We start from the raw sequence: 113,124 nt of genomic DNA on the forward strand, positions 1-113,124 counted from the left end.
ACGGCAGCCGCGGCCCCCCCCCCCCCCCCCACCTATAATGTAGTCTCCGTGGCTGCGGCCCGCGGGGGGGGGGGGGGGGGCCGCCCCCCGCGCGCGCCCCCCCCCCCCCCGGCGGCCCCGCTTCGCGACGCGCCCCACAACGCCTCTACGCGCGCTTTATAGAGCCCGGATAGCGCCGGTGGTTTCGCTGTGGGGCGCAAGCGCGACGGGAGGCAAGGACAGTGACCATTGAGGACCTGCACACGCGATCACGGTGGCTGAGGACATTCCGCGAGGTGAAGCGGCCCAGATACCGCCTGGTGTGCGCCCCGCACGCCGGCGGCACCGCCCAGGCGTACCGCACCTGGCCGACGGGCCTGCCCGCCGACATCGAGGTGCACGGCGTGCAGTACCCGGGCCGGCAGGACCGGCTCGGCGAGGCCCCGCCGGCCGCCATGGACGACCTGGTCGGCCCGGTCGCCGACGCTCTCGAACCCTTCCTCGGCGAACCCCTCGCCCTGTTCGGCCACAGCATGGGCGCGATCGTCGCCTACGAGGTCACCCTCGAACTCGAACGCCGGCACGGACAGGTCGTCGACCTGCTCGCCGTCTCCGGATCGCGCGCACCGCACGAGCGCGAGAACCACGACCGGCACATCCTGGACGACACCGGTCTCATCGAGGAACTGAGCCGCCTCAACGACGACTTCGCCGAGCTGCTCGAATCGCCGGAGCTGCTGGAACTGGTACTGCCCGCCATCCGCGCCGACTTCGGCGTGGTGGCCGGATACCTGCGCACCCCTCCGCTGCCGGTCCGCGCGCCCGTGCTGGTGCTCGGCGGCAGCGACGACCCGGATGTCTCGCCCGAGCAGCTGACCCATTGGCGGGCCTGCGCGGGCAACGCCTTCGGCACCCGTGTCCTGCCCGGCGGCCATTTCTACCTCGCCGACCAGCAGCCGGTGCTCGACCAGCTCACCGCCTGGCTCCCGGGCCGCCGTTCCTGACCCGCATGCCCGGTGTCGAGCACGCCGCGGCCATCCCACGAACACAGGAGTACGCGCAGCATGGCTGACCTGTCCGGTGCCCCGAACGTTGTCGATGTCCTCACCGAGCACGCTCGCACGCGCGGCGACTTCCGCGCCGTCGCGATCGTGCCCGACCCCTCCGACCCCGCCAGTACCCGGTGGACGACCTACGAACAGCTGGACCGTGCCGCCCGTGGCTGCGCTGTGGACCTGCTGCGCAGCTGCCGGCCCGGCGACCGCGCCCTGCTCCTGCTGCCGAACTCCGCCGAGTTCGTCGTCGCCCTTCTCGGCTGTTTCTACGCAGGCCTGGTGCCGGTGCCCTCGTCGATGCCGGGCCGGTACAAGCAGGACCGGCGCCGGGTGAGCGCGATCGCCGGTGACGCCGAAATCGCGGCGGTGCTGACCGGGTCCGACGACCTGGACGATGTGCTCGCCTGGACCGAGGCGGAGAGCCTCGACGTACCGCTGCTGGTCCCGGACATCGACCCGGCGCCGCTCACCGAGCCGTTCGTCCCGCATGCGGCGGACCCTCACGACCTGGCACTGCTCCAGTACACCTCGGGCTCCACCAGCGACCCCAGGGGAGCCCAGGTCACCCACCGCAACCTGCTGCTCAACGCGCTCGCCATCGACACCCACCTGCCGGTCCGCGAAGGCCAGCGTTACGGCGGCTGGATCCCCAACTACCACGACATGGGCCTGATGGGGCACATCCTGACCCCCCTCCTGGCCGGCCGCGGCATCGCCCTCATGACCCCGGCCGCCTTCCTGCGCCGCCCCCGCGCCTGGCTGGAACTCGTCGACCAGTACGACATCGGTCTGTCGGCCGCCCCCAACTTCGCCTACGAGCTGTGCCTGACCCGCGTCCCGGAGGACTCGATCGCCGACCTGGACCTGTCCCGCTGGACCCGGACCATCAGCGGCTCGGAGCCCGTCAAGGCGAGCGTCCTGGAGGCGTTCGCGGAGCGGTTCGCCCCCGCCGGACTGCGGCCGGAACAGCTCACTCCTTGCTACGGCATGGCGGAGACCACCCTGATGATCTCGACGACGTCCGGGCGTGCACCGCGGGTGCTCACCGTCGACAGCGACGCGCTCGGAACCGGCCGGGTGGCGCCCGCGGCCGACGGTGCGGGCCGGGCGCTCGTCAGCTGCGGTGCACCGCGCCACCTGGAGGCCCGCATCGTCGACCCGGCAACCGGCGATGCCCTGCCGGAGGGATCGGTCGGCGAGATCTGGCTGCGCGGAGAGCTCGTGGTGGCCGGCTACTGGCGCAACCCCGGAGCCACCGCCGCCACGTTCGGCAACCGGGTGGCCAACGACCCGGCCGACGTGGGGGGCTGGCTGCGCACCGGCGACCTCGGTGCCCTGGTCGACGGCGAGGTCTATGTCACCGGCCGGATCAAGGAGATGATGATCGTGCGCGGCCGGAACATCTACCCGCACGACATCGAGCATGAACTCCGGCGTCAGCACGAGGAGTTGCGTGAAACCGTCGGCTCCGTCGTCTCCGTCGCGGTCGGCGCCGAGGAGCGGATCGTGGTCATCCACGAGGTCCGGCGCCGTGCCCAGGACGAGGAACTGGCCCGGCTCGCGGCGGGCATGCGCCTGACCGTGGCCCGCGAGTTCGGCCTGCGAGCCGATGCCGTGCTCCTGATGCGCCGCGGCGCGGTCCGGCGTACCACCAGCGGCAAGGTCCAGCGCGGTGCCATGCAGGCCCTGTACGCCGACGGCGAGCTGGAACCGCTGTGGGCCGACGGCTATCCGGCCGCGCAGGCAGTCGCCGTCGCGGCGGGGAAGCGCGGATGACCGGGCCCGGCACGGTGCCGCAGGCCGTGTGCCAGGACACCGCGGCCGAGGCGCGTCCCACCGTCGCGGGCCTCGACCGGGCGCTGGCCGACTGGTCGCGGCCCGGAGGCCCCTTCGACCCCGCCCTCCTCGCCGCCCACGAGGAGGCGGAGAGCTTCCCGGCCGAGGCCTGCGCGGCGCTCGACGCCTGGGGGCTCCCGGAGTTCTACGTCCCCGTGCGCCACGGCGGACGCCAGGAGCACCTCGACGAGTTCGTCGCGCTGCTGCGCCGGATCGCCGCCCACGACCTGACCGTGGCCGTGGCCCACGGAAAGACCTTCCTCGGCGGCGTCTGCGTCTGGGCCGCCGACGAGAACGGCCCGGCCCGCCTGCTGGCCCGCCAGGTCCTCGCGGGCGAACCGGTGGCGTGGGGACTGACCGAACCGGGCGGCGGCAGCGACCTGCTCGCCGGTGCGCTCGACGCGACCCGGCACGGCTCCGGCTGGCGCCTCAGCGGCCGGAAGTGGCCGGTGAACAACGCCACCCGGGGCAACCTCATGTGCGTCCTCGCGCGCACCGAACCGAGCGGCGGGGCCCGCGGATTCACCGTCTTCCTGTTCGACAAGCGCGCCACGCCGGACGGCACCGTCCGCGCGCTGCCCAAGATGCCCACACACGGCATCCGCGGGGCCGACATCAGCGGCCTGGAGTTCGACGACGCCCGGCTGCCCGCGCACGCCATGGTCGGACCGGTCGGCAGTGGCATCGAACTCGTCCTTCAGTCACTTCAGTTGACCCGAATCGTGTGCGTGTCGCTGTCTCTGGGGGCCGGTGACCACGGGCTGCGGCTGCTGCGCCGCTTCCTGGGCGAACGGCGCCTGTACGGCCGGGGCCTGGCCGACCTGCCGCATGCCCGCGACATCGCGGGCCGGGCGGTGGCCCGGCAGTTCCTCGCCGAGGCCGTGGCCCACACCGCCGCCCGTGCGGCCCACCAGGTCCCGGAGCAGCTCAGCGTCGTGTCCGCCGTGGCCAAGGCGTTCGTGCCGAGCCTGATACAGGGACAACTCCGCCTGATCGGAGATCTGCTGGGGGCACGCGGCTTCCTCGCCGACGTCGAGGGGTACGGCGCCTTCGCCAAGCTGGAGCGCGACCACCAGGTCGTCCCCCTGTTCGACGGCAGTACCTGGGTCAACCGGGCCGGACTCGCCGCCGTACTGCCCCTGCTGCGCCCGGGGCGGCGGCCGGCTCCCGACGACGCCGATTCCCCGGCACGCTGGCTGCGCGAGGACCACGCCCTGGACCCGCTCGACACGCACCGCCTGCGACTGATGGCCCCGCGCGACGCCGTGCTCGGCGCCCTGCCCGCCCTGGTGGCCGAACTGGCAGCGGAGGAGGGCGGGTCGACGACGGTGGGCCTGGCTCGCGCGCTGCTCGCCGCGTGCGAGGCCCTGGGCGACGACATCGGCGCGCTGCGGCCCGCCGCGGGACCGCCGGGGACCGCCGCCATGCGGCTTGCCGAGCGCTACGAGTGGTGCTTCGCGGCCGCCGCCGCGCTCGCCCTGCACCGCGCGCGGCCCCGGTTGCGCGACGGGGTGTGGGGCGCCGACGGGCGGTGGCTGCGCGGCTGTCTGGTCCTGGCCCTCGAAGCCCTGGACGCCGCCCCGGCAGACGCCGCGCAGGTGTTCGGCGAGCTCGGCACGCTCCTGACCACCGCGCCCGACACCCCGGTCTCGCTCTTCGACAGCGACGGGGAGATCCGCGGACGGGGCGCCCCGGCGCTCCTTCCCGGTGCTCGCGCGACGGAAGCCCGACCCGCCGGAGAGGTGGAGGCCGCATGATCGGCATCGAGTCCCGCACCGACCATCTGGAGAAGCTCCTGGGCGACCCCTGGGACGCCCGCAACCCGGCCGGCTTCGCGGCGGCCGTGGCCGCGGACGAGCGGGAGGACACGGCCGCGGCGGCCGAGGCCGCCCTGGACGACTTCGGCCTGCACGCCGAGTTCGTCCCCACCGCGCTCGGCGGCCGCCTCGCACGCGTCGACCACATGGTCGAGCTGATGCGCTCGGTGTACCGGCGTGACCCGGCGCTGGGCCTGGGCCGCGCCGGCCAGCTGCTCGCCGCTGTCAACGTATGGACCGCCGGTTCGCCCGAGCAGTGTCGTGCCGCGGCCGACCTGCTCCTCGACAACCGCAGGATCGCCGCCGCCTTCCACGAGCTCGCCCATGGCAACGACATCGCCGCCAACGCCTTCGCGGCCCAGCACGTCGACGGCGGACTCCGGCTGAGTGGACGCAAGGAGTCCATCGCCAACCTGGACCGGGCCGATGCTCTGGTCGTGCTGGCCCGCACCGGCGAGACGGACGGCCCGCGCTCGCGGTCCCAGCTGTTCCTGACCGCCGACCGGCTCGACCCGGCGCGGGTCCGCCGCCTGCCCCGGTTCCGCTCCGTCGGCATGCGCGGCGTCCGGCTCGGCGGCATGGTGGTGGACGGCCTGCACGTGCCGGACAGTGTGCTGCTTGGTGCCGAGGGCACGGGCGTCGACACGGCCGCCCGCGCCTTCCAGGTGACCCGGATGGCGATGCCGGCGATGACCACCGCCCTGCTCGACACGGCCCTGCGCGTCACGCTGCACCACACGCGGCGGCGCACGCTCTACGGCCGGCCGGCGGCAGCCATCCCCGTCGTGCGGACAGCCCTGGCCGAGACATTCGCCGATCTGCTGGTCTGCGAGGCGTTCTCCCGGGCGGCGACCCGGGCCCTGCAGCTTCGCCCCGAGTCCGGCAGCGTGCACGCGCCCGCGGTGAAGTATCTGGTCGCCGGGGTTCTCACGGACGCGGTGGAACGACTGTCCACGGTGATGGGCTCGGAGTTCTACCGGCGCGACGGCGAGCACGCCGTGTTCCAGAAGCTCGCCAGGGACGTCAAGCCGGTCGCCTTCGGCCACATCGCGAGGGCCGCCTGCCTGTCCGCCCTGCTGCCCCAGCTGCCGGGACTTCTCGGCCGCTCCCGGCGCGATTCGGCCCCGGCCCCGGACGCCCTGTTCAGCGCGGAGAGCGAACTGCCGGCGGTCGACCTGACCGCCCTGCGGTCGGTCTCGGGCGGCCGGGACTGTCTCGCGGCCTCCCTCGGCACGGTGCTCGACGCGGATCTGCCCGCTGCCGTACGGCAGCGGGCGGAGGACCATGTACGCGGCTTCGCCACGCTCACCGAGGCCGGCGCATCCCTGCGGCCGCGGCAACTGGCCATCGACGCCGAGGTGCCCGTGCGCCGGCTCGCCGCGCGCTACACCACGGCTCTCGCTGCCGCCGCCTGCCTCGGCGTCCACCGGACCGCGGCGGACGGCGACTTCCTCGCCCGGCCCGAGTGGCTGGTCGCCGCGCTCACCCGGCTGTCCTCTCTGGACCGGCCGTCGGGCACACCGCTGCCGACGGCGGTCGAGGACGCGCTCATCGCGGAGTTGACGGACCGGGACGACCGAGGGCTGTCGTTCGGGCTCAACGCCCGGGCGTACACGTGAGGCGGCCGCCCGGTCGCCGTACCCACCCGCCGTCCCGCCGTCCCCGGTCGTCGCCGTGGACGACCGGGCGCTCCGGCCAGGATGCCCGACACCCGCACACCGTTCCGGCAGCGCAGCCGGGAAACCACCAGCACCACACACCCGAGGAGATCCCGATGACCACGTTCGCCTTCGATCCCACCGTTCCCTCCCAGCTCCAGGAGTGGCTCACCGACCGCGTCGCCGAGTACCTGCCGGACGTCACCGAGTCCGTGGACCCGCACCGTGAACTCGGCGAGTACGGGCTCGACTCCATCGCCGTGGTGGCCTTCGCCGCCGACGTGGAGGAGCGGCTCGGGACGGTCGTGGATCCCACCGCGATATGGGACCACCCGACGATCGCCGAGCTCGCCGGATTCCTGGCGGCCCAGCAGCCGCAGGCCGTCTGACGGACCGGCCGGCCCCCGGGGCATCCGATCCCGCCCCAGGGGCTCCGGTCACACGCGAGGGGGCCGCGGTGGTTCTCCCACCGCGGCCCCCTCGCGTCCTGTGCCCTTCAGGCCGCGTCGACCGCCATCGCGCGCACCAGGCTGAGCGGACGCATGTCGGTCCAGTGCTCCTCCACATACGCGAGGCACGCCGCACGGGTGTCCTCGCCGTGTGCCTTCTGCCAGCCCTCCGGGATCTCGGCGAACGCCGGCCACAGCGAATGCTGGCCCTCGTCGTTCACGAGCACGAAGTACGACGCCTCGTCGTTCTCGAACGGATTGGCCACGATGCCACCTCACAAAGTCCGTACGGAATTGGGATCGGCATGATCCTGGGGTACGGGTCTACAACTTTCCTACGACGCCCCTCGCGCTCTGTCTGGCCACAAACTGCCACCGGGAAAGGAAAAATGCCGGAGGCATCCAGATATCCGGATTCCATCGATCCGGATATCTGGCGGATGAGGTTCCGATTCCGGCTTGCGGCTGTGCTGAACAGGGGCGGAGGGCTCGACGCGCGAAGGTGAGCGCTGTCAGTTCACTGCCAACGCAGCAGGTTGACAGATCGATCGCTGGAGAAGGGCGCGGCGCCGAAGCGAGAATCATGTCGTACGGAGGCGACGCGCCGAATCGGGTGCGAACGCCGAAGACGAACGGAATTCACGGCATTCAGCCCACCCGAATCAGAGGAGTTCACCCATGAGGTCCGCAGCTTTCCAGAGACTCTCCGTCGTCGCCGTCTCCGTGGTCGCGCTTCTGCTCGGACCGGTCGCCGTCGGCACCGCCGCCGCCGAGGAGCCCGGCTGGCAGTCCGAGACTCCGAAGGCCGGCGAGGTCGTCCCCGAGCCCTCCGGTGAGCCGGGCCGGCAGGGTCCCGCGGCGGATCCCGGCTGGCAGCGCATCGTGGAACTCACCCAGTGAGGTTCTGAAAACCTCGGTGATCCTTCCCCGCTCCGCTGGGTCCATTCTGCGGCCCAGAAGGTCCGTTCCGGTATAAATCGCCCCTCAGGTGGGCGTGTTACTCTGCCGCTGTCGCGACAGGCTTGGATCAGGACTTTCGTTCGACGGGGGGGGCGGGGTGTTTGAGCCGATCGGTTTGAGTGCGGAGGCGGCCGAGGTCTACAGGGCATCTTTGTTAGGTTCGGGAGGTTCGGTCGAGGAATTGGCCGAATTGGTCGACCGGCCCGCGGAGATGGTCGGGGAAGCCCTGGACGAGTGCGTTCGCCTCGGGCTGATCCTGCCCTCCTGGGTGAATCCGGGCCGGGTGCGCGCGGTCAGTCCTGACGTCGCGCTTCAGGCTCTGCTCACCCGACAGGAGTCCGATCTGCTGGCCCGGCAGCGGCAGATATCCGAGACGCGGGTGGAAGTGGCCCGGCTCACCGAGGAGTTCACGGCCCAGCGCAGCCGCAGCGAGCGCAACGAGGTCGAGCAGTTGCAGGGCCTCGACCGGATCCGCGACCGCATACAGGAGCTGAGCGCCGACTGCACCCGCAGTCTCGTGGCCTTCGCCCCGGGCGGGCATCAGACCGCGGACAACCGTGAGGCGAGCCGTCCGTTGACGGAGGCGTTGCGAGACCAGGGCGTCGCCATGCGCACCATCTACCTGGACAGCATCTACAACGACCCCGCGACGGTGGCCCACGCGCGTTGGCTGGTGGATCTTGGCAACGATGTCCGGACAGTGGCCTCGCTGCCCGCCCGCATGATCATCTTCGATGACGAGGCGGCGATCGTGCCCATGGATCCGGACAACAGCGCCGAGGGTGCGCTGCTTTTCCGGGGCCGAGGGACACTGGCCGTCCTGTCCGAGCACTTCCGCATGGTGTGGGAGCGGGCAGCGCCCGTCACCACCGCCCGAAGACAGCGCACGAGCACCGACACCCGCGGCCTGACAGGCCAGGAGAGGGCCGTCCTGCGGCTGCTCAGTGAGGGGCTCACCGATGAGGGCGTGGCACGTAAGCTCGGCGTGTCGGTGCGTACCGGCCGCCGGATCACCGCCGAACTGATGGCCAGGCTCGGCGCCAGGAGTCGCTTCCAGGCGGGCCTGCGCGCGGCCCACCTCGGATGGCTCGGCGAGCACCCGGACGAGGACGAGGCCTCCGGGCGTGACCTGGCCGACCTGCTCGACCTGCCACCGTCCGATGGCGCGGACTCCTCCTCGGGCAGCCGGCTGGCCGGCTGCTGATCCCCGGCGGCCGATGCCACCCCGGCGCTGAGAGCGCACCGGGGGCCTGCCCACCCGTGCGGAGCGGTCAGGCGGCCGTGGGGCCGGGCACGGCGTGCGGGCCGGGCCGCGGGGCGAGGAATCCGCCCCGGTAGTACAGAAGCGGACCGGCGTCCTGGACGTTCTCCGGTGTGCTGAGGTGCATCACGCGGCCGATCACGATCCGGTGGTCCCCGGCGGGGATCACGGTCTCGATCCGGCAGTCCACCCAGGCGAGTCCACCGGTGATCCGCGGGGACCCGGTACCTTCGGCCGGGCTCCAGGCCACACCGGCGAACTTCTCCGCCCCCGAACGTCCGAACCCGTGGCACAGCTCGCCCTGATCGGCCCCCAGGACCGTCGCGCAGAAGGCTCCCGCCCTTTCGATCCGGGGGCCGGTGGTGGACGTGTCGGCCACGGCGTAGGACACCAGCGGCGGATCGAGGGAGAGCGAGGCGAAGGACTGGCAGGCGAAGCCGACGGGCTCGCCGTCGTGCACGGCCGAGACGATCGCCACCCCCGTACAGAAGCGGCCGAGCACATCACGGAATCGGCTCCGGTCGAACCGGAGGGCTGTCGCTGTCGAGTTCACGCGAACCTCACAGAGCAGGGGGCGGCAGGAACAGTGCACGGGGCGTAGGCCGGTGACCACAGTCCCCGCGCCCCCTACACCGGGTCTACACGCGAAGGTCCGGCCCCCACCCCGGGGCTGCGGGATGCTTGCTCTCCAGCGCTGCCAACTGCTGCCGTGACGGACGGTGTTCCGCGCTCATAGGGATGCCGTAGACGGGCGTCCTTTGATGAGCGTTGTGTCCTAGGCCGTCGGTGCACCGTCCCGTTACCCACCGGCCTCCCTGCCGAGATGTTCGGAGAAAGGCCGTGTGGTGAGGTTGGAGAGCTGGACGCCGCTGGAGATCGAGCCGGAGGGCATCGGTGGCCCCGAGGAACTCGTGCAGCGTCTGGAGGAGTGGGGGCCGCAGGACCTCGCCGGGCTGGTCGCCGAGGAGAAGGCTGTGGTCTTCAGGGGGTTCGACGTCACGGCGGAGGCCCTCCCCGCCGTGATCGCCCTGCTGCTCCCGGTCGGCTCGGGCCATGGAGCGGGGTGGGAGGGGCGGGCCGTCGACGCCGTCTGCCGCACCGAGTCGGGCCGGCCGGGGGCCACCATCTGGCCGTTCCAGAAGATGAGCGCCGCCCATGCCTGGCCGACGCGGCTGGCCATGTACTGCGACACCGCACCGCTCAGCGGCGGCGAGAGCATGGTGGTGGACGCGGCGCGCTGGCTCGCCGCCCTCGACCCCGAGCTGAACGAACGCCTGATTCCCGGAGTGCGCTACGTCCGCTATCTCCACGATGGTTCCGGGTTCGGTGAGAGGTGGCAGAGCACCTTCCGCACCGACCGCCGGGAGCAGGTCGAGCTGCTCCTCGACGGGACCGGGGACGAGTGGGCCTGGCAGGCGGACGGCGGGATCCGGGTGTCGCGCGTCCTGCCCGCCACCGTCCGGCACCCGGTCACCGGTACCGAGGTGTGGTTCAACCAGATCCACCGCTGGCATCCGGCCGGGTCGGGCCCCCAGCAGACGCTGTCGCGCATCCTGCCGGAGGAAAAATTACCCTGGAACGTGACGTTCGCGGACGGATCCGCCATCCCCGGCCACACGGTGAGCGAGATCTGCGGTGTCGGTTTCGCCGCGGCCGTGGACATCCCCTGGAACCGCGGTGACCTGATGTTGCTGGACAACGTCTCCCTCGCCCACGGCCGCCGCCCCTTCACCGGCAAGCGCCGCATCTGCGTCGCCATGTCGAGCTGATGCCCTTCTGGCCGCACCTTCCCGGCCGTGCCCGCCGGGAGCCTGTTCATGCCCGGTCCTGTCGGTCGATCCGGCCGGGCCCGGCACGGCGGTGGTGCCCGTGCCGGACGGCGGCCCGGTGCCGGGTGCATCGCCCCGCACGCCGGGCCCGGCGCTCAGGCCGCGGCCTGTTCGACCTCACACGCGTAGCGGCCCGTCTCCGCGAACAGCCGCACCAGGCTGTTGAGCCGGTACACGGGAGCATCGGGCTCCTCGGCGAATCCGAGCAGCCCCTGGTCCACCAGGGACTCCAGCGCCGACTCCAGGGACGCCGTCGCGAGACCGAGCGTCCGGGCCGCCGACCGTACGGAGAACACCTCTTCGCCGAGGAGCGGCAGCAGCAGGAGCAGTCCGCGCTCCTCGCGGTCCAGCCGGCTCAGCGACGCCTCCAGACTCCGCGGCACGGACAGGCCGCGCACCTCCAGCTCCCGCAGACGGCTGCCCGGGTCCGCGAGGCGGTCCGCGAGACGCCGCAGCGATGAGCTCGGCCGGGCCGCGAGCCGGGTCGCCGCGATCCTGATCGCCAGTGGCAGGCCCGCACAGTACCGGGCGATGTCCCGCGCGGCCTGCGGCTCGGCGGCCATGCGCGCCGGATCCACGGAGGCGGTCAGCATCTGGAGGCTTTCCTGCGGGCCGAGCGGCCCCAGGACCCGCGTGTGCACTCCGCCGACCGGCCCCAGCATCGTCTGGCTGGTGATGAGTACGCCGGGCTCGGGCGCCCCGGGCAGCAGCGGGGAGAGCTGGAGTTCGCTGACCGCGTTGTCCAGCAGGATGAGGACCCGCTGCCCGACGGTACGGGTCCGGTACAGCCTGACCAGCTCGTCGAGGTCCGACCCGGCGGCGCCCACCGGCTCCCCGAGGGAGCGCAGCATCCCGACCAGGGCGTCCCGCGGATCGACCGGCCGGCCGTCCGGGTGGGTCAGGTTCACGTACAACTGGCCGTCGGGGAAGGCGTCCAGGGACTCGTTGGCCGCCCGTACGGCGAACGCGGTCTTGCCGATGCCCGGCATGCCCGTCACCAGGAACCTGCGAGCGTGCCAGGAACGTCCCCCGGAGGGCGGAAGAAGCCGGCGCAGTTCGGCCAGTTCGGTCCGGCGACCGGTGAAGTCCGGGACGTCCTCCGGAAGCGTGCTGGGCGGCGCCGTACGCGTCGTCGCGCCGCGGACCGGCGGGGTGACCGCCGGACCACCGGACAGCACGCCCTGGTACACCGCGGTCAGCTCGGCGCCGGGATCGACGCCCATTTCGTCCGCGAGGAACCGGCGGCCCGCGTGGTACACGGTGAGCGCGTCGGCCTGCCGTCCGCCCTGGTAGAGCGCCTTCATGAGCTGTGCCCGCATCCGCTCCCGCATCGGGAACTCCGCCACCAGGGACGTCAGTTCCGGGACCAGCCCGGGGTGCCGGCCCCGCTCCAGATCTGCCGCGATGCGGTTCTCCAGGGTCACCGCACGGGCTTCCTCCAGGCGGGGCAGCTCGCTGTCGGCCAGGAACTCCGTGACGTTCGACAGGGCGGGTCCCCGCCACAGCTCCAGCGCGTCCCGCAGAAGCGCGCCCGCCCGCTCCACGTCGCCCGCCTCCTGCGCCTCCATGCCGAGCCGGCTGAGCCGTTCGAACTCCAGGAAGTCGATCCGGGCGTGGCCGGCATCGAGTACGTAGCCCGGCAGCTGGCGCTCGATCCGCACGCTGTCGCCCAGGCGCATGCGCAACCGGGAGATGTAGGTGTAGATCTGCGCGTTCACGGTGATGGGCGGATTCCAGCCCCACAGCAGCCGGCTCAGCTGCGCGTCGGGGACGACCCGCCCCCTGGCCAGCAGCAGAGCCGCGAGCACCGTCTTGACCTTGGTTCCCGACAGGACAACGGATTCGTCGCCTCTTCGGACTTCCACCGGACCGAGTATTCGGAACTCCATGACACCCCCTGGTTGGACGCTTTTCCCGCCACCCATTCTGTGAGCGCCGTGGCCGCCGAGGGGTGTCCCGGCCCTGTCAGGAGGCTGCACTGACAGCTCCTTGCGAGCTGGCCGCCGGGGCGGAAACGTGGAAGTGCCCCCCGGCGACGACGGAGGGCACTTCGCACCCGGTCCGGCCGGGCGCAGGGCGTCTATGTGACCAGCGGCTCCCACCAGGCACGGTTGTCCCGGTACCACCGCACGGTCTCGGCCAGGCCCTCGTGGAAGTCCTTGCGGGGCGCGTATCCCAGTTCTTCACGGGCCTTGGTGCAGTCCACCGAATACCGGCGGTCATGGCCCTTGCGATCGGCGACGCGCTCGACGCTGCTCTGCCAGTCGGCGCCGCAGGCGTCGAGAAGCAGGGCGGTGAGCTCCTTGTTGGAGAGCTCGGTACCACCGCCGATGTTGTAGACCTCGCCGGCCCGGCCGCCGGTGCGCACGAGTTCGATGCCCCGGACGTGGTCGTCGATGTGCAGCCAGTCGCGTACGTTGCCTCCGTCGCCGTACAACGGGACCTTCCTGCCGTCCAGCAGGTTCGTCACGAACAGCGGGATGAGCTTCTCGGGGTAGTGATGGTGCCCGTAGTTGTTGGAGCAGCGGGTGACCCGGACGTCCAGGCCGTGGGTGCGGTGGTAGGACAGGGCGATCAGATCGCTGGAGGCCTTGGCCGCGGAATAGGGCGAGTTGGGGGACAGCGGCTGGGTCTCCTGCCAGGAGCCGGACTCGATCGACCCGTACACCTCATCCGTGGAGACGTGCACGAATCTGCGGCCGCCCGCCTGGTGGGCCGCCTCGACCAGGGTGTGCGTACCGAGCACGTTGGTCCGAACGAACGCGGCTCCGCCCTCGATGGACCGGTCCACGTGTGATTCGGCCGCGAAGTGCACCACCTCGTCGTGCCCGGCCATGAGTTCGGCGACGAGACCGGCGTCGCAGATGTCACCCTCGACGAAGGCGAAGCCGGGGTGGGCGCGAACCTCGTCGAGGTTCGCCGGGTTTCCCGCGTAGGTGAGCAGATCGAGCACGGTGACGGAGACATCGCCCGGGCCGTCGGGGCCGAGCAGGGTGCGGACGTAGTGGGAGCCGATGAATCCGGCGCCGCCGGTGACGAGAATCCTGCCGCTCATGACGAGATCTGCACCTTGCTGTGATCACCGAGCACCAGCCGGTGCGCGGCGGGGATGGGGGGAGCCGGTGTCACCTCGACGTCGCGACCGATGAGGGAGGCCTCGACACGACGGACACCCCGCACCGAGGAACCGCGCATGACGATGGAGTACTCGATCTCGCTCTGCTCTATGCGGCAGTTGGCGGACACCGAGGTGTAGGGGCCGATGTAGGCATCACGTATCACCGTGTCCTCACCGATCACCGCGGGGCCCACGATCCGGCTGCCGCTGACCTCGGCGCCCTCCTCGATCACCACCCGCCCGATGAGTTCCGACCGGTCGTCGACCCGGCCGTGCACGGCCGGTTCGAGTGTGTCGAGGACCGAGCGGTTCACCTCCAGGACGGCCTCCGCGTTCCCGGTGTCCTTCCAGTAGCCGGAGATCGCGGTGGACCGCACGTTCCTGTCCTGCTCGATCAGCCACTGGATCGCGTCGGTGATTTCCAGCTCCCCGCGCCAGGAGGGCTCGATGGAGCGGACCGCTTCGTGGATCGCCGGGGTGAAGAGATAGATCCCGACCAGAGCCATGTCGCTCTTGGGGTGGACGGGCTTCTCCTCCAGTCCGACGACCTGGCCGCTCTCGTCGAGCTCCGCGACCCCGAAGGCGGAGGGGTCGTCGACCCGGGTGAGCAGGATCTGGGCGGTGGGCCGTTCCGCGCGGAACGCGTCGACGAGTTCCCTGATCCCGCCGACGACGAAGTTGTCACCGAGGTACATCACGAAGTCGTCGCCGCCGAGGTACTCCTCGGCGATGCTCACCGCGTGGGCGAGCCCGAGGGGGGCCTCCTGCGGGATGTAGGTGACCTTCAGGCCGAACCGGGCGCCGTCTCCGACGGCTTCGCGGATCTCCTCGGCGGTGTCGCCGACGATGATCCCGACCTCGACGATGTCGGCCTCGGCGATCGCCTCCAGACCGTAGAAGAGCACCGGCTTGTTGGCCACCGGCAGCAGCTGCTTGGCCGAGGTGTGGGTGATCGGGCGCAGGCGGGTGCCCGCGCCGCCGGCCAGGACCAAAGCTTTCATTGAGCTCTCCCTGTCTTGCTGTCGAGCCGCTCGGGGGGCGGTGCATCGGTACGGGGTCCGGGATCGCGCGATGTCAGGCGGAGACGGTCCCGATGAGTTGGCGCACGATCGTGTGCCGGCCGGCGTCGTGACGGTGCAGGAACTCCCGCAGCCGCTCGGCGTGCCGGTCGCTGCTGCACTGGAGGGGGTGGATGACGGTGAAGCCCCCGTCCTCCGGCACGTACGAGAGTTCGCGCAGCATGGGGACGGCGGGGTCGGTGACGAACTCCGCCAGTCCGGTCAGGGCCTCGTCGGCGCTCATGCCGTGCGGAGTCACCAGCTCACCGGCGTCGGCGATCTCCCGGTAGAAGCGAAGCATCTCGTCGGCGAAGGAGGCGCGCAGCTCGTCCTGGACCGCGGGAGCCGCGATGGCCTCGGTGAGGCTGGCGCAGGCCGCCTCGTCGGGCAGGGTTCCCAGGTCGACACGGTGGCTGACGGTCATGGTCCGCCGGCGGGAGGTGTCGCGCAGCAGCATGCGGACCGTGCGGTCCAGCACCGTGGTGAAGCGCTCCCCGGCATCGGCGAGCCGCAGCCACAGGTCCCAGTCCTCCATCCCGGTGTGGTCGGTGGTCCAGCCCCCGACGCTCTCCGGGAGCCCGCGTACGTGACCGACACGGGACGGCTCGTACAGCGGCCACAGGAGCTGGAGCTTCGGGTGCCACAGGCCGTTCAGCGGGTGCGAGCGGTACTCCTCCTCACCCTGCTCGTTCATGCCGATGCTCGCCGTCGCCACGAGGCGCGCCCCGGCGTCGAACTCGCGCTGCAACACGGCCAGATGGTCGGGCAGCCACGCGTCGTCGTAGTCGAGGTAGGCGATGGCCGGGGCCGTGGAGGCGGCCAGGCCGATGTTGCGGGGGCCCCCGGGGTGGCCGTGCCGCTCCGTGCGGATCAGCTGGACGCGCTCGTCCTCGTAGGACAGCACCACGTCGTCGGTGTCGTCGGTGCAGCCGTCGGACACCACGATCAGGCGCCAGTCCTCGAAGGTCTGGGCGAGCACGCTGTCGATCGTCGTGCGGATGGCCTCGGACCGGTTCCAGGCCGGACAGATCACATCTATCGCTGCCGTGCTCAAGGGCTTCCTCGCAGACTCCTCAAGACGGCCGTCATGCCGTCCCCCGTACCTTCGGAGCCCTGCCTACGCGGCGCCTATACGCACTGCGCAGCCACTCCCACCGCGCGTCGAAGCCATGCTCCGCACCCTCCCGCACGGCTCCCCCCATCAGCTCCCCGCAGCGACTGCCGGTCGGCAGGCGGCTCCGAACGCGTGGCTACGCTCCACGTGTAGCACGGCTCAACCGGGTGCACTTGTTCGATGGCGTCTGACCTGGGTCTTTGCGCTTTTCGAGATCAAATCTGGGGTGGCGGGGCCCGCACACGGGCGGTTCCACGGCGCTGGTTGGTGGAGAATCGGCAGGTCGGAGAATCGCTGTGGAAGAACCGGCCGTGAACGTGATGCGCTTCGACGCGGAGCCGGAGAGTTCGTTCTCGGCGTGTGGGAGGAGAGCGTGCAGCTCCTGCGGGGGTAGAGGCACCTTCCCCGAGCTCCGTCCCGGCCGAAGAGGGTGGCGAACACGTGATGACAGGCGGGCAGGTTGTCCTCCGTGAGGAGGTTGACCATGAGGGCCGTACGGCCTGGATGTGTTGTTCCGGGACGGTGGTGACACGCGTGCTGGGTTCTCGACACGAGTGAGGGCCTCCTGGCTCGGTTTCGCCCCCACAGAAGACCTGCCCGACGGGACCGCCTCGACCTGCGCCACCTTTCTCGCGCGGGCCACCGTCCGGTTCGCGTTCCTGGGCATCACCGTCGAACGCGTCCTGACCGACAACGCCTGGGCCTGCAGCAAGAACACCTGGCGCCGAACCTGCCGCGATCCGGGCATCAGCCCGCGCTGGTCTGTCTCCTGAGGGAAGGTGGTTCGGTGTTCTCGACGGTTGCTGTCCGCCGGGGCGGGAAGGGGCGCTGGCTCAGTCCGTTGTGGCGATCGTGTCCATGACGTCTTCGGCGTGGTAGTACGCGCGTCCCGAAGCGCGGTACCGACGCCAGGAGTGCTTGCTGGCCAGCCAGTAGACGGTTCCCTTCGGGAGTTGCCAGATGGAGGCGATGTCGGACACGCTCAGGCCTGTCACCGCGTCGCCGTGAGGGTTCGCCGCAATTGCGCCCACTGCCGTGGTTGCCATGTGTGCTCCTCGTTCTTGTCACAGCTGATGTCGGAAAGCACCCGTGTCCGGGCGAGCAGGCTGCCGTCGCAACCTTGGTGTGTGCAGCTCCCCACCACCCGCCCATGGGGGCGCGGGGGGCCGGTGAGGGCGGTCAGCCGGGAGTACAGCTCGGCGATCTCATCCGTGAAGTCCTTGGAAGCCGGATGCTTCGCGAGCCACTCGGCGTGTGCGGTGAGAAACACGGTCATGGCGGCGACTGTGCGCTCGGGGGGGCGTACCGCGCGTTCTCCCGCTGTCAGAGCGGACCATGAGGCCAGTACCGACCGGGTGGAGGCCCGTACCTCCACGGCGCGTTCGTTCAGCGGGATCCCGGGCCTGGAGCTTCCCGACACCCGCTCACCCGCATGGGGCGAGGCTGCCACCAGTGCCTGGGCGCTCTCCTCGTACAGAGCGGGAAGTCTGCGCAGCAGCAGCGTCGCCTGCGGGGGAGAGGCGGAGGGCGGCGGCCGGTCGACATCGCCGGCTCCGGAGAGGGGAGGTGCCGTATCCGCGGGGCGGAGCACGGCGGAGGGGCTGGACATGTTGATCCCTTCGGCGCGGGTGCGGGAGGCGTTGCCCGGGAGCGTGGCCGGTGTGGCACAGCCGTGCCCACCGGCTGCGTCACACCGTCGTCCATGCCGTTATGGATGCGCTATCGGTGGCCTTCCGGCGGTGATGGCGGCCGGGCTCCGGAGCGATAGCGATCCAAAGGCGGGCCGCTGTTGAGTGTGCTCACACCACGACGGGCGGTGATCCGGCCAGGCCGTATCACCAGCAGAGAGAGCGGGAGCTCACATGCGTACGATCATTCTTCGCCGAATCCGGTCCGCCTGCGCTGCCGTGCTCATCGTCTCCGCGGCCGCGTTCGCCGCGGCTGCCGTGCCTGCGGCGCCTCAGGCCGCGTACATGGTCAGCGCGGACGGCCGGGATGCGGGTGCCCCGAAGCCGAGTGATACGCACTGGGGCTGACCGGAGCGTTGGCAGCCTCGGGGCGTCCCCCGAAGAGGGAGGGTTGGGCTGTGGCTGGTTCAGTGGCGGCCGTCTCACGGGCGGCCTCCGCCACCGCGTCGAGCGCCTCCCCGGTGCGCCGCTGCCAGTGCAGCGCCCCGATCTCCTCGAACAGGCCGAGTGCTGAACGGAGATGGCGCTGCGCCTCCGCGAAGCGGTCCTGCTCCCGTGCGCAGTCGGCCAGCGCGTGGAGCGCCTGTGCCTCCATGAAGCCGTCATGGGCCAGCCGTGCCACCGACAGTGCCTTGGTGAAGTCGGTGCGGGCGGCCCCGATCCGGCCGTCGGCCCGCGATACCCGTCCGAGCCCGAAGAGGGCGTGGGCCTCACCGACCTGGTCGCGGTTGGCCTGAACGATCCGCAGGGTCTCCCGGAACGCCAGGCCTGCCTCGCCGGTGTCGCCGTGCTCCAGATGGAGTTCACCGAGTCGGTAGAGCACCTGGGCCTCCACTCGCCTGCACCCGGTCTCCTTGCACAGACTCCGTGCCCTGTCGAGCAGGTGTTGCGCCTCGTCGTTCCGGCCGTTCTCCATCGCTGTCCGGGCGAGGTTGGACAGGACGTGTGCCTCGCCGATCTTGTCGCCGACCTCGCGCAGTCCGTCCGCCGCGATGCGATATCGGGCGGCGGCGCGATCCCGGTCGCCGCGCACCCGGTCGACGAAGGCGACATTGCGCAGGACGAGCAGTTGCCCGTGCCGTTCGCCGACCGCCTCGAACAGCTCTCGGGCGCGATCGAAGCGGTCCTCCGCTTCGAGCAGGCGCTTCTGCAGCATGTGCAGGGTGCCGATGGTGTAGTGCATGGCTCCCTGGCCTCGGCGGTTGCCCGTCTGCTCCGTGGCGTCGAGTGCCAGGGTCGCGGTCTCCAGCCAGTCGTCGTAGTAGCTACCGGCTTCGAAGAGGGTGACGGAGGTCAGGGCCAAGTCCCAGCAGAGGTCGTCCAGTTCCTCGGCACGGGCGAGCCGTACGGGAAGCCTTCGCCGAGTTCGACGGCGCGATAGAGAGCTGGCACCTGAGGTCCGCCCTCGACCTCCCGCTGGGGCCCCGGGGAGAGAGCGGCACCGCCGCGGTGCAGCGCATCCGCGAAGTGACCGCCGAGATCGAGGCCCGCCATGAGCGAACTGTCGTCGTCGTCAGCCACAGCACCGTCCTGCAGATCGCGCTGCCGAATCTCTGCGCGAACCTTCCCGCGTCGTACGGGCACCGCCGGTGGATCGCCAACGCCGGATACGTCGAGACACGGACGACCGAGGCCGGACTCTCCTGTGTCACCTGGTCGGGCGCGGCCCTGGAGGCCGTGTGAACCTCCCGCACGCATCAACCACTTCCGGACTTCGCAACGAATTCCCTGAGGAGACCAATTCCATGAACGAGCACACCACTGACGTCCCTCCGGTGGAGGTTCACTGCCACGGCTTCGGTGACGTGGACTTCTCCGACTTCCGCAAGGTCGACCTGGCCCGTCTGGACGACTGGTGCGCGAGCGAGGCCGTCCAGGCCCTGCCCACGATGTACCTGCGGCGCGACAAGCTCAGTGAGTTCGAGGAGTTCGTCCGCAGGTACGACGCCATGCGCAAGGACGGGCTTCTCCCTCACATACCGGGCATCGCTCTGGAGGGCCCCCTGCTGGCCAGCCACGGCGGCACCCCCGCTCAGACGGTGTGGGCCCCGACCCGGGGCGAGTGGTCCCGGCTCGCGGCGCTCGGAGAGCTCGGCCTGAAGTACACGGTGATGTCCCCCGACGCCTTCCGGCAGGGGTCCACGCTCCACGATGCTCCAGAGGCCCGTGAGGCGGGCTTCGACTGGATTCTGCCCGAACTGCTCGCCCACGGAGTGCGCCCCGCACTCGGCCACTTCACGCGGCAGGACCCGAGGGCCGGCGCGGAGCTGGCTGCGGAGATGGTGGAGATCGCTTGGCAGTCCGAGTTCGGCGGCAGCGGCGCCCGAGTGGTCACCGACCATCTCTTCAACGACATGCCGCTCACCATCCGGCACGCCTTCCGCAGCACCGCGGCCCGCCGCGAGCGTGACCGCGTCATCGCCTCGTACGACCTGCCGGGGTGGAGCCTCGACGCGCTGGACACGATCGTCGGGCCCGTCCCCGCCACCATCATGCGCGAGGCGGCTCGGGGCCGCGTCGCCGCCTGCATCAACTTCGACGGCGAGCACGTCGACCTCGCTATCGCCACCCGCGCCGTACAGCTCATGGGCATTCCCCACTCGATGATGATGACCGACCGCTGTGACTCGGCCCGGCTGGGCGGCCAGGACCTGCACCGCACGGAGGACAACGGCCTCTGGTACCAGAACGCGGGCATCGTCGCGGCCGGTTCGCAGCCACTGGCCCGCCAGATGGCCAATGCTCTCGGGCAGGGCCTCACGGAGCCAGAAGTCCGGATGCTCGCCGGTGGCACCGCACACCGGGCCTTCGGGCTCACCACGACGGCTCCGCAACTCGTCCCCGCGGGCCGGCGGTGACCACATGCCGGTAGGCAGCGCGCTTCCGTACGGCGGCACCGTGCCCGACCCTCTGATCTGCCTGTGCGCCCGGGTCCCCGAGAGCGAGCTGATCCAGGCCGCCCTGCGCTGGCCGGGAGACCCGGTGGCGGTCGGCGAGGCGACCGGCGCCGGGTCCGGGTGCGGCGACTGTATGGAAGAAGTCGAAGAGATCGCCGCGCTGTCCATGGCCGGCGACATCGCGAGCCCGGGAGAGGGGGCGGGATGCCAGATGTGAGCGGCGGCCGGAACGGGGTGGGGCGGGGGAGCGCGCTGCGCAGCGTCGCCTCCTCCGACTCCCTGAAGGAGCCGGAGGAGTCGTCCCCACGTTCGGTACGCGACCTGCTCGGGCTGGTCGTGGACAGTCCCGTCGGCGTGGACGAAAGCCCACAGGAGACTGTGCGCCGCACCCTGGAGGAGAGCGCCGCGGAGGCCGGGCGGGCCGCGGACCGTCTGTACGAGGTGCGGGAAAGACTGGCGAAGCTGTCCCGCCGCGCCCTGGTATCCGTGGCCGACCGGACACACGGTCCCGGTCCGGCCGAAGGGGTCCAGGGCCGGCAGGAGGTCGAGGAACTGCTGGACGGCCTGCTGGCCGGAAGCGAACAGGAGCTCCTCGCCCTGCGTCTGGGCCCGGGGCCGGACGAGGCCGGGGTGAACCTGGCCCCCGGCCGGCTGCGTCAGAGTCTGCGGCGGGGCGTGCGGATCACGATGGTGGGCGACCCCGTGCCGCCGGGCCACCCGGCCCGGCTCCGCGGCCTGTCCCGGCTGCGGGACGAGGGCGCGCGCGTGCGTGTGGGGGAGACCACGTCACTCCGGCTCGCTGTGTTCGACCGGACCACCGCGGTCCTGGTGACCGCCGAGCGGCCGGAGGCGCTGGTTCTGCGGGACGCCGCCTTCAGCCACGGCCTGACCGGTCTCTTCGAGATCTGCTGGGAGAGTGCCCTGCCCGTGCCCGGTCCGGCGTCGGACGATCGTGCCGGGCCCTTCGAGGCCCGGCACCGGGCCGTACTGCGGCTGCTGGCGTGCGGTGTCAAGGACGAGGCGATGGCACGCCGTCTCGGGATCTCTCGGCGGACGCTGACCCGTGTGATCGCGGAGATCATGCGGGAGCTCGGCGTGGAGAATCGCTTCGAGGCAGGGGCCAGGGCTGCCAGGCTGGGCCTGTTGGGCCCGACGCCGACTCCCCGAGGGTGGTCACGTGCCCGTGGGTGACGTCGGGGGTACCCAGGTCGTGGTGGCCGGAGCGGGACCGGCCGGCCTTGCGACCGCCCTGCTGCTGGCCCGCGGCGGTGTCCCCTGCCAGGTGCTGGAAGCGGCGGGGAGCCCGGGTGAGGCCGCCGGCCCGCACAGCGGCGGTCCCCGCGCAGGGCAGCCGTACGTCTACTCGGGCTTCTTCCGGCGGCGGCTCATGGAACGCCTCCCCGACGTCTACGCCGATCTGCTGGACCAGGGCGCCCAGACCTTCGACACGGACGGAGCTCCGGAGGAGCCCTCCCCGTACGGCGACCTTGCCGGGCGCGAAGGGAAGGCGGTTCAGGGGGACCGGCTCTCGCTGACCTGCTCGGGCACCGTGGTGACGGCAGCGCTGGCCCGCGCTCTCGCGGCGGAACCACTGGCCCGGGTGCGCCACGGGGACCGGGTGCGCGGCCTGCGTACGGAGGGCGATCGGATCACCGGTGTCCGGCTGACCGGTGAGACGGTCGAGGCGAGCACGGTGGTGGACGCCCTGGGCAGGAGCTCCCCGCTCGCCCCGGACTTCACTGTGACGGTCGATGAGGTCGACTGCGGGGTGACGCACTCCACGCGTCTCTACCGGACGGATCCCGCGGACGGACCGTCCGCCATCGCCGGCCGGATGATCAAGTTCCAGGGGGAGGCGTTCAGCGCCCGCGTTCTGCCCCAGGGGCCTGACACCTTCGCCGTCACCTTCCGCTATCTGGCGGGGGACCAGGTTCTTGAGCGGCTGACGACACCGGAGGGCTTCTCCCGGGCGCTCCGCTTCCTGCCCGGAATCGGAGACCGGCTGGCGACCGCCGTTCCAGCCGGTGCCATCATCAGTGGGATCGACCCGCCGCTGCTCCTGAGATGCCTGGACGACCAGGCCCCGGTCGGGTATCTGCCGGTGGGGGACGCCCTGTGCGCGGTCGATGTCGAGTCGGGGTCCGGGGCGGCACTGGCTCTGGAAGGCGCGACCTGTGTCGCGCGGGCGTTGACCGCACCGGTGGACGGCGCCCCCGACGCATCGTTCGGCGCCTTCGCCAACGGGCTGTTGCGTCATACGTATGAGCGTTCGGCCCGGCGGAGCATCGTGCGGACCCGCCTCTGGGAAGCCGCGGTCACGGCGATGGAGCCGGTCGCCCGGTCCGGCCCGAACGCCCGCTTACCCACTCGCGCGGCGATGGCGAGCGCCCTCCTTCTGTGAGAGAGCGTCAGCAGCCCCCGCGCCACGTTCTTCCCGGCCCCGGCCGGGAAACCGGCGGCCACCGGTTGGTCCGCCGGGACCGGAACAACTACCAAGGAGACAGATGCTTCGCATCGCTGTGCTCACCTCAGGGCGGGGCACTTTGCTCCGTTACACGATCAGCGCTTGCTACGACGGGGTGGTGGACGGGGAAGTGGTGGCGGTGGCCACCAACCGCGATTGCCCGGCCCTGGACGTGGCACGTAAGGCAGGGATCGACACCACGGCCTCGTACCCACAGAGCAGCTATGGCTCACTGGCCGAGCGGGACGCCGTGATGGCGGCCGACGTGCTCGAAGCGGGCGCGGACTTCGTCCTGGTGGGCGGCTATACGGACGTCCTCGACGCGGCGTTCCTGAAGCACTTCCCGGACCGGGTCATCAGCGTCTACCCCACCATCCTCCCGGCTTTCGGAGAACTGGACGAGTCGATCGGCCCGGCACTCGACTACGGGGTCAAGAGCCTGGGCGTGACCATTCACCTCCGTGACCCGCACTCGCTCTCCGACGGCCCGATCATCGCGCAGATCCCCATACCGGTGGAGGTCGACGACACCATCGAGTCCGTCACTCCGTACATCGCGGCGGTCGAGCGGGAGCATCTGCCACTCGTCATGCAGGCGTTCGCTGAGGGGAGGGTGCTCCGGGAAGGCCGCAAGGTGCGCGTGGTCGCTCCCAAGCGCAGGGCTTCCTGAGCTCTGAGCCACTCTTCTTCGGATCGCCGACGAGACGTTCGGGGAATCCGGCCACGGCCCTCCTCGGACGTCTCGCCGCATCGGTGTGCCGGCCGAAGGCGGCTCAGCGAAGGCCCAGGACAGACACCGTCTGTCCTGGGCCTTTGTTCATTTCGCCGACCGTGAACGCAATGTACGCAGACCCGCCGAGTGGCGGGGGTCGTCTCGTTCGGGCAGTGGATGTGATGCCCCCTGTCGCTGCTTAGGCTCGCTTCTGTGGAGCAACTCGACCACGCAACTCGACCATGCGCCACGGCCTTTGCTTGAGCATGAAATACGGGGCAATCCCGTTCATTCCCAGGAGGACCCTCATGCGGCAGCGCCAGCATTCCCTCCCGGCCGGCCTGTATCTGCTGGCGTGGAACACGGATAAGCAGAAGCTCACCAGTACCGACACCATCGGTCATGTGGTGCGGGCCGGGGCGCTGGCCGAGCTCGCCCTGCGAGGGCTGCTCACCGACGCCGACGGCAGGCCCGCCGTGGCCGAGGGCGCGCCGACGGGAGAGCCGGCGCTCGACGATCTGCTCGAGCTCATCGCCCGCTCCCGGCCCCTGGCCTGGAAGGGCTGGATCAACCAGGGTGTGAAGCCCACCCTCACCGCGGTGAGGGAACAGCTCGCGGAGGCGGGCTGCCTGAGTCTCGACACCCACCGCATCGGCGGCCTGATCTCCGTGACGACCGTGAACCCGCCGCCCTCCGGAGCCGGCGACCTTCTGCGGAACCGGGCCGTACGGGCGCTGCGCGGCGAGGGGCCCGCCGACGCGGTGCCCGACCACGATGCCGCGCTGATCACGCTGGCCGCGGCGGGCGGCCTGCGTACCGTCATCAGCGAGGCGGACAGCAGGGCGTACCAGCAGCGGCTCGCAGCGCTGGCCGGGCGCGGCGGCCCGGTCGGCGAGGCCCTGCGCAGGATTCTCCCGGAACTCCGCGAGACGGTGGCAGTCGCCCATGCGGGGTGAGCGCCCGCCTCCGCACCGGTGACCCTGGCCAGCGGACCGGGGGGATGCCGGCGCCCGCCCCCTGAGAGCCGCGGTCGGAAAAGCTTGATGAGCGGACCGCACGTGGACCCGGTTCGGGGCGGTCCGGTGCCGGTCGCCGCCGGCCGGACTACTTTTCCAGACCGTTGGCCCACACCCAGGCGGCGATGCCGACCCTGTTGCGTACACCCAACTTGCGCTGGATGTTGGCGACATGCGTCTTGGCCGTACCCGCCGAGATGAACAGCTCGGCCCCGATCTCCGCGTTGGTCATCCCCTTGGCGACCAGCCGCGCGATCTCCGTCTCCCGGCCCGTCAGCGCGTCCAGCGACTGCGCGGCCCTGGGCCGGCCGGCGTCCCGGTGGTGTCGCAGCAGGCTGACGGTGAGCGAGGGGCTGATCAGGGTGTCGCCCGCCATCGCGGCGCGCACCGCCTCCACCAGCAGCGTCGGCCCCGAGCGCTTCAGCAGGAAGCCGCAGGCACCGTTGCGCAGGGCGGTGTGGACGTACTCGTCGAGCCCGAAGGTCGTCACCACCACCACGCGCATCGGGTGCTCGGCGTCGGGCCCGGCGAGCCGGCGGGTGACTTCCAGGCCGTCCAGGCGCGGCATGCGGATGTCGGCGAGCACGACGTCCGGGCGGAGTTGCGCGGCGAGTTCGACGGCCCGCAGACCGTCGGAGGCCTCACCGATCACTTCCATGTCGGGCTGGGAATCCAGGATGAGCCGGAATCCGATGCGTACGGATTCCTGGTCGTCGGCGAGGAGTACGCGAATGGTCACGGTGGGCACCGTAGTTCGCGTCCGCCCCGCGCGGCCACCGGAGAGAGACCCGTGCGCGATGCGCGCGGAGTCTGCGAGCGCCGCGCCCGCGGCCGAGGATCTGCATGATCCGCATGATGCGCCGGTGTGCCGAGCTCCTATCCTGAGCGGACGCGAACGGCTCCGGCCGACGCGAACGACCGCAGGGGACAAGGCCATCGGGGGATCGGGTCAGCATGGGCGAGGGCGCGGGCAAGGACAGCGGGCGGTACACGGCGATGGAGGGGATACGGCCGCTCGCGGCCGGTGATCCGGTTCGGATCGGGCCCTATCCGCTGCTCGGCCGGCTCGGTGCGGGCGGGATGGGCCGGGTGTATCTGGCCCGCTCGGCGGGCGGGCGGACCGTGGCTGTGAAGGTGGTGCACGAGGAGCACATCGCGAACGGGGAGTTCCGGGCCCGCTTCCGCCGGGAGATCGAGGCGGCCCGCCGGGTCGGCGGCCGTTACACCGCCCCCGTGCTCGACGCCGACCCCGACGCCGGGCAGCCGTGGGTGGCCACCGGCTATGTGCCGGGCCCCTCCCTGGAACAGGCGGTCCGGGAACACGGACCGCTGCCCGCCGACTCGGTGTACGCCCTGGCCGAGGGGCTGTTGAGGGCGCTGCGCGGTATCCATGCCGCCGGGATCGTCCACCGCGACCTGAAGCCGTCCAACGTCCTGCTCACCGTCGACGGGCCCCGCGTCATCGACTTCGGCATCGCCCGCGCGCTCCAGGTCTCCGTCGAGTCCCTGCTGACCAGTACGGGCATGGTCATCGGCTCGCCCGGCTTCATGGCGCCCGAGCAGATCCTCGGTGAGGAGACCGGGCCCGGCGCGGACGTCTTCTCGCTCGGCTGTGTGCTGATGTACGCGGCCACCGGGCAGTTGCCGTTCGGCGCCGGGGTGAGCAACCAGCACGCCGTGATGTTCCGGATCGTCCAGTCCCCGCCGGACCTCACCGCGGTGTCCGACGCCCCCTTGCGTGAGCTGATCGAACGCTGCCTGACCAAGAGCGCCTCCGAACGCCCCGGCGTGGACGCGCTGTTGGAGAGCCTGACGCCCGCGCAGTCCTCCGACGCCCTTCGCGGCGCCTGGCTGCCGCCCGTGCTCCTGGCCCGGCTGGCACAGCAGTCGGCGCTGCTGCTCGACGCCGAGGTGCCGGAGGGCGGGGAGGCCGCGGAGGTCGCGGAGGTTGCGGAGGTCGCGGAAGTTGCGGAAGTTGCAGTTGGGCCGGGCGACACCGACGTACCGGAGGCCGCTGACGACGTACCGGAGGCAGAGAAGTCTGCCGCCCCTTCCGCTGCTCGTGATCTCGGCACGGTCGACCTGCGGCCGGCACCGGTGAAGGGCGACGAGCCGGACCCGGCGCCGGAGCCGACGCCCGCTCTCACATCCGCGCCGGCCGGAGACCGGCCCCGCCACCGCCGTCGGCGTACCTGGGTCATCGCGGCCGTCGTCGTCGCCGTTCTCGCCGCCGGTGGCACCACGGCCTTCCTCAAGCGCGGCCCCGGTGGCTCCGCCGCGCCGCCCGCCGCAGGTGGCACCCCTTCCAGCCCCGCGGCCTCGCCCTCCGAAGAGGGCGACGAGAAGGACGACGAGGGCGGGGCGAAGGACGGCGAGAAGGAGAAGGGGAAGAAGGAGAAGGAGAAGGGGTCGGAGAAGGACCAGGACGGCGACAGAGGGGCTGACGGCGGTCAGGGCGCCGGCGGCGGTGACGCCGACGGCTCCGCTTCCGGCGGTGGATCGTCCGGGGACGAGGGGGCCGGTGGATCCGGCGGGGGCGGCGCGCAGGGCGGAGCCGGTTCCTCCGGGTCCGGTTCGTCGGGGTCCGGTTCGTCCGGGTCCGGCGGCTCCGGGGGTGCCGCGAAGCCGCCCGCCCCGGACCCGGACCCCCCGGCCCCGGACGGCCGGGTGCCGCAGCACTTCGTGGGGACCTGGTCCATCGCGTCCCAGTACGACGTCCTCCAGCCCCACACCGTGGTCGTCCGCCGGGTGTCGCCGGGGCAGAGCGCGGTCACCCTCATCGCCGACGTACAGGGTTCGGGGCACTGCGAGTACACGGCGAAGCTGACGTCCGTGGCGGACGGCGGGAAGCGGATCAACGTCGGTACCGCTGTGGTGGACAAGGCCCGGTCCGGCGGTATGTGCCGTGACACCGACGCCTCGTTCTTCACGGTCGCCGGGTCCGGCATCCTGCACGACGTCGGCCCCGCCCACGGCAGCGGCTACCGCTACAACCGCGCCTGAGCGGAGGGGTTCACCGGACCGTCAGCCCGGGGCCTCGCCCGGGTACGCGTTCTCGAACGCCGCGTGGAACAGGGCCGTGACGTCCTGCCCGGTGAGGCCTTCGGCGCGGGCCCGGTCCAGCCAGTCGTCGAGGGTGGCGCGCAGGGGCGAGCCGGGGCCGGACTGGGGCTGGGCGAGGGAGCGGGTGATGAACGTGCCCGCTCCCTGGCGTACTTCGGCGAGGCCCATGCGTTCCAGTTCGCGGTAGGCCTTGAGGGTGGTGTTCGGGTTGACCTTGGTGGTCGCGGCGACCTGGGCCGCGGTGGGCAGCCGGTCGCCCTCCTCCAGCGCTCCCATGCGCAGCGCCTGCTCGACCTGCCGGACGATCTGGAGATAGGTCGCCACTCCACTGCGCCGGTCGATGCGGAACACGACCACGGACTTCACCTTCCGCTCGATTGCCGACACTTTACGTAGGGGGAGAGGGCGGACCTAGAGCGGCCGGCGCGAGACCCGCCACAGGGTGAACGCCGTGAGCAGGGCCGTTCCGGCGAGCAGGATGCCCGCCGCGATCCACTGCATCGACGCCATCTGGCTGTAGTCGAGGTACTCGATGACGTCGTTGACGATGCCGTGTTCCTTGATGCACGCGTTCTGCGCCTTGTCGGTCGCCTCGGCGCAGGTGCCCCACCCGTACAGGGTTCCGTCGGCGCTGCCGACCCAGCGGTCCACCTCGTACGCGTCGTCGAAGCGGGCGGGGAGTTCGGAGTCCATCGGGTACGTGAACATCTGCGTGGTGCCGAGGCGTACGCGTACTTCGTCCCAGATGAACATGGTGGTGATGATGGTGAAGAGGAACGCCCCCACCATCGCCGGGAGCACCCGGCGGACCAGGACGCCGATGGTGACGCCCGCCGCGGTGAGGAAGAGCAGGAACGCGGGCAGGACGGGCCCGGTGTTGTCGAAGATGGCGCCGTCGATCCAGTCGCTGAGGAAGACGGAGCGGTACGGCTCCCACCACCAGGTGAACAGGACCGAGAGCACCACGCCGGAGACCAGCGCGAGGGTGTAGGCCAGGGCCAGCTTGGCGATCAGCCACTGGCGGCGGGTGACGGACTGGGTGGTGACGAGCTGCGCGGTGCCGTTCTCCTGGTCGCCCGCGATGAGCGGGGCGCCGATGAAGACGGCGAGGATCAGGGGGAGGCCGCCGAGGATGGTGGTGACGTATTCGTAGCCGCGGTTGTTCTCCATCGGCTGCCCGGCGTCCTTCTCCGGCCAGCCCTTCGCGTCGAGCAGCTGGATCAGCTGGTGGCGCTCGTACACGATCCAGAACGCGCACAGCAGGGTGAGGCCGAGGATGCAGACCAGCGCGGTGCGGTGCTGGCGCACGACCAGCCAGGGCAGGCCGTGCAACAGGCGTCGGCGGGAACCGGTTTCGGGTGCGGATCCGGCGGGCTTCTCGGTGACGGTGGTGCTCATGCGGCCTGGGTCCCTTCGGCCTCGACGCGGGCGCCCTGCGTGTAGAGCGAGGGCGCGTCCGGGGAGCGGAGATGGGCGAGGAGGACTTCCTCCAGGGAGGGTTCGACGGTTTCCCAGTTGGCCGGGAGCGGGCTCTTCGGCCGGATCATCGCCTGGAACTGCCGTCCCTGGAGGCGGGTTTCGACGACCGTGTGGCGGTCGAGCTCGGGCGGCAGCGCGCCGTCCCGGGTGACCCCGGTGACCAGCGTGTGGGCCGGGACCAGGGCGTCGGCGTCACCGGCCATCCGGATCCGGCCCTCGGCGACGACCAGCAGGTAGTCGCACATGTCCTCCAGCTCGGTCAGCATGTGCGAGGACATCACCACCGTGGTGCCGCGTTCGACGGCCTCCGCCATCAGCAGGGTGCTCATCTCGTCGCGGGCCAGCGGGTCGAGGTCCGACATCGGCTCGTCCAGGAGCAGCAGGTCGGGCCGCTTGCCGAAGGCGAGCGCGAAGGCCACGCGGGTGCGCTGGCCGCCGGAGAGCGTGCCCACCCGGGCGTCCAGCGGGACGTTGCCCGAGCGGACGATCCGCTCCGCCGCCACCGCGTCCCAGCCAGGGTTCAGCTCGGCGCCCATGCGCAGGGTCTCGGCCACGGTGAACCGCTTGAACAGCGGCTTCTCCTGCCCGAGGAACGCGAAGGTGGGCATCACCGCGGGGTCGTCGACGGGGACGCCGAAGACCCGCAGTTCGCCGGTGGTCGGCTGCACCTGCCGGGTCGCCAGTCCGAGCAGGGTGCTCTTGCCGGCCCCGTTCGGGCCGACCAGACCGCAGATGCGGCCGGCCGGAATCCGGAAGGAACAGTCGCGCAGCGCCCAGCCGCGCCGGTAGCGCTTGCCCAGGCCGCGGGCTTCCAGGGCCCAGCTGCCGGACGTCGCGTTCGGGGTGCTCATTTCTGCCACGCGCCTCGCCTCGATTCCATTAGTCAATTAATGGAATCATGGAGTCGTGAGGGAATGACTGTCAAGCGAGGCAGGCCGCGGGGCGGAGCCCCGGCCCGGCCCGGACCCGGCGGCAGAGGGCCCGCACCCGATAGGCTCGCCCCATGGGCAGTCACCCGGAACGTCTTCCGACCCCGACCACCCCGGCCGGCCGCGAGGGGCTCGACGCCGTTCTCGCCCGGCCCGACCGCGCGGTCGTCGCCCTCGACTTCGACGGCACGCTCGCCGACATCGTCCCGGACCCCGAGCAGGCCCGCGCCCACCCCGGCACGGTGGCCGCGCTCGCCGCGCTCGCGCCGAAGGTCGCCGCCATCGCGGTGATCACCGGCCGGCCGGCGGGCGTCGCCGTGCGCTACGGAGGCTTCGCGGGGGTCCCGGGCCTGGAGCACCTCGTCGTGCTCGGGCACTACGGCGCCGAGCGCTGGGACGCCGTGACCGGTACCGTCCACGCCCCCGCCCCGCACCCGGGCGTCACCGCGGTGCGCGCCGAACTCCCCGGCGTGCTGCACGAGTTCGGCTCCTGGCACGGCACCTGGATCGAGGAGAAGGGGCAGGCTGTCGCCGTCCACACCCGGCGCGCCGAGGATCCGCAGGCGGCCTTCGAGACGTTGCGCGGACCGCTCGGCGAGCTGGCCGCGAAGCACGGACTGATCGTCGAACCGGGCCGCCTGGTCCTGGAGTTGCGCCCGCCCGGCATGGACAAGGGCGTCGCGCTCGCCACGTTCGTCGCCGAGCTGGACGCCGAGTCCGTGATCTACGCGGGCGACGACCTCGGGGACCTCGCCGCGTTCGCCGCCGTGGAGAAGCTGCGGACCGAGGGCCCGGACGGCATCCCGGGCCTCCTGGTGTGCAGCGGCAGCGCCGAGGTGCCCGAACTGGCCGAGCGCGCCGACCTGTCGGTGCCGGGCCCGGCCGCCGTGGTGGACTTCCTGGCGGCCCTGGCCGAGCGGCTCTGAGCCGGATCAGGAGACCGGCGGCTCTGAGCCGGGTCGCGGCCCCGCCTCACCCCTGCCGCAGCGCCTCCAGCTGGTCCAGGAACCACTGCTGCGGCGGCAGCGCGGTCGCCGCCTCGGCCAGCCGTTTCGTGCGGCCGGAGCGCTCGTCCCCGCTCATCGTCAGCGCCTCGTGCAGGGCTTCCGCCGTGCCCGTCACGTCGTACGGGTTCACCACGATCGCGTCCTCGCCCAGCTCCTCGTACGCCCCCGCCTCCCGCGACAGCACCAGCGCGCAGCCGTGGTCGGAGACGACCGGGATCTCCTTGGCGACCAGGTTCATGCCGTCGCGGATCGGGTTGACCAGGGCCACGTCCGCCAGCCGGTACGCGGCCAGCGAGCGGGCGAAGTCGTCCTTGACGTGGAGGACGACCGGGGTCCAACTCTCCGTGCCGTACGCCCCGTTGATCTCCGTGGCCAGGGTCTGCACCGCCGCCGTGTAGTCCCGGTAGACGGCGAGGTCCTGGCGGGAGGGGTAGGCGAAGGCGATGTGGACGACGCGCTCGCGCCACTCGGGGTGGGCGTCCAGCAGGGTCCGGTACGCGTGCAGGCCGCGCACGATGTTCTTGGACAGCTCGGTGCGGTCCACCCGGACGATGGTCTTCCGGCCCTCGCCCACCTGCTCCCGCAGCGCCGCCATCCGCTCCTCCACGTCCGGCTCCTGCGAGCGGCGGCGCAGGAAGTCCGCGTCGGCCCCGAGGCCGTGCACCCCGATCCTGGTCCGGCCCGTGCCGCCGAGGATCTCCGTACAGCAGCCGATGAACGCGTCCGCCCAGCGCCGGGTCAGGAACGCGGCCCGGTCCGCGCCGAGGATGCCGCGCAGCAGCTGTTCGGCGATGTCGTCGGGCAGCAGCCGGAAGTAGTCCACGGGCGCCCACGGGGTGTGCGAGAAGTGGCCGATCCTGAGGTCCGGGCGCAGCTCGCGGAGCATCCCGGGGACCAGGGCCAGGTGGTAGTCCTGCACGAGGACCGCCGCCCCGGGGGCCGCCTCCTCGGCGAGCGCCTCGGCGAAGGCCCGGTTGTACGTCTCGTACGAGGCCCACTGCCGGCGGAACTCCGCGTCGAAGACCGGCTCCACGGGCGTCTGGTAGAGCAGGTGGTGGACGAACCACAGCACCGAGTTGGCGATGCCGTTGTACGCGTCGGCGTGGATCCCGGCGTCGATGTCGAGCATTCGTACGCCCGCTTCGCCGACCCCGCGCCGGACCGCCTCGCGGTCGCCGTCGCCGAGGGCCGCGCAGACCCACAGCTTGTCGTCGACGGCGCTCAGCCCGGAGACGAGACCGCCCCCGCCGCGCTTGGCGTCGAGCGTCCCGTCCTCGCCGAGCGTGTACGAGACCGGGCCGCGGTTGGACGCGACGAGGACCTGGGCAGTCGGGGAGGGTGCGTGCTCGGAGACCATGTAGCGGAACCTAGCCCGTTCGGGAAGCCCCCAAACGCCTCAGAGCTTCACCGCGGCCCCCGCCCCGGCTCTTTCGCGTTTCTCACGCCGCGTGGCGCTCCGCGTACTCCGCGATCTCCCGCATCGGCGGCCGCTCCTCCGTGTCCACCGCGTGGGTGCGGGGCACGAAGCCGTCCTCGCCGCGCTCGAACTGGGTCAGCGCGGGCCGCACCAGATGGCCCCGGGAGAGCCGCAGCTGCGCCGTGCGGTAGATCGCCGCCGCCATCCGGCCCAGCGCCTGCCCGTCCTGGTGGCGGTGTTTGCGTACGCCGACGTCGACCTGGCCCAGCGCGTCCAGGCCCACGGTGTGCAGCGCGTCGACCAGCAGGCCCAGCTCCACTCCGTAACCGACCGGGAACGGCAGCCGCTCCAGCAGGGACCGCCGCACCGCGTACTCGCCGCCCAGCGGCTGTACGAATCCGGCCAGCTGCGGCCAGTGCAGATTGAGCAGCGGGCGTGCCACCAGTTCGGTGACCCGGCCGCCCTGACCTGCGCTGTCGCCGAGCGGACGGTCGTACATCGCCTTGACGAACTGGACGGCCGGGTCGGTGAGCAGTGGCCCGATCGTGCCCGAGACGAAGTCCGCCGAGAAGTCCTTGAGGTCGGCGTCGATGAAGCAGACGATCTCGCCGCTGGTCACCAGGAGCGACCGCCACAGCACCTCGCCCTTGCCGGGGAGAGCCGGGATCCGAGGCAGGATCGCGTCCCGGTGGACCACCCGGGCGCCCGCCGCCCGGGCCACGGCGGCGGTGGCGTCGGTGGAGCCGGAGTCGATCACCACGAGCTCGTCGACGAGCCGTACCTTCTCCATCAGCTCGCGGCGGATCGTCGCCACGATCGCCCCGACCGTGGCCTCCTCGTTGAGCGCGGGCAGCACCACGCTCACCGACGTACGGTGCGGATCGGCGTCCCGGGCGTCGGTGAGCCGGTTCAGCGGGCGGTCGCCGGACGACCAGGAACGCCTGGTCAGCCAGCGTTCCACCTCTTCGAGCACGGTCGGAACTCCTTGCGTGTGAGCGGTGTGTGATCCATCTCGCGGTTCGGACGACTATCTCAACGGTCCGATGCTTCGGTTACAGTCTTGAACAACGCGTATGGCCGTCGCATGTCGGGGTCGGACCGCAGATAAACGCCTGGATCGAAGATCCAGTGCCATAGAGCTCATCCAGAGGGACTGAGGGAACGGCCCGTTGAAGTCCCGGCAACCCTCCTGCCGACCGCGAGGTCACGGTGGGGAAGGTGCCAATTCCGTCTTGTGGCGAAATGCGTCGCAAGGAAGATGAGGAGAAAGGGCCTCCGCCATCATGGCTGTTCAGACCGTCGCAGGTAATGCCACCACCGCCCCCGTGGACCTCGGTCCCGCTGCGGCGCTTTCCTGCCGCGAGTGCGGCGAGCGTTTCGAGCTCGGCCCCCTTTTCGCCTGTGCGTCCTGTTTCGGGCCGCTCGAAGTGGCCTACGACCTGCCCACCGGCTCCCCGGAGGAGCTGCGCAAGCGCATCGAGGCCGGCCCGGACAACATCTGGCGGTACGCCCCGCTGCTGCCGGTGCCCGCCGACGTCGCGGAGAAGCCCAACATCAATCCCGGCTTCACCAAGCTGGTCAAGGCCGACAACCTCGCCCGTGAGCTGGGCGTCACCGGCGGCCTGTACGTGAAGGACGACTCCGGCAACCCGACGCACTCCTTCAAGGACCGCGTCGTCGCCATCGCCGTCGAGGCCGCCCGCGCCTTCGGCTTCACCACCCTCTCCTGCTCCTCCACGGGCAACCTGGCCGGAGCCGTCGGCGCCGCCGCCGCCCGCGCCGGACTGCGCTCCTGCGTGTTCATCCCGCACGACCTGGAGCAGGGCAAGGTCGTCATGGCCGCGGTGTACGGCGGTGAGCTGGTCGGCATCGAGGGCAACTACGACGACGTCAACCGCTTCTGCTCCGAGCTCATCGGCGACCCGCTCGGCGAGGGCTGGGGCTTCGTCAACGTCAACCTCCGCCCGTACTACGGCGAGGGCTCCAAGACGCTGGCGTACGAGATCTGCGAGCAGCTCGGCTGGCGGCTGCCCGACCAGATCGTCATCCCGATCGCGTCCGGCTCCCAGCTGACGAAGATCGACAAGGGGCTCCAGGAGCTCATCAAGCTCGGCCTCGTCGAGGACCGCCCGTACAAGATCTTCGGCGCCCAGGCCGAGGGCTGCTCCCCGGTCTCCGCCGCCTTCAAGGCCGGCCACGACGTCGTACGGCCCCAGAAGCCGAAGACCATCGCCAAGTCGCTGGCCATCGGCAACCCGGCGGACGGCCCGTACGTCCTGGACATCGCCCGCCGCACCGGCGGCGCGGTGGAGGACGTCACCGACGAGCAGGTCGTCGACGCGATCAAGCTGCTGGCGCGCACCGAGGGCATCTTCGGCGAGACGGCGGGCGGCGTGACGCTCGGCGTGACGAAGAAGCTGATCGAGGCCGGCGTCATCGACCCGACGCTCACCACCGTCGTGGTGAACACCGGTGACGGCCTGAAGACGCTCGACGCGGTCTCCGCGACCTCGCAGGCCACGGCGACCATCAAGCCGAGCCTGGACGCCTTCCGCGCCGCGGGCCTCGGCTCCGCCTGACCACCCCAGACCGAAGGAAGAGAAGGGCACCCACCATGAGCGTCAAGGTCCGCATCCCCACCATCCTCCGTACGTACACGGGCGGCCAGGCCGAGGTCCCGGCGGAGGGCGCGAAGCTCTCCGAGGTCATCGCGTCCCTGGAGAAAGACCACCCCGGCATCGCGGCCCGCGTCCTGGACGACCAGGGCAAGCTGCGCCGCTTCGTGAACGTGTACGTCAACGACGACGACGTGCGCTTCGAGGGCGGCCTGGACGCGGCCACGCCGGACGGCGCGGGCGTCTCGATCATCCCCGCGGTCGCCGGCGGCTGCTGAATCGCCCCGGGCCGCTCCGCGGCGGCCCCCACCGCATGCTCGTGTGACCACAGTTGCCCCCTCCGCTCACAGAAGCGGAGGGGGCAATTCTGCATGGTTGAGCACGGTACAGTTGGGGAAACCCCATCCGCTGCCCGTGCCGCCCGCATATGAGAATGCGCCCGGCCCCGATAAGAAGCAGCCAAAGTGCGTGAACCTCTTGCGGCATAAGTGCCCTTTGCCTGGCCCGACTTGCCCGTAAATCTCAGCAAACCCGCATATTCGCGAGTTCTTCTGTGCCCGGAATTCTCGTCCGATTGACCTGTTGCAGAGGGCAGTTGGGCGGATACATTCGGCCGCGGTCGACGCGCTGCGGCGCCGCACACCCTCTCCTGTCGGGGGGTGAGTTCCGACCCGGGTCCGCGAAGTGCGGTCCCGTGCAAGGGCCAGTAATAGGGGAGTTAGGCATGGCTCAGGGCACCGTCAAGTGGTTCAACGCGGAGAAGGGGTACGGCTTCATCGCGGTCGACGGTGGTGCGGATGTTTTCGTCCACTACAGCGCGATCCAGATGGACGGGTACCGCACCCTCGAAGAGGGTCAGCGAGTTGAATTCGAGATCTCGCAGGGCCAGAAGGGGCCCCAGGCCGACATGGTCAAGCTCGCCGTCGGCTGAGCTCGGCGCGGTCGTCCGACGACACTACTCACGCACGCAGGGCCCGATCCCGGATCAGGGGATCGGGCCCTCCGTGCGTCCCGGCGGCCCGGTCCGGGGGCGCGCCGCCGTCCCCGTCCGGCGCCGCCGCTGTCCACATCCGACCGGGGACGCTTGCACTCGCAGGGGTCGAGTGCTAATCATTGGCGTTAGCACTCTCCAGGTGAGAGTGACAGAAACTTGGACCGGGCCGGTGAGGCCCGCAGGTGCGGTGGGGCAAGGAACCACCACGCAGGCAGGCCGTCCGTCGCGGGCGCCTCTCGGTCCGGAGAAATCCACCCCTGTCCGGGAGGACCACTTCACATGGCCAAGATCATCGCGTTCGACGAGGAGGCACGGCGCGGTCTCGAGCGCGGGATGAACCAGCTCGCCGACGCCGTCAAGGTCACCCTCGGCCCCAAGGGCCGTAACGTCGTCCTCGAGAAGAAGTGGGGCGCGCCCACGATCACCAACGATGGTGTTTCCATCGCCAAGGAGATCGAGCTCGAGGACCCGTACGAGAAGATCGGTGCGGAGCTGGTCAAGGAGGTCGCCAAGAAGACGGACGACGTCGCCGGCGACGGTACGACCACCGCCACCGTTCTGGCTCAGGCTCTCGTTCGCGAGGGTCTGCGCAACGTCGCCGCAGGCGCCAACCCGATGGCCCTCAAGCGGGGCATCGAGAAGGCCGTCGAGGCCGTCTCCGCCGCTCTGCTGGAGCAGGCCAAGGACGTGGAGACCAAGGAGCAGATCGCTTCGACCGCCTCCATCTCCGCCGCCGACACCGAGATCGGCGCCAAGATCGCCGAGGCGATGGACAAGGTCGGCAAGGAAGGCGTCATCACCGTCGAGGAGTCCCAGACCTTCGGTCTGGAGCTCGAGCTCACCGAGGGTATGCGCTTCGACAAGGGCTACATCTCGGCGTACTTCGCGACCGACATGGAGCGTATGGAGGCGTCGCTCGACGACCCGTACATCCTGATCGTCAACTCGAAGATCGGCAGCGTCAAGGACCTGATCCCGCTGCTGGAGAAGGTCATGCAGTCGGGCAAGCCCCTGCTGATCATCGCCGAGGACGTCGAGGGCGAGGCGCTCTCCACCCTGGTCGTCAACAAGATCAAGGGCACGTTCAAGTCCGTCGCCGTCAAGGCTCCGGGCTTCGGCGACCGCCGCAAGGCCATGCTCGCGGACATCGCCATCCTCACCGGTGGCACCGTGATCTCCGAGGAGGTCGGTCTCAAGCTGGAGAACGCCGGCCTGGACCTGCTCGGCCGTGCCCGCAAGGTCGTCATCACCAAGGACGAGACCACGATCGTCGACGGCGCCGGTGACAGCGACCAGGTTCAGGGTCGCGTCAACCAGATCCGTGCCGAGATCGAGAACTCCGACTCGGACTACGACCGCGAGAAGCTCCAGGAGCGTCTGGCGAAGCTGGCCGGCGGCGTGGCCGTCATCAAGGCCGGCGCCGCCACCGAGGTGGAGCTCAAGGAGCGCAAGCACCGCATCGAGGACGCGGTGCGCAACGCCAAGGCCGCCGTCGAGGAGGGCATCGTCGCCGGTGGTGGCGTGGCTCTGCTCCAGGCCTCGGCCGTCTTCGAGAAGCTCGACCTCACGGGCGACGAGGCGACCGGCGCCAACGCCGTGAAGCTCGCGCTGGAGGCCCCGCTCAAGCAGATCGCCGTCAACGGTGGTCTCGAGGGTGGCGTCGTCGTGGAGAAGGTCCGCAACCTGCCGATCGGTCACGGCCTCAACGCCGCGACCGGCGAGTACGTCGACATGATCGCCGAGGGCATTCTCGACCCGGCGAAGGTCACGCGCTCCGCTCTGCAGAACGCCGCGTCCATCGCCGCGCTCTTCCTCACCACCGAGGCCGTCATCGCCGACAAGCCCGAGAAGGCCGGCGCGGCCGCTCCGGGCGGCATGCCGGGCGGTGACATGGACTTCTGATCGGTTCCCGGTCCGCCGGGTCGATCGAAGCTCCGCGTACGTCCCACAGGGGCGGTATCTCCTTCACGGAGGTGCCGCCCCTGTGGCGTTCCCGACCGCACTGCGACAATGCGCCGGAGGACCGGAGGACCGGAGGGCCGGGGTGCCGGGGGGCCGGTGGACCGGTCGGTACGAGAACGGGGGACGGGATGATCAAGGACTGGAAGGGGGCCTCGTTCGTTCTGGGCGGGGCCGTGCTGTTCGCGCTGGGGCTGTTCATCGTGGTGACCGGGACGGGGCTCTCCGGCGCCCTCGGCATGCGGGTCGAGACCTTCGGCCGGATCGACTGCGACGACACCCGTACGGAGAAGGGGCAGACCGTCTGGCACTGCTTCGGGGAGACCCCGGCCCAGCAGCGCGCCAACGACGCGGAGCGCGAGCGGGTGGCCCAGGAGTCGCTGCGCGCCCATGTGGACGGCACGCCCAGGTCGGCGGAGATCCAGCGCGTCAGGATCCTCTTCGCCGACCACGACGGCCGTACCGACCCCGAGACCATCACCGCGACCCAGGTGTTCGACGGCGGACGCTGGTACGCCCACTCCTCGATGGTCGTCGGCTACGGCATGATCCCGCTGCTGCTGGGCGCGGGTGGCGCGGCCTGGGGCGGCTACCGGCTGCGCAGGCGGTAGTCACGGGGCGGTAGTCACCGGGCGGTTGCACGCGATGGGCGTGGTGGGTGCGGTTGGCGTGGCCGAATGGCTACTTGCCGTGCCCTTTCCCGTACGGCAGCACGGGTCGGTGCGACTGTGCCGATGACGGTGGCGCGCCCTCGGTCCCTGAGGTAAGGCGGACGCGAAGCCGCCCGGAGTTCCGTTCCGGGTGGTTCCCCGGTTCTCCCGACGGCCGCTCCCTCTCTTGGCAGCTCACCGCCCGGCCCGGCGACCGCATACAGCCATTGGTCCAGTCCACTACCCCCCTGTGCCCCGGTGGTGTGCGACTGCACATGGCGGCCGCCCGGCACCCCGGTCTCCGGTGGAGTCGCCCCGGAGCGGCCCGTTCCGAACCTCGCCGCTCACGCTATCCAGCCAACTTCGCACGGTAAGTCGGAATCATGCGTACCGGTTCGGCAGCGGGACATGATGGCTCTGGTGTTCACGTCGTGAACACCAGTCGCATGAGTAACGTCAGTTATGCAGAAGTTATTTGGGCATAACGGTCGTCAACCGTACGGAAGGGAAGGTGTCATGAAGCTGCAGAAGAAGGCTTATGTGAAGCCGTCACTGTTCAAGCAGGGCGACTTTTCGAAGAAGACCGCCGGCTACTTCGTCGGCTCGTACAAGGAGTACTGGACCCGGCGCATCGTCTGATCCGCCGACCTGTTTCCTGTGCGCAGAGTGAGAACTTCCGAAAGGTGAAGATGCCCGGCCAGCTGCGTGACTACTTCGTCGTCCTGCCGGACAGCGTGGCGGGAGCGGTGGTGGCCGGGCGGCTTCCCGCACCGGAAGCGACCGGGCCGGCCCCGCGGACGGGTGACGCCCTGACCGTCGCCCATCCCTCGGGCCGGCCCTGGGTCGTCGCCCGCCCACTGCACCGCAGGGTCAGCCACCTCGCCCGGGGCACGGACGCCCTCGTCCTCATCGGCCCGGACCGCGTCCCCGACGCCGTGCTCGCCGGGCTCCTGGAGGGCGCCCGGGACCGGGCCGGACTGGAACGCCGCCTCGCCCGGCTGCCCGGGCTCTACCACGTCGTCGCCCGGCTCTCCGGGGAGACATGGATCCGGGGCACCGCCTCCGGACTGCGCCGGATCTACCACGCCCGCCACCCGGAGGCCGGAACCCTCGCCTCCGACCGCCCGGCGGCCCTGGCCCGGCTGACCGACGCACCCCTGGACGACGGCGCGCTGGCGCTCCGGCTGCTGGACTTCGTGCCGCACCCCCTGAGCCGCCGTGTCGTGTGGCGGGGCGTGCACGAGACCGCCGCCGGGTACGGCCTGGCCCTGCCCGTCGCAGCACCGGGCACGGCCGCCGTCCCCGGCCCCACGGAGTACCGCTGGTGGGAGCCGCCGCCCGGGGAACTCTCCCTGGCGGAAGGGGCCCGAAGACTCGGTGACGCCGTCGCCGCCTCCGTACGCGCCCATGTCGGCGGCGTGGACCGGATCAGCTGCGAGCTCTCCGGCGGCATGGACTCCACGGCCCTCACCTTCGCCGCCCGGGAGACCGGCCCGGCGGCGCTGTCCCTGCTGACGGTCGCCGCCCGGGACCGCTACAGCGAGGACGAGACCTGGGCGCGACGGGCGGTCGAGGCCGCCGGCCGCACCACTCCGGGCGCCACCGTCCCCGCCCCCGCCACCGTCCCGGACCACCACATCATCCCCGCCGACGACGCCCCCTACTTCTACGCCGACCTCGCCGCCACCGCCGAAGAGTTGAACGACGAGCCGCTCCCCGTCGCCCCCGGCCGAGCCCGCGCGCACCTGCTCCTGAGCCGCGCCCACGCCACCGGCTCCCGCTACCACCTCACCGGCTACGGCGGCGACGAACTCTTCCTCGGCCTTCCCCACGCCTACCAGGACCTCTTCCACGGCAACCCCCTCACCGCCTGGAACCACCTCAGCGGCCTGCGCCACCAGCTCGGCTGGCCCCTCCTGCCCACGGTGAAGGCCCTGCTGGACCGCTCCACGTTCCCCCGCTGGATCGCGAACGCGGTCGGCACCGAACCCCAGCCCGTCGCCCGGACCCCGCTGCTCTCCTGGGGTGTACGCCAGTCCCTGCGCCCCTGGTTCACGGACCACGCCAACGCCCTGATCACCGAGGAGTTCCGGGCCGCCGCCGAGCACGCCGAGCCGATCGACCCGTGGCGCGGGCGGCATGTGGACATCGACGCCGTACGGATGGGGGCCCGGCACTTCCAGGCGATGGAGGACGTCGGCATGACGATCGGGCTGCCGGTCGCCGCACCGTTCTACGACGACCGGATCCTGGAGGCGACCCTCGCCGTACGCCTGCCGGAGCGGGTCAGCCCCTGGCGCTACAAGCCGCTGCTCGCCGAGGCGATGCGCGGGGTGGTGCCGGACGCGCTGCTGGCCCGGACGACGAAGGACCACATGTCCTCCGACGAACACCAGGGCCTGAGCGAACACGCCCCGGAACTCACGGAGTTGTGGACGGACTCCCGACTCGCCGCACACGGCCTGGTCGACTCCCGCCGCCTGCTCCGGCTCGCCGCCGAGCCCTTCTCCCCGGTCCTGGCCGAACACTCCATCTCCCCGACCGTGGCCGGGGAGACCTGGCTCCGCACGGCCGAGAACGCCTGGCCCGTACCCCGTCGGCCCTCTACCAGCGAGGCAACCCTGTGAAGCTCAGAAAAGGCATCGCCGTCACGACCACCGAGTACGGCGGCGTCCTCCTCGACGAAAAGGACGGCAGCTACTGGCAGTTGAACGACACCAGCGTCATCGTCGTCGACACCCTCGCCGCGGGACACACCCCCGAGGTCGCCGTGGAGCGGATCCTCGCCGCGTTCGACGTCGAGCGCACCGAGGCGGAGTCGGACGTCGCGGAGCTGACCCGGCAGCTCGTCGAGGCGAAGATCCTGCGCCCATGACCACCGAGATGACGATGCCGCGCCGGGGCGCGGGAGCGGGCGGCCTGCGGCTGCGCACGGCCATCGCCGCCGCGTTCGTCCTGGCCCGCTTCAAGCCCGGCCGGCTGCGCCGGGTGCTGACCAGGTGCGCCCGGGGCGCGCGCCCGGCCTCGTACGCGGAGACGCTGGAGGTGTTCGAGGCGGTCGTCGCCACCAGCCGCCGCTGCGCGGGCCGTTACGGCTGCCTGCCCCGCTCGGTCGCCATCGCCCTGGCGTGCCGGATGTCCGGCGTGTGGCCCGACTGGTGCGCGGGGGTGCGGGCGGCTCCGCCGTTCTCGCCGCATGCTTGGGTACAGGCGGGGGGCCGTACGGTCGGGGAGCAGGCGGAACCGGCGGATCTGCGTCCCTTGGTGGTGGTGTCCGTACGCGAGGGGGTTCCGGATGAGCGCGGTAGCAGGGACGACGGCGGGGGCGGGGCAGGGCGGGCCGCCTGAGGGCAGGCCGCCTGAGGGCGAGGGGCCTGAGAGCAAGGGCCCCGAGATGTCCGCGGGGAAGCCCGCCGGGGCGCCCGCCAAAGGCGACGGGCCGGGCCCGCGCCCCCTTCGCCTCCTCCTCTCCCGGGTCCGCCCCCACCGGGGCGTACTGATCCGCGCGGGCCTCCTCTCGCTCACCGGGTCCGCGGCCGGCCTCGCGATGCCGCTGATGGCGAAGCACGCGGTCGACGCGTTCGCCGCGGACCGCTCACCCGCCGGACCGCTCGTCATGCTGACCGCGCTCGTGCTGGCCGGGGCCTGCCTCTCCGCGTACGGGCGCTACCTCATGTCCCGGACGGGGGAAGGCGTCGTCCTCCAGGCGCGCAACCAACTGGTGGGCCGCATCATGCGGTTGAAGGTTCCGGCGGTGGACCGGCTCACCCCCGGCGACCTCCAGTCACGCGTCACCAGTGACACGACGCTTCTGCGAACGGTCCTCTCCAGCGGCCTGGTCGAGTCGTTCAACAGCGTGCTGATGCTGCTGGGGACGATCGGCTTCATGGCGTACATGGACGTCACGCTGCTGGGCGTGACACTGGTGGTGATCGTCGGCATCGGAGCCGTAACCGCCCTGCTCATGCCGCGCATTCAGCGCGCCCAGCTTCGCGCGCAGGAGGCCGTGGGCGCGATGGGCGCGGCCCTGGACCGGGTGCTCCAGGCGTTCCGTACGGTCAAGGCGAGCGGGGCGGAGGAGCGGGAGACGGCGGCCGTCGCGGCCGCGGCCCGGCACGCGCACGACCGGGGGGTCTCGGTGGCGAAGTGGTCCTCGGTCTCCGACGTCACGATGATGATGTCGATCCAGCTGGCGTTCCTGGCGGTGCTGGGCGTGGGCGGCGCGCGGGTCGCCTCCGGCTCGCTGGAGATCTCGTCGCTGATCGCGTTCCTGCTCTACCTCTTCTACCTGATGGGCCCGATCGGCGGTCTGGTCGAGGGCTGGACGGGCCTGCAGAGCGGGCTCGCGGCGGTGCGCAGGATCGACGAGGTGGAGTCGCTGCCGGGCGAACCGGCCGCGGGCTCCGAGGGCGTAGCACGCGAAGTGGCGTCGACCCCGCTGGACGGGACCCCGCTGGGTGTCACCTTCCAGGACGTGACCTTCGGGTACGGGGACGAGCGCGCCCCCGCCCACAAGGGGGTGACGTTCGACGTCCCGACCGGTGGACTGGTCGCGCTGGTGGGCCCGTCCGGGGCGGGCAAGTCGACGGTGTTCAGCCTGCTGGAACGGTTCTACGACCATGACGGCGGCACGATCACGGTGGACGGCCGGGACATCCGCGACTGGCCGCTGGCCGAACTGCGGGCCTCGCTCGCGTACGTGGAGCAGGACGCCCCGGTCCTGGCCGGGACGCTCCGCGAGAACCTCCTCTTCGCCGCCCCGGACGCCGAGGACAAGGCGCTGACGGAGGCGGTGGCCCGCACTCGCCTGGACACGCTGGTCGACCGGCTGCCGGAGGGCCTGGAAACGGCGGTCGGCCACCGGGGCGTCACCCTCTCCGGCGGCGAACGCCAGCGGATCGCCATCGCCCGCGCCCTGTTGCGGCGCCCCCGGCTGCTCCTCCTGGACGAGGTGACCTCGCAGCTGGACGCGGTCAACGAGCAGGCGCTGCGCGATGTCATCTTCGAACTGGCGGAGCAGACAACGGTGTTGGTGATCGCCCACCGCCTTTCCACGGTCCGTCATGCCGACCGCATCGTGGTCCTGGAGGAGGGCCGGGTCCGCACGGCGGGCACGCACGAGGAGCTGATAGCCGGGGACGACCTGTACCGCGAACTGGCGACGACGCAGTTGGCGGCGGACGCGCGGTGAACGCGGTGAGCGCGGTGTGCGGGGTGAGGGGCCGGGTGGTGGCGGATCAGCGGGCGTAGTTCTTGAGCTCCTCGGTGTCCAGGGTGATGTCTACGGGGCCGGGGAGGGGCACCGCCTTGCCGTACCCGTACGTCGTCCGCTGCTGGTAGTGGCCCTTCTCCGGCTCGCTGTAGACGACGAGGGTGTCGTGGTCGCGGTCGACGAGGAGGTAGACCGGGATACCCGCTGCGGCGTACCCGTCACGCTTCTCCGTGCGATCACGGCTGTCGGTGTCGTGGTCGTGCGACGTCACCTCGACGGTCATGAGGACGCGGTCCGGGCTCGACCACTCGCCGTCACCCGCGAAGCGCCCCGCGCGGGCCAGGGTGCCGTCCGGCCGGGCGCGGCCGTTGCCGTACCCGCCGATCCGCAGTCCGCGTTCGCGGTACAGCCGCAGATCCGGCTGCTGCCGCATGCACTGCATCGCGACCCACATGATGATCTCGTCGTGGTCCCCGTCCGGCACGGGCTTGACCTCCAGCTTTCCGTTGATGAGCTCAAGCGTCACGGTCTCGGGGGCCGCGCGGGCGATCTGCTCGAAGTCCTCGACGGACATCTGGGCGTGCGGTGCGTGATCGGCGGTGCTGGGGGTCATGGCGTCGCCTCCTCCCCTCCATCGTGCCCCGTCGGATCTGCGGGCGAGCCGCACGGTCATCGGTATGTCCTTTCGGATCGCGGGACGAGCCCCGCCCGGACCGCGTTCATCCGGTCCCGTACACCCGTCGGCTGCACGGTTCCCGGCGGGCCCACCGGCGGCTCGGGGGACGGTCCCCGGCACGGCCGGCAGAGGCCTCCGAGCAGGGCTTCCGCGCTGCCGGGGACTCCGCACTCGCCGCATTCGAGGATGCGCAGGACGGTCCGGGGCCCCGGCAGGATCCGCTCGGGCGGCAGCTTGTCGCGCAGGCGGGTCTCCAGCAGGCGGGGGGCGCAGTGGACCGGCGACGGCAGGCCGTCGGTGAGCGCGTGCAACAGCTGCGTCTCCGTCGCGCCGCGCGCGAACCACTCGCTGACCAGGGGTTCCAGCTTTACGCAGTCGGCGGCGGACAGTGTCAGGGTGGGGGCGGTCCGCCCCAGGGCGGCGAGCAGGATGAACGCCCTCGAACGGGTGGGCCGTTGCGGCTCGTCCGGCGGGGCGTCACCCCGGGTGTACGCGTTCCACCAGCCGTCCTCGCGTGCGGTGCGGGAGAAGAAGGTCCGGGTCACCCAGAGCATGACCTCCTCGGTGATCACGCACTCGCTGCCGCGCCGCAGGTGCCCGGCGGCCTGGAGCCGGTTGAGGGTGGTGCTGAGTGCGCACTGGCCGTACGGGAGGTGCTTGGCCAGCGTCTTCACGGAGATGTCGGAGCCGTCGGGGAGCCGGTCGATGTACGCGGCGACGGCGGCGTCACGGGGGAGGAGGTGGGCGAAGTCCCGGTCGGTGCGGGGGCGTTCGCCGGGGGCGGAGCGCTTGCCGTACCCGGGCTTGGCCCTGGGGTGCGGGGGAGCGTACGCGGAGGAGGGGGCATCACTAAACTGGCTGTCAGCCATGGGGATCGCTTCCTTCGATCTTCGGTGGTTAGACCCCTGTCGGTGTTGGAGCACCGGTGGGGGTCGTCTTTTCTGCCTGGTCGTGGTCTTCCCGCACGCTAGAGCCTGGCGACCGTGCGTCGCAACTCGATCACAAGTTGTCAACTTCGCAGCCAGGGTGGGTGGGTGGGACAACTGACCCACCCACCCCATCGCTGTTAAGAGGGCTCGAATCTCGCGGCTTGAGCTCCGGGAGGTCGAGGAGATCCGGGCTCAGCGCTCAGCAGAGTCCGGGGTCCGGCCCCGGTACGGCGGTGGCAGGAAGCGCTGCTATGTGTAGGAGAGGACGATGCGGCTGTCCTTCTTGGCGATGGAATGTCCCTCGGGAATGTGCGTGTCGGCGGTGTCCATCGGGTGGACGGTCAGGTGCGGCACTGCATCGCGGTCGGCTTCCCAGGCCGTGATGTGGGCGGCGAGCTTCTTCGCCAGGGTGGTGCCATCGGGCCCGTAGCCAGCAGCCCCGAGGCGGACCTGACGCGTAGGGTCCGCTTCCTGTTCGTCGATCGTGAGAACCAGATAGGCGAGCGAGTTCTTGCTGACGAGCGCGACGCTCCGGAGGGGGATCGCGGGGCGCCGGACGCCGTCCTTGAGTGCTTGGTCGGTGACCTCGATCCGGCATACGGCGTCTTCGCAGACCGTGGCGCGAAGCCAGACCCCGTCGAAGGACTCCTGCCGTCCGATCCGAGCCTCGGACCAGACTTCCGTGACGGGTGTGGAGAACGCCTCGTTCAGGCGCTCGGCGTCGAACCGTAGGTCTTGGTCGTGGTGGAGACGGACGGTGTCGCCGGGCAGCGTGGTGGTCCGCTCTCCGTCCTGGCCGACGATCGGCACGAATCCGCACAGTTCCATTCCCTCGGAGGCGAGGGTGTCCCCGCGGCGGATGAGGATCACGGATCGGGTCTGGCCGCGCCACCGCAAGGGAAGCACGAGCCGGCCCCCCCTCAACCAGTTGGTCGCGCAGAGCAGTGGGTACGTCCCAGAACCCGACCGATCCGATCATCTTCGTGTAAGGGCCGTGCTCGGGAGCCCCCTTCAGACCGTCCCGCTCCATCACCCTCACGTGTTCGTAGCCCGCCTCGTTGAGGGCGTCTCGGGCGTGCAGGGTGACGCCGGGGTCAATGTCGAGGGTGGTGACCTCGCCATCGGAGCCGACGAGTTCGGACAGGAGCGCGGCGTTGTAACCGGTCCCCGCGCCGATCTCCAGGATGTGGTCGCCGGGGTGGGCATCGAGCTGTACGAGCATCATCGCGACGGTCGACGGCACGGAAGCGAGGGATAGGGGCAGGGGCCCGTTGGGGTTCTCTTTGATACTGACGGCTTGGTCGGTGTAGGCCTCGGCGAGGCTGGCTCCCGGAAGGTGGACTTCACGGTGGACGGTGCGCAGGGCTTGCTCGACAGGGCCGGTCAGGGGCACCTTGGACTTGATCTCAGCGACGAGCCGGTTGCGGAGATCTTCGAGTGCGGGGGCGTTGTTCACGGAGACTCTCTCTTTCAGTTGAGGAGGAGGCAGGTCTCCCACCCGGGGCCAACGTGGTGGGTCGGCTCAAGGGTGTGAGTGGTGAGCAGGATGCCGTCCGCTCCGGTGAGGAGCCCGGCGTCGCGGGGTAGCGCGTTCTCGGCCATGTATGCGGCGAAGGCGGAGCGCAGGGCCGCAAGGCGGTCGGTGAGCGCAGTGCCGGGGGCGGCTTCCGCAGCGGCTGTGCAGGTTGCGAGGCACACCCCCGCCCAGCCGTGGCAGACCGTCGCATCCTGGAGGCGGTCCAGTTGACGGGTATCGGAGATGCAGGACAGGAGTGCGTCTTCGGCGCGGTGCTGCGAGCCGGTACGGCCGCAGGCGAGCGCGGCGAGCTGCAGGCTCCGGGCGACGCCGGGCGTGCCGTAACACCACGAGGGTCGGCCCAAGCATGCACGGGGAGAAGGTCCGTCGAGCCACTCGTTGACGGTGGTGGTTTCCGGCCAGGCATCACCACCATCCGCCAGAGGCCGTAGCCACCCTTCCAGAAGGCGGCACGCCCCGACCAACGTTTCGTGCTGGCCAGGAACGGTGTGCCCGGCGCGCGAGCACAGGGCAAGAAGTGCGACAGGGCCTGCTACGCCGTGGGCCATGCCGAAGTTCCCGTGACCGAGGGGCCATCTGTCGTCCGGCTCACCATGTGGGCTGTCGAGCGTCCACCAGCCGGGCAGGCTGTGGCCCTGGACGGTGACGGGTTGCTGGAGGAGTCGCACGAGATAGCGCAGAACGCCGTCGAGCAGGTCGGGCCGCGTTTCACGGCGCAGCAGGTACGCGCCGAGACCGGTCAGGCCCCGGATCAGGTCGTACTCCCGCATACGCGGCGGTTGACCCGAGTCCATGCGAAGGTGTGCCGCCGACAGCCGTGCGGCGATGTGCGGACCGATCTTGCGGTCCAGCTCATTCAGGGCGGAGCGGTAGGCGCGGTGGCCAGCCGTATGCAGTGCGTACGCGACGGCGGGGGCTCCGCGGTACAGACTTCCGCTCGACGGATCAACGGTGGCCGCTTGCCCTGCCATCGTCCGGGCAGCGGCGTGCGCAGCCGTCCACACGCCGCTGCCCTGTGCCAGAACGCCGTGGTGGACGAGGGCGCCTGCGGCACCGCGACCGAGGTCGTGCGCGAGGTCGTTCATTTGCGCTCCTGCTGCTCCTGCTGCTCCAGGGCAGAACGGCACACCTGTCGGGCGGCGTGACGGCAAGCGTCTTCTGCTTCCCGGTCGGGGCCCATCAGTCGGTTGTGGTGCATGTGCATCAGGGACTCCAGGACCGCTTCGAGCCGGTCGTCACGGACGTGAGACGCGTAGTGGGCCAAGGCTTCCTGGCGCCGCTGGTGGGCGGCGTGCAGCCGGGGAGTCCAGTCGGCCCGTTGCTGCAGTGAGCCGGCGCGGGCGTGTTGGAGGGCCCGCCGGGTCACATCGGGAGCACCCATGCCGCGCGCAGGCGTGGCCGCCATCCAGCGGGTGCCTTCATCGGGTCCGAGGAATCCACGAACGAGATCGATCATGCTGAGGGCGCACAGTACTTTCCGGTCCAGTCGGGTGAGGTCGGCCATGGCGTACCGGGTGGCGTCACTGTCGGCCACGAAGACGTCCTCGGCGGCGGCGAGGGCTGCGCTGGTTCCGTAGCGGCCGATCTCGGGCCGGTAGCCGTCGAAGACGAGGCGTGAGGCGAGGGCATCATCCTGCAACTGCTGCGCCCATCGTGCGACGACGTGCGATACCTGCGTGTGTCGATGCGGACTGAGGGCGGCGATCCGCACACGCAGATGGTTCTCCTCCTGAGGGGTGCGGTAGCGGACGAACCAGCAGTCGGGCGAGCCCAGGTCCTCCAGGAGGCTTGACAGCCGGCGTGTGAGGATCTGATCCATGACGCTGGGATGCGTGAACAACTTGGCCTGTAGCCAGCGCTGTTGGTCGTCACCGGGGCTGGACTGAATTCGGCTGTTGAACACTGGCGCGCTGGTCACGTCAGGGTGGGGCAGCGGTGACTGGGTGGAGACCAACGGCATCACGAATTCGTGAGCGTGCCCGATCCAGCCGAGGTCCCGCTCGTTCGGCGCCTCGGTCAGGTCGGCCTCTCCGTGGCGCTGGAGGTGGATGTGCAGGATGCGCGCGTGCAGAGGTTCGCTCAGATCCAGGCGCAGGGTGCGGTCGTCGTCGCGAAGTTCAAGCACCGGCGGGCACTTCCAGGCTCGTGACCACTCCGCCAGAGCCTTCCGCCACGAACTCTGGAATGGCCCCGAGGGAAGATCAGAAGCCATGAGGCGCCAGCGGGCGGGGGACAGGACGGCCTTGCGGTAGCGGACTCGTGGCAGGTAGGGAAGCCCGGCGGCGAGCGGACCCCAATCGAAGCGCGTCCACGCGGTGGCGAAGCCGCGCCCCAGGAGGGCGAGGAACCTCGCTATCGGCGGAGCCTGCTTTTCCAACGCCAAGGGGTGCAGCACCACCGGCTCCACCACGCGACGTCGGGAGAGGCTGACCAGATGAAGCCGCTTGCTGGTGGACAGCACCGAGAGGTCATCGAGCGGGATCACATGGTCCGCCGGGGCTCGGTGCTCACCGACAGAGATTACGTACGGCAGGAGCGCCGGGGTCCGAGCGACGTTCTCGGCGTGCGGATGAACGGGAGTGAAGGAAAGCTGTGCGGGCAAGGCCCCGTTGACCAGGGTAGGCAGCTTCTCGTACAGCTCGCGCAGTCCGCAGTCCTCCAGGGTTGCGGCGAACCGGCCCGTGAGGTTGCCGGTGCTCCAGGCCGGGCGCACAGCGACGGTGAACTCACCCCGATCGATGGACTGTCGGTCCTGGGCGTAGACCCGCACCCCCATCTCGACGTGCGGGTTGATCGCGGGATCGGGGGCGGACGCCTCGGCGGACAGCTCGTCGAGGTCCGCTTCGGTGAGCTGGATCTCCCCGACTCCCGCGACGGCGGCCTGCCACGCCTTGGCCATCAGCACCTCGTCGCGTGGCAGAGCCGTGACGGGTGGCTCCGTCCAGAGGGATCCTGGGAAGTCGGCGGGAAGGCCCGCGCCGGCGGCCAGATCGGCGGCCTCCTGGACCGGCACCAGGCTTCCGGCTCCGTACCGCTCCCAGAACACGCCGTGGTACTCCGCCCACATCGGCTTCTCACCCTGGTTGCGGGTCAGGCGGAGCAACGCGTCGGCGGCGTGCTCCGCTTCGTCCAGAACATGATCAGGAATCCGCACCATGGCGTCGAGGCGCACATCCAGGCTGAGGCGTGCCCGGCCTTCGCCGTTGACGGCGCTCATCCGCTTACTGGCCGTGCGCCGTATGCCCTCTGCCGCGCTGACCTGTCCCGTCGTGTTGTGTTCCGCCAACAGCTGCTGGACGCCACCGAGTTCACGCAGAATGTCTGCGGTTCCTGCGTCGAACTGAGGGATCAGCGGCGTCAAGGTGCGCAGGATGTGCCCGAGCGGATCATGCTCGGTCATGGGCGCGTACAGGCCGCTGATGAGGATGCTCGCTCTCAATGCCCTGGTGACGAGGCGGTAGGCCTGCTCTGCCGTACCCCCCATCGTCACAAGCTGTCCGATGACTTCCCTACAGGGCACAGGCGTGGTCGTTGCCTTGATGATGGTGGCGAGAGGCCCGGCGATGCGGGCGCTGGCCGTGCGGCCGCCGGGCATGGGCAGGTCCAGAGAGTCGCCGTGCCGCGCAGCAAGGTCGTTGAGCTGAACGGTCAGGTGGGGCAGCACGTCCGGACGGCTCTGCAACGCGCTGCGAACGTGGTCGAGCCAGAGGGTGTCCGGTCGAGCGACAGAGCGGTGATCAGCGCCGAGCTTGACGATCGTAGATCCACACAGTGCAGTCGCTACCCCCGCAAAGAGGCCGAAAGGTGTCGGACGACCAGTTGCTCGCAACAGGTAGCGGGCTGTCGATACCACCGCCTTCCGAACCTTCCTAGGTGACGTGGCCTCATCGTTGAGGATCTGGTCGACGGCGCCAGCAAGGGGTGGAGAGGCCGCCCGCACGGCAGCCGTGAACGTGGGCTCAGCCCAGACGGCAGTCAGCCACCGTCGGCATTCCTCCAGATTGTCCACCGATGGCCAGCAGGTTCTCCGGGCGTCGAGAGGGAGCACAGCGGCCCGTAGGAGGAGCACGTCGCAGCGCTGAAGGTGTCGGGTCCGCGTCATTGTTGTTCCTCGTTCTGCTGGGCGGTGCGGGCCGGGGTGAGCCTCCGGCCCGCACAGAGTTCGGCTTGGGGTCAGCTCGCACAGGAGGAGGCGCAGGTGGATGCGCATCCGTCACCGGTGCCGCAGTCGGTGACAATCGGCCGCGGGGCGTCGGTGACGACAATGTCGAGTTCCCACTCCTCACCGGCGATCGGCTGAATGCTGTTGTTGCTGCGCGGCTTCGTCTCGGTCGTCGGGGTTGCCATGCTGGTACCTCCAGGTGATCGGATCCGACCGTGCGGTGAGCGCGGGCGGAGGGGCGGGATCCCCGGACTCGGCTGCCGTGAAGGTGCAGCTGAGTGCGCGGACACCGCGGTCACGATGGGCCCCTGTGGGAAGGTGGACGGGCGGACCCGGCGTTCTCTGGACCGATCAGCCGTCGGCTTGCGAAGCAGCCGACGGAGGCCGACGGCTTCACAGCCGGTGCTGACGACTCCGACGACGATCGAGTGCCAGGGCGATGGGGCCCGGGGGCGCCGGCACGGTGACGCTCATGCCACGCGCTCCGGGAGCGCGAGTGAGCAGTGAACGGTGGTGCCGTCCTCGCTGGTGTCCCAGCAGTCGGCGATGGCAGCGACGAGCGCCAGTCCTCGGCCGGACTCGGCGTCGGTGTCAGCTCGCTTCAGCGTGGCGCGATCTGGGTTTTGATCAGTTACCGAAATCCGAACCATGTTGTTGACCGCCGAGATGTAGAGGCTCACTTCACCTTCACTGCCACCGTGCTGGATCGCATTGGTGACCAACTCGGAGACCGCTAGTTCGACGTCGTCGACCTTTGGGCCCGGCACGCGCAGGTGTCGCATGAAGTCTCTTGTGGCCCGCCGCATCTCAGGGACACGCAGCGGATCGGCAAGAAATGTCGACTGAAAGATCTGAGATGCCGGTACCTCCGAACCGGCCGGTCGCGGTGCGCCGTTCTTGACCTGCTCGCCCGTCCCGTCCGGGGTGCTGCGCGCAGTGGTGCTCTGCCTCATGATGGCCTCGACTTCGTGGAGAGTGCAGACCGACCTGCGCCGCCCGAAAGACCTCATGCGGAGGGCGGCTACGGGAATCAAGGATTCTCGTGACGCGGTGCTTTCACCATGTCGCGGCAGGTTTCATCTCCTCGACGTCGGGTGGCACGAGGTATCACCGACGTGTCACCTGGACCTCACTTGGCTCAATAGCGCTACAGGAAAGTCAAGTTGGGCAATAGTGGGGTTGCGGGTGCCTCCGGCATGGTGCCCCGATCGTGACCGGTCGGCCGCAAGGGAGACGTTGGCCATGGACGCGCGGACACTGCTTCAAGCGGTGGTGCGAGAACGCGGTTGGACCTACGAGGGCTTCAGGCGGGCGTATGAGGATTCCGCTCAGGCGCTGGCAGCAGCCGCCGGCATGCCCTATTCCACGGCGACAGTGGAGGAGCAGACGTTTCGGCGGTGGACTTCAGGCCGGATGAAGGGGCTTCCCAATTCGCCGGCGCCTCAGGTGCTGGAGCACATGTTCGGTTACACCGCGCGACTCCTATTGGGTCCGCCGACCGAGCCGCCACTGGAAATGTCTCAGAACTACGCAACCGCGCTCAACGAAAGTGAACTTGCGATGACTGCTCGGGATGCCGCCGCGCACGCCGGTGATGCCGCTTCTCTCAGTGTTGCGGACATGACGCTCGATCAATTGGACGACGATGTTGTGGTCCTGGCTCGGGATTACGCCCGCACCTCTCCGACCGAGGTCTACCGTCGGGCAAAGGAATTGCTCGGGATTGCTCGGTCCGTGCTGGAGCGTACTCAAGTGCCGCGCCAGAGGACGCGGGCCTACCTTGCAGCCGGCCAGTCCGCTGCTCTGCTCTCGGCGATCAGCTTTGACCTGGGATCTCTCTCCTCGGCCGTTTCGCTGTCCCGGACTGCGGCGCTGTACGGGCAGGTGATCGAGCACGGGCCTCTCCAGGCTTACGCTCATGGCGCTCTCGCCTTCTTGGCCTACTGGGGCGGACGGCCATCAGAAGCTGCTCGCCTTGTACACACCGCGCAACAGTTCGGGGGGCTCGGCGACGCCGCCTTAACACGCTTGTTCGTCATCGAAGCGCGCGCCTACGGACACTTGGGGAACCTGGTCGCGGCGGAGGCTGCCGTACGGAATGCTCTGGAGCAGAGCTCCGGAAGGCGGGACGAGCTTCACGACGACATCGGTGGCGAATTCGGTTTTCCGAGCGATCGGGTTGCCATGAGTAACGCCACGACGTACCTCCTGCTACGTGACGCGGATGGTGCCGAGGAAGCTGCGGAAAGCGCCCTGCTCCTCCTTAGCGCCAAACCCGAAGATCAGCGCCCCCTACTCATCTCGACCCAGGCATCCGTGGACCTTGCCCGAGCGCGGTTGCTCCGCGGCGAACTCGACGGCGTACATGCGGCTCTCGATCCGGCCTTCTCCGTGCCTACGGAATGGCGCGGCGCGGGGGCGCTGGAGCGCATGGCTGCTGTGCGATCCGGCCTCTGCCACCCCGACTTCATCGGCTCAGCCGAAGCGCGCACACTCGGTGATCGTGTTGAGGAGTACTGCGCAGCAGCAACAGCACATCGACTCGGAGCCGCAACGCCTCTGGACATGGAGACATGATCCACCCTCAGCCATTCAGCTGCGCCAGGATCTTCTCCTCCTTCTCCATCGAGATGCCGTGCTCAGCCCAACGGGGATGCTCAACCGGCATGCCTCCACCCTGCAACCAGTCCCACGTGGCCCCGATGGTCTCCGCCAGCGGGCGGCACCGCAGCCCAGCGGCCTGAGCACTGGAGGAGTCGACGCTCCACGCGCCCGCATGAGTGCGCCAGAGCGGCAGCTCAGTCCACTGCACTACTCCGTTTTCCATCAGAAGGTCGTCAGGAGCCCAGACGAGTTGACCTGCCCGGCCGGTGACGTCAAGGCATGCTCTGAGAAATCCGCCCATCGTCTCGTGGTCGAGCGAAGCCGCCACATTGAATGCGCCGCCGCCCGTGGAGGCGGCTTGGTCGAGTGCGAAGGCGGCCACATCTCGAACATCCACGGGTTGAATCATCTTGTTCGGGTCGCCGGGGGCGAGAATCGCACCGCCCTTCGAGGCCCGTCGCAACCACCAGGGAAGACGACCCACATACTCTCCCGGTCCCAGAATCACCCCCGGACGAAGAACCGACGTCCTCGATGCTCCGAACGCCTCTACCGAAGCCCGCTCAGCACCGGCCTTCTGCCGACCGTAGTACCAGTCCGGCCCAGTCCAGTTCGCCGGCAGACGGCCGTAGTCACCGTCGGCATCCGCCGGTCCGTCGAGAACTTCCGACGACTCCGTGAGCGGTTCGTTGGGCCATCCTCTGTACGCGTTGACTGTGGAGACGAACACGTACTTACCTGCTACAGGCTCCAGCGATTCGGCACCGGTCAAAACGTCCCTCGGCGCGAGCTCCGAGGCCGAAGTATCGATTACGGCATCCCAAGGGCCCTCCTGCGCCAGCCGGATCAAGTCTTCGGGTACGGTGCGGTCCCCGTGGATCTCGCGCGTTCCTACCGGCGCGACTCCGGATCTTCCTCGGTTGAAGGCAGTCACCGACCACCCGCGGTCAAGGGCTTCCTGAGCAACAGCCCGTCCCAGAAACCAGGTTCCGCCAAGCACACAAATCTTCATGTGGCTGATCCTGCCTGCTGCCACATCCCCTGCGCCAGAGCTCGCCTCGCTGGGCGGGCGGACAGCACCGTACGGCGACTCAAGGAAGGCTCTATTGACTATCCCGTCGCCCCTCGTGTCCCGTCCGCCACGGTCACCGGCACACCGTCCTCAGGGTGTGGCCTGGGCTTTTCGGGTTCCGTGACGACGATCACTCTGATGCTTCACTGGTGATGTAGACCGGATGCCAGGCGGCAGGCGTATACCCGGTGAAGCGAAAGATCCGGGAGCAACTTTGACCGTCGAGGAGTTCGAAGAGTTCTACGCCCAGGCGGTCGCACGTCTCACCGGCCAGCTGTACGTGATGACCGGCGACCTCCAGGAGGCGCAGGACGTCGTCCAGGAGGCCTTCGTCAAGGCGTGGGTCCGGCGTGGGCGGCTGGAGCGTGACGGGCAGCCCGAGGCGTGGATCCGTACGGTCGCCTGGCGTCTGGCGGTGAGCCGGTGGCGCTTTCGGCGGCGGTCGGTGGATGCCTGGGGCCGGGGGAGTGGTGCGGCGGAGCACGTGGCCGCGCCGGGCCCGGACCATGTGGTGCTGGTCGACGCGCTCCGGGAACTGCCTCCGCAACAGCGGCGGACCTTGACCCTGCACTACCTGTGCGACCTCACGGTCGAGCAGATCGCCGGGGAGACCGGGCTTTCCGGCAGCACGATCAAGACGCATCTGGTTCGCGGACGGGCGGCGCTCGCCCACCGTCTGCGGGACCCCCGCATCGAGGAGGCTCCTGATGTCTGAACCGCGGGATCCGAGGGATCCGAGGGATCCGAGGGACTCGCAGGATCCGTTGCGGTCCCTGTTCCGGGAGGCCGGTGACTTCGGGCAGGCCCGATCCGATGCGGACCCCGCGTCGAGGATCACCGAACGCGGGATGCGGGCGCAGCGCCGCCGGATGGCCGTGGTCGCGGTGGGCGTGTGCCTGGTCGTCGGCGGGGGCGGCGCGGTCGCGGTGGGCCTGTTGCCGGTACGGCCGGAGCCGGTCGCCCCGGCCACGAGCCCGTCGCCCAGCTACCCGTCGCCCGCACCGTCGGACCGGCTGCCGACCCAGCCGACGTCGCTGCCGCCGACGCCGAGCAACACGCTGCCGGGGGGCGCGGAGGCGACGGGAACCCCGGGGTCGGCGGGCCGGTCCACGGCGCCGAGTGGTCTGCCCACAAGCACAAGCACAAGCACGAGCACAAGCACGAGCACGACTGCGGGCACGACGCAGTCGTCGCCGACGTCCACGCCGTCGGCGACGACCGACGGGGCCATGTCGATGTCGATGCCATGAGGCACACCCCGTAGCCCCTCGCTTTCTCCTCCTCGCCTTCTCCTCCGTCCGCGAGGCGTGCCCGAAAGGTGCCTGAGTTGTCCACGCTTTCCTCCGGGCTGCGGCCTACTTCCGCCCGCCCCGCACCACCTGAGCCCCGGGTGTACGCCCCGCCCGAGCTCCGGGCGGGGTGGTTCCGCCGGGCGGCCGACCGCCTGACCCCCGCCGACCGGGGCGTGTTGTGGCTCTACCTCCTGACCCGAATATCCCTGTGGATCACGGCCCACTTCGCCCGCTGGCTGTTTCCGGCCCGCCCCGGCACGCGGGAGGCGGCGCCCGTTCTCGCGCCCTTCCAGCAGTGGGACGCGAACCACTACCTCCACATAGCGCGCGACGGCTACTTCCCCGCCGGTACGGGACCGTGGACGAGTGGCTGGGACAACCGGGAGGCGTTCTTCCCCGGTTACCCGCTTCTCCTGCGTGCCGTGCACACGGTCGTCCCGGACTGGACGGCGGCCGGGCTGCTGATCTCGTTCGTTGCGGGAGCCGTGGCGGTGGTGGCCCTGGCCCGGATCGCGCGGGCGTATCTCCCGGACGGCGCGGCGGGCCACCGTACGGCTGTCCTCTTCCTGCTCTCGCCGTGCGCGGTGTTCCTGGCCGCCGGCTACACGGAGGCGCTGTTCCTCGCGTTCGCGCTGCCCGCCTGGCTCGCGGCGATGAGGCACCGGTGGGCGCTCGCCGCCGTACTGACCGCGTCGGCCACGGTGGTTCGGGTCAGCGGCCTGTTCCTGGCCGCCGCGATCGCGCTGCTGTTCGTCATGTCGGCCCGGGCGGGGAGGGGCTGGCGAGGGGTGGGCTGGACGCTGCTTCCGGCGCTGCCGCCGGCCGCGTACAGCTGGTACCTGCACGCGCACACCGGCGACTGGATGGCGTGGAAGCACGCGCAGGAGCGGGGTTGGTACCGCACGTTCCACACCCCCTGGGAAGCGTGGGCGAACACGTGGCACGGGGCGTTCGACCGTACGCAGTCGACGGGGTACGCGTTCATGTTCCAGGCGGAGTTGGCGGCGATGTTGGTGGGGCTCGCGCTGGTGGCGCTGCTGGTGCGCCGCCGCCGCTGGCCCGAGGCGGTGTATGTGGCCCTCAGCCTGTGGGCGTTGGGGACCTCGTACTGGTACACGTCCATCCCGCGCGCGACGCTGCTGTGGTGGCCGCTGTGGATCGGCCTGGCGGCGCTGAGTCTGCGGCGGCCGTGGTTCAGGACGGCGTACCTGTGCGTGGCCGCGCCGGTGACGACGATCGTCGCGCTGACGTTCCTGACGGGGAGGTGGGCGGGGTGAGGTGGGCGGGGTGAGTACGTCACGCCTGCGGGCACTCCCGCCTGCGGCACCCGTGCCGATGACGAACCCTCATCACGGGAGCACGCGGCGCTGAAGGACCGAGCGGGTCGCGGCCCTACGAGGCCCGCCGGGGTTCCTTGAGGATCTCCGTCAGTGCGGCAATGCTCTGCGTCCCGTAGCCGGCCTCCACCGCCCGTTCCAGCAGCTCGTGGAACGGCTCGTGCCACTCCATGTCGAGGCCCGCTTCCTTCCCGAGTTCCGCATCGTGCGTGGCCCCGGCCATGAAGACGTTCACCGACGACAGCGGATCGCTGTAGTCGCCGCTGTCGATCTCCCGGGCCAGCACGGGCAGTACCGAGGCGATCATCTCCAGCCACTGAACGCTGAACCGCACCATCGAAGCCGCCTCCAGGCCACGCGCCTGCAGCGTCGCCGCCCCCTGGAAGAAGCCGACGAGTGCGGGCAGCAGCGTGCCGCCCACTGCCATTTCGTACAGGGCGGCAAGGTCCGGTTCGGCACCGAGATACACGGTGTCCCCACCCAGAACCCGCAGTACCGGCTCGTGCGCGGTGAAGACCGTGGCATCGCCGCTGTAGTAGAGGAGCGTGTCCCCGGCGCCCACCGCCGGCGGTACGTTCTTGATCGCACCGTCGAGGTAGCGTGCGCCGTGCCCTCGCACCCACTCCGCCGTGCTGCGGGCGCCGGCCGGGGACCCGCTGTTGAGGGCCACGAGGTCCCGGCCCTTCAGCGACGCAGCCGCCGGCTCCAGGGCCTCGATGGTGTCCTCGTACGTCGTCAGGCAGGTGATCACCAGCGGGCCGGCCGCAAGGGCTTCCGCCACTGTCTCCGGATGCGCGGCGCCCTTGGCGACGAGCGGGGCAGCCCGCGACGCGGTTCTGTTCCACACCGTGGTCGGGTGACCCGCCGCTATGAAGGCCGCCGCCAGTGCGCTGCCCATCGCGCCCAGGCCGATGACGGTTACGGGGGTCCGGTGCTGATGCTGCTGCTGCGTGGACATCTTCCGCTCCTGTTCGGTGAGTTGAGGGAAGCCCAGAAGCTCCGGGCTTCGGTGATCTCCATGCTGTGGCGGCACAATAGATTGCACAAGTACCGACATTTTTGTTCGGTACCCACATTCTTGTCAGCGGAAGTGGGAGGGGCCATGCGGAAGTACACCTGCGGATTCGACGCCGCCATCGCCGTCATGGGCGGTAAGTGGAAAGGGCTGATCCTCTTCTGGCTCGGTGAGGAAGAGCGGTTGCGCTTCGGGGAGTTGCGGCGGACGGTCGCTGGAATCAGCGAGCGGATGCTGACTCTGCAACTGCGCGAGTTGGAGGCGGCCGGGCTCGTGCATCGAAAGGTGCATCAGCAGGTGCCGCCCAAGGTGGAGTACTCACTGACCGACTTCGGCCGCTCACTCGTCGCCGCGCTCATGCCGCTCGGCGAGTGGGGCGAGGAGCACATGGAGCGCCTCGAAGACCTGCCGTGACCGGCCGCGGCAGGCACTCAGGCGCTCAGGCTTCGGGTGGTCGTGGTCGTGGTCGTGGTCGTGGCGGGACGAGGCAGGCTACGGTGTCTCTCCTTCGTCTCCACCTCGATTGCTCCGCCCGTCGTCCAGGGCGCGTCGGCGCTCCGCGAGACGATCCAGCGACCACTGGGTCCATGGATGCCCGGCCCCCAGCACGCGCGCCCGCGCGTCCGCTACCAACTCTGCCTGCTCTGCCGCCTCCTGGAACCGCCCGAGCTCCCCGAGCACGCGACTCAGCAGGGAGCGGGCGGCGAGAGTCTTCGGATGGTCGATTCCGTAGGTGCGCTCGGAGCCCGCGACCACGGTGCGGACCAGAGGCAGCGCCCGGTTTTGATGGCCGGCAGCGACCAGGGCGAAGCCGTAGTTCAGTTCGGCGTCCAAGGTGATGGGGTGGTCGGGGCCGACCTCGCTGTGGCAGTCCGACACCAACTCGGCTCCAGAGTCCGGAGCCATCTCCGGACCGGCGGCGAACTCCAGCAGGTGCGTCCGGGCGATGAGCGTGGAGGGGTGAGTCGCGCCGAGCGTGGCGGTCCGGCCCTCGACCACTCGTCGCGTCAGCGCCATCGCCTCGTCCTTCTGATCGCGGACCCAGGCGAGCACCGGGGACAACCCCGCGCAGCCCTCCAGGGTTTCGACGGCATGCGCACCGAACACCGCGGTGCAATCCGTCAGGGCGCGGCGATGGGCTTCCTCCGCCTCCTCGTACCGCCCGAGGCGGTAGAGGGTCCGCCCCGCACGCCGGCGGATGGCGATCACCGCAGGGTGGTTCGCCTCCAGTACGTCCGTCCCGTGTGCCACCGCGTCCTGTGCCACCGACAGGGCGGACGCGTAATCCCCGGCTCGGTGGAGTGCGACCGCCAGCCGCAACGTGCACTCCAGCACGCGCGCCGTGGTTGCCCCTCGGCCTCGCGGAGGTGACGGCCAAGGTCCGAAACTGCGGCTGCTGGCCTCTGCTGCGGCCCCTGCCGGAGCGATGGCGGGACCCTTCGGCCGCGTGGGGTGTGGGCGAAGGCTTCGGAGTCCTGGTGGAGCCACGTCTGCCGCTCCGGGCCCGGTGCTCCGAGGCCGTGTCGCGTAGAAGCGAATGGCCGGAAGCGGTGCCCGTGGCCAGGCAGGTGGAGGGCTCCGAGTTTCCCGCCACCTGCTTGCCCACCAGGGCGGTGCGTCAGAGCACGGCCAGGCGGTCCACCAGCAGCTCCACCCTCTGCTCGCTGTCCTCCGGCGGCAGCCGTCCCGCCCGGGTCAGGGTGGCCAGCCCGTGCAGGGACGCCCAGAACACCTCGGTGAACAGCGCTGGGTGGACGCCCTCCCCGGCGACCTCGCCGAGAGTCTCCAGCAGGGCGGCGAAGGCGTCCTTCAGCGGCTCCGGGGTGTCCTCTTCCGCGAACGCCAGGCCGCCGTCCAGCCGGAACATGGCGTCGTAGACCGCCGGGTTGTCCTCGGCGAAGTCGAGGTAGGCGCGGGCGAGGGCGGCGACCCGGGTGCGAGGGCCGTCCGTGGCCGGGGTCGCGGCCCGCAGCGCCACGGCCATGTCGGCGGCGCCTTCGAGGGCGACGGCTCCGATGATCTCGCGCTTGCCGCGGAAGTGGCTGTAGAGGACAGGCTGGCTGTATTCGATGCGCTCGGCGAGCCGACGGGTGGTGACCGCGTCCCAGCCCTGTTGCTCGGCGAGTTCGCGGGCCGTCGCCACGATGAGGCGCTCGCGGCCCGCCCGTTCCCGTTCCTTGCGTTCCCGTACCGACATGACCTGATCCTAGCATCGCTAGACAAGCGAGCGCCAGTAGTACTAGCGTTGCCTCGTCATCTAGCGCCGCTAGATTCTGGAAGGGGTCGCCATGCTCGACGCACTTGAGATCGTCACCACCGTGATCGTCGGACTGCTGGTGGGGGTGGAGTTCTCCGTCGCCTTCGTCATCAACCGGATCCTCAACGCCCTCCCCGACGACAGCGGCCAGCTCGGCCGAAGCCACGGGGGCCGGATGCTCGGCGCCGTGATGCCGTTCTGGTACATCGGCTCGCTGGTCCTGAGCGCGATCTGGGCCATGGCCGGATGGGGCGAGGGAGGCATCGGCCTGGTTGTCGCCGCGGGCGGGCTGCTGCTGCTCAGCGTGGCCATGTCGATCCTGCTGCTCGTCCCGATCAACAACCTGGGCAAGACGTGGACCCCTGAGAACCGGCCCGAGGACTGGAAGGAGCAGATGAACCGCTGGGACCGCTACCACTACGCCCGCGTGCTCGTCCTCATAGTGGCCTTCACTCTGCTGGTCACCGCCCTCACCTGAGCCCGGGTGCCGACGCCGGGCCGTGCGCGCCGTCCCTCACCCCGCCGCGCCCAGCCGGTCCAGCTCCAGCCCCGCGGGCGGAGGCAGCGGGCCCCTCGCGGGCGTGGCCCGGAACGAATCCAGCAGGTAGCCCACCAGCCGGCGGGACGCGGCGGTGGCATCCGGGCCCGCCCCGTTCGTCACGCCGTTGTTGGCCAGCAGGACCAGCACCACGTCGGAGACGTCGAAGTCCGGGCGCAGCGCGCCCGCCTCCTTCGCCCGGCGGATCAGCAGGCCCAGCCCCTCCTCCGCCCGGTCGCGTTCCCCGGCGTAACTCGACTCGTCCGGGAAGCGGGCCAGGAACGCGTGGGTGAAGCCCCGGTCGGCGGCCTGCATCGCGCACACCTTCCGGAACACCGAGCAGAAGCCGCGCCACGGGTCCGGGTCCTCCAGCGCCTCGTCCAGCGCGCCCGAGCACTCGGTGAGCTGCTCGGCGAACGCCTCGGTGATCAGCGAGGTGCGGGTGGGGAAGCGCCGGTAGAGGGTGGCGACGCCGACCCCCGCCCGCCGGGCGATGGCGCTGATCGGTACGTCGATGCCGTGCAGCGCGTACGCCTCGCGGGCGGCCCGCAGGATGCGCTCCCGGTTCTCCCGGGCGTCCGCCCGTAGCGCGTCAGGGGTGGCTGGGGGCGGGTTGTGAGAGGGCTGAGCAGGCATGTCTCTCACTTTACGGTAAATGGAGGGGGTCTTCCGTTTATCCGCTTACGGTGGACGGGGGAGTGAGAGCAGGACTCGCCACCCGTATCGACGGAACGACGGAACGACGGAACAGACAGGACCCCCCACCATGAACGACATGCGCGCTGCGCTCTACGACCGTTACGGACCGCCCGAGGTCCTTTACGAGGGCCGGGTCCCGGTGCCGGTACGCAAGCCGGGCGAGGTGCTCGTACGGGTGCACGCGGCGAGCGTCAACGGCGGCGAACTGTACGGCCGCGCCGGAAGGCTCCGGGTCATCACCGGCCGCCGCTTTCCGCTGCGGACCGGGCTCGACTTCGCCGGCGAGGTCGCCGAGGTGGACCCGAATGTGACCGGGCTCCGCGTCGGCGACCGGGTGTGGGGCATCCTGGGGCGCACCTTCGGCAGCGCGGCGGAGTACGTCTCGGTCCGGCCGCGCCAGATCGCGCACGCCCCGGAGAACGTCACCCTGACCGAGGCCGCATCGCTGCCCGCCGGGGCCGCCACCTCCCTCATCGCCCTGCGCGACAAGGCCGGACTGCGCGCGGGTGAACGCCTGCTCGTGCGCGGGGCGTCCGGCGGCGTCGGCAGTGTCGCCGTACAGCTCGGCAAGGCCCTCGGCGCGCACGTCACCGGTCTCGCGAGCGCGAAGAACGCTGATTTTGTACGGGAGATGGGTGCGGACGAGGTGCTGGACCACCGGGCCACGGCTCTGGCGGATCTGGACCGCTACGACGTCATCATGGATACCGTCGGTACCGAACACAGCGTGCTGCGGCGGCGGTTGGCGCCCGGTGGCCGAATGGTCGCCATCTCCTTCGACATCGACCATCCGGTCCGGAGCATCGGCTACCTGCTGGGCTCGGCGGTGCACGGCCGTCAGCGGGTCCGCTTCTTCAGCGGCAACCCGAATCACGGCCTGTTCGCCGAACTGACCGCGTACGTGGAGCGCGGTGACCTGCGCCCCGTCATCGACACGGTCCACCCGCTGTCGGACATCGCCGCCGCCCACCGCGCCCTGGAGGCGGGCGGGGTGCGGGGCAAGCATGTGATCCAGGTGGTGTGAGGGGGCCGGCCGAGCCGTCAAATGATGTGCGGGACGACCTCGTCGCGCCTGGTGGACCAGCTGGAGGCTCGTACGGGTGCCCGGCGGCGCCTTCGCCGGGAACACCGGCGAGCAGATGCTCGCGATCTCCGAGCACAACGGAGCCTCGGGGATCTGGCTCACCCTGGAGCCCTGGGGCGTGGACGGCACCGTGCTGCCGGCCGGTTGGATCGGCCTGGTCGCGTTCGGCGTCTACGGATGCGCCACGGAAATCGCGTTGGTGAATACCCCAACCGGTGCATGGAGTACAGGAGTTCAGCTGGATTCGGATCCGTGGAGCTGTGATCAATCCGTGCCGTACTGTTCCGCCCATGACTGCGGGATCCGAGGGAAGTGTGATCGACGAGCGCTTCGAACTGCTGGAGCGGCTCGGCGGCGGCGGAATGGGGCTGGTGTGGCGGGCGCGCGACATCGTCCTGCACCGGGACGTGGCGCTGAAAGAGGTACGGCCGCCGGATCCGGAGTTGCTGCGGTTGCGTCCCGACGCGGCGGAGATGCTGCGCAAGCGTGTGCTGCGCGAGGCCGTCTCGCTGGCCCGGATCAGCCACCCCAACGTGGTGACGATCCACCACATCGTGAGTTCGGCGGAGGTGGCGCACCCCTGGCTGGTGATGGAGCTGATCTCCGGCGGCTCGCTCCAGGACCGGTTGGAGCGCGGGCCGTGCACCCCCACCGAGACGGCGCGGTTGGGCCGGGGCGTGCTGGCCGGGCTGCGGGCCGCGCACGGCGCGGGCATTCTCCACCGCGACGTGAAGCCCGGCAACGTACTGATGCGTGCCGACGGCACGCCCCTGCTCACCGACTTCGGCATCGCGGCCGTGCGCGAGGCCACCAGCCTGACCAACACCGGCGAACTCATCGGCTCGCCCGACTACATGGCCCCGGAGCGGTTGCGGGGCCATGACGACGACCCGTCCTCCGACCTGTGGTCGCTGGCGATGATGTTGTACGTCGCGGTCGAGGGGCACCATCCGATGCACCGCTCGTCCACCCTCGCCACGTTGGCCGCGATCCTGGAGGAGGACGTACCGCCGCCCCGGCGGGCGGACGCCCTCGGCCCCGTACTGCGGTCCGTGCTCATCAAGGACGTCGCCTCCCGGCCCGACGCCGAGTCCCTCGACCGGCTCCTCGCACAAGCCGCCGGTGCCCGTGTGGTGACGGCCGTCGACGGCATCGCCGTGTCACCCGTGCGGGCCGACCTCGTGGAGACGGCCGACGCAGCCCCGGTCCCGGCCCCGGCCCCGGTCCCGTACACACCCACGGAGCCGGCCGCGGCCGCTGGTCCGCCCGCGCGGGACGCCGTCGGCTCCGATGCCGCCGGACAGGTGCGGGACGAAGCGGAGCCGCCTGCCGAGCCGGAGCCCGGCACCGGCCCACCACCGGACGGCGGGACCGATGGCGCGGAGGGCTCCGGTGCGGAGACGAGCCGGACGCCCGTGCACGCTACGGCGGCCGCCGGACGGTCGCGCCGACGTCTCGTGCTCCCGGCGGTCCTGTTGGGCGCGCTGGTGGCCGGGCTGCTGGCCTGGGAGTACGTACCCGCCTTCGGCGGTGAGGACAAGCCGTCCGTCGGGGCCTCGTCCACGCCCTCCGGCGTCCGCACACCCACGTCCAGCCCTTCCGCCTCCCTGGCCTCCGACCCCACTCCCTCGCCCACACCCACGCTCAAAGAGGAAACCGATCTGCTCACCCCCTCCGGTGCCCGGAGAGTGCTCAAGAAGATGGAGGCGGTGACAGGGGGGACCAAGGTGCTCCCCAGTTTCGACCTGCGCCGGGACCGGGCTTCGGGAAATACGCTCCTGCACGAAGAGATAGTGCCGGGCAAGAAGATGTTCGACAATTTCTCGTACGAGGACGGCCAAGGCACTCTTCAGGGCGCTGAGGGGATCCTGAAGGGGCATCACCTGCTGGACCTCGACCGGGTCGAATGGGATGAGCTGCCCCGCCTTCTCCGCATCGCCCAGACCGAACTGGGTGTACTGAAGCTCAAATCCGATGAAAGCCGCGTGGCCTTCGACTGGTACGAGGGGCAGGCGGCGATGTTGATCTACGTCAGCGGCGAATACCAGACCAGTGGGATGCTCATCACTGCCTTCGACGGGCGGATCATCCGGCGGGTCAAGGCGGACTGAAGCGGCGGCGAGCCCGATACCCAGGGGCAGTCCGCTCGCACCGGGCAGGACGTGCACCCGGAAATCGGACAGGATGTGCGCCCGGTTAGGATGGACGTGCTCGGCCCCATGGTCGAGGTGGTCGGACCCGGACTTCCGGTGTCCGGTCCGAGGCTTGAAACCTCCGGCGCTCGTTGGACAGAACCCCGGAGGTTTCTTCATGTCTGTCTTGCCGTCCCCGTCCGTGTCCCCATCCGCAGCTCCTGATCCCCGTCGATGGTGGGCGCTCGCGGTGATCGCCCTGACGCAGCTGGTGGTCGTGCTCGACGCGACGATCGTCAACGTGGCCCTGCCCCAGGCCCAGCTCGAACTGGAACTGAGCGACACCGAGCGGCAGTGGGTCATCACCGCCTACGTCCTCGCGTTCGGCGCGCTGCTGCTGCTCGGCGGGCGCGTCGCCGACTACTGGGGGCGCAAGCGCAGCTACATGGTCGGGATGCTCGGCTTCGGTCTCGCCTCCGTGTGGGGCGGTCTCGCGCAGAGCGGGACCGAGCTGATCGCGGCGCGCGGATTGCAGGGTGCGTTCGCGGCGCTGCTGGCGCCCGCGGCGCTCGCGCTGCTGACGGTCACGTTCCCGGCCGGGCGCGAGCGCGGAACGGCGTTCGCGGTCTTCGGCACCGTCGCCGGCACCGGTGCCGCGGTGGGCCTGGCGCTGGGCGGCGTCCTGACCGAGTTCGCCGACTGGCGGTGGTGCCTGCTGGTCAACATCGTCTTCGCGGTCGTCGGCCTGATCGGCGCGCTGCTGTTCGTCTCCGAGAGCCGGGTCGAGGGCGACAACCGGTACGACATCTGGGGGACCCTGGCCGTCACCCTCGGCCTGGCCGCCCTGGTCTACGGGTTCACCCTGGCCGAGTCCGGGTGGACCGCGCCCGACACCATCGGCTTCCTCGCCGCCGGCCTGGTGCTGCTGGCGGTGTTCGTGTGGATCGAGGCCCGCGTCGCGCAGCCGTTGCTGCCGCTGCGGGTGGTGCGTGATCGCTCCCGCGCCGGAGCGTTCCTCATCCAGGCGGCCATCGGCGCCGTCTACATCGGGATGACCCTCTACCTGATGTTCCACCTGCAGATCGTGCTCGGTCTCTCTCCGCTCCTGGCCGGGCTCGCGAGCCTCGCGATGACCTTCGCCACCATGATCACCGCGCCGGTGGCCGCCCGGCTGCTGCCTACCTGGGGGCCGCGTGTCCTGATGACCGGTGGGCCGTTGATCGCCGCCGCCGGGATGCTGTGGCTGACCTTCATCACCGCCGACGGGAGCTACTGGACCGAGGTCTTCGGTGGCCTGGTGGTCGTCGGCATCGGGATCGCCTTCGTGATCATCCCCGTCCAGAACGTCGCTCTCGTCGGTGTCGACCACCACGATGCGGGTGCGGCGTCGGCCCTGGTCAACTCCGCCATGCAGATCGGCGGTTGTGTCGGGCTGTCGGTGTTCACCACGATCTACCTCGGTGCCGTCGAACGCTCCGCCGCGACCGGCGCCGGCCGGGAAGCCGCCGCCCTCACCGACGGCTACTCCGCGGTGTTCCTCGCCACCGCCGTCACGCTGGCGGTCGCGGCGGTCATCGCCGCGACCATGCTCCGCGGCCCTCGCCCCGCAGGCCCCGACGCCCCGCAACAGCTTGCCGAGGCGCCGGTTCACGTCGGTTGATCGGTGTTGCCGTTGCCGTTGCCGTTGCCGTTGCCGTTGCCGTTGCCGTTGGTGTTGTTGCTGTTGGTGTTGTTGCCCTCGCCTGGGCATTCCGGCCGCCGTGACGACCTGGAACCGCGTCCCCATTCGTGCGCGGCGACGACCAGGCACACCGCCACCAGGACCACGTTCTTGACGACGTACTGCCCCTCCATCGTCGGGGCGGGCGAGTGCGGTTGCCACATCGTGTCGGGGAGGAGGAAGAGGGTCGAGAACACGCCGCCCATGTGGAGGAAGAACACGACGAGGGCGGGGCGCAACAGGCGGCGGCCGGCGATCAGACCGATGCCGATGGCCGTCTCCAGTGCCGCGAGGGAGAGCAGCAGGACCGTCTCCGGTACGAGGTCCAGGGTCATCTTCGTCGCCGCGTCGACGGCCAGTTGCTCCGCGGGGCTGGCCGAGGGGAACAGCTTCAGGACGCCGAAGCCGAGGAAGACGATGCCGACCGTCACCCTCAACAGGGCGAGGGCGTGGGAGTCGACCAGAGCGGCCAGCCGGCTCAGGACTCGGAGAACGGTCGGGCCGGTCGGGTCGGTGGGGGCCGCCGGGCCGGTCGGGTATGCGGGGCCGGTCGGGTCCGTCCGGCCGGTCGTGGGGCGGTGGGCACGGCCGAACTCGTGTGCGTGGGGCGGGGGTTCGGATTCGCTGCCGGGCGGGGGCGGAGGCAAGGTCGACTTTACGGTGTGGCTGCTCATGTGCGATCTCCCGCTGTGTCTGTGGGGGTGGGGAGTGCTTGGTCTAGACCATACGGACGAGGGTCGGGAGGTCGTCAAGGGTCGTACCTCGCGGCACCGGCCGGAAGAGACGCATTCGCGCCATGTTGCTTCGGAGGGCGGAAGCGGACGCCCCCGCGGTCGCCGGCCGGGGGCCGCGGGCCCTCCGCGCGGCCCGGTGGAGGGCGGCGCACCCGGCTCACCGGGCCGGATGGACTTACGCCCGACGCTCTGCTGAGCAGCCCTGTTTCCGCCGAAGTCGCGGCCGTCGTGGAGTGAAGCGTGTGTACGGCTCCGGCCTCCACGGTCCCTTCCGGCCATCCGGCCATCCGGGCGCCCTCGTGACCGCCGGGCTCGTTACCCGCCGGTCCGCCGTGCATCGCCGACCGTTCATCCGGCCGAAAGCAGCCCGGTCCATTCCGGGAGGCATCGGGCATCGCCCGCCTGTACGGCCGGGCATGCCACGGGGCCCGGAGCGTGTGCCCCGGGCCCCGGCAGGACCTATGGATGGAGTGGAAGGGGCGGAGGAGCCTGGCGGGTCTGCCGCCCGGCCGGCCCCCTCGGTTCAGCCCTCCAGCCCGCCCCGCCCGATCACCTCCGCGTACCACCGCGCGCTGTCCTTCGCCGTACGCCGCTGCGACGCGAAGTCGACGTGCACGATGCCGAACCGCTTGCTGTACCCGTACGCCCACTCGAAGTTGTCCAGCAGCGACCACAGGAAGTACCCGCGGACGTCCGCCCCGTCCTCGATCGCCCGGTGCACGGCGCTCAGGTGGGCGTCCAGGTACGCCACCCGCTCCGGGTCGTGGACCCCGCCCTCCGGGTCGGCGTAGTCGTCGTACGCGGCACCGTTCTCCGTCACCAGCAGGGGCAGGGACGGCAGTTCGTCGCGCAGGCGGGTCAGCAGCTCGTACAGGCCGTTGGCGTCCACCGGCCAGTCCATCGCCGTGCGCGGGCCCTCCGCCGGAGTGAACGCCACATGCTGCTCCGCGCCCGCCCACGGGGACGGGGACTCCGACGTGCCCGTCGAAACCACGCTGGGGGAGTAGTAGTTGATGCCCAGTGAGTCGATGGGCGTTGAGGTCACCTCCAGGTCGCCGTCCTTCACGAACGACCAGTCCGTCACCGCCGCCGTGTCCTCCACCAGGTCCTGCGGCAGCCGGCCGTGGAAGACCGGGTCCAGGAAGATCCGGTTCGCCACCGCGTCGATCCGGCGCACCGCGTCCCGGTCCGGTGCCGTGTCGGTCAGCGGGCGCAGGGCGTGGAGGTTCAGGGTGAGCGAGATCTCCGCCGTCTCCGGGAGGCGGTCGCGCAGGACACGGGCTCCCGCACCGTGCGCCAGGTTCAGGTGGTGGGCGGCGCGCAGGGCCGCGAGGTCGCTGGTCCGGCCGGGGGCGTGGACCCCGTTCCCGTACCCGAGGAACGCCGCGCACCAGGGCTCGTTGAGCGTCGTCCAGGTCGGCACCCGGTCGCCCAGGGCCCCCGCCACCAGGCCCGCGTACTCCGCGAACCGGTGCGCCGTGTCCCGCTCCGGCCAGCCGCCCGCGTCCTCCAGCTCCTGCGGCAGGTCCCAGTGGTAGAGCGTCGCCACCGGTCTGATGCCGGCCGCCAGCAGCTCGTCCACCAGACGGCGGTAGAAGTCCAGGCCGCGCTCCACGGCCGGGCCCCGGCCGGTCGGCTGGACCCGGGGCCAGGAGACGGAGAACCGGTAGTCGGTGACGCCCAGTTCCTTCATCAGGCGTACGTCGTCCGGCATCCGGTGCAGATGGTCGGCGGCGATGTCACCGGTGTCGCCGTTGCGCACCTTGCCGGGCGTCCGGCTGAAGGTGTCCCAGATGGACGGCGTCCGGCCGTCCTCGGTCGCCCCGCCCTCGATCTGATAGGCGGCGGTGGCCGTGCCCCAGCGGAAGGCGGTGGGGAAGCGGAGTCCCGCCACGGTCTCGGGGCGGGGGCTCGCGGAGCTCGCCGGACGGGCATCGACAGCGGTCATGAGACGGACACTCCAGGAAGTGAGAGGGCGAGCAGATGGGGCGAGCAGATGGGGCGAGCAGATGGGGGGAGCGCGGGTCAGCCCTTGACCGCGCCCTGCATGATGCCGCCGACGATCTGCCGGCCCAGCAGGCCGAAGACCAGCAGCACGGGCAGCGTGCCGAGCAGCGTGCCGGCCATGATCACCGACTGGTCGTTGACGTAACCGCCGCCGAGCTGACGCAGCGCGACCTGCACGGTCGGCTCCTGCGAGGACAGCGCGATGATCGGCCAGAAGAAGTCGTTCCACGCCGTCATGAACGTGAGCATCCCGAGCACCGCCATCCCCGGCCGCGCGATCGGGATCACGATCGACCAGAAGATGCGGGCGGTGGAGGCGCCGTCCACGCGGGCCGCCTCGATCAGCTCGTCCGGCAGCGACTGCACCAGGTACTGGCGCATGAAGAACACTCCGAAGGCCGACACCAGGCCGGGCAGGATGACCGCCTGGAGCTGGTTCACCCACTGGAGTTCGGCGATCAGCATGAAGAGCGGGATCACGCCGAGCTGCGGCGGGATCATCATCGTCCCGATCGTCAGCGTCAGCAGCGCGTTCCGGCCCTTGAACTTCAGCTTGGCGAAGGCGAATCCGGCCAGCGTGCAGCACAGGACCGTGCCGAGCGTGATCGACGACGACACGATCAGCGAGTTCAGCAGCGCCTTGCCGATGTCGGCCTCTTCGAGGACCGCGTCGAAGTTCTTGATCAGGTTGGGGCCGGGCAGCAGGCTCGGCGGCACCTGTGCCAGGTCCGCGTTGGACCGGCTGGCCGCGACGATCGTCCAGTAGAACGGGAACGCCGAGATCAGCAGCGCGAAGCCGAGGATGAGATAGGAGAGCCAGCCGCCCTTCATCGTGCGGCCCGCCCCGCCGCCGCCCTTGCGGAAGCGGGGACGCTTTCCGGGCGGGTCCTGCGGCGGGCGGCCCTGGTCGGGGGCGGTCGGCGGTGCGGCGAGCGCGGTCATCGGCCGGCCTCCTTGCGTGCGCGGCGGCGCACGAGCAGGGCGTTGGCCCCGACGAGCACCACGATCAGGACGAACATCACCCAGGCGATGGCCGCGGCCCGGCCCAGGTGGAAGAAGCCCCAGCCCTGCTCGTACATGTACAGGCCGAGGGTCTGGTACTGGTGCGAGATGCCGCCGGAGATCGACCCCTCGAACAGCAGCGGCTCACCGAAGAGCTGGGTCGCACCGATCGTCGAGATGATGACGGTGAAGACGATCGTGGGGCGCAGGCCGGGCAGCGTCACGTGGAGGAACTGCCGCCAGCGCGAGGCCCCGTCCATCTCCGCCGCCTCGTACAGCTCGTGCGGGATCGACTGCATGCCCGCCAGGTAGATCAGCGCGTTGTACCCGGTCCACCGCCAGACCACGATGCTGGAGACCGCGATCTGCGAGGCGACCGTCCCCGTCTGCCAGTCCACCGGGTCGAAGCCGACCAGCCCGATCACATAGTTGATCAGCCCGAAGTCCCGGCCGAAGAGCTGCGCGAAGACGAGCGTGGCGGCGGCGACGGACGTCGCGTACGGCAGCAGGATCGCGGTCCTGATGAAGGTGCGGCCGCGGAGTTTGTAGTTGAGCAGGTGGGCCAGGCCCAGCGCCATCGCCAGCTGCGGGACCGTCGACAGCACGCCGATGGTGAACGTGTTGCGCAGCGAGATCCAGAAGTACTCGTCGGTGAACAGCGCCGTGTAGTTGGCGATGCCCCGCCACTCCATCTCGCCGCTCGTCTGGAGTTCGACCCGGTAGAGCGAGACGAACGCCGTGTAGAGGAGCGGGAAGAGGCCGAAGGCCAGGAACAGGGTGAAGAAGGGGGCGATATAGGCGTACGGGGAGGCCTTGCGCCAGGTGCGCCGGAGGGCGGCGACCCGGCCGTCGTCGGGGCCGGGCCCGGTTCCGGACGGGCGGGGCCCGGCCTTCGCGGTGGCGGTGAGGGACACGGTGCGGCCCTTCGGGATCGGGAGCGGAGTGGCGGGGAGTCAGGGGTACGGGGGCGGGGGAGTGGCGGGGAGCCCATGGGTACCGGGGGGCCGGTACGGGGGGTGGGGCCGGTCCATCCGCCGTGCGCGGGCGGACCGGCCCCTGGGGGCGAAGCGGGAGGGGAGAGGGGGCAGCGAAACCGGCGTCAGCCGATCACGTTGTCCACGCCCTTCTTCGCCGTCTCCCACGCCTTGTCCGCCGGCTTCCCCTTGCGCTCGACCTCGCTCAGCGCGTTCGTGATCTGCTGCATCACGTTCTGGTCGTGCACACCCAGCACCTGGACCGGGGACTCCTTGGCCGCGTCACCGAAGATCTGGCCGATCGGGGCGCCCGAGAAGTAGTCGTCCTTCGCGTCCGCGATCGTCTCGATGGCGCCCGTCGAGGATGGGAAGTTGCCCTGCTTCTGGAAGACCTTGGCCTGCTGCTCGGGGGCGGTCAGCCACTCGATGAGCGCGTACGCCTCCTTCTTGTGCTTGGCCGCGCGCGGGATGGAGAGGTACGAGCCGCCCCAGTTGCCCGCGCCGCCGGGCAGCTTGGCGATGTCCCACTTGCCCTTGCCCGCGTCGCCGGCCTGGCCCTTGACGTAGCCGAGCATCCAGGCCGGGCACGGGATCGTCGCGAACGAACCGGCCGCGAACGCCTGGTTCCACTGCGGCGACCACTGGTCGAGCTTGGCGCTCAGGCCCGCCTCGGCCGCTTCCACGGAGCTGTCCCAGGCCTTCTTGACTGCCGGGTTCTTGTCGTAGATCAGCTCGCCGGAGGCGTCGTAGTACCGCTCCTTCTCCTGGCCGATCATGATCCCGTAGAGCGAGGCGACGCTGTCGATCCAGGCGCTCTTGGCGGGGGCCTTCTTCTTGTACTGCTTGCCCAGCTCCAGGTAGCCGTCCCAGGTGGCCCACTTCTTCGCGAGCTCCTCGCGGTCCGTGGGCAGGCCGGCCTGCTTGAAGAGGTCGGTGCGGTAGCACATCGCCTCGGGGCCGACGTCCGTGCCGAGGCCGAGGATCTTGCCGTCCTTGGTGGTCGCCGCCGACCACTTGGCCTCGGCGAACTCGTCCTTGAGCTTGTCGGCCCCGAACTCCTTCAGGTCCTGGAACTTGTCGGACTGCTGCTGGGTGACCGACGCGATGCGGCCGACCTCCACGCCCTGCACGTCCGCGAGACCGCCGCCGCCCGCGAGCCGGGTCTGGAGCGACTTCCAGTAGTCCGCCTCGTCCTGGGTGTCGCTCTGCTTGATCGTCACGTTCGGGTTGAGCTTCTGGTACTCCTCGTACAGCCCGGCCTCCTTGAAGCCGAACGACCCGAAGAGGTCGACGTTGAGCGTGACCTTTCCGCCCGCGCTGTCGGAGGAGTCCGACGCGTCACCGGATCCACAGGCGGCGAGGAGGGCCCCGGCGAGGACGACCGCGCCGAGGCGGGCAGTGGCTCTCTTGGCGGCTCGGGCTATGGGCATGGGAAGCCTCCCTTGGCTTCGGGATGAACCGAGCGCCTTGAGAGCGCTCTCAAAACCTGCGTCTGGAGCGTCTCCCACCTCCTTCGCCCCGTCAAGACTCGAACGCATAACAGCTTGGCGTTACGGATGACCCCCGCCCAACTGCCGTCTGTGTGCGTTCTCTTGACACTTACGTTTCAGGAGTTTTACGTTCCTTGGCACTTGAGAGCGCTCTCGAACGCGCTCTTCGCCCCCCATGATCGAGGTGCTGCTCGTGCGAACCTCCCTCTCCGGACTCGCTTCCAGAGTCACCCCCCGAGTCACCCCCAGACCCGCCGCGGCCGCGCTCCTCGCCATCGCCGTGGCCGCCGTGGGCCTGGGCCCCGCCGCCTCGCCCGCTGCCGCCGCCACCATCCCCGCCGGCGCCGGCAGCTACACGGACACCCGCCCCGCCGGTACCTCGGGCCCGACCACCAACACCGGCGCGCCCGTCACGCCCAAGCTCACCACCGCCGCCCGGGACCAGCCGGTCCCGACCAACGACTGGTGGTCCTCGCTCGCCTTCCAGCGCTACGGCGACAACCCGTACAGCACCCCCATGTACGGCCACCCCCTGACCTACCAGGCGACCTCCGGCGGACTGGAGGTCGGCTATCCGACCACGCCCGCGATCGTCGGCGACGGCCGGCAGTACGAGTACGCCCACAAGGCCGACCTGACCGTCGGGCTCAGCGGTCTGAACTCGCCCGACACCAAGGCCGACGCCTGGTCCGACTGGACGGTGACGCCCTACTGGGCCGACGGCTCCCGCACCTTCCGGGCCACCATCGGCCACGGCATGCCGTTCGTGTACGCCAAGGGCTCCGGCGGCGACGCCCGCATCACGACGGACTCCGCGCCGACGGTCTTCTCGGACGACGGCAACGTCCTCGGCATCACCGTCGCCGGCCACCACTACGCCCTCTTCGCCCCGACCGGCAGCGACTGGAACGTCTCCGGCTCCACGATCACCGCGGGCCTCGGCTCCAAGGACTACTTCTCGCTCGCCGTGCTGCCTTCCACGGACGCGCTCGCGACCTACCGGAAGTACGCCTTCAGCTTCGTCACCGGCTCCGAGGTGGACTGGCAGACGACCGGCGGCGACGTCCGGGCGACCTACAGCCTGACCACCGAGGCCAAGGAGGGCACCGAGCGCGGCACGCTCCAGGCCCTCTACCGCCACCAGTGGCTGCACACCACCGACGCGCTGACCCCGTACACGTACGTATCGCCGCGCGGCACGATGAAGGTGCGCGAGTCCGCCTCCTTCACCACCAGCCAGAAGAACAACGGCGTCGTGCCCGCGCTGCCCGCGTCCAGCGGCGTCGACAAGGCGCGGCTGACGGGCTATCTCGACGAGGTCGCGAACGCCTCCGACCCGTTCTCGGGCGCCTCGGACACCTACTGGACCGGCAAGGCGCTCGGCCGCCTCGCCCAGCTGGTGCCCGTCGCCGACCAGATCGGCGAGACCGCCACCCGCGACAAGCTCCTCGGCCTGATGAAGGGCCGGCTCCAGGAGTGGTTCACGGCGGGCGGGGCCAGTGAGTTCAGCTACGACAAGGACTGGAAGACCCTCACCGGCTACCCGGCCTCGTACGGCAGCGACACCGAGCTCAACGACCACCACTTCCACTACAGCTACTACGTCTACGCGGCGGCGATCATCGCCCAGTACGACCAGGACTGGGCCGCCGACTCGGCCTGGGGCACGATGATCAAGCATCTGATCCGCGACACCGCCAACCCCAGCCGCACCGACTCCGCCTACCCCTTCCTGCGCGGCTTCGACGTGTACGCGGGCCACAGCTGGGCCTCCGGCCACCAGGGCTTCGCGGCGGGCAACAACCAGGAGTCGTCCTCGGAGTCGATCAACCTCAGTGCGGGCCTCGTCCTCTGGGGCGCGGCGATGGGCGACGACTCGCTCCGCGACCTCGGCAGCTACCTGCTGACGACGGAGTCGGAAGCCATCACGCAGTACTGGTTCGACGCGGACGAGGAGGTCTTCCCCGCCTCGTACGAGTACGGCACCGTCGGCATGGTCTGGGGCAGCGGCGCCTCCTACTCCACCTGGTGGACCGCGAACCCGGAGGAGATCCACGGCATCAACGTCCTCCCGGTGACCGGTGGTTCACTCCACCTGGCCCGTGAGAAGGCGGCCATCAAGCGGAACATCGCCGAGATGGAGCGCGAGAACGGCGGGCCCGCCCAGGAGTGGCGCGACCTGCTCTGGGAGTTCGAGGCACTGTCCGACCCGGCGGCGGCGAAGGCCAAGTGGGACGGCGCGAACGGGAACTACACCCCGGAGGAGGGCGAGTCCAAGGCGCACACCTACCACTGGATCACCACCCTGGACGCGGTCGGCGCGCCCGATATGACGGTCAGCGGCGACCTGCCCACCTCCGCCGTCTTCTCGAAGGGCGGCACCCGCACCTACACCGCCCACAACCACGGTTCCACCGCCCGTACGGTCACCTTCTCCGACGGCAAGACCCTGTCCGTACCGGCCCGCTCGACGGCCACGAGCACGGGTCCCGGCGGCAGCGACCCCGACCCGGAGGAGCCGGAGGAGCCCGAGGAGCCGGGCAACCCGTCCACCGGCAACACCTTCCGCCTGAAGACCGGCGGCGTCCTCACCACCGCGACCACCGACGCGGCGGGCGCGGACACCATCGCCTCGGCCGGGGGCGTCAACCGGGACGGCACCCCGTACAGCCCGGCCGTCTACGAGGTGAAGCAGGTCAACGGCACGGTCTCGGCCGGGGCCGCCACCGCGTTCCGCCTCCGGGTGGACGCGGGCACCGACGTCGGGCTCGCCGCGCAGGTCAGGGTCAGCTACGACCTCACCGGCGACGGCACGTTCGACCGGGCCGAGACCTTCCGCTACTTCGCGACCGACCCGGTCGCGGGCTGGGAGGAGTACACGCAGGCGGCGGGCGTCCAGGCGGCCACCGGCAGCCTGGGCGAGCTGAAGAACGGCACGGTCCGGCTGGAGATCTGGAACGCGCTCGGCAACGGCACGTCCCAGGTGCAGACGGGGACGGACGCGGCGGTGCTGCGGATTCCGTACGTGTGACCCTCGCCGGTCCTGATCGATGACCGTCCCCGGTCGGTGACCGGATCGGGTGACGCATGACGCGGCGGGTCTCCGGCTCCTCAGGGCGGAGGCCCGCCGTTCGCGTACGTATGCCCCGGGTGCCCCGGCTGCCCCGGGTGGTTACGCGGACGCCCGGCGGACCAGCACGGTCGGGGTGATCACCGATTCGGGGACGTCGCCGCTGCCCGTACGGTCCCGGTCCAGCGCGCGCAGCAGCAGGCGGGCCATCAGCCGTCCCTGCCCCTCGATCTCCTGGCTGACGGTGGTCAGCGGCGGATCGGTCTGCTCGGCCACCGACTCCATGTCGTCGAACCCCACCAGCGCCACCTGCTCCGGCACGGGAATCCCGCGCTCGCGCAGCACGCGCAGGGCGCCCGACGCCATCAGGTCGTTCGCCACGAACACCGCGTCCAGGCCGGGCCGCCGGTCCAGCAGCTCCGCCATCGCCCGCGCCCCGCTCTCCACGGTGAACGCGCCCTGGGCGACGAGGGCGGGGTCCGCGTCCATCAGGACGTCCCGGTAGCCGTCCAGGCGGTCCATGGCCGACGTCTGGTCGGGCGGCCCGCCGATGTGCGCGATCCGCTCCCGGCCGAGGTCCTTCAGATACTGCACGGCCAGCCGCGCCCCGCCCCGGTTGTCCGCGTCCACATAGGGAACGGCCTGGTCGCCCGGGTCGGCGGTCCAGCTGGGCCGTCCCCCGTACACCGCGGGGATCCCCGCCCGGCGGGTGATCGCGGGCACCGGGTCGTCGGTGTGCAGCGAGAACGCCAGCGCCCCGTCCACGTGTCCGCCGGACAGATACCGCGCGATCCGGTCGAAGTCGCCGGGCCCCTCCACCAGGAGCAGGACGAGCTGGGTGTCGTGGGCGGTCAGCTCCTTGCTGATGCCCCGGATCTGCTGGGAGAAGAAGGGGTCCGAGAAGAACCGCGTCTCCGGCTCCGCGATGACGACGGCCACCGCCCCGGTCCGCCGGGTCACCAGCGTCCGCGCGGCGTGGTTCGGGATGTAGCCCAGCTCCTCGACCGCCTGGAGCACCTTGTCCACCAGCGGCTTGCGGACTCCGTCGCCCCCGTTGACGACCCGCGAGGCGGTGGCCCGGGAAACGCCCGCACGCGCCGCGACGGCTTCCAGGGTGGGCCGGGACCCGGGGGACTGCTCGGGCAAGGCGGTCGCTCCTCGTCGACAGGGGCGGCGAAACGCGGGCTGGTGCGGTGGGAGGTGCGCAGGGGTGCGCGCCGCGCTGGGTACGTGCTCGGTGTCGCCGCCGGATCGTCTACAGCCTAGCGCCGGGCGCCGACAGGGCTGAGAGCGCTTCCAGCGGAGGGGTGGAGTCCGCGGCGGCCAGCGGCGGCGATGGAGCGGTTGCCGGAACTGCGCCTCTTCCGGGCCAACTGCGCGTTGGACACGCTGGGTATGCATGGCCATCACTCAGAGTGGAAGGTGTGCGGCATGGAAGCGATGGAGCGGCGCAGGGCGGCGGCGGACCGCGTACGGACGGCGGAGCACGCCGTGGAGCGGCTGAAGGAAGGGCTTGCGGAGTTCGGGGTGAAGCTGCCGTCCCTGCGGATCGATCCGGTCTCGTGTGCGGGTGACGAACCGACGCCCCTGGTCGACCTGGGCCGCTGCAACATCGACACCGCGTTGCGGCTGTGCGAGGTGCTGGCGGAGAAGGAGAGCGGTCATGACGGGTGAGGGATGTGAGTCGGGTACGCCCGAGCCGGGCGCGTTCGCGGTGGACGCGCGGGACGGCCGGGTCGGCCGGGTGATCGGCCGGTCCGGACCGGACGTGCGGCTGCGGCCGCCCGGCGGCGGGCCGGAGTGGGACTGCCCGCCGGAGTCGGTGCGGCCGGCGTCCCCGGGCGTGGTGCTGCGGGCCCGGGTGACGGAGATCAACAGGGAGGGGCAGTTGCCGCGTTGAGGCCGGGAGGGGCGTGGCGGGCACTCGTTACGCTGCTCCGATGACCGGTGACGAGGGAATGCGGGCGGGAGCGCGGGCGGCGCGCCGTCTCGCGGAGCTGGGCGTGTGCGAGCTGGGACCGGGTCTGAGCGATGCGGAGTTCGACCGGATCGAGGCGGAGTACGGCATCGTGTTCGCCGACGACCACCGGGGCTTCCTGGCGGCCGGGCTGCCGGTGGGCCGGGCGGGGCGGGCGGAGGAGGGCGAGTCCCCGCGGAACCCGTGGCCGGACTGGCGGAACGGCGACCCGGCCCTGATCCGGGAGCGGCTGGAGTGGCCGGTGGAGGGGCTCTTGTTCTCGGTGGAGCACGGCTGGTGGCTTCCCGGGCGGTGGGGGGCGCGCCCGGCGGACCCGGTGGAGGCCGTCGCGGCGGCGCGGGCCGCGCTCGCCTCCGTACCGAAGCTGATCCCGCTCCACGCGCACCGGTACCTGCCGTCGCGGGGGGCGAGCGGCAGCCCGGTGCTCTCGGTGCACGGGGCCGACATCATCCACTACGGGCGGGACCTGGCGGACTGGGTGGAGCGGGAGTTCGTGGGGTGGGAGGCGGGCGCGGCGGAGGGGCCGTCCCCGGCGGCCGGGAGCGGCCCGCCGTTCTGGTCGGAGCTGGTGTCCTGAGGAGGGCCGGGGAACGTGCTGTTCTGAGGCGGGCCGGGGAACGCGCGGGGCGGCGGGGCCGACCCCTCCTCGGGGCCGGGCCCGCCGCCGTTCGGGGGCGTACGCCGGGTCGCCGTCACATGATGCGGAACGCCAGGTAGTACGCGGACAGTTGCTCGTGGTAGCCCGGGTCCTCGGCCTGCCGGTGGCGGTCGAACTCCGGGGAGTCCTTGACCTGCTCCTTGGTGAGGTCGATGTAGACCTTCCGGTCCTCGGCGTCGATGCGCTTCACCGTGCCCGCGGGCAGCAGGACGTCCTTGCCGAAGATCCAGACTCCGGTGTCGACGAGCAGATAGGCCGAACCCACCTCGTCGGAATGTTTGTCGACCTTTCCGATACTGCCGTCGGTCGCCTCGACCGCATAACCGGTCAGATCGGCGCCCGCGGTATGACCGCTCGACGGCTGGTAGCCCCACAGGGAGTCGCTCATTGTGGCTCCTTTCGCGAAGGTCGCCTAGCTCATTCTTGCGGCGGATCATTGATTTTTTATTGATATTCCGCTGAACGTCGTGTGCCCGGACAATGGCGGCCTACACCTGGTCCGTTTTCCGGGAGTTCCGGGAGTTCCGGGAAGAAGAACGGGGGGGGGGGGGGGGGGGGGGGCCCCCCCCGCCCCCCCCCCCCCCCCCCCCCCCCCCCCCGCCCCCCCCCCCCCCCCCCCCCCCCCCCCCCCCCCCCCCCCCCCCCCCCCCCCCGCGGCCCCCCCCCCCCCCCCCCCCCCCCCCCCGCCCGAGGCCCATGCCGCGCGCGGCAACGCCCGCGCCCACGCGGCCCGGCGCGTCCCCGCCGGATACGGCAGCGACCCGGCCAGCGACTCCGCCCGGGACAGCTCCCGCGCCCCCTCCGCCGCCCGGGCCAGCCGCGACAACGATGTCCCGACCGCGATCCTGGCCTCCACCTCGGCGAGATGCTCCCCGGTGCGCTCCGCCCGCGCCACCTCGGCCCGGGCGATCGGCAGCGCCGCTCCGGGCCGCCCCGACAGCAGTTCCGCCCAGGCCACCAGCACCGGCGCCTCACCGGCATGGCCCTCCAGGGCGCGCAGCGCGTCGTCCGGACGACGTGCGTACAGCGCCAGTTCGGCACGGGCCGTGCGCACCTCGTGCTCCGCCTGCCGGTCCCCGAGGGCGGCGGCCACCCGTTCGGCGCGGTCCAGCAGACCGGTGGCCCCGGCGCTCTCGTCCAGGTACACCCGCACCCGCGCCGACGCCGCGAGCGCGTACGGGAGACACCACGCGTCGTACGCCTCCGCACCGGCCACGGCCTGTTCGGCGAGGGCCCGGGCCGGACCGGGCTCCTCCAGCAGCAGCCACAGCTCGGCCAGGTTCGTCCGCTCGAACGCGGCGGCGGTCGGATCCCCGGACTGCTCCGCCAGACCGAGCGCGCGGGTCCCGATCCCGACGGCCTCGTGCAACCGGCCGGCCCGCCGCGCGTTCTCCCGCAGCGTCGACAGGACCGAGCCGAGCAGCGTCGGATCCCCGTACGCCTCGGCCGGCTCCAGCGCCAGGTCGCCCGCCTCGCGCGCCTGCGCGAACCGGCCCGCGAGCCCGAGGTTGGTGGCCCGCAGCGCGTAGGCCCGGGCCACCAGCCCCTGCCCCGGCGTTCCCGGCACGTCCCGCGCCGCCGCCAGGGCGCGCCCGGCGGCCTCGGCCCCCGCCGCGTAACGCCCCTGGACACAGCGGATGAGGGACAGGGCGAGGAAGTGGCAGGCGGCCGGTTCCGGCGCGGTGTCCGCGGTCACCGGGTGGTCCCGCAGCGTCCGGCGGCCGGAGGCGGGGGCGCTCGTCTTCACCAGCGTCTCGGCGAGCAGCGCCGCCGCGAGCACCGCGTCGTCGTGGGCGCCGCGCCGCTCGAACTCGGCCAGCGCCAGCCGCACCGCGTCGGCCGCCTGCTCGAAGTGGCCCATGCGCCGCAGCACCCGGGCGTGCGCCAGCCGGGCGCGGGCCGCGTCCACATCCAGCCGCGCCACCAGATCCCGGTAGTAGCGGTCGGCGGTGTCGTTGGCGTACAGGGCCGCAGCCCGCTCGGCCGCCCTGCGCAGATACTCGGCCGCACGCGGATCGTCGGCGCGGGCGAAGTGGGAGGCCAGCGCGTCGACGGCGTCGGGCCGCCGCCGCTGCACCGCCTGCGCGAACGCCGTGTGCAACTGCCTGCGGCGGACCGCGGTCAGCTGTTCGTAACAGGTCATCCGGACCAGCGGATGCCGGAACGCCGTGCCCGCCTCGGGCCGCCCGGCCACGACGACCTGCCGCTCCTCGACGACGGACGCGGCGATGGCCCGCTCCAGGGCGGCGGCCGCGGCGGCGCCCGACAGCGGCGGGTACAGCCCGTGTTCGGCGACGTCGAGCAGTTCGGACAGGGCGGCGTCCCCGCCGGCGACGGAGAGCGCCTCGACGATCCGCCGCGTGTCCGGGTCGAGCCGCACGAGCCGCTCGGCCACCAGCTCCCGCACCCCCTCCGGGGCGCGTACGGGATCGGTGTCGCCGTCGGCCAGGCCGCGGGCCAGCTCCAGGGCGAACAGCGGGTTGCCCAGCGAGAGTTCCCACACCCGGCTGCCGTGCCCGGCGCCCGGCGCGTCCTCGGTGGCGTCGCGCACCACGGCCCGGCACGCGTCCTCGTCGAGCCGCCCCAGCACGTCCCGTACGGCCAGTTGCTGACGGAGGAGGGACGCCAGGACCGAGCGGCGCACATCGCCGTCGGGGAGCTCCTCCTCGCGGTACGTCACCAGGAAACGCAGCGCCGTCCCCCGGTCCCTGGCCCGCCGGGCGAGATGGCCGAGCAGCTGGAACGAGCCGGCGTCGGCGGCGTGGAGATCGTCCAGGACCACGAGGACCGGGCAGCGGGCGGCCAGATCGCCCAGGAGCGCCGTGCTCGCCCGGAACAGCCGGTCGCGTTCCTCCTCCGGGCTGCGCCGGCCGGCGACGCCCACCCGGCCCAGCGACGGCAGGAACGAGGCCAGTTCCGGATGTTCCGCGCCGACCCGGGCCCGCGCGTCGGCGTCGTGCTCGGCCAGCCATCCGTCGAGCGCCTCCGCGAACACCCCGTACGGTGTGTGCCCCTCGGCGTCCTGGCCGCCGCCCCACAGCACGGCCGTGCCGGCGGCGGTCGCCCGCCGCGCGGCCTCGACCACCAGCCGGGTCTTGCCCACCCCGGCCTCCCCCGTGAGCAGGGTGACCAGCGGGCCGTCGCCGGCGAGCAGCCGGGCGAGCGCGGCGTCCCGGCCCCGGAGCGGCAGCGCCCCGCTGCCCGCCCGCAGCGGGGCGGGCAGCGGGGGAGCGGGGACGGGCGCCGGGGCCGCGGCCAGCGCCGCCCGGTGCAGCCGTTCGGTCTCCGGCCCCGGGCGCACGCCCAGCTCCGCGTCGAGCACCTCGCGGCACAGGTGGTACTGGTGCACGGCCCGCCGCCGCAGCCCCTGCCGCAGCCAGGCGTCGATGAGGACGCGGTGGGCCGGCTCCTCGGCCGGGCTGACGGCCAGGATCCGCTCGGCGACGGCCACCGCCTCGGCGGCCGCACCGTGCTCCAGATGCTGTTCGGCGAGCCGGAGCAGCATCTGTTCGCGCAGGTGCGCGAGCTGGGTGCGCCGGTCCTCGGCCCAGGACGCGAAGCGGTCCTCCGGCAGCACCTCGCCGTCCAGCAGGTCCAGCGCACGGGACAGGTCGTCCCGCCGGCCGGAGGCGAGGGCCGCCCGGCCCGCCGCCTCGGCGTCGTCGGCGTCGATCCGTACGTTCGCCGGGGCGAGGGAGAGGAACGCCCCGTCGGAGACGAGGTAGGAGGAGGCCGCGCGCGGCGCCAGCTCCGGTTCCAGGGCGTGGCGGGCGGCGTGCAGGGCGACGCGCAGACTGCCCGCGGCGGCCTGCGGGTCGGCGTCGGGCCAGCAGACGTCCATGGCCTGTTCCCGGTGGAGACGGTGCCCGGGAACGACGGCGAGGAGCTTCACCAGAGCGCGGGCGCCCGGCCGCGGCCAGCGCTCGGCGAGTTCGGGGCCGCTGTCACGCGTGGCGCGGAATCCCCCGAGCAGGCGCAGGCGCAGCAGCGGTGCGGCGGAAGCGTCGCCGGCCGGTCGTTGCCCGTTCATGAAGGCGCACTGTAATCGAACACGCCATGGCCTCCCCGGGCGAGGCCCGGGGAGGCCATGGCAACGGCATGAGGAAGGGGTTCAGGAGAGGGTGAACGTGGTGACCTGGTGGATGCCGTTGTCCTGGACCAGGTAGCGGCCGCCGAGGTTCTCGGCGATCCGGTCCAGGCCGTAGTCGTCGCCGTTGAGGGAGAGCACCTCGACGGAGCCGTCACCGTCGAGGTCGGCGGCCAGGTAGTTGCGGCCGCCGGTGAGGGGTCCGCTGCTGCCGACGCCGTTGGCGTAGGTGCCGGGGTTGTCGAAGACGGTGTCCCCGTCCCAGGCGTGGACGCCTCCCTCGGTGCCGCCGATGAGGAGCTTGCGACCGCCGGGGCCGGTCGCGAAGCCGCCGCTGTAGGACTGCGGTATGACGAACACCTTGGCGTCGTCCTCGCCCTCGCCGCTGAAGCGGCGGTAGGAGGAGGTGCCCGCCTGGTACAGGATCCCTTCGTCGGTGAAGAACTCGCCGTGCGTCCACAGACCCCCGGCGGTCGTGGAGTGCACGAGCTCTCCGGTGCGCCCGTCGCGGATCTCCAGGTAGTTCTGGGGGCTGTCGCCGTCGGTGGAGCCGGTTCCGGCCTGGCCCGTGATGTCCCACATGTAGACGACCGCGTGGCCGTCCGCGTACGGGATCTCGGGGGACGCGAAGGTTCCGTTGCGGGTGAGGGCGGCGTGGACGACACCGTCGCTCGACGCGGCCGGGGCCTTCGGTGCGAGGCTCCACTTGACCTTGCCCGTGCGGGCGTTCAGCGCGACGGCGGTCGCCGCCGGGTCGGCCAGGTCGAGCGAGCCGGCCTTGGAGTACGAGGTGTGGACCCGGCCGTCGGCGAAGGACGGGTCGGAGAACACCACGGGGCCCAGGCTCTTGGGCGCCTTGTACGACCACATTTTGTGGCCGTCGCCGTGGTAGGCGTCCAGCGTGTCCGTCGGCACGAGGATGTCCAGTTCGCCGTCGCCGTCGAGGTCGGCGAGCCGGACCGCGTGGACGAACCGGCCGCCGCCGTCGATGGTGGCGAGCGTCTTGCCGTTCTTGCCGTTCAGGACGACGACCGCCGAGTCGGCGGCGACGACGATCTCGGGCCTGCCGTCGCCGTTGACGTCCCCGGTCTCGATGCCGTGCACCGCGCCGGGCACGGTGGCCTGCCACAGCTTCTCGGGCTTTCCGGCGGCGAGCGACGGGCCGGAGTAGGCCCACACACCGTTCGACGAACCGCCCATGACCACGTCGGACCGACCGTCCTTGTTCAGGTCGGCGGCCTTCGCGTAGGAGATGTCGCCCCGCAGCGGCGTCAGGTCCTTCAGCTTGCCGTTGCCCAGCTTGTACGTGCGGATGTTCTGGCTCTGGTCGACGATCCGCACCAGGGTGCCCCGGGCGTCGTCGAAGACGTCCTGGTACATCGGCGTGGCGGCGACGCCCTTCTCCTGCCACGTGATCTCGCCCTTGCGGGAGAACACGGTCAGCGAGGCGAGGCGGCCGCCGCCGACGTTCTGTGCCTCCTGGACGTGACGGTCGTCCTGGCCCGTGGTGACGAGTTTGCCGCCGACCATGTGCAGGCGCCAGATGCTCGCTCCGTCCGAGAAGTTGCCGGCGTCACGCTTGACCGTGTTCGACCAGAGCACCTTGCTCGGGTCGGTGCCGTTGAGCACCCGGACGGTGGCCGCGTTCACGTACAGGTTGTTGTCCAGGGAGGACTCGGCCACCGCGTACTCGTCGCCCTCCTTGGCCGTCAGCTCGCCGACGGTCAGTGCGGTGGGCAGCACGTTGATCCGGTTGTCCAGCGTCGCGCGCCGCCCGGTCTTCACGTCGTACGCCGCGATCTCGTAGCGCACCCCGTCGGTGGCGTCGGCCTGCTCGACGGCGACGACGCGCTTGCGGCCGGCGTCCACCCGCAGCTGTCTGCTGTACAGCATGCTGTCGGTTTCCCAGGCGACGGAGCCGTCGGCCGTGTCGAGGGCGAGGGTGCGGCCCCGGCCGTCGGCGCCGCCGGTCTTGGCCAGGTCCCAGGAGACGACGATCCGGCCCTTGCCGAGGTCCTGGAGGTCGCCCCAGTTGGCGTTCCCGGTGGATCTGGTGTCGTACGTCCAGGTCGTCGACGGGGTCAGCGTGCCGCCCGCGTAGGAGAACCGGGTGCCGGTCAGTCTCGCGGTGTCGTCGGCCGGGGAGTTCATGTTCATGCGGGGCGCGTCGGCCACGAGCAGGGTGCCGTCGACGATCTTGACCATGGAGGCGTAGTCGTACAGCTTCGACCACAGGGTCCTGCCGGTCGTGCCGTCGAGCACCGTCACGAACGTGCCGTTGGGCAGCTCCGATCCGGGCGAGGTGAACGGCCGGTAGGGCGCGATGCCGACGCTGGCCGAGAACACCAGGTCCTCGACGCCGTCGCCGGTCAGGTCGCCGGTGGAGAAGCCCGAGTCGGAGGCGGGCGCGAAGGGCGAGACGGCGTTGTAGCCCATCAGGATGCGGGCCGGGTACGGCTCGGTCTGCCACGGCCGCTGCGGGGTGACCTTCCAGTCCGCGTACAGGGAGGTGTTGGTGCGCTCCCACACCGCGCTGCCGTCGGCGGCGTGGCGCTGCACGTTGCCGAGGCTGTGGAGGGTGAGGTAGTCGCCCTTCCCGCCGACGGGCACGGTCGCGCCCATGCCGCGTACGCCTTCCAGCGTGGACGCGCCGGTGAAGGTGACGGGTGCGGAGGCGTCGGCGGGCGCGTCGGCGGCCGCGTCGTCAAGGGCAGCGCCGCCGGGCGGGACCGCGGTGGTGCTGTCGGGGGCCGTGGGCGCGTCCTCGGCCCCGGGGCCGACCCGGGCCGCGTCGGCGTCGCCGTACGCGTCGAGCGTGGCGCGGGCGGCCAGCGTCTTCGCCTCGGCGCCGGTCAGCTTCATCGCCGTGCCGCTGTCGTCGGCGGCCAGGGCGCCCGGGGCGGTGCCGATGCACAGCCCGGCCGTGACCAGGGCGGCGGCGAGCCGGAGGCCCCGCCGGGTGTGGGTGGCTCTCATCAGTTGGCTCCCTGCGTGAAGCGGATGGCCGAACCGTCGGTGACGACCGGCTGGTCGAAGGAGTACGGGAGGGCGTCGGTGCCGGCCTGGTTCTGGATGCCGACGGTGGCGCCCGCGCCCCGGTCCGCGACCGACTTGTACTGGAAGGTCACGGCCCCGGAGGCCTCGTCGAAGACGACCTCGAAGGTGGCGCGGCCGGATGCGCCGGTCGCGTAGGCGGCGTCGTTCCAGACGATGGCGAAGGTGCGCTCGCCCTTGGCGCCGGTGGTGGCGGTCCGCACCGACGACTTCTTGTCGAGCGTCAGGTCGTCCCACAGCGGGGCGAGGAACCCGTTGGGGTTGTTCACCGTGGGCAGCGCGGTGTTGGCGTAGTCGCCGACGCGCGGCGCGAGGAAGTTCACCATGCCGTTGGTGGTGACCGATGCGGTGGAGTACGCGACGCCGTAGTGCCGCACGGAGAAGGGCAGCGAGATCGTCGTGGCGTCCTCGTCACCGCTCAGGGCCACCTTCTTGGTGCCGTCGATCCAGGAGTACGTTCCCGGGGCGCAGCTGTTGCCGGAGGCGTCGGTGCGGGCCGGGACCCGGACGTCCTTGGTCAGGTCGGCGGCGACGGTGGCGGTTCCGGCGTAGGCGCCGTTGCACAGCGTCGGCCGCGCGGGCTTCACCGTCAGGTCGTACGTGCCTTCGGCGACCTTCGGGAGGGTGTACCTGCCCTTGGCGTTCGTGGTGACGGCGGGGACCGGGGCGCCGGTCATCGCGACGGTCGCGCCGGCGAGGGGCTTGCCGGTGACGTCGAGGACGGTGCCCGTGACCCGGTGCGAGGCGACCGCGGACAGCGGGACGTCACGGGTCACGTCCTGGTTCTCGCCCACCTCGACGGCGGTCGCCGAACCGGCCGCGTAGCCGTAGGCGGTGAATGTGAAGTCGTAGGTGTCCGGGGTCAGCGACAGCCGGTAGGCGCCGTCGGGGCCCGTGGTGACGGTGCGGGTGCTCGTGGTGGCGCTGTCGGCGTGGACGGTGACGCCGGACAGGGCGGCGCCGGTGGCCGCGTCGGTGACCGTGCCGCTGACGGTGCCCGCGGTGTGCGGGGCCCTGTCGACCGAGGCGAGGATGTCGAGCTTGCCCTCGCCCCAGACGTTGTTCATGCCCGGGGTGCCGCCGCAGTGGGTGTCGTCGACGTCGAGGGCGCCCTCGTCCAGGAGCGCCCGGGTCTCGTCGATCCGGCCGATCAGGGACGGCGCGGCGGACCACAGCAGGGCCACCGCACCGGCGACGTGGGGCGTCGCCATCGACGTACCGTTGGAGGCCTTGTACGACGAACCCGGCCAGGTGGAGCGGATGTTGACGCCCGGGGCCGAGATGTTCGGCTTCGTCGAACCGTCGACCAGCGAGGGGCCGAAGCCGGAGAACGCCGCGATTTTGCCGGTGGCGTCGTATGCGCCGACGCCGTAGGCGGGCGCCTGCGAGCCGGGGGCGTGCGCGGTGGAACAGGTGGCGCCGTCACCGTCGTTGCCGGCCGCGAACGCCTCGAAGATGCCCGCGGACTTCCAGGCCTCGACGATGTCCTGGTAGAACGTCGTGTCGCCGCCGCCCCAGGAGTTGTTGACGATGTTCGGGGCCAGGTCGGGGCGGGGGTTCTCGCCGTTGCGGTCGGTCGGGGCGAGGATCCACTGACCTGCCTTGAGCAGGAACTCGTCCGAGCACTGGCTCGACTCGCAGCCCTTGGCGGCGATCCACTCGGCGTTCGGCGCGACGCCGACACCGTTCTTGCCGACCATGGTGCCCATCGTGTGGGTGCCGTGGCCGTTGTTGTCGCAGGGGACACCGCTCGTGCCGCACTGGCCGCTCGGGTCGTACCAGTTGTAGTCGTGCGTGAAGGTGCCGTCGCCGTTGCCGCCGCGGTAGGTGCCGACGAGGTCCGGGTGGTCGTACTGGACGCCGGAGTCGATGTTGGCGATGACGATGCCCTCACCGCGGTCCTCGTACTGCTTCCAGACCTGGTCGGCCTTGATGTCGGCGACGCCCCACTCGGGGGTGCCGTCCTCGTCGTCGTCCGTGCCGTTCGCAGCCGTGCCGTTCGCATCCGTCCGGGAGGTGGTGATCTTCCCGTCGGCCGCCTCGACGTCGTCGAGGCTGTAGTGCTGCTCCTTGACGATCCGGGCGACGTCGGAGCGCTGCGCGAGCTCGGCGACGAGCTTCTGGTCACCGGTGACCAGAAGGGCGTTGGCGATCCAGAAGTCCTGGTGGCCGGTCTTCTTCCGGTCGAGGAGGGCCTTGAGCGGGGCCTGGGCGTCCGCGGCCGTCGCCCGCAGTTCCTTGAACGCGGCCTTCGCCTTCGCCGCGTGCGTCTTCTGCTTCCGGACGCCGGACAGATCGGCCCGGTCCTTCAGGACCACGAAGAAGGACGCCTCGCCCTTCCCGGCCACGGCCGCGGCGAGCGCGGAGTCGATCTTCGCGGACGCGGCCGGGGGGACGGTGTCCGCCGCGGTGGCGGCGGGCGGTGTCGCGGTCAGTAGGGCGGTGGCGGTGAAGGCGGTCGCCACCCAGCCGGCGCTTCTGCGCCAGGGCGGTCGGGGCAGGTGCATCGGGGTGCTCCTCCAGGGACGGTACGGGGGAGTCCGGACGCTAGACAGGGGCCGTTACTCGGGCATTACAGCGCTCGCCGAAGGGCGTTGTCAGTGCCGCCCCATACAGTCGAAGACATCAACCGGGGAACCCCCGGGGGGCTCGGGGAACACCGGAGAAGGAGCAGCACCATGTCCGCCAACAGGATCCAGCACAAGGTCAATCACGTCGCTCTGGTCGTGGACGCCTCGGGCTCCATGTATCAGCACCAGAGTCAGCTCATCCGCGTTGTCGACGAGTTCGTGGCGGGGCTGAAGGCCGAGTCGGACAGCCTCGGTCATGAGACGCGGATCAGCCTCTACTCCTTCGACCACCGGGTGGAGAACCTGGTCTGGGACATGGATGTGAAGCACCTGCCGTCCATGCGGGGGCTGTACAAGGTGAACAACGGCGCCACGGCCCTCATCGAGGCCTCGCTGAAGTCCCTGGACGACCTGGGTCACATCTGGGAGGAGTACGGCGAGCACAGCTTCCTCCAGATCGTGGTGACGGACGGCGAGGAGAACGCCTCCGGCGGCGACCGGCGGCACGACGGCGACATGTCCATCCTCGGCCCCTGGCTCGACCGGATCACCGCGAAGATGAACGGGCTTCCGGGGCACTGGACCTCCGCGATCCTCGTTCCCAACTCCCTGGCGAAGCGCACCGCCCAGAACTACGGCTTCCCGGCCGGCAACATCGCCATCTGGGACGCGGACTCCCAGAAGGGCGTCGAGGACGCGATCGGCACCGTCCGCGCCGCCGCCACCAGCTTCCTCCGCGGTCGCGAGCAGGGGGTGCGCGGCACGAAGAACCTGTTCGCCGTCGGCCAGGACATATCGGTCGACGATGTGCGGGCCAACCTGGAGCCGGTCCCCGCCGACAAGTACCGCCTGCTGAAGGTCGACAAGGAGATGGAGATCCGCGCCTTCGTCGACTCGCACCCGGGCGTCACCTACGAACGCGGCTCCTGCTACTACCAGCTGGGCACCCGGGTCCAGGTGCAGCCCGACAAGGAGGTCATCGTGGTCGAGAAGGACACCGACCGTGCTTACACGGGCGAGGCGGCGCGCAATCTTCTGTTCGGCGCCGGTGTCCGTGGGACCGTCTCCGTGAAGGCCGGCAACAACCCCGCGCTGGAGGTGTATGTGCAGAGCCGCTCGGTGAACAGGAAGCTCAAGGCCGATACGCGCCTGCTCATCATGCTCTGACGCCCACTCGGCGGTTCAGCCCGACGTGACCGGGGCCGAGGTGTCCACGGCCACCGAGACGGCCAGCAGCCCCAGGGCGGTGCCCATCAGATAGCGCTGGGCGCGGAGCCAGGAGGGGCGGCGGGCGAGGAAGACGGCGATGGCTCCCGCCGCCAGGACGATGCCCAGGTTGACGGTGAGGGCCACCGCGATCTGGACGGAGCCCAGCAGGAAGCCCTGGAGGAGGACGTTTCCCGCCTCCAGGCTGATGAACTGCGGGATGAGGGAGAGATACATGATGGCGATCTTCGGGTTGAGCAGATTCGTCATCAGGCCCATGGTGAACAACTTGCGCGGCGAGTCCTTCGGCAGCTCCTTGGGGGCGAAGACGGATACGCCCCCGGGCCGCAGGGCGGTCCAGGCCAGATAGGCCAGATAGGCGGCGCCGGCCAGTTTCACCGCCACGTACAGCTCGGGCACGGCGAGGAAGACCATCGACAGGCCGAGGTTCGTGGCCAGCAGATAGACCAGGAAGCCCACGGCCACGCCGCCGAGGGAGACCACTCCCGCACGACGTCCCTGGGTGATGCTCCGGGAGACGAGATAGATCATGTTCGGGCCCGGGGTGAGCACCATGCCCAGGGCGACCAACGCGACGCCCAGCACCCCGCTCAGCTCAACCATGCTTGTCCGCCGCTCTGTTCGTTGCCCCGGTTCCTGACCCGCTGTCGTGCGCCGACGTGCGCCGACGCGTGTTGCTCGGTGCAATCGGAGTCTAGGGTCGGCTTTTCGCTCGGTTCAATAGCGGACATTGCACTCGGTGCAATGCTGTGGTTCGATGCCGTTCGATCCGTCGACAGGGAGGTGGATCCCGTGCAGGACTTCCGGTCCGTCGCCGACGTCGTGGCGGCGGAGATCGCGGCCGGCCGGATCGGGCCGGGGGAACGCATGCCCACGCAGCGGGAGTTCGCCCGGCGGCACGCCATCGCCAACTCCACCGCCGTCCGCGTCTACCAGGAGCTGGCCCGCCGCGGCCTCACCGTCGGCCAGGTCGGCCGCGGCACCTTCGTCACGGACGAGCCCGGCACGCCCGCCCCCGCACCCGCCCTGTCCGAGCCCGCCGACAGCCGCGTCGACCTGGAGCTCAACCACCCGGTCGTCCCCGAACAGGCCGGGCTGCTCGCCGCCGGCCTGGCGGAACTGGTGCGCCCCGACCATCTGGAGTCGGTGCTCCGCCCGGTCGGGCCCGCCGGTACCCCCGCCGCCCGCGAGGCCGCCGCCGATGTCCTCACGCGCGGGCGGTGGCGGCCCGACCCGGAACGGATCCTGTTCGCCGGGAACGGCCGGCAGGCCATCTCCGCCGCCGTCGCCGCACTGACCCGCCCGGGCGCCCGGCTGGGCGTCGAGGAGCTCACCTACCCGGTGCTGAAGGCCATCGCCGCCCGGCTCGGCGTCACCCTCGTGCCCTTGGCCATGGACGAGGACGGGCTGATCCCGGAGGCGGTGGAGGAAGCGCACCGCGTCGATCCGCTGCACGCCGTCTACGTGCAGCCCGCCCTCCACAACCCGCTGTCCCTCACGATGCCCGCGCGACGGCTCGACCACCTGGCCGACGTGCTCCTGACCCAGGGGATCCACGCGATCGAGGACACCGTCTGGGCCTTCCTCCGGGACGACCTGCCACCGCCCCTCGCCGCGCGGGCCGCCGAACGGACCGTCCTCGTCGACAGCCTCTCCAAACGCCTGTCCCCGGGACTGTCCCTCGGTTTCGCCGTGGCCCCCGCCGACCTGGCGGGCCGGGTCGCGGGAGCCCTGCGCTCCGGGGGCTGGACGCCCATGCGGTTCCCCCTGGAGGCGATGGTGCGGTGGCAGGCGGACGGCACCGTCGACACCCTCGTACGGGCCAAGCGGCGGGAGATCGGGGCGCGGCAGGAGATCGCCCACCGACACCTCGGCGACTTCCGCACCCGCAGCGACCCCTTCTCGTGCTACCGCTGGTGGGAGCTGCCCGCCCCCTGGCGCGCCGACACCTTCGTCGCCGCCGCCGCACGGCACGGCATCGCGGTGACCCCGGCCGCCGCGTTCTCCGCGGGCCGTCACCGGGGCCCGCACGCGATCCGCCTCGGCCTGGCGTCCCCCACCCGGGAGGTCCTCTCCCGGGCCCTCGCGACCCTCGCCGGCCTCGCCCGGTCCACGCCGGACGAGCTGGCGGGGGACTGAGACCGCGTTCCTGACCTGTGCTGCACTGCGGCGGCGGCCGGTCAGGCCGTCGCCGCGGTCATCCGCCGCAGACCCGCGTACTGGAGCGCGGTGTAGACCGTCACGATCAGCGCGCCGATCAGCAGGAACACCACCCCGAAGCCGTTCAGCGGCACGAAGCCGGCGAAGGCCGTCACCACACACCCGACCGCGCACAGGGCGTTCACCGCGACGACGGTCCTGGCCAGGCCGGGCGGGATCACCGGATAGCCCGCGACCAGGGCGAGGCAGGCCGCCCCGCCGAGCTGGAAGATCCCGAACGCCACGGCGAAGGCCACCGGCATCCCGGTCGCGGAGCCGAGCGGCCCGGCGGCCGCGACCAGCACGACGCCCATCACGGCGGTGCTGACGCTGTCGACGCGCAGCACCAGCCGGAGAAACCGGGCGGCGTCCCGTGCGGGGGCCGCCGCTGCGGACGGGGCGAGGGTGTACGTCATCTCGGATCTCCTTCGGCCGGTGGGTTCGATGGCACCGTGCCACGCGGCAGGGCACGGACTCCATGACCTCCCAGGTCATGGCCCCCGACCGGGGAGCCATGGGTACGGTGAGGTCATGGAGACCGAAGAGCCGCCCCGTGTGGGCCTGTTGCTCCGGGAGTGGAGGCGGCGTCGCAAGCTCAGTCAGCTCGACCTGGCCCTGCGGGCGGACTCCTCGACCCGGCATCTCTCCTGTGTGGAGACGGGCCGCGCCCGGCCGAGCCGGGAGATGGTCCTCAAGCTCGCCGAGCACCTCGACGTCCCGCTGCGGGACCGCAACGGCCTGCTGCTGGCGGCCGGTTACGCCCCCGCGTACCGGGAGTCGCCGCTCGACAGCGAACGGATGTCCATGGTCCGCTCCGCGGTCAGGGCGATGCTGGCCGGCCACGAACCGTACCCGGCCGCCGCGATCGACCGGATCTGGGACATCGTCGACCACAACGACGCGATGTCCCTCCTGCTCGGCACCGTGCCGTCGCACCTGACGGAGTCGGGCGGCAATGTGATGCGGCTGATCCTCCATCCGGAGGGGCTCGCCTCCCAGTGCCTGAACTTCGCCCAGGTCCGCGCCCACGCCCTCGGCCGGCTGCGGCACCAGGTCGACACCACCGGCCACCGCGACCTGCGCGAGCTGTACGAGGAGGTGTCCGCCTACCCGGCCCCGCCGGACCTCGACACCGACCCCGGCCCGGTGGACCCGACGGGCATCGTCGTCCCGCTGCGCATCCGCACGCCGCTCGGCGACATGGCGTTCTTCAGCACGATCGCCACCTTCGGGGCGCCCGCCGACGTGACCCTCTCGGAGCTCGCGGTGGAGTCGTTCTTCCCGATGGACGAGCAGACGGACACCCTGCTGTGGACCCTTGCGGCGATGGCCGGCGACCGTCAGTAGCGGTGCGGCCCTGAGCCGGATCCCGGCCGCCCGTGGGGGTGGTCCCGGAAGGCCCGGCCCTCGCTCCGCATCTGCTGGGCCCGCAGCCGGCCCTCCTGCTCGATCAGTAGCCCGTCCGCGTTCTCGGTGGACCCGCGGCGCCCGCGCCGGATCAGCACCACCGCACACCACGCGGACGCCCCGCCTATCCCTGCCAGCAACGCGACGATCGTCCCCATGAAGCCCCGCTCCCCCTTCGCTTCCGCCAGCCCGGTGAGCTTCATTCTTCCCGCCCCCGAAGCCTCGCCGCAAGATCGCCCTCAGGTTGACTTCATACCCCTGGGGGGTATCCTCGAAATGAGTGGTCGCGACCCGGCGACCTTGATGAGGGAGTGGGTCATGCAAACCGGTCTCAAGATCTCGGCCTTCGCCGTGGGGCTCGCGGCGACCTTCGGGTCGGCGTACGCGGTGGGCGGCGCCCTGGATCCCGCCGTCGTCACGAAGGGCACCTCGGAGCAGGACGGTCACGGCGCGAAGGATCATCCGGCGGCGGAGAAGGGGGAAGTGGAGGAGAGCGCGGGGGAGGGGGTGGAGCTTCCCGGCGGGCTGCAGGTCTCCGACGGGGGCTACACCCTCGACCTCAGGACCCCGCGCGTCGAGGCGGGCGAGCCCGCCGAGCCCGCCGAGCTGCGGTTCGCCGTCGTCGACGAGGGCACCTCCCGCAACGTGACCGCGTTCCGCACCGACCACGGCAAGGAACTGCACCTGATCGTGGCGTCGAGCGACCTCACCACCTACCGCCACCTGCACCCCGTGCGGGCCGCCGACGGCACCTGGTCCACCCCCGTCGAGCTTCCCGAGGCCGGCGGCTACCGGGTCTTCGCCGACTTCACCCCGGACGTGAAGAACGCCGAGGGTCTCACCCTGGGCGCGGACCTCGCCGTGTCGGGCGACGCGAACCCGGAGCCGCTGCCGCGCGAGGAGCGGACCGTGACCGTCGACGGGTACGAGGTGACGCTCGACGGGGCGCTGCGCCCCGGGTCGGGCAGTGAGCTCAAGCTGGAGGTCGAGAAGGACGGCAGGCCGGTCACCGACCTCCAGCCCTACCTCGGCGCGTACGGCCACCTCGTCGCGCTGCGCGCCGGGGATCTGGCGTACCTCCACGTCCACCCGAACGGCGAACCGGGCGACGGGCGGACGAAGCCGGGCCCGGAGGTCTCCTTCACCGCGACGGCTCCGAGCAAGGGCGCCTACCGCCTGTTCCTCGACTTCCGGCACGAGGGGGAGGTCCGTACGGCCGCCTTCACCGTGCACGCCGGGGGAGCGGCGCCCGAGAAGTCCGTGCCGGAGGGTGGCGAGTCCACCGGGCACGGGCACCGTTGACACACTCCGCGCACCCCTCGATACTTCGACGAACGTAGAACATTCGAACCGTTCGTGAGGGGTCGCGATGCAGCGTCACGGTGTGACCATCCCGCTCAACTCCGTACCGCTGTCCGCGCATCGGCGGATCATCGAGGAGCTGCCCGACCTCGGGTACACCGACGCCTGGTCGGGTGAGGCCGCCGGCTACGACGGATTCACCCCGCTGGCCCTCGCCGCCGCCTGGGCCCCGTCGCTGCGCGTGGGCACCGCCGTGGTGCCCGTGCAGACCAGGGGGCCCGCGCTGCTCGCCATGACGGTGGCGACCCTCGCCGAGGCCGCCCCGGGCCGGGTCGCCGTGGGGGTCGGCTCCTCGGGGCCCCCGTTCGTCACCCGGATCAACGGCATCCCCTTCGAGCACCCCTACCGGTATGTCCGCGACACCGTCCGCTTCCTCAAGGCCGCCCTCTCCGGCCGGTCGGTGCGCGGGGTCTTCGACTCGTTCACCATCGAGGACTACCGCCCCGCCCTGCGCCCGGACCCGGTGCCGCCCGTGCTCGTCGGCGCGCTGCGCCCGCAGATGCTGCGGCTCGCCGCCCGGGAGGCGGACGGCCTGGTCACCAACTTCCTCTCGGTGGAGGACCTCGTGCCGGTCCGGGAGGCGATGGGCCCCGAGGGGGAGGGCAAGGAGATCGTCGCCCGGCTGTTCGTCTGTCCGACCGGCGACCTCGCCCACGCCCGGGCGCGCGGCCGGGCCCTGCTGGGTCCCATCCTCAACGCCCGTACGTACTCCGCGTTCCACTCCTGGCTGGGCCGCGACGACGAGCTCGCCGCCTCCCGCCGGGCGTGGGCCGCGGGGGACCCGCGGGGCGCGTGCGACGCGGTGCCCGACGCGCTGGTGGACGCCCTCCTGGTGCACGGGAAGCCGGAGGAGTGCCGGGAGCGGGTGGCCGCCTATGTCGCGGCGGGCGTGACGACGCCGCTGCTCGCGGTGATTCCCGCGCCCGAGTTCGGCGCGGGCCCCGAGGGTGTGCTCGCCACGCTGCGGGCGCTGGCCCCGGCCGGCTGAACGGGTCCTCGATCGCTGCTCGATTCCCTTGTTGCGCAGGGGAGTTGCTTCTATAGTTCTATTGATTGCGAACTATCAAAGGATGCTCATCAGGAGGCGCAGTGACCCGCATCAAGACCGAGGTGGATCCGGCGGAGGTCGGACTGAGCCCCGACCGGCTCCGCCGCATCGACGCCTATCTCTCCGCCTATGTGGACGACGGGCGGCTCCCGGGCTGGCAGCTCGCCGTCACCCGCGACGGCAAGGTCGCCCATCTGTCCTCGTACGGCTCACGTGACCGGGAGAACGACCTCCCGGCGGCGGGCGACACGCTCTACCGGGCCTGGTCGATGACCAAACCCGTGACCTCCGTCGCCGCGATGATCCTCGTCGAGGAAGGGGTGATCGGCCTCCAGGACCCGGTCTCCCGCTACATCCCCGCATTCGCCGACGTACGCGTCTACCAGCGCGGGCCCGTCGACCGGCCGGTCACCGCCCCCGTCACCGAGCCGATCCGGGTCCGGCACCTGCTCAGCCACACCTCCGGGCTCACCTACGGCTTCCACCGGGCCCACCCCGTCGACGAGATCTACACGAAGAACGGCTACGAGTGGGCCACACCGCCCGGCCTCGACCTCGCCGCCTGCTGTGAGCAGTGGGCGACCTTCCCGCTGCTCTTCGAACCCGGCACCGCCTGGAACTACGGCGTCTCCAGCGATGTGCTCGGCCGGGTCGTGGAAGTCGCGTCGGGCCAGAACCTCGCCGACTTCCTCGCCACCCGGATCCTCGACCCGCTGGGCATGTCGGACACCGCCTTCCACGTCCCGCCGGAGAAGGCCGACCGGCTCGCCGCCTTCTACACCGCCGACCCGGCGACCGGCCGCGCCACCCGCAACGACGCCCTCGGCGCCGGCGCCCTGCACCGGCCCGCCGCACTCTCCGGCAGCGCCGGACTGATCACCACCCTGGCCGACTACCACCGCTTCACCCAGATGCTGCTCGGCGAGGGCGTCCACGAGGGGCAGCGCGTCCTCGGCCCCCGCACGCTGCGCCACATGCTCCGCAACCACCTGCCCGGCGGGGCCGACCTCCGGAGCGTCGGCCGCCCGGTCTTCTCCGAGATGCCCACGGCGGGCGTCGGCTTCGGACTCGGCTTCGCCGTCGTCGAGGACCCGGCGCGGGCCGGGGTGGTGGCGAGCCAGGGGGAGTACGGCTGGCACAGCGCGGCCGGCACCATCTTCTGGGTCGACCCGAAGGAGCGGCTGACCGCCCTGTTCTTCACCCAGCTCATGCCCTCCAGCGCCCACCCCCTGCACGGGCGGCTGCGGCAGCTGGTCAACCAGGCCATCGTCGACTGAGCCCGTGCGGGCCTCAGCCCACGTCGAGGATCTTGCCCACCAGCCGGGTCAGGGTCCGCCGCTCCGCGGCCGTCAGCGAACCGAAGGCCCGGTCCAGCAGTCGCGGTACCCCGCCCTCCGCCTCCGCCAGCGCCGGTCCCGCCTCCGGCGTCAGCGTCACCGCATAGGCCCGGCGGTCCCGGGGGTGACGCTCACGTCGTACGAGACCGGAGTCCTCCAGGCCGTCGATACAGCCGACCATCACGCTGCGGTCGATCCGCAGCTGCTCGCTCAGCTCCTGCTGCGAACAGGGGCCCACGTCGTTCAGCATCTTCAGCACGAGGTGCTGGGCCACGGTCAGATGGTGGCCGGACAGCTCCTCGTCGATGGTGCGGGCCACCAGCGTCGTCGCCCGGCACATCGCGATGTCGGGGCGCTCCTGCGCCAGCTTGGAGAAGTAGCGGTCGCGCATCCCGGCGTCCGGCTCCCGGCTCGGCGAGGTGAGGCGGGAAGGCTGCGTGGCGGTCATGACTGCTCCTCCTGCGGTCCAGGACGGCGGGCCATCCGGTGTTTCGAGATTGTCCATTCCCAGAACGTCTTCACTCCCCAGTCTAGCGCCGGCTCCTCCGAGCCGACGGATCGGAAGGTGCCCCGTGTGCAATCCCCAGACCATCGCCGCCTCCGTGCCACCGGAGTCCGGGAAGTCCGGCTCCCGGAACGCGGCGGGCCCCGCGGAGCGGCCCGCCGCCCCGCGGGTCACCCTGCCGACCGGCTCCGTCCGTGACCTCACCCATGTCGTCGGCCCCGACTGGCCGGTCTTCGACCTCTACGTCAAGCCGATGGAGATCCGGCGGCTGGCCAACCTGGCCGAGCACGAGTACAACGCGCTGGAGCTGACGTACAACGAGCACATCGGCACCCACATCGACGCCCCGCTCCACTTCGACGACGACGGGCTGTCCGTCGAGCGGATCCCGGCCGACTCGCTGGTCGCCCCGCTCGCCGTCGTCCGGATCGGGGACCGCGCCGCGAGCGACCACGTCACCGAGCTGACCGTGGACGACCTGCTGCGCTGGGAGAGCCGCAACGGCCGGATCCCGGACCGTGCCCTGCTCGCCGTCGACAACGGCTGGGCCGCCCGGATCAACACCCCCGGCGCGTTCCTCAACTTCGATGCGAAGGACGGGCTCTACCGCTTCCCCGGCATCTCGGTGGAGGCCGCGGCCTTCCTCGTGGAGGAGCGCTCCGTGGTCGGCGTCGGCACCGACTCGCCGAGCCTGGACCCCGGATCCCGCCCGGCCGACCCGTACACCCACCGGGTGATCCTGCCCGCCGGCAGGTACGGCGTCGAGTGCCTCGCGGGCCTCGACACCGTCCCCGACGTCGGCGCGGTCGCCGTCGTCGGCGCACCCCGCCACGCGGGCGGCACCGGGGGCCCGGCCCGGGTGCTGGCCTTCCTGTGAGCCGCCCGGAGCACCGCCTGCCCGTCCGCACCGCGCACCGCCGCCATCCCGTCCCGCGCACCGAAGCCGAGGAGACCCGGACATGAGCAGCTCACCCGCCCCCGAGACGACCGAGACCCCTGCCGCGGAGACCCCCGCCGCAGAGACCTCCGCCGCGGAGGAGCCCGCCGCCTCCGGCGAACGCTGGGAGTGGAACCAGGAGCGCTACCGCGACGGCGTCTTCAGCCACGCCGTCGCCACCGAGCGCGAGCGTCTGACCCTGCTGGAGTCGGTCCTCGACCACCACACCCGGGCCCGCTTCGAGGCCCTCGGCCTCACCACGGGACACCGGGTCCTGGAGGTCGGCGGCGGGGGCGGTTCCGTCGCCCGCTGGCTGGCCGGCCGGGGTGCCGAGGTCACCGTGACCGACCTGGACACCACCTTCCTGGACGAGCTGTCCGATCAGGGCGTCCGGGTGCTGCGCCACGACGTCTACACCGAGGACTTCCCGCCGGGCTCGTTCGACTTCATCCACGCCCGCTACGTCGTGATCCATCTGCCCGACCCGGAGAAGGCGCTGGACCGGCTCGTCGAGTGGCTGGCCCCCGGCGGGATCCTGGTCCTGGAGGAGCCCGCCTTCTTCCCGATCAAGGACTCGCCGCACCCCGCCTACCGCACGGTCATGCGTGCCTTCAGGACCCACCTGGAGAGCGCCGTGGGCACGGACACCGAGTGGGCCCGCACCTTCCCCGTGCCGTTCGAGGGCAAGGGCCTCGGCCGGATCGGCTACGACGCGCGCTTCCAGCGGATCCGCGGCGGCGACGACGAGGCCCGCTGGTGGCAGCTGACCCTGGAGCAGACCCGGGAGGCGGTCGTGGCCGAAGGGCTGGCCACCGACGAGGAGTTCGCGGCCGCCTACGCCGACCTGGGCGACCCGGCCTTCCACGACCTCTCCCTCGCGGTCTTCACCGCCTGGGGCATCAAGGAGTCCGGCGGCTGACCTGCCCCGCCACCGCGTGAAGGAGCGCCGGACGATCCCGTCCGGCGCTCCTTCACGCGGTGGCCCCGCTCACCACTCCACGGGCAGCGCCTTCGGCCGCAGGGTCAGCAGTCCGCCCAGCCACTCGACGTCCTCGGTCGGCACCGCGAGCCGCAGCGTGGGCAGCCGCTGGGCCAGCACCCCGAACGCGACCTGGAGCTCCATCCGGGCCACGCCGACGCCGGGGCAGTAGTGCGTCCCGTGGCCGAACGCGGCGTGCACCGCGTCGTCACGGGTGATGTCCAGCTCCTCGGGGCGCGAGACGTGCCGGGTGTCCCGGCCCGCCGCGTGCATCACCGGGACGACCCCCTCGCCGGCCTTGATGGTGGTGCCCGCCAGCTCCACGTCCTCGGTGGCGATCCGCATGAAGCCGATCTCCGACGGCGGTGCGTAGCGCAGGAGTTCCTCGGTGGCGCCGGGGACCAGGTCCGGGTTCTCGGTGAGCAGCTTCCACTGGTCGGGGTGGCGCAGCAGCTGGTACAGGGCGCGGACGATGGCGCTGACCGTGGTGTCGTGCCCGGCCACCAGCAGATTGATCCCGAGCCAGACCAACTCCCGCTCGTCCAGCCGGTCGTTGTCGTCGCGAGCGGTGATCAGAGCGCTGAGCAGGTCGTCGCTGGGGGCCTCCCGGCGGCGGGCGACGAGGCCGGCGACGTACTGGGCCGACTCGGAGCGGGCGGCGAGCCGTTCCTCCGGGGTGTGGGCGGTGATGCTGACGAGGCGGTCCGTCCACTCCTGGAGGCGTCCGCGGTCCTCCACCGGGGCGCCGACCATCTCCGAGATCACCCAGACGGGCAGGACGGCCGCGAAGTCGTGGTGCAGGTCCGCCGGGCGCGGCCCCGCCTCCAGTCGGTCGATCAGCTCATGGGCGATCTCCTCCACCCGGGCCCGCCACTTCTCCGCCTTGCGCGGGGTGAACGCGGGGGCGATGAGCCGGCGCAGCCGGTGGTGGTCCTCGCCCTCCTGGTTGAGGAGGTTGTAGGGGTTGTCGGAGAAGTCCTCGCCCGTGACCGTCCGCACGGCCCCGGGCTCGCGCAGCGCCGCCCGGGACAGCCTGCGGTCGGCCATCGCGGCGATGACCTCGTCGTAACCGGTCACCATGTGGGCGGTGTCGCCGCTCGGCAATTGCACCTTCAGGACCGGGCACTTGGCGCGCAGGTCCTCGAACGCCTCCGGAGGCTCGGCGAACGGACGCAGAGGGAAGGGATATTGGGGAAGGGTCAGGGGCTTCTCGGTCATCGGATGTGCCTCTCTGGTGAGGGGGCGGTACCGGTGGGGGCCGTAGGAGTCGGCGTCATCGGGCGGGCGCGGCGTCGCCGGTCCCGGGGAGGGCCGGGGCGGCGCCGGTGGGTGCGGGAGCCGCGGGCGGTGCCGGCGGCGGAGCCGGGGCGTCGGGGCGCGAGCGGCCCAGGTGCTTCATCGCGGGCCGCTCGACGGCGATGTGCAGCAGCCAGGAGATCGCCAGCGACAGGACGAACGCGGCGACGAGCAGGGCGACGGCCGCCGGGGTGGAGAAGGTGCGGCCCTCGCCGAGCAGCCGGTGGCCGTGCTGGAGCAGCAGCCGGTGGGTGAGGTAGAAGGCGAACGACCACTCGCCGAGCCGTACGAGGACGGGTCCGGCGAGGAGGGAGCCGCGCCCGGCGATGTCCCGTCGGGCGACCGCGACGATCAGCAGTCCGATCGGCACGACCGTCGCGCTGGTGAGGCCGTAAAGGAAGGGGAGTCGCAGTGATATCGCGTAACCGACCGCCAACAGGGCGACCGCGAGCGGCACGTTGACCGGGATGCGCCGGCCCGTCAGAACCATCCGGGCCAGCAGGATGCCGAGGACGAACTCCAGGGTCCGGCCGACCGGCAGGACATAGGTGAACCAGAACTGTTCCTCGGAGCCCGATCCGAAGGGCAACGGGTCGCCCGGCGGCAGCAGTTCGGAGAGCAGCGGCAGCAGAGGGACGGCCGCGGCCGACGCGACGGCCCACAGCCACAGCCGCTCGGGTGCGATCCGGCGCACGGCGAGGATCAGCAGCGGGAAGGCCAGGTAGAAGAAGACCTCGGCGGAGAGCGACCAGCTGACGTCGTTGAGGTTGGAGAAGACGTCCCGGTCGGGGACCCAGGTCTGGACGAGGAAGAGGTTGGGGACCGCTTGGCGCACTCCGGCGGGCGTACCGGCCGAGGCGAGCAGGGCCAGAGCGGCCCCCCAGGTCACGATGTGCAGGGGGTAGACCTTGGCCGCGCGGCGGCGCCAGAAGCGGCGGGCCGTGTCGTCGGGGCGGGCCGACCAGGTCAGGACGAAGCCGCTGAGCACGAAGAAGAAGCTGACTCCCAGCCAGCCCGCGTTCGCCGTGAGATCCGCGTACGCCGAAGCCAGACCGGCGTCGGAGAAGGGTGCTTGGAGGGACGCGTGGAACGCGAAGACGAAGAGGACGGCGACGAAGCGCAGTCCGGTGAGGGAGGGGAGGCGTGACCGGTTCGCGGACCGGGATGGATCCGTGGGCATGACGTGCTCCGGGGATGAGACACCGTGAACTTTCATAGTTCGTCAACTATCGAAGCATAGGGTCGGCCGCGTTCGGCCCACAAGGGTCGGTGCCTCCGGAGTGCCCTGCTTCGACTCTCGCTTTTTATCGAGATTGTTTGCTGCCAGACGATTTCGCTGCTACGTTCATCGAAAATCGTTGGCTAGCAGACTGTTGTCTGCCGGATCGAATGGCGGCAAACGATGTCGGACCCACAGGCGACCTCGCGTACGGCGGGAACACTGGGCGGTCGCAAGGGAATCGCCCTTCTCGTGCTCTGTGCGCAGCTGTTCCTGGACTCCATGGACGTCTCGCTGATGGGCGTCGCCCTGCCCGAGCTCAAGGACGATCTGGGGCTGAGCGCCGAACAGCTGCAATGGATCATCTCCGGCTACGCGGTCGCGTACGGGGGCTTCCTGCTGCTCGGCGGTCGCGCCGCCGACCTCTTCGGCCGACGACGGATGTTCTTCTGGGGCACCGCGGTCTTCGCCGTCGCCAGCCTGGCGGGCGGCTTCGTCTCGGACGGCACCCTGCTGATCATCAGCCGGGTGATCAAGGGCGTCGCGGCGGCGTTCATCGCCCCGGCCGCGCTCTCGATCATCATGACCACCTTCAAGGAGGGCCCGGAGCGCAACCGCGCGGTGGGCATCTTCTCCCTCACCGGGGCCAGCGGCTACGCGGCCGGGCTGGTGCTCTCCGGTGTGCTCACGCAGCTCAACTGGCGGCTCACCTTCTTCGTGCCGTTCGTCATCGCCGCCCTGGTCCTGGCCGCCGTCCGCTACGCCATCTCGCCCGACCCGCTGCGGACCGGCGAGCGCCCCGGCTTCGACGCCTTCGGCGCCCTGACCGCGACCGGCGGGGTGCTGCTGCTGGTCTTCGCCGTGACCCGGGCTCCCGAGGTCGGCTGGGGCTCGGCGACCACCGTGCTCTCGCTGGTGACGTCCGTCGCCCTGCTCGTCGCCTTCGTCATCATCCAGAGCCGCCGGGCCGAACCGCTCGTGCAGCTCTCCATCTTCCGCTCGCGCACCGTGTCCACGGCCAACATCGTCGGGCTCGCCTGGGCCTGCGCGACGATCGGCTGGCAGTTCGTCGCCCTCCTCTACCTCCAGCAGGTGCTGGACTACAACGCCCTGGGCGCCGGCGCCGCGATCGTGCCGATGGCCGCGGCGATCCTCATCACCGTCAACTTCACCCCGCGCCTCATCAACCGCTTCGGACTGCGCGTCCCGGCCGTCGCCGGGCTGCTGCTCCAGGGCCTGGGCATCCTGCTCTTCCTGCGCGCCGACGAGAGCAGCGACTACGTCACGGTCCTGCTGCCTGCCCTGATCCTGCACGGCATCGGCAACGGGCTGAGCTTCCCCAGCTTCAACATCGCGGGCGTCAGCGGAGTCGCCGACGAACAGCAGGGACTGGCCACCTCCCTCATCCAGTCCGCCCTGCAACTGGGCGGCGGGCTCGGGGTCGCGGTGGCCGCCGCGGTCCTCGCCACCGGCGGCGACGAGGACGGCCTCGCCTCCTACCACCGGGCGTTCCTGGCCGTGGGCATCTTCTCGCTGGCGGGCGCACTGGCCGCGGGACTGGGGCTCGGACCGGCCGGCAAGCCGGATCCGGACGGCGCCGACGCCCCGGAGGCCCCGGACGCCGCTGACGCGGCCGACGCCCCGAAGGGCGCCACCGGCGGCCCGGCCGCCGCTCCCGACGGCTCCGACCCCGCGGTCCTGGAGCGTGAGGGCGCATGACGACCGGTACCGCCCGCGCCCCGGGCGCCGCCGTGGAGCGGCTCGTCCCCGGCGATCCGCGGCTCTCCTTCGACGGGATCGCCGGCTGGGACCGGGGCCCTGGCGCCCGACTGCCGCTGCGGATGCCCGTGGACCGGCTCGCCACGGCGATGTCGGCCAACTTCTCCCGGCTCGCCCGCACCACCGCGGGGGTCCGCTTCGCGGTCCGCACGGACGCCACCGCCCTGGAACTGGAGGTGGAACTGGACCCCGGCGGCTCGCCCCTGGACATCCGGGTCGACGGCATCCTGGTCCACCGCTGGACCGACGGCCCCGGCCGCCACCGGGTCTCCTTCCTGCTGCCCGTCACGGACGGCACCCCCGCCGACGTGGAGGTCTGGCTCCCGCACCTCAGCGTCACCCGGATCGGGGCGGTGACCCTGCGCGGCCACCGCCGGCTGCTCGCGGCGGAGCGCACGGGCCGCCGGCTGCTGGTCCACGGCAGCTCCCTGACCCACTGCATGTACGCCGCAGGACCCTCCGAGACCTGGCCCGCCCTGGTGGCGGCGGACCACGGCTGGCGGCTGCGCAACCTCGGGTTCGCGGGGGAGGCGTACCTGGATCCGGTGGTGGCCCGCACGATCCGGGACACCCCGGCGGACCTGATCACCCTGGAGCTCGGCATCAACGCCTACATCCGGGGCGCGTTCACCGCGCGCAGCTGGGGTCCGGCCGTCTGCGGGTTCCTGGACACCATCCGCGACGGCCATCCGGACACCCCCGTCGTGGTGCTCACCCCCCTCTCCTCGCCCGATCGTGAACGGGCGGTCAACAGCGCCGGGCTGACGCTGGAGGGCACCCGGTCCCTGACCGCGGAGGCGGTCCGGGTCCTGCAACGGCTGGGCGACCGCGGCCTCCATCTGCTGGACGGGCTCGCCGTCGCGCCCGTCGCGGACGCCGGGAGCCTGTACGCCGACGGCCTCCACCCCACGGCCGAGGGCGAGCACGTCCTCGCGGGCCGGATCGGGGCGGAGCTCGCGAGCATCCCGCCGGCCCCCGAAGCCGTACCCGGGTCCGACGAGGACGCCCCCGGCTGAACGTCGGGGCCCGGACACGACAGAGGCCGCCCCCGGTTCCGTACCGGGGGCGGCCTCTCCGCGCGACCTGCCGTCAGGCGGCCGTGAAACCGATCCGGGCCAGCACCCCCCAGCGGCCCTCCTGCCGGGTGAGCACATAGACCGACTCGAACGAGCCGAGCGGACGGTCCTCGGCGTCGTAGCGGGCGAACCGGACCTGGGCATGGACCTGGTCGGCCGAGGTCTGGATCAGCTCGACCTTCTCCCAGCCGCTGTGGTCCCAGCCGGTGGCCACCAACTGCGCCACCTCGGGCGTGGCGCTCTCGACGTAGCTCTCGGGCGTCTCCCAGACGGTGACCGCACCGTCGTGGATCCGCAGATGGGGGAAGTGCAGCGTCCGCGTCCAGTCGGGCACGGAACGGCTGTTGAGGGCGGCGAGGAACGCGTCGAGGGCCGCGCGGGCCCCCTCGGTGTCCTGGGCGGCGGGCGGGACGGCGGGTGCGGACAACGGAAAGCCCTTCTGGTCGGATCCGGTCAGGCCGAGGCGCAGCGGACTCCGCGCGTACGGACCACCGCCTGGATGCGGTTCTTCATTCCGAGTTTTCGCAGGATATTGGACACATGGAATTTTACGGTCTTCTGGCTGAGCGAGCAGGCGTCGGCAATCTCAGCATTTGAAATTCCCGACGCCATGAGTGTAAATATCTCCCGCTCACGCGGAGTGAGTTCGGACACGCTCGGCGACGGCTCGGGATCGGGTCCCGGGAGATGCGGGAGAATTCCGTCGATGATCCGGGCCGCAATCCCGTACGGCAGGAACGCTTCATTCCGGACCACCACCCGCACCGCGGTCACCAGCTCGCGCAGCGGGGCGTCGTGACAGACGAACCCCCGCACGTCCGCCCGGAGATAGCCGAGGATCCTCTCGACGCGGTCGTCCCGCACCATCACGATGATCCGGGGCCGCCGGGCCCCCGGCGGTCCGGTCGTGAACGGCGCCGGCAGGCGGCCGATCACCTCGTCGACCGGGACGCCCGGCGCATCCTCCACCAGCACCACGTCCGGCTCCTCCCGGGGGTCATGACCGGCCGTCAGCACCCGGATGCCCGGTGTGCGGCCGAGGGCCGAGGCGATCCCCGCCGTGAACAGCGAGCTGTGACCGGGGGCCAGGACCCGTACGGTCCTGTCCGGCCGCGGGGCCGGGCCGGTGGGAGACATCGACAACCTCCGGATGGTGGAAGACGTGGACCCTGCCAGTGGCGAGAATAGGACCCAATCAATCAGAACTTCAAAGGTTCCGGCGTCGAAATATTCTTGTAACTCTGTTCACAGTGCGGTGACAATTCGGCGGTCCACGTCGTTGGTCCTGGCTCCTGCCCGGTCTCGGGACCAGGGTCCACCCGGTCCGTCGGCAGAAGAAATTCGGCACTCCTCTGGCGAAGTATTGGGGCGCAATCGAAAAATCCCCCCAGCACCCTGGAGTTCCGAAGGTGAACGACTGGACCGACCCTGCCCGTATCGCGCTGGACGGCAGCTCCCTGACCCTCCGCGACATCGTGCGCCTCGCCCGCCCCGTGGAGGAGCAGCCACCGGTCGCCGCGGTGCTGGACCCGGCCGCCGCCCGGGCCGCCGAGGCCAGTGTCGGGCTGCGCGACCGGCTGATGGCGGAGCGCAGACCGATCTACGGCGTCACCACGGGGTTCGGCGACAGCGTCACGAACCAGATCAGCCCCGAACGCGCCGCCCGGCTCCAGCACAACCTGATCCGCTACCACCTCAACGGGGTGGGCCCGAACGCGCCGGCCGACGTCGTCCGCGCGACCCTCCTCATCCGCGCCAACTGCCTGGCCCTCGGCAACTCCGGCATCCGCCCCCTGGTCGTCGACCGCCTCCTGGACCACCTCAACGCCGACATCCTCCCGCTCGTCCCGGAGCGCGGCTCCCTCGGCGCCAGCGGCGACCTCGTCCCCCTGTGCTACGTCGCGGCCACGCTCCTCGGCGACGGGGACGCCCAGGTCGGCAAGCACGTCCTGCCGGTCGCCGAAGCCCAGCGCGAGGCGGGCATCGAGCCGGTGGCGCTGGAGGCCAAGGAGGGCCTCGCCCTCATCAACGGCACCTCGTTCACCACCGCGTTCGCCGTGCTGGCCGCCCACGACGCGGCCGGCATCGCCACCGCCGCCGAGATCGTCACGGCCTTCGTCAGCGAGGCGCTCCTCGGCAACGCCTCGCACTTCGCGGAATTCCTGCACCGGGCCAAGCCGCACCCCGGACAGGTCGCCTCGGCCGCGCGGCTGCGTCGGCTGCTGGCCGGGTCACGGCTCTCCACCACGTACGAGGCGATCATCGCCGAGGCCGGAAGCCTGCAGGGCGGCGACTTCCGGGAGCTGGAGGTCCGGATCCAGGACCACTACTCGGTGCGCTGCGCGCCCCAGGTGATCGGGGTGCTCCGCGACACCCTGTCCTGGGTGGAGCCCTGGCTGACCACCGAGGTCAACGCCTCCACGGACAACCCGCTCTTCTCCGTCGAGGAGGAACGCCCGCACCACGGCGGGAACTTCTACGCGGGCCACGTCGGCCAGGCGATGGACAGCCTCAAGACCGCCACCGCCAACATCGCCGACCTCCTCGACCGGCAGCTCGCCCTGATCATCGACCCGAAGTTCAGCGGCGGCCTGCCCGCCAACCTCGTACCGCCCGAGCTCAGCGCCGAGGCCGGGCTGCACCACGGATTCAAGGGCATGCAGATCGCCGCGTCCGCCGTCACCGCGGAGGCCCTCAAGACGGCCCTGCCCGCCACCGTCTTCTCCCGGTCCACCGAGGCGCACAACCAGGACAAGGTCAGCATGGCCACCACCGCCGCCCGCGACGCCCGCACGGTCAACGAACTGACCGGCCAGGTCGCCGCCATCGCCCTGCTCGCCGCCGCCCAGGCGCTCGACCTGCGCGGCCCGGACCGGGCAGCCCCCCGCACCCGCGCCGTGCACGCCCTGATCCGCGCCCATGTGCCCTACGCCGACCGCGACCGCCGGATGGACCAGGACATCGCGGCCGTCGCCCGCCTCATATCCGACGGAAGCCTGGCCCGCGCGGCCGGCGCCGCTGACGAGAGGGAACCCCATGCTGCTGCTTCGTGACACCACGACCACCCGGGAGATCGCCGACACCGTCCGCGACCACACCGCACTCGTCCGCGACAGCCACGCCGGCCACCCCGACCGGGCCCACCTGGGAAGGAAGTTCACCGCCACCCTGCGGGCCGCCGCCGGGTCCGGGCTCTACGACACCACTCTGGACGCCGCCCTGATCGCCGACGCGGCGGGCACCGCACCGGAGGAGGCCATCGACGCGCTCCTGGGGAAGCTGCCCTTCCTGCCCAAGAAGGCACTGAGCGAGGGCGGACACCGCGCCTTCACCCGGGGACTCTCGGAGTTCCTGCACTACTACGAGTCCTCCGGCACCACCGGAAACCCGGTCGCCGCCCCCAAGGCCCTGGACGACCTCGTCGCCAACACCATCAACATCGGTGAACTCTGGGCCCGCATCCTCTCCCCGGCCGACCGCGCCCTCATCCTCATCAACGCGCCCTTCGCCCCGGCCGCGTACCAGTTCGAGAAGGTCCTCGAGTACCTCCAGGTCCTCTCGCTGCGCCCCTGGGTCGACAACATCACCGGCGACTACACCCGCGTCCTGCGCCTCACCCGCGAACTCGGCGTCAACGTCTTCGTCGGGCCGCCCTCCCGGCTGCTGGAGATGATCCAGTTCGCCTACCGCAACGACGAGCCCGTGCCCGCCTTCGACAAGCTGTTCCTGATGGCCGAGCAGACCGGACCCGCCTTCGTCCGCCACCTGGAACGCCTCACCGGGGCCCGCGCCTACGTCGCCGCCTACGGCTCGTCCGAGACCGGCACCACCGCCGTCACCTGCGAACACCGCAACCTGCACCTCCAGACGCAGAGTTACGTCCTCGAACTCGACGACCCCGAGCGGGGACCGCGCAGGATCGACGGCACCCCCGACCGGGGCGAACTCGTCGTCACCACCCTCGACATCCTCGCCCGGCCCCTGCTGCGCTACCGCACCGGCGACCTCGTCGAGATCACCGGGACCGACTGCCCCTGCGGCGTCGCCACCCCGCTGCTGCGCACCCTCGGCCGCTCCCAGGACCTCATCACCCTGGAGGGCAACGGCATCCGGCAGAACGACGTCGAATCCGCCCTGTGGGCCGAACTCCCCGCCGACGAACCGGGACGGGCCGTCCAGGTCCTGAACTACATGCTCGTCATCCGGGACCGGACGGTCCTGTGCCTGGCGACCACCACGGGACCGGCCGACGCCGCCTGGAGCGAGGCCACCGCGAGACGCGTCGCCGGACTCTTCCCCGGCTTCGAACTCGCCCTGCGCCCCGTCGAGAAGCTCCCGCCGCTCGCCTCGCTCGGCCAGTACCTCGGCTGGAAGCTCTCCCGGGTCCTGGACCTCGACGACGAACGCAACTGGGACCGGCTGCCCGCCCCCATCCGAGGCGTCGTCGAGACCACGCTCGCCGAGTACGCCTCCACCACCCAGCGCTGAGGAGAGGGACGACCATGTGTGGCATAGCAGGGTGGCTCGACTGGGAACGCGACCTGACCCGCGAGGCCGGGACCGTCCGCCGCATGGCGGACACCCTCGCACTCCGGGGCCCCGACGACTCCGGCGTCTGGACGGCGACGCGCATCGGCCTCGGACACCGCCGCCTCGCCGTCATCGACCTGCGGCTGGGCAGCCAGCCCATGACCGAGCGCGGCGGTGACGACGGCCGCGAACTCGCCGTCGTCTCCTTCAGCGGCGAGATCCACAACTACCGCGAACTGCGCACCGAACTCACCGCCCACGGACACCGCTTCCGTACCGCGTCCGACACCGAGGTGCTGCTCGCCGCCCACCGGGAGTGGGGCCCGAAGGCCATCGAGCGGTTCGCCGGGATGTTCGCGTACGCCCTGTGGGACATCGCCGAGCAGACCCTGTACCTCGGCCGCGACCCCCTCGGCGTGAAACCCCTCTACTACGCCGAACACCCCTCCGGCCTGGTCTTCGGCTCCGAACCCAAGGCCCTCTTCGCCTCCGGTCTGATCCGCCCCGAGGTCGACGCCGAGGGCCTCGTCGACGTGTTCACCGTCGCCGCCAAGCGCCCCGGCGACGCCGTCTACCGCGGGGTGCGCCAACTGCTCCCCGGCCACCTCCTCACCGTCCGCCGGGGCGCCACCACCGCCCGCCGCTACTGGCAGCTCACCACCGCCCCGCACGAGGACGACGAGGCCACCACCGTCGCCACCGTCCGCTCGCTGCTGGACCGGATCGTCGGCGAACAGACCGTCGCCGACGTGCCGCTCGGCGCGCTGCTCTCCGGGGGCATCGACTCCAGCGCCATCACCGCGATCGGCGCGGCGGCCCTGGCCGCCGGCGGCCAGGGACCGCTCGCCACCTACTCCGTCGACTTCGCGGGCAGCGAGGACGACTTCCGGGCGGACGCCCTCCACGTCTCCCGGGACGCGCCCTTCGTCCGGGCCGTCGTCGACCACGTCGGCACCAAGCACAGCGAGGTCCTCGTCGAACCCGCCTCCCTGCTCGCGGAGTCGGGCGTCACCCTGCGCGCCCGGGACTACCCCGGCGTGGGCGACCTCGACGTCTCCCTCTACCTCCTCTTCCGCGAGGTCCGCCGCCACCTCACCGTCGCCCTGTCCGGCGAGGGCGCCGACGACGCCTTCGGCGGCTACCCGTGGTTCGCGAGCGAGGCGGAGCGCCCCAGCGGCGGATTCCCCTGGTCCGCCGGGGTGAAGGACCGCAACGCCGTCCTCTCGCCCGAGCTGCGCGGCCACCTCGACCTGCACGAGCGCCTCGACGCCCGCTACCGCGAGGCCCTGGACGAAGTCCCGTACCTGGACGGGGAGAGCGGCGTCGACCGGCGGATGCGGGAGGTCTACTACCTCCAGCACACCCGCTTCCTGCCCTTCCTCCTCGACCGGAAGGACCGGATGAGCATGGCCAACGGCCTGGAGGTGCGCGTCCCGTTCTGCGACCACCGCCTGGTCGAGTACGTGTGGAACGTGCCCTGGCGGCTCAAGCGCCTCGGCGGCAGCGAGAAGGGCCTGCTGCGCGCCGCGGTCGAGGACGCCCTGCCCACCGAGGTCGTCCACCGCCCCAAGAGCGGCTTCCCCGTCGGCCAGAGCCCCGAGTACCTGGAGTCCGTGCGCACGGCGGTCTCCGACATGATCGAGGCCGACGCGCCCGCGATGCGCCTCCTGGACGCCGACACCCTGCGCGCCATGGTCCGTGACCAGGCCTGGGTGAACGGCACCTTCACCCCGCCGCCGATCCTGCCGCGCGCCCTCCAGCTCAACGACTGGCTCACCGCCTACGACGTACGGGTCGTGCTGTGAGCGCCCCGGACGCCGACCCCGCCGACCCCACAGCCCTCCACGACCTCGCCCAGGCCCCGCCGCTCGTCTTCGCGGGCGAGGTCGACCAACTGCGCGACCGGCTCGCCGCCGTGGCACGCGGTGAGGCCCTGCTCCTCCAGGCCGGGGACCGGGCCGGGGCGCCGGCCGGGCTCTCCGCCGCCTCCATCCGGGGCACCCTGCGGACCCTCCTCCAGATGAGCGCCGTGCTGACCTACGCGGCCTCGGTACCGGTGGTGAAGGTGGGCCGGATCGCGGGCCACTACCCCGCGCCCCGCACCGGCGACCCCGGGCTGCCGGTGCGGACGTACCGGGCGGCCGCGTCGACGCTGAACCTGGTGCGGGCCTTCACCACCGGCGGCGAGGCCGATCTGGGCCGGGTGCACGCCTGGAACCGGGAGTTCGTCGCCGCCTCGCCGGCCGGGCAGCGCTACGAGGCGGTGGCCCGGAGGATCGACAAAGTGCTGGCCTTCATGAAGGCGTGCGGTACCGACCCCGCGGGGCTCCGGTCCGTCGAGTTCTACGCCGCGCACGATGTGCTGCGGCTGGACTACGCGTCGGCGCTGACCCGCACCGACTCCCGCACCGGTGCGCCGTACGCCACCTCCGGCCACCTGGTCCGGATCGGCGACGGCGACCGGCCGCCGGGGGAGGACCACCTCGGCTTCGCCGCCCGGATCGCCAACCCCGTCGCGGTGCGGCTCGGCCCGGCCACCACGGTCGACGAGGTGCTCGGATACGTCGACCGGCTGGACCCGGACCGCGAACCGGGGCGGCTGACCTTCGCGTTACGGCTGGGCGCGGACCGGATTCGCGACCTGCTGCCCGACCTGGTGGAGAAGGTGACCGCCTCCGGCGCCCGCCCGGTCTGGGCGACCGACCCGGAGACGTCCTCGGGCGGGCGGGCGTCGCGCTTCGACGACGTACTCGACGAGGTACGGGGCTTCTTCGAGGTGCACCGGAGCCTGGGCTCCCACCCCGGCGGGATCCACACCGAGCTGACCGGCGACGACGTCACCCGGGACCGGGAGCGCTCGCTCGACCTGGCGTTCCGCGTCGCGGAGTTCGCCCGGGGACCGGGGCCGTGAGCGTCAGGCGGCCTCGAGGGTGATGTCGAGCAGTCCGGGGAACCGGGCGTCGAGGTCCTCGCGGCGCAGCGACATATAGCGGTGGGTGCCCTCGATGCGGGTGTGGGTCACGCCCGCGTCGCGCAGCACCTTGAGGTGGTGCGAGAGCGTCGACTTGGAGAGCGGGATGTCCAGGGCCCCGCAGGACTGCTCGTCGACGCCGACCAGGCCGCGCACGATGGCGAGCCGCGTGGGATCGCTCAACGCGTGGAAGACCGCGGTGAGCTCGATGTCGGACCGGGCCGGATGGCTGAGGGCACGCACGAAACCCTCTCCTCTCGCTGGTCTTCGTAGGTTCGCACATCATCGAACCAAGGGCAACCGCGCCCGGGGACGGCGCGGTTGCCCACGAACAGCGA

General features: G+C 71.2%; 99 protein-coding genes, 4 pseudogenes and 1 riboswitch. Of the genes and pseudogenes, 54 read left to right on the forward strand and 49 right to left on the reverse strand.

Annotation, left to right across the window (positions count from 1 at the left end; translation table 11 throughout):
- Positions 1-275 precede the first annotated feature (275 nt).
- The 5 genes from ACIQPT_RS02115 to ACIQPT_RS02135 all read left to right on the forward strand — a co-directional run bounded on the left by ACIQPT_RS02115 (position 276) and on the right by ACIQPT_RS02135 (position 6,734).
- On the forward strand, positions 276-983 hold the full coding sequence (locus ACIQPT_RS02115) for a thioesterase II family protein (protein WP_401151628.1): 708 nt from the start codon (positions 276-278) through the stop codon (positions 981-983).
- Positions 984-1,043: 60 nt separating this feature from the next.
- Positions 1,044-2,810: a fatty acyl-AMP ligase gene (locus tag ACIQPT_RS02120; protein WP_401151631.1), complete on the forward strand. Its 1,767-nt coding sequence runs from the start codon at positions 1,044-1,046 to the stop codon at positions 2,808-2,810.
- Positions 2,807-4,627 carry an acyl-CoA dehydrogenase family protein gene (locus tag ACIQPT_RS02125; protein ID WP_401151634.1) on the forward strand — a complete coding sequence of 607 codons (1,821 nt, stop codon included), beginning with the start codon at positions 2,807-2,809 and terminating at the stop codon, positions 4,625-4,627. The genes ACIQPT_RS02120 and ACIQPT_RS02125 overlap by 4 nt, the downstream gene beginning before the upstream one ends.
- Positions 4,624-6,306 (forward strand): acyl-CoA dehydrogenase, encoded by a 1,683-nt coding sequence (locus ACIQPT_RS02130; RefSeq protein ID WP_401151636.1) that lies wholly within the window; start codon positions 4,624-4,626, stop codon positions 6,304-6,306. The genes ACIQPT_RS02125 and ACIQPT_RS02130 overlap by 4 nt, the downstream gene beginning before the upstream one ends.
- A gap of 155 nt (positions 6,307-6,461) precedes the next feature.
- The gene (locus ACIQPT_RS02135; RefSeq protein ID WP_401151639.1) at positions 6,462-6,734 is read left to right on the forward strand and encodes an acyl carrier protein; all 273 of its coding nucleotides are present in this window, start codon (positions 6,462-6,464) and stop codon (positions 6,732-6,734) included.
- 107 nt (positions 6,735-6,841) lie between these two features.
- Here ACIQPT_RS02135 and ACIQPT_RS02140 read toward each other — a convergent pair whose 3' ends face one another.
- Positions 6,842-7,060 (reverse strand): MbtH family protein, encoded by a 219-nt coding sequence (locus ACIQPT_RS02140; RefSeq protein WP_376202348.1) that lies wholly within the window; start codon positions 7,058-7,060, stop codon positions 6,842-6,844.
- A gap of 412 nt (positions 7,061-7,472) precedes the next feature.
- Here ACIQPT_RS02140 and ACIQPT_RS02145 point away from each other — a divergent pair, with 412 nt between their 5' ends.
- A complete protein-coding gene (locus ACIQPT_RS02145; protein WP_401151642.1) occupies positions 7,473-7,694 on the forward strand; it encodes a hypothetical protein in 222 nt (73 codons plus the stop codon).
- 241 nt (positions 7,695-7,935) lie between these two features.
- Complete coding sequence (locus ACIQPT_RS02150) at positions 7,936-8,958, forward strand: LuxR C-terminal-related transcriptional regulator (RefSeq protein WP_401151645.1); 1,023 nt, start codon at positions 7,936-7,938, stop codon at positions 8,956-8,958.
- A gap of 67 nt (positions 8,959-9,025) precedes the next feature.
- Here the strand turns inward: ACIQPT_RS02150 and ACIQPT_RS02155 are convergent, their stop codons facing one another.
- Positions 9,026-9,568 carry a flavin reductase family protein gene (locus tag ACIQPT_RS02155; RefSeq protein ID WP_401151647.1) on the reverse strand — a complete coding sequence of 181 codons (543 nt, stop codon included), beginning with the start codon at positions 9,566-9,568 and terminating at the stop codon, positions 9,026-9,028.
- A 289-nt stretch (positions 9,569-9,857) separates the two neighbouring features.
- On the opposite strand from ACIQPT_RS02155, the gene ACIQPT_RS02160 reads away from it, so the two are divergent.
- Positions 9,858-10,784 (forward strand): TauD/TfdA family dioxygenase, encoded by a 927-nt coding sequence (locus tag ACIQPT_RS02160; RefSeq protein ID WP_401151649.1) that lies wholly within the window; start codon positions 9,858-9,860, stop codon positions 10,782-10,784.
- Between the two features lie 155 nt (positions 10,785-10,939).
- Here ACIQPT_RS02160 and ACIQPT_RS02165 read toward each other — a convergent pair whose 3' ends face one another.
- The 5 genes and pseudogenes from ACIQPT_RS02165 to ACIQPT_RS02185 all read right to left on the reverse strand — a co-directional run.
- Positions 10,940-12,709 carry a BTAD domain-containing putative transcriptional regulator gene (locus ACIQPT_RS02165; RefSeq protein ID WP_401151652.1) on the reverse strand — a complete coding sequence of 590 codons (1,770 nt, stop codon included), beginning with the start codon at positions 12,707-12,709 and terminating at the stop codon, positions 10,940-10,942.
- 215 nt (positions 12,710-12,924) lie between these two features.
- On the reverse strand, positions 12,925-13,899 hold the full coding sequence (gene rfbB / locus ACIQPT_RS02170) for a dTDP-glucose 4,6-dehydratase (RefSeq protein ID WP_401151654.1): 975 nt from the start codon (positions 13,897-13,899) through the stop codon (positions 12,925-12,927).
- On the reverse strand, positions 13,896-14,963 hold the full coding sequence (locus tag ACIQPT_RS02175) for a glucose-1-phosphate thymidylyltransferase (protein ID WP_401151657.1): 1,068 nt from the start codon (positions 14,961-14,963) through the stop codon (positions 13,896-13,898). Before ACIQPT_RS02175 ends, rfbB begins: the two co-directional genes overlap by 4 nt.
- Before the next feature lie 73 nt (positions 14,964-15,036).
- The gene (locus ACIQPT_RS02180) at positions 15,037-16,074 is read right to left on the reverse strand and encodes a glycosyltransferase family 2 protein (protein WP_401151659.1); all 1,038 of its coding nucleotides are present in this window, start codon (positions 16,072-16,074) and stop codon (positions 15,037-15,039) included.
- A 462-nt stretch (positions 16,075-16,536) separates the two neighbouring features.
- A pseudogene (locus ACIQPT_RS02185) lies at positions 16,537-16,644 on the reverse strand (acyl-ACP desaturase); the annotation flags it as partial.
- Positions 16,645-16,712: 68 nt separating this feature from the next.
- Here ACIQPT_RS02185 and ACIQPT_RS02190 point away from each other — a divergent pair.
- Positions 16,713-16,898 (forward strand): annotated as a pseudogene (locus ACIQPT_RS02190) (IS481 family transposase); the annotation flags it as partial.
- Positions 16,899-16,967: 69 nt separating this feature from the next.
- On the opposite strand, the gene ACIQPT_RS02195 reads toward ACIQPT_RS02190, so the two are convergent.
- From ACIQPT_RS02195 to ACIQPT_RS02205, 3 genes are all read right to left on the reverse strand, one after another.
- On the reverse strand, positions 16,968-17,114 hold the full coding sequence (locus ACIQPT_RS02195; RefSeq protein ID WP_401151662.1) for a hypothetical protein: 147 nt from the start codon (positions 17,112-17,114) through the stop codon (positions 16,968-16,970).
- Positions 17,115-17,125: 11 nt separating this feature from the next.
- Positions 17,126-17,410: a hypothetical protein gene (locus tag ACIQPT_RS02200; protein ID WP_401151665.1), complete on the reverse strand. Its 285-nt coding sequence runs from the start codon at positions 17,408-17,410 to the stop codon at positions 17,126-17,128.
- 701 nt (positions 17,411-18,111) lie between these two features.
- A complete protein-coding gene (locus tag ACIQPT_RS02205; RefSeq protein WP_401151668.1) occupies positions 18,112-19,125 on the reverse strand; it encodes a tetratricopeptide repeat protein in 1,014 nt (337 codons plus the stop codon).
- Between the two features lie 44 nt (positions 19,126-19,169).
- On the opposite strand from ACIQPT_RS02205, the pseudogene ACIQPT_RS02210 reads away from it, so the two are divergent.
- The 7 genes and pseudogenes from ACIQPT_RS02210 to ACIQPT_RS02240 all read left to right on the forward strand — a co-directional run.
- Positions 19,170-19,505: pseudogene (locus tag ACIQPT_RS02210) on the forward strand (histidine phosphatase family protein); the annotation flags it as partial.
- 62 nt (positions 19,506-19,567) lie between these two features.
- On the forward strand, positions 19,568-20,680 hold the full coding sequence (locus tag ACIQPT_RS02215) for a hypothetical protein (RefSeq protein WP_401151670.1): 1,113 nt from the start codon (positions 19,568-19,570) through the stop codon (positions 20,678-20,680).
- A gap of 4 nt (positions 20,681-20,684) precedes the next feature.
- Positions 20,685-20,936 (forward strand): (2Fe-2S)-binding protein, encoded by a 252-nt coding sequence (locus ACIQPT_RS02220; protein ID WP_401151671.1) that lies wholly within the window; start codon positions 20,685-20,687, stop codon positions 20,934-20,936.
- Complete coding sequence (locus ACIQPT_RS02225; RefSeq protein WP_401151674.1) at positions 20,924-21,910, forward strand: LuxR C-terminal-related transcriptional regulator; 987 nt, start codon at positions 20,924-20,926, stop codon at positions 21,908-21,910. Before ACIQPT_RS02220 ends, ACIQPT_RS02225 begins: the two co-directional genes overlap by 13 nt.
- Entirely contained in the window at positions 21,903-23,120 is a 1,218-nt protein-coding gene (locus tag ACIQPT_RS02230) for an FAD-dependent monooxygenase (protein WP_401151676.1), read from the forward strand. The genes ACIQPT_RS02225 and ACIQPT_RS02230 overlap by 8 nt, the downstream gene beginning before the upstream one ends.
- Positions 23,121-23,223: 103 nt before the next feature.
- Entirely contained in the window at positions 23,224-23,853 is a 630-nt protein-coding gene (locus ACIQPT_RS02235; RefSeq protein ID WP_401151679.1) for a phosphoribosylglycinamide formyltransferase, read from the forward strand.
- Between the two features lie 350 nt (positions 23,854-24,203).
- Entirely contained in the window at positions 24,204-24,851 is a 648-nt protein-coding gene (locus ACIQPT_RS02240) for a GPP34 family phosphoprotein (protein WP_401151681.1), read from the forward strand.
- Between the two features lie 148 nt (positions 24,852-24,999).
- Here ACIQPT_RS02240 and ACIQPT_RS02245 read toward each other — a convergent pair whose 3' ends face one another.
- The gene (locus ACIQPT_RS02245) at positions 25,000-25,650 is read right to left on the reverse strand and encodes a response regulator (RefSeq protein ID WP_401151684.1); all 651 of its coding nucleotides are present in this window, start codon (positions 25,648-25,650) and stop codon (positions 25,000-25,002) included.
- Positions 25,651-25,865: 215 nt separating this feature from the next.
- Here ACIQPT_RS02245 and ACIQPT_RS02250 point away from each other — a divergent pair, with 215 nt between their 5' ends.
- Positions 25,866-27,914, forward strand: coding sequence for a serine/threonine-protein kinase (locus tag ACIQPT_RS02250; protein ID WP_401151687.1), 2,049 nt, complete (start codon positions 25,866-25,868; stop codon positions 27,912-27,914).
- Between the two features lie 21 nt (positions 27,915-27,935).
- On the opposite strand, the gene ACIQPT_RS02255 is transcribed toward ACIQPT_RS02250, so the two are convergent.
- From ACIQPT_RS02255 to ACIQPT_RS02265, 3 genes are read right to left on the reverse strand one after another with little or no spacing between them, the layout of a single operon-like run.
- Complete coding sequence (locus ACIQPT_RS02255) at positions 27,936-28,340, reverse strand: GntR family transcriptional regulator (protein WP_401152540.1); 405 nt, start codon at positions 28,338-28,340, stop codon at positions 27,936-27,938.
- 45 nt (positions 28,341-28,385) lie between these two features.
- Positions 28,386-29,372: an ABC transporter permease gene (locus ACIQPT_RS02260; protein WP_401151689.1), complete on the reverse strand. Its 987-nt coding sequence runs from the start codon at positions 29,370-29,372 to the stop codon at positions 28,386-28,388.
- Complete coding sequence (locus ACIQPT_RS02265) at positions 29,369-30,313, reverse strand: ABC transporter ATP-binding protein (RefSeq protein WP_401151692.1); 945 nt, start codon at positions 30,311-30,313, stop codon at positions 29,369-29,371. Before ACIQPT_RS02265 ends, ACIQPT_RS02260 begins: the two co-directional genes overlap by 4 nt.
- 143 nt (positions 30,314-30,456) lie before the next feature.
- On the opposite strand from ACIQPT_RS02265, the gene otsB reads away from it, so the two are divergent.
- A complete protein-coding gene (gene otsB / locus ACIQPT_RS02270; RefSeq protein ID WP_401151694.1) occupies positions 30,457-31,308 on the forward strand; it encodes a trehalose-phosphatase in 852 nt (283 codons plus the stop codon).
- Between the two features lie 46 nt (positions 31,309-31,354).
- On the opposite strand, the gene ACIQPT_RS02275 is transcribed toward otsB, so the two are convergent.
- Positions 31,355-32,746 carry a trehalose-6-phosphate synthase gene (locus ACIQPT_RS02275; protein WP_401151697.1) on the reverse strand — a complete coding sequence of 464 codons (1,392 nt, stop codon included), beginning with the start codon at positions 32,744-32,746 and terminating at the stop codon, positions 31,355-31,357.
- Between the two features lie 82 nt (positions 32,747-32,828).
- Positions 32,829-33,779 (reverse strand): glucosyl-3-phosphoglycerate synthase, encoded by a 951-nt coding sequence (locus ACIQPT_RS02280; protein WP_401151699.1) that lies wholly within the window; start codon positions 33,777-33,779, stop codon positions 32,829-32,831.
- Between the two features lie 164 nt (positions 33,780-33,943).
- Positions 33,944-34,071, forward strand: a riboswitch (SAM riboswitch).
- A gap of 18 nt (positions 34,072-34,089) precedes the next feature.
- Here ACIQPT_RS02280 and thrC point away from each other — a divergent pair.
- From thrC to ACIQPT_RS02330, 10 genes are all read left to right on the forward strand, one after another.
- Complete coding sequence (gene thrC / locus ACIQPT_RS02285) at positions 34,090-35,385, forward strand: threonine synthase (RefSeq protein ID WP_401151702.1); 1,296 nt, start codon at positions 34,090-34,092, stop codon at positions 35,383-35,385.
- A gap of 35 nt (positions 35,386-35,420) precedes the next feature.
- On the forward strand, positions 35,421-35,699 hold the full coding sequence (locus ACIQPT_RS02290) for a MoaD/ThiS family protein (protein WP_401151705.1): 279 nt from the start codon (positions 35,421-35,423) through the stop codon (positions 35,697-35,699).
- A 446-nt stretch (positions 35,700-36,145) separates the two neighbouring features.
- Complete coding sequence (locus tag ACIQPT_RS02295; RefSeq protein ID WP_003967346.1) at positions 36,146-36,352, forward strand: cold-shock protein; 207 nt, start codon at positions 36,146-36,148, stop codon at positions 36,350-36,352.
- Between the two features lie 342 nt (positions 36,353-36,694).
- The gene (gene groL, locus ACIQPT_RS02300; RefSeq protein ID WP_003967345.1) at positions 36,695-38,317 is read left to right on the forward strand and encodes a chaperonin GroEL; all 1,623 of its coding nucleotides are present in this window, start codon (positions 36,695-36,697) and stop codon (positions 38,315-38,317) included.
- Positions 38,318-38,505: 188 nt separating this feature from the next.
- Positions 38,506-38,985 (forward strand): hypothetical protein, encoded by a 480-nt coding sequence (locus ACIQPT_RS02305; RefSeq protein ID WP_401151709.1) that lies wholly within the window; start codon positions 38,506-38,508, stop codon positions 38,983-38,985.
- 555 nt (positions 38,986-39,540) lie between these two features.
- Positions 39,541-39,663, forward strand: a complete 123-nt coding sequence (locus tag ACIQPT_RS02310) for a keywimysin-related RiPP (RefSeq protein ID WP_106972961.1) — start codon at positions 39,541-39,543, stop codon at positions 39,661-39,663.
- Between the two features lie 50 nt (positions 39,664-39,713).
- The gene (locus ACIQPT_RS02315; RefSeq protein ID WP_401151712.1) at positions 39,714-41,651 is read left to right on the forward strand and encodes an asparagine synthase-related protein; all 1,938 of its coding nucleotides are present in this window, start codon (positions 39,714-39,716) and stop codon (positions 41,649-41,651) included.
- Positions 41,648-41,899 (forward strand): lasso peptide biosynthesis PqqD family chaperone, encoded by a 252-nt coding sequence (locus ACIQPT_RS02320; protein WP_401151715.1) that lies wholly within the window; start codon positions 41,648-41,650, stop codon positions 41,897-41,899. Before ACIQPT_RS02315 ends, ACIQPT_RS02320 begins: the two co-directional genes overlap by 4 nt.
- Positions 41,896-42,372: a lasso peptide biosynthesis B2 protein gene (locus tag ACIQPT_RS02325; RefSeq protein ID WP_401151717.1), complete on the forward strand. Its 477-nt coding sequence runs from the start codon at positions 41,896-41,898 to the stop codon at positions 42,370-42,372. Before ACIQPT_RS02320 ends, ACIQPT_RS02325 begins: the two co-directional genes overlap by 4 nt.
- Positions 42,320-44,215: an ABC transporter ATP-binding protein gene (locus tag ACIQPT_RS02330; RefSeq protein ID WP_401151719.1), complete on the forward strand. Its 1,896-nt coding sequence runs from the start codon at positions 42,320-42,322 to the stop codon at positions 44,213-44,215. Before ACIQPT_RS02325 ends, ACIQPT_RS02330 begins: the two co-directional genes overlap by 53 nt.
- Positions 44,216-44,261: 46 nt before the next feature.
- On the opposite strand, the gene ACIQPT_RS02335 is transcribed toward ACIQPT_RS02330, so the two are convergent.
- The 8 genes and pseudogenes from ACIQPT_RS02335 to ACIQPT_RS02370 all read right to left on the reverse strand — a co-directional run bounded on the left by ACIQPT_RS02335 (position 44,262) and on the right by ACIQPT_RS02370 (position 52,493).
- Positions 44,262-44,849 carry a Uma2 family endonuclease gene (locus ACIQPT_RS02335; protein ID WP_401151721.1) on the reverse strand — a complete coding sequence of 196 codons (588 nt, stop codon included), beginning with the start codon at positions 44,847-44,849 and terminating at the stop codon, positions 44,262-44,264.
- Positions 44,850-44,905: 56 nt separating this feature from the next.
- On the reverse strand, positions 44,906-45,781 hold the full coding sequence (locus ACIQPT_RS02340; RefSeq protein WP_401151724.1) for a hypothetical protein: 876 nt from the start codon (positions 45,779-45,781) through the stop codon (positions 44,906-44,908).
- Between the two features lie 309 nt (positions 45,782-46,090).
- Positions 46,091-46,711, reverse strand: a complete 621-nt coding sequence (locus ACIQPT_RS02345; RefSeq protein ID WP_401151727.1) for a hypothetical protein — start codon at positions 46,709-46,711, stop codon at positions 46,091-46,093.
- A 103-nt stretch (positions 46,712-46,814) separates the two neighbouring features.
- A pseudogene (locus tag ACIQPT_RS02350) lies at positions 46,815-47,339 on the reverse strand (methyltransferase domain-containing protein); the annotation flags it as partial.
- Positions 47,312-48,463 carry a lanthionine synthetase C family protein gene (locus ACIQPT_RS02355; protein ID WP_401151729.1) on the reverse strand — a complete coding sequence of 384 codons (1,152 nt, stop codon included), beginning with the start codon at positions 48,461-48,463 and terminating at the stop codon, positions 47,312-47,314. The pseudogene ACIQPT_RS02350 and the gene ACIQPT_RS02355, both read right to left, overlap by 28 nt.
- Entirely contained in the window at positions 48,460-51,387 is a 2,928-nt protein-coding gene (locus ACIQPT_RS02360) for a lantibiotic dehydratase (RefSeq protein ID WP_401151732.1), read from the reverse strand. The genes ACIQPT_RS02355 and ACIQPT_RS02360 overlap by 4 nt, the downstream gene beginning before the upstream one ends.
- A 164-nt stretch (positions 51,388-51,551) precedes the next feature.
- Positions 51,552-51,725, reverse strand: a complete 174-nt coding sequence (locus tag ACIQPT_RS02365; protein WP_401151734.1) for an FxLD family lanthipeptide — start codon at positions 51,723-51,725, stop codon at positions 51,552-51,554.
- A 285-nt stretch (positions 51,726-52,010) separates the two neighbouring features.
- Positions 52,011-52,493 (reverse strand): ATP-binding protein, encoded by a 483-nt coding sequence (locus tag ACIQPT_RS02370; RefSeq protein WP_401151736.1) that lies wholly within the window; start codon positions 52,491-52,493, stop codon positions 52,011-52,013.
- Positions 52,494-52,782: 289 nt separating this feature from the next.
- On the opposite strand from ACIQPT_RS02370, the gene ACIQPT_RS02375 reads away from it, so the two are divergent.
- The gene (locus tag ACIQPT_RS02375) at positions 52,783-54,117 is read left to right on the forward strand and encodes a hypothetical protein (protein WP_401151739.1); all 1,335 of its coding nucleotides are present in this window, start codon (positions 52,783-52,785) and stop codon (positions 54,115-54,117) included.
- Between the two features lie 7 nt (positions 54,118-54,124).
- On the opposite strand, the gene ACIQPT_RS02380 is transcribed toward ACIQPT_RS02375, so the two are convergent.
- On the reverse strand, positions 54,125-55,156 hold the full coding sequence (locus ACIQPT_RS02380) for an NAD-dependent epimerase/dehydratase family protein (RefSeq protein ID WP_401151742.1): 1,032 nt from the start codon (positions 55,154-55,156) through the stop codon (positions 54,125-54,127).
- 274 nt (positions 55,157-55,430) lie between these two features.
- On the opposite strand from ACIQPT_RS02380, the gene ACIQPT_RS02385 reads away from it, so the two are divergent.
- A complete protein-coding gene (locus tag ACIQPT_RS02385; protein ID WP_401151744.1) occupies positions 55,431-55,931 on the forward strand; it encodes a SigE family RNA polymerase sigma factor in 501 nt (166 codons plus the stop codon).
- Positions 55,932-56,201: 270 nt separating this feature from the next.
- On the opposite strand, the gene ACIQPT_RS02390 is transcribed toward ACIQPT_RS02385, so the two are convergent.
- Positions 56,202-56,471 (reverse strand): hypothetical protein, encoded by a 270-nt coding sequence (locus ACIQPT_RS02390; RefSeq protein ID WP_401151746.1) that lies wholly within the window; start codon positions 56,469-56,471, stop codon positions 56,202-56,204.
- 72 nt (positions 56,472-56,543) lie between these two features.
- On the opposite strand from ACIQPT_RS02390, the gene ACIQPT_RS02395 reads away from it, so the two are divergent.
- Complete coding sequence (locus tag ACIQPT_RS02395) at positions 56,544-57,785, forward strand: mannosyltransferase family protein (protein ID WP_401151748.1); 1,242 nt, start codon at positions 56,544-56,546, stop codon at positions 57,783-57,785.
- A gap of 115 nt (positions 57,786-57,900) precedes the next feature.
- On the opposite strand, the gene ACIQPT_RS02400 is transcribed toward ACIQPT_RS02395, so the two are convergent.
- Positions 57,901-58,803 (reverse strand): NAD(P)-dependent oxidoreductase, encoded by a 903-nt coding sequence (locus ACIQPT_RS02400; RefSeq protein ID WP_401151750.1) that lies wholly within the window; start codon positions 58,801-58,803, stop codon positions 57,901-57,903.
- A gap of 144 nt (positions 58,804-58,947) precedes the next feature.
- On the opposite strand from ACIQPT_RS02400, the gene ACIQPT_RS02405 reads away from it, so the two are divergent.
- Positions 58,948-59,274, forward strand: a complete 327-nt coding sequence (locus tag ACIQPT_RS02405) for a winged helix-turn-helix transcriptional regulator (protein ID WP_401151753.1) — start codon at positions 58,948-58,950, stop codon at positions 59,272-59,274.
- A 78-nt stretch (positions 59,275-59,352) separates the two neighbouring features.
- On the opposite strand, the gene ACIQPT_RS02410 is transcribed toward ACIQPT_RS02405, so the two are convergent.
- Entirely contained in the window at positions 59,353-60,195 is an 843-nt protein-coding gene (locus ACIQPT_RS02410) for a tetratricopeptide repeat protein (RefSeq protein ID WP_401151755.1), read from the reverse strand.
- Between the two features lie 283 nt (positions 60,196-60,478).
- Positions 60,479-61,057 (reverse strand): TetR/AcrR family transcriptional regulator, encoded by a 579-nt coding sequence (locus tag ACIQPT_RS02415; RefSeq protein ID WP_401151758.1) that lies wholly within the window; start codon positions 61,055-61,057, stop codon positions 60,479-60,481.
- A 91-nt stretch (positions 61,058-61,148) separates the two neighbouring features.
- Here ACIQPT_RS02415 and ACIQPT_RS02420 point away from each other — a divergent pair, with 91 nt between their 5' ends.
- Positions 61,149-61,595: a DUF1772 domain-containing protein gene (locus ACIQPT_RS02420; protein ID WP_401151761.1), complete on the forward strand. Its 447-nt coding sequence runs from the start codon at positions 61,149-61,151 to the stop codon at positions 61,593-61,595.
- Between the two features lie 36 nt (positions 61,596-61,631).
- Here the strand turns inward: ACIQPT_RS02420 and ACIQPT_RS02425 are convergent, their stop codons facing one another.
- Positions 61,632-62,291, reverse strand: a complete 660-nt coding sequence (locus ACIQPT_RS02425; RefSeq protein WP_401151763.1) for a TetR/AcrR family transcriptional regulator — start codon at positions 62,289-62,291, stop codon at positions 61,632-61,634.
- Between the two features lie 130 nt (positions 62,292-62,421).
- Between ACIQPT_RS02425 and ACIQPT_RS02430 the strand changes: the two genes are divergently transcribed.
- From ACIQPT_RS02430 to ACIQPT_RS02440, 3 genes are all read left to right on the forward strand, one after another.
- Positions 62,422-63,378 (forward strand): NAD(P)-dependent alcohol dehydrogenase, encoded by a 957-nt coding sequence (locus ACIQPT_RS02430; RefSeq protein WP_401151765.1) that lies wholly within the window; start codon positions 62,422-62,424, stop codon positions 63,376-63,378.
- Positions 63,379-63,728: 350 nt separating this feature from the next.
- Positions 63,729-65,549, forward strand: coding sequence for a serine/threonine-protein kinase (locus ACIQPT_RS02435; RefSeq protein ID WP_401151767.1), 1,821 nt, complete (start codon positions 63,729-63,731; stop codon positions 65,547-65,549).
- 271 nt (positions 65,550-65,820) lie between these two features.
- Complete coding sequence (locus ACIQPT_RS02440; RefSeq protein WP_401151769.1) at positions 65,821-67,230, forward strand: MFS transporter; 1,410 nt, start codon at positions 65,821-65,823, stop codon at positions 67,228-67,230.
- On the opposite strand, the gene ACIQPT_RS02445 is transcribed toward ACIQPT_RS02440, so the two are convergent.
- The 5 genes from ACIQPT_RS02445 to ACIQPT_RS02465 form a co-directional block, all read right to left on the reverse strand.
- Positions 67,218-67,964, reverse strand: coding sequence for a DUF417 domain-containing protein (locus ACIQPT_RS02445; protein ID WP_401151772.1), 747 nt, complete (start codon positions 67,962-67,964; stop codon positions 67,218-67,220). The two genes, ACIQPT_RS02440 and ACIQPT_RS02445, sit on opposite strands and share 13 nt — an antisense overlap.
- 583 nt (positions 67,965-68,547) lie before the next feature.
- The gene (locus ACIQPT_RS02450; RefSeq protein ID WP_401151775.1) at positions 68,548-69,972 is read right to left on the reverse strand and encodes a GH1 family beta-glucosidase; all 1,425 of its coding nucleotides are present in this window, start codon (positions 69,970-69,972) and stop codon (positions 68,548-68,550) included.
- Between the two features lie 77 nt (positions 69,973-70,049).
- Positions 70,050-70,973 carry a carbohydrate ABC transporter permease gene (locus ACIQPT_RS02455; RefSeq protein WP_401151778.1) on the reverse strand — a complete coding sequence of 308 codons (924 nt, stop codon included), beginning with the start codon at positions 70,971-70,973 and terminating at the stop codon, positions 70,050-70,052.
- Entirely contained in the window at positions 70,970-71,947 is a 978-nt protein-coding gene (locus ACIQPT_RS02460; RefSeq protein ID WP_401151780.1) for a carbohydrate ABC transporter permease, read from the reverse strand. The genes ACIQPT_RS02455 and ACIQPT_RS02460 overlap by 4 nt, the downstream gene beginning before the upstream one ends.
- A gap of 185 nt (positions 71,948-72,132) precedes the next feature.
- Positions 72,133-73,437: an ABC transporter substrate-binding protein gene (locus ACIQPT_RS02465; RefSeq protein ID WP_401151783.1), complete on the reverse strand. Its 1,305-nt coding sequence runs from the start codon at positions 73,435-73,437 to the stop codon at positions 72,133-72,135.
- Between the two features lie 235 nt (positions 73,438-73,672).
- Between ACIQPT_RS02465 and ACIQPT_RS02470 the strand changes: the two genes are divergently transcribed.
- On the forward strand, positions 73,673-76,528 hold the full coding sequence (locus tag ACIQPT_RS02470) for a glycosyl hydrolase (protein WP_401151785.1): 2,856 nt from the start codon (positions 73,673-73,675) through the stop codon (positions 76,526-76,528).
- A 141-nt stretch (positions 76,529-76,669) separates the two neighbouring features.
- On the opposite strand, the gene ACIQPT_RS02475 is transcribed toward ACIQPT_RS02470, so the two are convergent.
- On the reverse strand, positions 76,670-77,713 hold the full coding sequence (locus tag ACIQPT_RS02475) for a LacI family DNA-binding transcriptional regulator (RefSeq protein WP_401151788.1): 1,044 nt from the start codon (positions 77,711-77,713) through the stop codon (positions 76,670-76,672).
- A gap of 285 nt (positions 77,714-77,998) precedes the next feature.
- On the opposite strand from ACIQPT_RS02475, the gene ACIQPT_RS02480 reads away from it, so the two are divergent.
- Genes ACIQPT_RS02480 through ACIQPT_RS02490 form a run of 3 tightly spaced genes read left to right on the forward strand, consistent with a single transcriptional unit; the run spans position 77,999 to position 79,122 of the window.
- Positions 77,999-78,241 carry a hypothetical protein gene (locus tag ACIQPT_RS02480; protein ID WP_401151790.1) on the forward strand — a complete coding sequence of 81 codons (243 nt, stop codon included), beginning with the start codon at positions 77,999-78,001 and terminating at the stop codon, positions 78,239-78,241.
- A complete protein-coding gene (locus tag ACIQPT_RS02485; RefSeq protein ID WP_401151793.1) occupies positions 78,231-78,467 on the forward strand; it encodes a hypothetical protein in 237 nt (78 codons plus the stop codon). Before ACIQPT_RS02480 ends, ACIQPT_RS02485 begins: the two co-directional genes overlap by 11 nt.
- A 40-nt stretch (positions 78,468-78,507) precedes the next feature.
- Positions 78,508-79,122 (forward strand): hypothetical protein, encoded by a 615-nt coding sequence (locus ACIQPT_RS02490; RefSeq protein WP_401151795.1) that lies wholly within the window; start codon positions 78,508-78,510, stop codon positions 79,120-79,122.
- A gap of 115 nt (positions 79,123-79,237) precedes the next feature.
- On the opposite strand, the gene ACIQPT_RS02495 is transcribed toward ACIQPT_RS02490, so the two are convergent.
- The 4 genes from ACIQPT_RS02495 to ACIQPT_RS02510 all read right to left on the reverse strand — a co-directional run bounded on the left by ACIQPT_RS02495 (position 79,238) and on the right by ACIQPT_RS02510 (position 88,851).
- Entirely contained in the window at positions 79,238-79,591 is a 354-nt protein-coding gene (locus tag ACIQPT_RS02495) for a PRC-barrel domain-containing protein (RefSeq protein WP_401151798.1), read from the reverse strand.
- Positions 79,592-79,636: 45 nt separating this feature from the next.
- Complete coding sequence (locus tag ACIQPT_RS02500; protein ID WP_401151800.1) at positions 79,637-83,233, reverse strand: ATP-binding protein; 3,597 nt, start codon at positions 83,231-83,233, stop codon at positions 79,637-79,639.
- A gap of 81 nt (positions 83,234-83,314) precedes the next feature.
- On the reverse strand, positions 83,315-86,266 hold the full coding sequence (locus ACIQPT_RS02505) for an FG-GAP-like repeat-containing protein (RefSeq protein ID WP_401151802.1): 2,952 nt from the start codon (positions 86,264-86,266) through the stop codon (positions 83,315-83,317).
- Positions 86,266-88,851, reverse strand: coding sequence for a S8 family serine peptidase (locus ACIQPT_RS02510; protein ID WP_401151805.1), 2,586 nt, complete (start codon positions 88,849-88,851; stop codon positions 86,266-86,268). The genes ACIQPT_RS02505 and ACIQPT_RS02510 overlap by 1 nt, the downstream gene beginning before the upstream one ends.
- A 171-nt stretch (positions 88,852-89,022) precedes the next feature.
- Here ACIQPT_RS02510 and ACIQPT_RS02515 point away from each other — a divergent pair, with 171 nt between their 5' ends.
- Positions 89,023-90,081: a VWA domain-containing protein gene (locus ACIQPT_RS02515; RefSeq protein WP_401151807.1), complete on the forward strand. Its 1,059-nt coding sequence runs from the start codon at positions 89,023-89,025 to the stop codon at positions 90,079-90,081.
- Positions 90,082-90,096: 15 nt separating this feature from the next.
- Here ACIQPT_RS02515 and ACIQPT_RS02520 read toward each other — a convergent pair whose 3' ends face one another.
- Positions 90,097-90,744: a LysE family translocator gene (locus ACIQPT_RS02520; RefSeq protein ID WP_401151809.1), complete on the reverse strand. Its 648-nt coding sequence runs from the start codon at positions 90,742-90,744 to the stop codon at positions 90,097-90,099.
- 189 nt (positions 90,745-90,933) lie between these two features.
- Here ACIQPT_RS02520 and ACIQPT_RS02525 point away from each other — a divergent pair, with 189 nt between their 5' ends.
- Positions 90,934-92,280, forward strand: coding sequence for a PLP-dependent aminotransferase family protein (locus ACIQPT_RS02525; RefSeq protein ID WP_401151812.1), 1,347 nt, complete (start codon positions 90,934-90,936; stop codon positions 92,278-92,280).
- A gap of 41 nt (positions 92,281-92,321) precedes the next feature.
- On the opposite strand, the gene ACIQPT_RS02530 is transcribed toward ACIQPT_RS02525, so the two are convergent.
- Positions 92,322-92,756 carry a hypothetical protein gene (locus tag ACIQPT_RS02530; protein ID WP_401151814.1) on the reverse strand — a complete coding sequence of 145 codons (435 nt, stop codon included), beginning with the start codon at positions 92,754-92,756 and terminating at the stop codon, positions 92,322-92,324.
- Between the two features lie 115 nt (positions 92,757-92,871).
- On the opposite strand from ACIQPT_RS02530, the gene ACIQPT_RS02535 reads away from it, so the two are divergent.
- Positions 92,872-93,687 carry a helix-turn-helix transcriptional regulator gene (locus ACIQPT_RS02535; RefSeq protein ID WP_401151817.1) on the forward strand — a complete coding sequence of 272 codons (816 nt, stop codon included), beginning with the start codon at positions 92,872-92,874 and terminating at the stop codon, positions 93,685-93,687.
- Here the strand turns inward: ACIQPT_RS02535 and ACIQPT_RS02540 are convergent.
- The gene (locus ACIQPT_RS02540; RefSeq protein WP_401151820.1) at positions 93,681-93,950 is read right to left on the reverse strand and encodes a hypothetical protein; all 270 of its coding nucleotides are present in this window, start codon (positions 93,948-93,950) and stop codon (positions 93,681-93,683) included. The two genes, ACIQPT_RS02535 and ACIQPT_RS02540, sit on opposite strands and share 7 nt — an antisense overlap.
- Before the next feature lie 115 nt (positions 93,951-94,065).
- Between ACIQPT_RS02540 and ACIQPT_RS02545 the strand changes: the two genes are divergently transcribed.
- The 3 genes from ACIQPT_RS02545 to ACIQPT_RS02555 all read left to right on the forward strand — a co-directional run bounded on the left by ACIQPT_RS02545 (position 94,066) and on the right by ACIQPT_RS02555 (position 97,434).
- Positions 94,066-95,049, forward strand: coding sequence for a hypothetical protein (locus ACIQPT_RS02545; protein WP_401151822.1), 984 nt, complete (start codon positions 94,066-94,068; stop codon positions 95,047-95,049).
- Between the two features lie 82 nt (positions 95,050-95,131).
- A complete protein-coding gene (locus ACIQPT_RS02550) occupies positions 95,132-96,097 on the forward strand; it encodes an LLM class F420-dependent oxidoreductase (protein ID WP_401151825.1) in 966 nt (321 codons plus the stop codon).
- Between the two features lie 101 nt (positions 96,098-96,198).
- Positions 96,199-97,434, forward strand: coding sequence for a serine hydrolase domain-containing protein (locus ACIQPT_RS02555; protein ID WP_401151828.1), 1,236 nt, complete (start codon positions 96,199-96,201; stop codon positions 97,432-97,434).
- Positions 97,435-97,447: 13 nt separating this feature from the next.
- Here ACIQPT_RS02555 and ACIQPT_RS02560 read toward each other — a convergent pair whose 3' ends face one another.
- A complete protein-coding gene (locus ACIQPT_RS02560) occupies positions 97,448-97,942 on the reverse strand; it encodes a MarR family winged helix-turn-helix transcriptional regulator (protein ID WP_401151831.1) in 495 nt (164 codons plus the stop codon).
- Positions 97,943-98,066: 124 nt separating this feature from the next.
- Between ACIQPT_RS02560 and ACIQPT_RS02565 the strand changes: the two genes are divergently transcribed.
- Together ACIQPT_RS02565 and ACIQPT_RS02570 are read left to right on the forward strand one after the other, a co-directional pair.
- On the forward strand, positions 98,067-98,876 hold the full coding sequence (locus ACIQPT_RS02565; RefSeq protein ID WP_401151832.1) for a cyclase family protein: 810 nt from the start codon (positions 98,067-98,069) through the stop codon (positions 98,874-98,876).
- 82 nt (positions 98,877-98,958) lie between these two features.
- Positions 98,959-99,855 (forward strand): methyltransferase domain-containing protein, encoded by an 897-nt coding sequence (locus tag ACIQPT_RS02570; protein WP_401151835.1) that lies wholly within the window; start codon positions 98,959-98,961, stop codon positions 99,853-99,855.
- 69 nt (positions 99,856-99,924) lie between these two features.
- Here the strand turns inward: ACIQPT_RS02570 and ACIQPT_RS02575 are convergent, their stop codons facing one another.
- Both ACIQPT_RS02575 and ACIQPT_RS02580 read right to left on the reverse strand, forming a co-directional pair.
- A complete protein-coding gene (locus tag ACIQPT_RS02575) occupies positions 99,925-101,133 on the reverse strand; it encodes a cytochrome P450 (RefSeq protein ID WP_401151838.1) in 1,209 nt (402 codons plus the stop codon).
- A 55-nt stretch (positions 101,134-101,188) separates the two neighbouring features.
- Positions 101,189-102,391, reverse strand: a complete 1,203-nt coding sequence (locus ACIQPT_RS02580) for an acyltransferase family protein (protein WP_401151839.1) — start codon at positions 102,389-102,391, stop codon at positions 101,189-101,191.
- A 222-nt stretch (positions 102,392-102,613) separates the two neighbouring features.
- On the opposite strand from ACIQPT_RS02580, the gene ACIQPT_RS02585 reads away from it, so the two are divergent.
- Positions 102,614-104,149: an MFS transporter gene (locus tag ACIQPT_RS02585; protein ID WP_401151842.1), complete on the forward strand. Its 1,536-nt coding sequence runs from the start codon at positions 102,614-102,616 to the stop codon at positions 104,147-104,149.
- Positions 104,146-105,225: a GDSL-type esterase/lipase family protein gene (locus ACIQPT_RS02590; RefSeq protein WP_401151845.1), complete on the forward strand. Its 1,080-nt coding sequence runs from the start codon at positions 104,146-104,148 to the stop codon at positions 105,223-105,225. The genes ACIQPT_RS02585 and ACIQPT_RS02590 overlap by 4 nt, the downstream gene beginning before the upstream one ends.
- 73 nt (positions 105,226-105,298) lie before the next feature.
- Here ACIQPT_RS02590 and ACIQPT_RS02595 read toward each other — a convergent pair whose 3' ends face one another.
- Both ACIQPT_RS02595 and ACIQPT_RS02600 read right to left on the reverse strand, forming a co-directional pair.
- Entirely contained in the window at positions 105,299-105,712 is a 414-nt protein-coding gene (locus ACIQPT_RS02595; protein ID WP_401151847.1) for a hypothetical protein, read from the reverse strand.
- Between the two features lie 26 nt (positions 105,713-105,738).
- On the reverse strand, positions 105,739-106,263 hold the full coding sequence (locus ACIQPT_RS02600; protein WP_401151850.1) for a LuxR C-terminal-related transcriptional regulator: 525 nt from the start codon (positions 106,261-106,263) through the stop codon (positions 105,739-105,741).
- A gap of 431 nt (positions 106,264-106,694) precedes the next feature.
- Between ACIQPT_RS02600 and hutH the strand changes: the two genes are divergently transcribed.
- From hutH to ACIQPT_RS02620, 4 genes are read left to right on the forward strand one after another with little or no spacing between them, the layout of a single operon-like run.
- Positions 106,695-108,338 carry a histidine ammonia-lyase gene (gene hutH, locus ACIQPT_RS02605; RefSeq protein ID WP_401151852.1) on the forward strand — a complete coding sequence of 548 codons (1,644 nt, stop codon included), beginning with the start codon at positions 106,695-106,697 and terminating at the stop codon, positions 108,336-108,338.
- Entirely contained in the window at positions 108,322-109,773 is a 1,452-nt protein-coding gene (locus ACIQPT_RS02610; RefSeq protein ID WP_401151855.1) for a phenylacetate--CoA ligase family protein, read from the forward strand. The genes hutH and ACIQPT_RS02610 overlap by 17 nt, the downstream gene beginning before the upstream one ends.
- Before the next feature lie 14 nt (positions 109,774-109,787).
- Positions 109,788-111,620 (forward strand): asparagine synthase (glutamine-hydrolyzing), encoded by a 1,833-nt coding sequence (gene asnB, locus ACIQPT_RS02615; protein ID WP_401151857.1) that lies wholly within the window; start codon positions 109,788-109,790, stop codon positions 111,618-111,620.
- Positions 111,617-112,726 carry a 3-deoxy-7-phosphoheptulonate synthase gene (locus ACIQPT_RS02620; protein WP_401151859.1) on the forward strand — a complete coding sequence of 370 codons (1,110 nt, stop codon included), beginning with the start codon at positions 111,617-111,619 and terminating at the stop codon, positions 112,724-112,726. The genes asnB and ACIQPT_RS02620 overlap by 4 nt, the downstream gene beginning before the upstream one ends.
- A gap of 3 nt (positions 112,727-112,729) precedes the next feature.
- Here the strand turns inward: ACIQPT_RS02620 and ACIQPT_RS02625 are convergent, their stop codons facing one another.
- A complete protein-coding gene (locus tag ACIQPT_RS02625) occupies positions 112,730-113,029 on the reverse strand; it encodes an ArsR/SmtB family transcription factor (RefSeq protein ID WP_401151861.1) in 300 nt (99 codons plus the stop codon).
- Positions 113,030-113,124: the final 95 nt, after the last annotated feature.

It is taken from the genome of Streptomyces sp. NPDC091289, assembly GCF_044757365.1.
GTDB lineage: Bacteria > Actinomycetota > Actinomycetes > Streptomycetales > Streptomycetaceae > Streptomyces.

Coding starts and splice junctions, on each gene's coding strand:
- ACIQPT_RS02120 (WP_401151631.1), top strand. CDS start 1,044: ATGGCTGACCTGTCCGGTGCCCCGAACGTTGTCGATGTCCTCACCGAG.
- ACIQPT_RS02125 (WP_401151634.1), top strand. CDS start 2,807: ATGACCGGGCCCGGCACGGTGCCGCAGGCCGTGTGCCAGGACACCGCG.
- ACIQPT_RS02130 (WP_401151636.1), top strand. CDS start 4,624: ATGATCGGCATCGAGTCCCGCACCGACCATCTGGAGAAGCTCCTGGGC.
- ACIQPT_RS02135 (WP_401151639.1), top strand. CDS start 6,462: ATGACCACGTTCGCCTTCGATCCCACCGTTCCCTCCCAGCTCCAGGAG.
- ACIQPT_RS02145 (WP_401151642.1), top strand. CDS start 7,473: ATGAGGTCCGCAGCTTTCCAGAGACTCTCCGTCGTCGCCGTCTCCGTG.
- rfbB (WP_401151654.1), bottom strand. CDS start 13,899: ATGAGCGGCAGGATTCTCGTCACCGGCGGCGCCGGATTCATCGGCTCC.
- ACIQPT_RS02175 (WP_401151657.1), bottom strand. CDS start 14,963: ATGAAAGCTTTGGTCCTGGCCGGCGGCGCGGGCACCCGCCTGCGCCCG.
- ACIQPT_RS02200 (WP_401151665.1), bottom strand. CDS start 17,410: ATGACCGTGTTTCTCACCGCACACGCCGAGTGGCTCGCGAAGCATCCG.
- ACIQPT_RS02215 (WP_401151670.1), top strand. CDS start 19,568: ATGAACGAGCACACCACTGACGTCCCTCCGGTGGAGGTTCACTGCCAC.
- ACIQPT_RS02220 (WP_401151671.1), top strand. CDS start 20,685: ATGCCGGTAGGCAGCGCGCTTCCGTACGGCGGCACCGTGCCCGACCCT.
- ACIQPT_RS02225 (WP_401151674.1), top strand. CDS start 20,924: ATGCCAGATGTGAGCGGCGGCCGGAACGGGGTGGGGCGGGGGAGCGCG.
- ACIQPT_RS02235 (WP_401151679.1), top strand. CDS start 23,224: ATGCTTCGCATCGCTGTGCTCACCTCAGGGCGGGGCACTTTGCTCCGT.
- ACIQPT_RS02240 (WP_401151681.1), top strand. CDS start 24,204: ATGCGGCAGCGCCAGCATTCCCTCCCGGCCGGCCTGTATCTGCTGGCG.
- ACIQPT_RS02250 (WP_401151687.1), top strand. CDS start 25,866: ATGGGCGAGGGCGCGGGCAAGGACAGCGGGCGGTACACGGCGATGGAG.
- ACIQPT_RS02260 (WP_401151689.1), bottom strand. CDS start 29,372: ATGAGCACCACCGTCACCGAGAAGCCCGCCGGATCCGCACCCGAAACC.
- otsB (WP_401151694.1), top strand. CDS start 30,457: ATGGGCAGTCACCCGGAACGTCTTCCGACCCCGACCACCCCGGCCGGC.
- ACIQPT_RS02275 (WP_401151697.1), bottom strand. CDS start 32,746: ATGGTCTCCGAGCACGCACCCTCCCCGACTGCCCAGGTCCTCGTCGCG.
- thrC (WP_401151702.1), top strand. CDS start 34,090: ATGGCTGTTCAGACCGTCGCAGGTAATGCCACCACCGCCCCCGTGGAC.
- ACIQPT_RS02290 (WP_401151705.1), top strand. CDS start 35,421: ATGAGCGTCAAGGTCCGCATCCCCACCATCCTCCGTACGTACACGGGC.
- ACIQPT_RS02295 (WP_003967346.1), top strand. CDS start 36,146: ATGGCTCAGGGCACCGTCAAGTGGTTCAACGCGGAGAAGGGGTACGGC.
- groL (WP_003967345.1), top strand. CDS start 36,695: ATGGCCAAGATCATCGCGTTCGACGAGGAGGCACGGCGCGGTCTCGAG.
- ACIQPT_RS02305 (WP_401151709.1), top strand. CDS start 38,506: ATGATCAAGGACTGGAAGGGGGCCTCGTTCGTTCTGGGCGGGGCCGTG.
- ACIQPT_RS02310 (WP_106972961.1), top strand. CDS start 39,541: ATGAAGCTGCAGAAGAAGGCTTATGTGAAGCCGTCACTGTTCAAGCAG.
- ACIQPT_RS02315 (WP_401151712.1), top strand. CDS start 39,714: ATGCCCGGCCAGCTGCGTGACTACTTCGTCGTCCTGCCGGACAGCGTG.
- ACIQPT_RS02325 (WP_401151717.1), top strand. CDS start 41,896: ATGACCACCGAGATGACGATGCCGCGCCGGGGCGCGGGAGCGGGCGGC.
- ACIQPT_RS02330 (WP_401151719.1), top strand. CDS start 42,320: ATGAGCGCGGTAGCAGGGACGACGGCGGGGGCGGGGCAGGGCGGGCCG.
- ACIQPT_RS02335 (WP_401151721.1), bottom strand. CDS start 44,849: ATGACCCCCAGCACCGCCGATCACGCACCGCACGCCCAGATGTCCGTC.
- ACIQPT_RS02340 (WP_401151724.1), bottom strand. CDS start 45,781: ATGGCTGACAGCCAGTTTAGTGATGCCCCCTCCTCCGCGTACGCTCCC.
- ACIQPT_RS02355 (WP_401151729.1), bottom strand. CDS start 48,463: ATGAACGACCTCGCGCACGACCTCGGTCGCGGTGCCGCAGGCGCCCTC.
- ACIQPT_RS02365 (WP_401151734.1), bottom strand. CDS start 51,725: ATGGCAACCCCGACGACCGAGACGAAGCCGCGCAGCAACAACAGCATT.
- ACIQPT_RS02370 (WP_401151736.1), bottom strand. CDS start 52,493: ATGAGGCAGAGCACCACTGCGCGCAGCACCCCGGACGGGACGGGCGAG.
- ACIQPT_RS02375 (WP_401151739.1), top strand. CDS start 52,783: ATGGACGCGCGGACACTGCTTCAAGCGGTGGTGCGAGAACGCGGTTGG.
- ACIQPT_RS02380 (WP_401151742.1), bottom strand. CDS start 55,156: ATGAAGATTTGTGTGCTTGGCGGAACCTGGTTTCTGGGACGGGCTGTT.
- ACIQPT_RS02400 (WP_401151750.1), bottom strand. CDS start 58,803: ATGTCCACGCAGCAGCAGCATCAGCACCGGACCCCCGTAACCGTCATC.
- ACIQPT_RS02405 (WP_401151753.1), top strand. CDS start 58,948: ATGCGGAAGTACACCTGCGGATTCGACGCCGCCATCGCCGTCATGGGC.
- ACIQPT_RS02415 (WP_401151758.1), bottom strand. CDS start 61,057: ATGTCGGTACGGGAACGCAAGGAACGGGAACGGGCGGGCCGCGAGCGC.
- ACIQPT_RS02420 (WP_401151761.1), top strand. CDS start 61,149: ATGCTCGACGCACTTGAGATCGTCACCACCGTGATCGTCGGACTGCTG.
- ACIQPT_RS02425 (WP_401151763.1), bottom strand. CDS start 62,291: ATGCCTGCTCAGCCCTCTCACAACCCGCCCCCAGCCACCCCTGACGCG.
- ACIQPT_RS02430 (WP_401151765.1), top strand. CDS start 62,422: ATGAACGACATGCGCGCTGCGCTCTACGACCGTTACGGACCGCCCGAG.
- ACIQPT_RS02435 (WP_401151767.1), top strand. CDS start 63,729: ATGACTGCGGGATCCGAGGGAAGTGTGATCGACGAGCGCTTCGAACTG.
- ACIQPT_RS02445 (WP_401151772.1), bottom strand. CDS start 67,964: ATGAGCAGCCACACCGTAAAGTCGACCTTGCCTCCGCCCCCGCCCGGC.
- ACIQPT_RS02450 (WP_401151775.1), bottom strand. CDS start 69,972: ATGACCGCTGTCGATGCCCGTCCGGCGAGCTCCGCGAGCCCCCGCCCC.
- ACIQPT_RS02455 (WP_401151778.1), bottom strand. CDS start 70,973: ATGACCGCGCTCGCCGCACCGCCGACCGCCCCCGACCAGGGCCGCCCG.
- ACIQPT_RS02465 (WP_401151783.1), bottom strand. CDS start 73,437: ATGCCCATAGCCCGAGCCGCCAAGAGAGCCACTGCCCGCCTCGGCGCG.
- ACIQPT_RS02470 (WP_401151785.1), top strand. CDS start 73,673: ATGATCGAGGTGCTGCTCGTGCGAACCTCCCTCTCCGGACTCGCTTCC.
- ACIQPT_RS02480 (WP_401151790.1), top strand. CDS start 77,999: ATGGAAGCGATGGAGCGGCGCAGGGCGGCGGCGGACCGCGTACGGACG.
- ACIQPT_RS02485 (WP_401151793.1), top strand. CDS start 78,231: ATGACGGGTGAGGGATGTGAGTCGGGTACGCCCGAGCCGGGCGCGTTC.
- ACIQPT_RS02490 (WP_401151795.1), top strand. CDS start 78,508: ATGACCGGTGACGAGGGAATGCGGGCGGGAGCGCGGGCGGCGCGCCGT.
- ACIQPT_RS02495 (WP_401151798.1), bottom strand. CDS start 79,591: ATGAGCGACTCCCTGTGGGGCTACCAGCCGTCGAGCGGTCATACCGCG.
- ACIQPT_RS02500 (WP_401151800.1), bottom strand. CDS start 83,233: ATGAACGGGCAACGACCGGCCGGCGACGCTTCCGCCGCACCGCTGCTG.
- ACIQPT_RS02505 (WP_401151802.1), bottom strand. CDS start 86,266: ATGAGAGCCACCCACACCCGGCGGGGCCTCCGGCTCGCCGCCGCCCTG.
- ACIQPT_RS02510 (WP_401151805.1), bottom strand. CDS start 88,851: ATGCACCTGCCCCGACCGCCCTGGCGCAGAAGCGCCGGCTGGGTGGCG.
- ACIQPT_RS02515 (WP_401151807.1), top strand. CDS start 89,023: ATGTCCGCCAACAGGATCCAGCACAAGGTCAATCACGTCGCTCTGGTC.
- ACIQPT_RS02520 (WP_401151809.1), bottom strand. CDS start 90,744: ATGGTTGAGCTGAGCGGGGTGCTGGGCGTCGCGTTGGTCGCCCTGGGC.
- ACIQPT_RS02530 (WP_401151814.1), bottom strand. CDS start 92,756: ATGACGTACACCCTCGCCCCGTCCGCAGCGGCGGCCCCCGCACGGGAC.
- ACIQPT_RS02535 (WP_401151817.1), top strand. CDS start 92,872: ATGGAGACCGAAGAGCCGCCCCGTGTGGGCCTGTTGCTCCGGGAGTGG.
- ACIQPT_RS02540 (WP_401151820.1), bottom strand. CDS start 93,950: ATGAAGCTCACCGGGCTGGCGGAAGCGAAGGGGGAGCGGGGCTTCATG.
- ACIQPT_RS02545 (WP_401151822.1), top strand. CDS start 94,066: ATGCAAACCGGTCTCAAGATCTCGGCCTTCGCCGTGGGGCTCGCGGCG.
- ACIQPT_RS02560 (WP_401151831.1), bottom strand. CDS start 97,942: ATGACCGCCACGCAGCCTTCCCGCCTCACCTCGCCGAGCCGGGAGCCG.
- ACIQPT_RS02570 (WP_401151835.1), top strand. CDS start 98,959: ATGAGCAGCTCACCCGCCCCCGAGACGACCGAGACCCCTGCCGCGGAG.
- ACIQPT_RS02575 (WP_401151838.1), bottom strand. CDS start 101,133: ATGACCGAGAAGCCCCTGACCCTTCCCCAATATCCCTTCCCTCTGCGT.
- ACIQPT_RS02580 (WP_401151839.1), bottom strand. CDS start 102,391: ATGCCCACGGATCCATCCCGGTCCGCGAACCGGTCACGCCTCCCCTCC.
- ACIQPT_RS02585 (WP_401151842.1), top strand. CDS start 102,614: ATGTCGGACCCACAGGCGACCTCGCGTACGGCGGGAACACTGGGCGGT.
- ACIQPT_RS02590 (WP_401151845.1), top strand. CDS start 104,146: ATGACGACCGGTACCGCCCGCGCCCCGGGCGCCGCCGTGGAGCGGCTC.
- ACIQPT_RS02610 (WP_401151855.1), top strand. CDS start 108,322: ATGCTGCTGCTTCGTGACACCACGACCACCCGGGAGATCGCCGACACC.
- asnB (WP_401151857.1), top strand. CDS start 109,788: ATGTGTGGCATAGCAGGGTGGCTCGACTGGGAACGCGACCTGACCCGC.